General features: G+C 67.4%; 103 protein-coding genes and 2 pseudogenes (1 of these 105 running past the window's edge). 65 read left to right on the top strand and 40 right to left on the bottom strand.

Annotated elements, in window-relative coordinates; all coding sequences use genetic code 11:
• Positions 1-930, bottom strand: the 5' portion of a protein-coding gene (locus JMF86_RS26940) for a 4-hydroxythreonine-4-phosphate dehydrogenase PdxA (protein ID WP_011548657.1). 126 nt of this gene lie to the left of the window's left edge; 930 of the gene's 1,056 nt are visible here — the first part of the coding sequence; it begins with the start codon at positions 928-930; its stop codon lies beyond the left edge, outside the window.
• A 114-nt stretch (positions 931-1,044) separates the two neighbouring features.
• Between JMF86_RS26940 and JMF86_RS26935 the strand changes: the two genes are divergently transcribed.
• A complete protein-coding gene (locus tag JMF86_RS26935) occupies positions 1,045-1,992 on the top strand; it encodes a LysR family transcriptional regulator (protein WP_011548656.1) in 948 nt (315 codons plus the stop codon).
• Between the two features lie 211 nt (positions 1,993-2,203).
• On the opposite strand, the gene JMF86_RS26930 is transcribed toward JMF86_RS26935, so the two are convergent.
• Positions 2,204-3,475, bottom strand: coding sequence for an MFS transporter (locus JMF86_RS26930; RefSeq protein WP_011548655.1), 1,272 nt, complete (start codon positions 3,473-3,475; stop codon positions 2,204-2,206).
• A 181-nt stretch (positions 3,476-3,656) separates the two neighbouring features.
• Between JMF86_RS26930 and JMF86_RS26925 the strand changes: the two genes are divergently transcribed.
• A complete protein-coding gene (locus JMF86_RS26925) occupies positions 3,657-4,340 on the top strand; it encodes a hypothetical protein (RefSeq protein WP_011548654.1) in 684 nt (227 codons plus the stop codon).
• 34 nt (positions 4,341-4,374) lie between these two features.
• Here the strand turns inward: JMF86_RS26925 and JMF86_RS26920 are convergent, their stop codons facing one another.
• Together JMF86_RS26920 and JMF86_RS26915 are read right to left on the bottom strand one after the other, a co-directional pair.
• Positions 4,375-5,460: an ATP-binding protein gene (locus tag JMF86_RS26920; protein WP_011548653.1), complete on the bottom strand. Its 1,086-nt coding sequence runs from the start codon at positions 5,458-5,460 to the stop codon at positions 4,375-4,377.
• Entirely contained in the window at positions 5,457-6,194 is a 738-nt protein-coding gene (locus JMF86_RS26915) for a response regulator (protein WP_011694919.1), read from the bottom strand. Before JMF86_RS26915 ends, JMF86_RS26920 begins: the two co-directional genes overlap by 4 nt.
• A gap of 441 nt (positions 6,195-6,635) precedes the next feature.
• On the opposite strand from JMF86_RS26915, the gene JMF86_RS26910 reads away from it, so the two are divergent.
• The 19 genes from JMF86_RS26910 to JMF86_RS26820 all read left to right on the top strand — a co-directional run bounded on the left by JMF86_RS26910 (position 6,636) and on the right by JMF86_RS26820 (position 29,113).
• Complete coding sequence (locus tag JMF86_RS26910; RefSeq protein ID WP_011694920.1) at positions 6,636-8,120, top strand: FAD-dependent oxidoreductase; 1,485 nt, start codon at positions 6,636-6,638, stop codon at positions 8,118-8,120.
• A gap of 10 nt (positions 8,121-8,130) precedes the next feature.
• The gene (locus tag JMF86_RS26905) at positions 8,131-8,790 is read left to right on the top strand and encodes a c-type cytochrome (RefSeq protein WP_011548650.1); all 660 of its coding nucleotides are present in this window, start codon (positions 8,131-8,133) and stop codon (positions 8,788-8,790) included.
• Between the two features lie 35 nt (positions 8,791-8,825).
• On the top strand, positions 8,826-9,500 hold the full coding sequence (locus JMF86_RS26900; protein WP_011548649.1) for a hypothetical protein: 675 nt from the start codon (positions 8,826-8,828) through the stop codon (positions 9,498-9,500).
• Between the two features lie 73 nt (positions 9,501-9,573).
• Positions 9,574-10,194, top strand: a complete 621-nt coding sequence (locus JMF86_RS26895; RefSeq protein ID WP_011548648.1) for a TetR/AcrR family transcriptional regulator — start codon at positions 9,574-9,576, stop codon at positions 10,192-10,194.
• A gap of 244 nt (positions 10,195-10,438) precedes the next feature.
• Positions 10,439-11,272: a phytanoyl-CoA dioxygenase family protein gene (locus JMF86_RS26890; RefSeq protein ID WP_011548647.1), complete on the top strand. Its 834-nt coding sequence runs from the start codon at positions 10,439-10,441 to the stop codon at positions 11,270-11,272.
• Between the two features lie 16 nt (positions 11,273-11,288).
• On the top strand, positions 11,289-11,702 hold the full coding sequence (locus JMF86_RS26885) for a RidA family protein (RefSeq protein ID WP_006480052.1): 414 nt from the start codon (positions 11,289-11,291) through the stop codon (positions 11,700-11,702).
• A gap of 212 nt (positions 11,703-11,914) precedes the next feature.
• Positions 11,915-13,282: a DUF1329 domain-containing protein gene (locus JMF86_RS26880; protein WP_027813903.1), complete on the top strand. Its 1,368-nt coding sequence runs from the start codon at positions 11,915-11,917 to the stop codon at positions 13,280-13,282.
• A 78-nt stretch (positions 13,283-13,360) separates the two neighbouring features.
• Entirely contained in the window at positions 13,361-15,205 is a 1,845-nt protein-coding gene (locus tag JMF86_RS26875) for a DUF1302 domain-containing protein (RefSeq protein WP_011548645.1), read from the top strand.
• 61 nt (positions 15,206-15,266) lie between these two features.
• Positions 15,267-17,627 (top strand): RND family transporter, encoded by a 2,361-nt coding sequence (locus JMF86_RS26870; protein WP_011548644.1) that lies wholly within the window; start codon positions 15,267-15,269, stop codon positions 17,625-17,627.
• A 31-nt stretch (positions 17,628-17,658) separates the two neighbouring features.
• Complete coding sequence (locus JMF86_RS26865) at positions 17,659-17,943, top strand: hypothetical protein (protein ID WP_011694909.1); 285 nt, start codon at positions 17,659-17,661, stop codon at positions 17,941-17,943.
• 32 nt (positions 17,944-17,975) lie between these two features.
• The gene (locus tag JMF86_RS26860) at positions 17,976-18,944 is read left to right on the top strand and encodes a YCF48-related protein (protein ID WP_011548642.1); all 969 of its coding nucleotides are present in this window, start codon (positions 17,976-17,978) and stop codon (positions 18,942-18,944) included.
• A gap of 44 nt (positions 18,945-18,988) precedes the next feature.
• Positions 18,989-20,470, top strand: coding sequence for an FAD-dependent oxidoreductase (locus JMF86_RS26855; RefSeq protein WP_011548641.1), 1,482 nt, complete (start codon positions 18,989-18,991; stop codon positions 20,468-20,470).
• Positions 20,471-21,142, top strand: coding sequence for a c-type cytochrome (locus tag JMF86_RS26850; RefSeq protein WP_011548640.1), 672 nt, complete (start codon positions 20,471-20,473; stop codon positions 21,140-21,142). It begins immediately after the preceding gene.
• 173 nt (positions 21,143-21,315) lie between these two features.
• Entirely contained in the window at positions 21,316-22,446 is a 1,131-nt protein-coding gene (locus JMF86_RS26845) for a trans-acting enoyl reductase family protein (RefSeq protein WP_011548639.1), read from the top strand.
• 42 nt (positions 22,447-22,488) lie between these two features.
• Complete coding sequence (locus JMF86_RS26840) at positions 22,489-24,042, top strand: class I adenylate-forming enzyme family protein (protein WP_011548638.1); 1,554 nt, start codon at positions 22,489-22,491, stop codon at positions 24,040-24,042.
• A gap of 25 nt (positions 24,043-24,067) precedes the next feature.
• Entirely contained in the window at positions 24,068-25,309 is a 1,242-nt protein-coding gene (locus JMF86_RS26835) for a thiolase family protein (protein WP_011548637.1), read from the top strand.
• A gap of 11 nt (positions 25,310-25,320) precedes the next feature.
• The gene (locus tag JMF86_RS26830; RefSeq protein ID WP_011548636.1) at positions 25,321-26,805 is read left to right on the top strand and encodes an FAD-binding oxidoreductase; all 1,485 of its coding nucleotides are present in this window, start codon (positions 25,321-25,323) and stop codon (positions 26,803-26,805) included.
• Positions 26,806-26,972: 167 nt separating this feature from the next.
• Positions 26,973-27,650 carry a TetR/AcrR family transcriptional regulator gene (locus tag JMF86_RS26825; protein ID WP_226292210.1) on the top strand — a complete coding sequence of 226 codons (678 nt, stop codon included), beginning with the start codon at positions 26,973-26,975 and terminating at the stop codon, positions 27,648-27,650.
• A 173-nt stretch (positions 27,651-27,823) separates the two neighbouring features.
• Entirely contained in the window at positions 27,824-29,113 is a 1,290-nt protein-coding gene (locus JMF86_RS26820; RefSeq protein WP_006480040.1) for an acyl-CoA dehydrogenase family protein, read from the top strand.
• A 62-nt stretch (positions 29,114-29,175) separates the two neighbouring features.
• On the opposite strand, the gene hchA is transcribed toward JMF86_RS26820, so the two are convergent.
• Entirely contained in the window at positions 29,176-30,057 is an 882-nt protein-coding gene (gene hchA / locus JMF86_RS26815) for a glyoxalase III HchA (RefSeq protein WP_011548634.1), read from the bottom strand.
• A 349-nt stretch (positions 30,058-30,406) separates the two neighbouring features.
• Here hchA and JMF86_RS26810 point away from each other — a divergent pair, with 349 nt between their 5' ends.
• Both JMF86_RS26810 and JMF86_RS26805 read left to right on the top strand, forming a co-directional pair.
• Entirely contained in the window at positions 30,407-32,086 is a 1,680-nt protein-coding gene (locus JMF86_RS26810) for a fatty acid--CoA ligase (RefSeq protein WP_011694932.1), read from the top strand.
• A 297-nt stretch (positions 32,087-32,383) separates the two neighbouring features.
• Positions 32,384-35,149 (top strand): LuxR C-terminal-related transcriptional regulator, encoded by a 2,766-nt coding sequence (locus tag JMF86_RS26805; RefSeq protein ID WP_011548632.1) that lies wholly within the window; start codon positions 32,384-32,386, stop codon positions 35,147-35,149.
• A 24-nt stretch (positions 35,150-35,173) separates the two neighbouring features.
• Here JMF86_RS26805 and JMF86_RS26800 read toward each other — a convergent pair whose 3' ends face one another.
• Complete coding sequence (locus JMF86_RS26800) at positions 35,174-36,046, bottom strand: LysR family transcriptional regulator (RefSeq protein WP_027813897.1); 873 nt, start codon at positions 36,044-36,046, stop codon at positions 35,174-35,176.
• A gap of 193 nt (positions 36,047-36,239) precedes the next feature.
• On the opposite strand from JMF86_RS26800, the gene JMF86_RS26795 reads away from it, so the two are divergent.
• The 3 genes from JMF86_RS26795 (at position 36,240) to JMF86_RS26785 (ending at position 38,839) form a co-directional block, all read left to right on the top strand.
• On the top strand, positions 36,240-37,277 hold the full coding sequence (locus JMF86_RS26795) for an NAD(P)H-quinone oxidoreductase (protein ID WP_011548631.1): 1,038 nt from the start codon (positions 36,240-36,242) through the stop codon (positions 37,275-37,277).
• Between the two features lie 137 nt (positions 37,278-37,414).
• Positions 37,415-38,404 carry a LysR family transcriptional regulator gene (locus tag JMF86_RS26790; protein ID WP_011548630.1) on the top strand — a complete coding sequence of 330 codons (990 nt, stop codon included), beginning with the start codon at positions 37,415-37,417 and terminating at the stop codon, positions 38,402-38,404.
• 57 nt (positions 38,405-38,461) lie between these two features.
• Positions 38,462-38,839, top strand: a complete 378-nt coding sequence (locus JMF86_RS26785; protein WP_006480033.1) for a BON domain-containing protein — start codon at positions 38,462-38,464, stop codon at positions 38,837-38,839.
• A 128-nt stretch (positions 38,840-38,967) separates the two neighbouring features.
• On the opposite strand, the gene JMF86_RS26780 is transcribed toward JMF86_RS26785, so the two are convergent.
• Together JMF86_RS26780 and JMF86_RS26775 are read right to left on the bottom strand one after the other, a co-directional pair.
• Positions 38,968-39,123, bottom strand: coding sequence for a DUF3309 family protein (locus JMF86_RS26780; protein ID WP_006483086.1), 156 nt, complete (start codon positions 39,121-39,123; stop codon positions 38,968-38,970).
• A 120-nt stretch (positions 39,124-39,243) separates the two neighbouring features.
• Positions 39,244-39,450, bottom strand: a complete 207-nt coding sequence (locus JMF86_RS26775) for a DUF1737 domain-containing protein (protein WP_006480032.1) — start codon at positions 39,448-39,450, stop codon at positions 39,244-39,246.
• Between the two features lie 169 nt (positions 39,451-39,619).
• Between JMF86_RS26775 and JMF86_RS26770 the strand changes: the two genes are divergently transcribed.
• The 6 genes from JMF86_RS26770 (at position 39,620) to JMF86_RS26745 (ending at position 45,224) form a co-directional block, all read left to right on the top strand.
• On the top strand, positions 39,620-40,294 hold the full coding sequence (locus tag JMF86_RS26770; RefSeq protein ID WP_011548629.1) for a histidine phosphatase family protein: 675 nt from the start codon (positions 39,620-39,622) through the stop codon (positions 40,292-40,294).
• 19 nt (positions 40,295-40,313) lie between these two features.
• Positions 40,314-41,345 carry a phosphotransferase gene (locus tag JMF86_RS26765; RefSeq protein ID WP_006480030.1) on the top strand — a complete coding sequence of 344 codons (1,032 nt, stop codon included), beginning with the start codon at positions 40,314-40,316 and terminating at the stop codon, positions 41,343-41,345.
• A 78-nt stretch (positions 41,346-41,423) separates the two neighbouring features.
• Complete coding sequence (locus JMF86_RS26760; RefSeq protein WP_011548628.1) at positions 41,424-42,188, top strand: SDR family oxidoreductase; 765 nt, start codon at positions 41,424-41,426, stop codon at positions 42,186-42,188.
• 7 nt (positions 42,189-42,195) lie between these two features.
• The gene (locus JMF86_RS26755) at positions 42,196-42,954 is read left to right on the top strand and encodes an SDR family NAD(P)-dependent oxidoreductase (protein ID WP_011548627.1); all 759 of its coding nucleotides are present in this window, start codon (positions 42,196-42,198) and stop codon (positions 42,952-42,954) included.
• A 40-nt stretch (positions 42,955-42,994) separates the two neighbouring features.
• Positions 42,995-44,239: an acyl-CoA dehydrogenase family protein gene (locus tag JMF86_RS26750; protein ID WP_011548626.1), complete on the top strand. Its 1,245-nt coding sequence runs from the start codon at positions 42,995-42,997 to the stop codon at positions 44,237-44,239.
• 79 nt (positions 44,240-44,318) lie between these two features.
• A complete protein-coding gene (locus JMF86_RS26745; RefSeq protein WP_011548625.1) occupies positions 44,319-45,224 on the top strand; it encodes a LysR family transcriptional regulator in 906 nt (301 codons plus the stop codon).
• A gap of 45 nt (positions 45,225-45,269) precedes the next feature.
• Here JMF86_RS26745 and JMF86_RS26740 read toward each other — a convergent pair whose 3' ends face one another.
• The 5 genes from JMF86_RS26740 to kdgT all read right to left on the bottom strand — a co-directional run bounded on the left by JMF86_RS26740 (position 45,270) and on the right by kdgT (position 51,267).
• Complete coding sequence (locus tag JMF86_RS26740) at positions 45,270-46,397, bottom strand: J domain-containing protein (RefSeq protein ID WP_011548624.1); 1,128 nt, start codon at positions 46,395-46,397, stop codon at positions 45,270-45,272.
• 109 nt (positions 46,398-46,506) lie between these two features.
• Complete coding sequence (locus JMF86_RS26735) at positions 46,507-46,833, bottom strand: DUF4148 domain-containing protein (RefSeq protein WP_041489673.1); 327 nt, start codon at positions 46,831-46,833, stop codon at positions 46,507-46,509.
• A 512-nt stretch (positions 46,834-47,345) separates the two neighbouring features.
• Positions 47,346-49,730 (bottom strand): DNA polymerase II, encoded by a 2,385-nt coding sequence (locus tag JMF86_RS26730; RefSeq protein WP_011548622.1) that lies wholly within the window; start codon positions 49,728-49,730, stop codon positions 47,346-47,348.
• 79 nt (positions 49,731-49,809) lie between these two features.
• Positions 49,810-50,106, bottom strand: a complete 297-nt coding sequence (locus JMF86_RS26725) for a hypothetical protein (protein ID WP_011548621.1) — start codon at positions 50,104-50,106, stop codon at positions 49,810-49,812.
• Between the two features lie 141 nt (positions 50,107-50,247).
• The gene (gene kdgT / locus JMF86_RS26720) at positions 50,248-51,267 is read right to left on the bottom strand and encodes a 2-keto-3-deoxygluconate transporter (protein WP_011548620.1); all 1,020 of its coding nucleotides are present in this window, start codon (positions 51,265-51,267) and stop codon (positions 50,248-50,250) included.
• Between the two features lie 229 nt (positions 51,268-51,496).
• Between kdgT and JMF86_RS26715 the strand changes: the two genes are divergently transcribed.
• Positions 51,497-51,868: an SH3 domain-containing protein gene (locus JMF86_RS26715; protein ID WP_011548619.1), complete on the top strand. Its 372-nt coding sequence runs from the start codon at positions 51,497-51,499 to the stop codon at positions 51,866-51,868.
• A gap of 18 nt (positions 51,869-51,886) precedes the next feature.
• Here JMF86_RS26715 and JMF86_RS26710 read toward each other — a convergent pair whose 3' ends face one another.
• The gene (locus tag JMF86_RS26710) at positions 51,887-53,491 is read right to left on the bottom strand and encodes an EAL domain-containing protein (protein WP_011548618.1); all 1,605 of its coding nucleotides are present in this window, start codon (positions 53,489-53,491) and stop codon (positions 51,887-51,889) included.
• A gap of 406 nt (positions 53,492-53,897) precedes the next feature.
• Here JMF86_RS26710 and JMF86_RS26705 point away from each other — a divergent pair, with 406 nt between their 5' ends.
• Complete coding sequence (locus JMF86_RS26705; protein WP_011548617.1) at positions 53,898-54,191, top strand: hypothetical protein; 294 nt, start codon at positions 53,898-53,900, stop codon at positions 54,189-54,191.
• 25 nt (positions 54,192-54,216) lie between these two features.
• Here JMF86_RS26705 and JMF86_RS26700 read toward each other — a convergent pair whose 3' ends face one another.
• From JMF86_RS26700 to JMF86_RS26685, 4 genes are all read right to left on the bottom strand, one after another.
• Positions 54,217-54,525 (bottom strand): hypothetical protein, encoded by a 309-nt coding sequence (locus tag JMF86_RS26700; RefSeq protein WP_011548616.1) that lies wholly within the window; start codon positions 54,523-54,525, stop codon positions 54,217-54,219.
• Positions 54,526-54,723: 198 nt separating this feature from the next.
• Positions 54,724-56,349, bottom strand: a complete 1,626-nt coding sequence (locus tag JMF86_RS26695) for a histidine-type phosphatase (protein ID WP_011548615.1) — start codon at positions 56,347-56,349, stop codon at positions 54,724-54,726.
• Between the two features lie 182 nt (positions 56,350-56,531).
• Positions 56,532-56,966, bottom strand: a complete 435-nt coding sequence (locus tag JMF86_RS26690) for a hypothetical protein (protein WP_011548614.1) — start codon at positions 56,964-56,966, stop codon at positions 56,532-56,534.
• 326 nt (positions 56,967-57,292) lie between these two features.
• Positions 57,293-58,651, bottom strand: coding sequence for an NAD(P)/FAD-dependent oxidoreductase (locus JMF86_RS26685; protein WP_011548613.1), 1,359 nt, complete (start codon positions 58,649-58,651; stop codon positions 57,293-57,295).
• 100 nt (positions 58,652-58,751) lie between these two features.
• Between JMF86_RS26685 and JMF86_RS26680 the strand changes: the two genes are divergently transcribed.
• Positions 58,752-59,705 carry a LysR family transcriptional regulator gene (locus tag JMF86_RS26680; RefSeq protein ID WP_006480013.1) on the top strand — a complete coding sequence of 318 codons (954 nt, stop codon included), beginning with the start codon at positions 58,752-58,754 and terminating at the stop codon, positions 59,703-59,705.
• Between the two features lie 20 nt (positions 59,706-59,725).
• On the opposite strand, the gene JMF86_RS26675 is transcribed toward JMF86_RS26680, so the two are convergent.
• Positions 59,726-59,920: a hypothetical protein gene (locus JMF86_RS26675; protein WP_041489438.1), complete on the bottom strand. Its 195-nt coding sequence runs from the start codon at positions 59,918-59,920 to the stop codon at positions 59,726-59,728.
• A 192-nt stretch (positions 59,921-60,112) separates the two neighbouring features.
• Here JMF86_RS26675 and JMF86_RS26670 point away from each other — a divergent pair, with 192 nt between their 5' ends.
• Both JMF86_RS26670 and JMF86_RS26665 read left to right on the top strand, forming a co-directional pair.
• Positions 60,113-61,030, top strand: a complete 918-nt coding sequence (locus JMF86_RS26670; protein WP_011548611.1) for an AraC family transcriptional regulator — start codon at positions 60,113-60,115, stop codon at positions 61,028-61,030.
• A gap of 229 nt (positions 61,031-61,259) precedes the next feature.
• Positions 61,260-62,153 carry an NAD(P)H-binding protein gene (locus JMF86_RS26665; protein WP_011548610.1) on the top strand — a complete coding sequence of 298 codons (894 nt, stop codon included), beginning with the start codon at positions 61,260-61,262 and terminating at the stop codon, positions 62,151-62,153.
• Between the two features lie 99 nt (positions 62,154-62,252).
• Here the strand turns inward: JMF86_RS26665 and JMF86_RS35155 are convergent.
• Positions 62,253-62,399: pseudogene (locus tag JMF86_RS35155) on the bottom strand (type VI secretion system protein TssA); the annotation flags it as partial.
• On the opposite strand from JMF86_RS35155, the gene JMF86_RS26660 reads away from it, so the two are divergent.
• Positions 62,360-62,719 carry an OmpA family protein gene (locus tag JMF86_RS26660; RefSeq protein ID WP_011548609.1) on the top strand — a complete coding sequence of 120 codons (360 nt, stop codon included), beginning with the start codon at positions 62,360-62,362 and terminating at the stop codon, positions 62,717-62,719. The pseudogene JMF86_RS35155 and the gene JMF86_RS26660 sit on opposite strands and share 40 nt — an antisense overlap.
• Positions 62,720-62,791: 72 nt before the next feature.
• Here JMF86_RS26660 and JMF86_RS26655 read toward each other — a convergent pair whose 3' ends face one another.
• Both JMF86_RS26655 and JMF86_RS26650 read right to left on the bottom strand, forming a co-directional pair.
• On the bottom strand, positions 62,792-64,000 hold the full coding sequence (locus JMF86_RS26655; protein ID WP_011548608.1) for a benzoate/H(+) symporter BenE family transporter: 1,209 nt from the start codon (positions 63,998-64,000) through the stop codon (positions 62,792-62,794).
• 175 nt (positions 64,001-64,175) lie between these two features.
• Entirely contained in the window at positions 64,176-65,201 is a 1,026-nt protein-coding gene (locus JMF86_RS26650) for a fatty acid desaturase (protein ID WP_011548607.1), read from the bottom strand.
• A 243-nt stretch (positions 65,202-65,444) separates the two neighbouring features.
• Here JMF86_RS26650 and JMF86_RS26645 point away from each other — a divergent pair, with 243 nt between their 5' ends.
• Positions 65,445-66,272, top strand: a complete 828-nt coding sequence (locus tag JMF86_RS26645) for a phosphate/phosphite/phosphonate ABC transporter substrate-binding protein (protein ID WP_011548606.1) — start codon at positions 65,445-65,447, stop codon at positions 66,270-66,272.
• A 50-nt stretch (positions 66,273-66,322) separates the two neighbouring features.
• Here the strand turns inward: JMF86_RS26645 and dbpA are convergent, their stop codons facing one another.
• The 5 genes and pseudogenes from dbpA to JMF86_RS26620 form a co-directional block, all read right to left on the bottom strand.
• Positions 66,323-67,720, bottom strand: a complete 1,398-nt coding sequence (gene dbpA, locus JMF86_RS26640) for an ATP-dependent RNA helicase DbpA (protein WP_011548605.1) — start codon at positions 67,718-67,720, stop codon at positions 66,323-66,325.
• Positions 67,717-67,914 (bottom strand): hypothetical protein, encoded by a 198-nt coding sequence (locus tag JMF86_RS26635; protein ID WP_006483193.1) that lies wholly within the window; start codon positions 67,912-67,914, stop codon positions 67,717-67,719. Before JMF86_RS26635 ends, dbpA begins: the two co-directional genes overlap by 4 nt.
• Before the next feature lie 299 nt (positions 67,915-68,213).
• Entirely contained in the window at positions 68,214-69,857 is a 1,644-nt protein-coding gene (gene mqo / locus JMF86_RS26630; protein ID WP_041489437.1) for a malate dehydrogenase (quinone), read from the bottom strand.
• A 537-nt stretch (positions 69,858-70,394) separates the two neighbouring features.
• Positions 70,395-70,700, bottom strand: coding sequence for a hypothetical protein (locus JMF86_RS26625; RefSeq protein ID WP_041489500.1), 306 nt, complete (start codon positions 70,698-70,700; stop codon positions 70,395-70,397).
• A gap of 70 nt (positions 70,701-70,770) precedes the next feature.
• A pseudogene (locus JMF86_RS26620) lies at positions 70,771-70,875 on the bottom strand (Lrp/AsnC family transcriptional regulator); the annotation flags it as partial.
• A gap of 25 nt (positions 70,876-70,900) precedes the next feature.
• On the opposite strand from JMF86_RS26620, the gene JMF86_RS26615 reads away from it, so the two are divergent.
• Complete coding sequence (locus tag JMF86_RS26615; RefSeq protein WP_372237116.1) at positions 70,901-71,035, top strand: hypothetical protein; 135 nt, start codon at positions 70,901-70,903, stop codon at positions 71,033-71,035.
• A 34-nt stretch (positions 71,036-71,069) separates the two neighbouring features.
• Here the strand turns inward: JMF86_RS26615 and JMF86_RS26610 are convergent, their stop codons facing one another.
• Entirely contained in the window at positions 71,070-71,939 is an 870-nt protein-coding gene (locus JMF86_RS26610; protein WP_041489436.1) for a mechanosensitive ion channel family protein, read from the bottom strand.
• Between the two features lie 280 nt (positions 71,940-72,219).
• Here JMF86_RS26610 and JMF86_RS26605 point away from each other — a divergent pair, with 280 nt between their 5' ends.
• From JMF86_RS26605 to JMF86_RS26590, 4 genes are all read left to right on the top strand, one after another.
• Positions 72,220-73,593: a M23 family metallopeptidase gene (locus JMF86_RS26605; protein WP_011548600.1), complete on the top strand. Its 1,374-nt coding sequence runs from the start codon at positions 72,220-72,222 to the stop codon at positions 73,591-73,593.
• 355 nt (positions 73,594-73,948) lie between these two features.
• Positions 73,949-75,016, top strand: a complete 1,068-nt coding sequence (locus tag JMF86_RS26600) for a catalase family peroxidase (protein WP_050809577.1) — start codon at positions 73,949-73,951, stop codon at positions 75,014-75,016.
• On the top strand, positions 75,013-75,579 hold the full coding sequence (locus tag JMF86_RS26595; protein ID WP_011548598.1) for a cytochrome b: 567 nt from the start codon (positions 75,013-75,015) through the stop codon (positions 75,577-75,579). The genes JMF86_RS26600 and JMF86_RS26595 overlap by 4 nt, the downstream gene beginning before the upstream one ends.
• 541 nt (positions 75,580-76,120) lie before the next feature.
• Positions 76,121-79,402 carry an autotransporter outer membrane beta-barrel domain-containing protein gene (locus JMF86_RS26590; RefSeq protein WP_011548597.1) on the top strand — a complete coding sequence of 1,094 codons (3,282 nt, stop codon included), beginning with the start codon at positions 76,121-76,123 and terminating at the stop codon, positions 79,400-79,402.
• Between the two features lie 157 nt (positions 79,403-79,559).
• On the opposite strand, the gene JMF86_RS26585 is transcribed toward JMF86_RS26590, so the two are convergent.
• From JMF86_RS26585 to JMF86_RS26575, 3 genes are all read right to left on the bottom strand, one after another.
• Positions 79,560-80,294: a fucose-binding lectin II gene (locus JMF86_RS26585; protein ID WP_011548596.1), complete on the bottom strand. Its 735-nt coding sequence runs from the start codon at positions 80,292-80,294 to the stop codon at positions 79,560-79,562.
• A 162-nt stretch (positions 80,295-80,456) separates the two neighbouring features.
• On the bottom strand, positions 80,457-81,275 hold the full coding sequence (locus JMF86_RS26580; protein WP_011548595.1) for a fucose-binding lectin II: 819 nt from the start codon (positions 81,273-81,275) through the stop codon (positions 80,457-80,459).
• Between the two features lie 114 nt (positions 81,276-81,389).
• Positions 81,390-81,779, bottom strand: coding sequence for a fucose-binding lectin II (locus JMF86_RS26575; RefSeq protein ID WP_006479996.1), 390 nt, complete (start codon positions 81,777-81,779; stop codon positions 81,390-81,392).
• Between the two features lie 959 nt (positions 81,780-82,738).
• Here JMF86_RS26575 and leuA point away from each other — a divergent pair.
• Positions 82,739-84,448, top strand: coding sequence for a 2-isopropylmalate synthase (gene leuA, locus JMF86_RS26570; protein ID WP_172593294.1), 1,710 nt, complete (start codon positions 82,739-82,741; stop codon positions 84,446-84,448).
• 71 nt (positions 84,449-84,519) lie between these two features.
• On the opposite strand, the gene JMF86_RS26565 is transcribed toward leuA, so the two are convergent.
• Positions 84,520-85,233, bottom strand: a complete 714-nt coding sequence (locus JMF86_RS26565) for an autoinducer binding domain-containing protein (RefSeq protein WP_011548593.1) — start codon at positions 85,231-85,233, stop codon at positions 84,520-84,522.
• A 196-nt stretch (positions 85,234-85,429) separates the two neighbouring features.
• On the opposite strand from JMF86_RS26565, the gene JMF86_RS26560 reads away from it, so the two are divergent.
• Entirely contained in the window at positions 85,430-86,245 is an 816-nt protein-coding gene (locus JMF86_RS26560) for a helix-turn-helix transcriptional regulator (RefSeq protein WP_006479993.1), read from the top strand.
• A gap of 23 nt (positions 86,246-86,268) precedes the next feature.
• On the opposite strand, the gene JMF86_RS26555 is transcribed toward JMF86_RS26560, so the two are convergent.
• Positions 86,269-87,615: an aspartate aminotransferase family protein gene (locus JMF86_RS26555; RefSeq protein ID WP_011548592.1), complete on the bottom strand. Its 1,347-nt coding sequence runs from the start codon at positions 87,613-87,615 to the stop codon at positions 86,269-86,271.
• A 56-nt stretch (positions 87,616-87,671) separates the two neighbouring features.
• The gene (locus JMF86_RS26550; protein WP_011548591.1) at positions 87,672-89,033 is read right to left on the bottom strand and encodes a condensation domain-containing protein; all 1,362 of its coding nucleotides are present in this window, start codon (positions 89,031-89,033) and stop codon (positions 87,672-87,674) included.
• A 397-nt stretch (positions 89,034-89,430) separates the two neighbouring features.
• On the opposite strand from JMF86_RS26550, the gene JMF86_RS26545 reads away from it, so the two are divergent.
• Genes JMF86_RS26545 through JMF86_RS26525 form a run of 5 tightly spaced genes read left to right on the top strand, consistent with a single transcriptional unit; the run spans position 89,431 to position 95,642 of the window.
• Complete coding sequence (locus tag JMF86_RS26545; protein WP_006479991.1) at positions 89,431-90,213, top strand: DUF3050 domain-containing protein; 783 nt, start codon at positions 89,431-89,433, stop codon at positions 90,211-90,213.
• A complete protein-coding gene (locus tag JMF86_RS26540; RefSeq protein ID WP_006479990.1) occupies positions 90,210-90,599 on the top strand; it encodes a hypothetical protein in 390 nt (129 codons plus the stop codon). Before JMF86_RS26545 ends, JMF86_RS26540 begins: the two co-directional genes overlap by 4 nt.
• Entirely contained in the window at positions 90,596-91,522 is a 927-nt protein-coding gene (locus tag JMF86_RS26535) for a diiron oxygenase (RefSeq protein WP_006479989.1), read from the top strand. Before JMF86_RS26540 ends, JMF86_RS26535 begins: the two co-directional genes overlap by 4 nt.
• Before the next feature lie 9 nt (positions 91,523-91,531).
• On the top strand, positions 91,532-95,098 hold the full coding sequence (locus JMF86_RS26530; RefSeq protein WP_011548590.1) for an amino acid adenylation domain-containing protein: 3,567 nt from the start codon (positions 91,532-91,534) through the stop codon (positions 95,096-95,098).
• 55 nt (positions 95,099-95,153) lie between these two features.
• The gene (locus tag JMF86_RS26525; protein ID WP_006479988.1) at positions 95,154-95,642 is read left to right on the top strand and encodes an SRPBCC family protein; all 489 of its coding nucleotides are present in this window, start codon (positions 95,154-95,156) and stop codon (positions 95,640-95,642) included.
• Positions 95,643-95,670: 28 nt separating this feature from the next.
• Here JMF86_RS26525 and JMF86_RS26520 read toward each other — a convergent pair whose 3' ends face one another.
• Together JMF86_RS26520 and JMF86_RS26515 are read right to left on the bottom strand one after the other, a co-directional pair.
• Positions 95,671-96,657 carry a LysR family transcriptional regulator gene (locus JMF86_RS26520; RefSeq protein ID WP_011548589.1) on the bottom strand — a complete coding sequence of 329 codons (987 nt, stop codon included), beginning with the start codon at positions 96,655-96,657 and terminating at the stop codon, positions 95,671-95,673.
• 119 nt (positions 96,658-96,776) lie between these two features.
• Positions 96,777-97,550: a helix-turn-helix domain-containing protein gene (locus JMF86_RS26515; RefSeq protein ID WP_041489435.1), complete on the bottom strand. Its 774-nt coding sequence runs from the start codon at positions 97,548-97,550 to the stop codon at positions 96,777-96,779.
• Positions 97,551-97,666: 116 nt separating this feature from the next.
• Here JMF86_RS26515 and JMF86_RS26510 point away from each other — a divergent pair, with 116 nt between their 5' ends.
• The 13 genes from JMF86_RS26510 to JMF86_RS26450 all read left to right on the top strand — a co-directional run bounded on the left by JMF86_RS26510 (position 97,667) and on the right by JMF86_RS26450 (position 110,972).
• Positions 97,667-99,160 (top strand): efflux transporter outer membrane subunit, encoded by a 1,494-nt coding sequence (locus JMF86_RS26510; RefSeq protein ID WP_011548587.1) that lies wholly within the window; start codon positions 97,667-97,669, stop codon positions 99,158-99,160.
• A gap of 59 nt (positions 99,161-99,219) precedes the next feature.
• Positions 99,220-100,344, top strand: coding sequence for an HlyD family secretion protein (locus tag JMF86_RS26505; protein ID WP_011548586.1), 1,125 nt, complete (start codon positions 99,220-99,222; stop codon positions 100,342-100,344).
• On the top strand, positions 100,341-101,924 hold the full coding sequence (locus tag JMF86_RS26500) for a DHA2 family efflux MFS transporter permease subunit (RefSeq protein WP_011548585.1): 1,584 nt from the start codon (positions 100,341-100,343) through the stop codon (positions 101,922-101,924). Before JMF86_RS26505 ends, JMF86_RS26500 begins: the two co-directional genes overlap by 4 nt.
• A gap of 199 nt (positions 101,925-102,123) precedes the next feature.
• The gene (locus JMF86_RS26495; RefSeq protein WP_011548584.1) at positions 102,124-102,459 is read left to right on the top strand and encodes a helix-turn-helix transcriptional regulator; all 336 of its coding nucleotides are present in this window, start codon (positions 102,124-102,126) and stop codon (positions 102,457-102,459) included.
• Between the two features lie 20 nt (positions 102,460-102,479).
• On the top strand, positions 102,480-102,974 hold the full coding sequence (locus JMF86_RS26490) for an arsenate reductase ArsC (protein ID WP_041489434.1): 495 nt from the start codon (positions 102,480-102,482) through the stop codon (positions 102,972-102,974).
• 65 nt (positions 102,975-103,039) lie between these two features.
• Positions 103,040-104,110, top strand: coding sequence for an ACR3 family arsenite efflux transporter (gene arsB, locus JMF86_RS26485; RefSeq protein ID WP_011548582.1), 1,071 nt, complete (start codon positions 103,040-103,042; stop codon positions 104,108-104,110).
• 47 nt (positions 104,111-104,157) lie between these two features.
• Positions 104,158-104,898 carry an arsenical resistance protein ArsH gene (gene arsH, locus JMF86_RS26480; protein ID WP_011548581.1) on the top strand — a complete coding sequence of 247 codons (741 nt, stop codon included), beginning with the start codon at positions 104,158-104,160 and terminating at the stop codon, positions 104,896-104,898.
• Positions 104,899-105,228: 330 nt separating this feature from the next.
• Positions 105,229-106,674, top strand: coding sequence for a sensor histidine kinase (locus JMF86_RS26475; protein ID WP_011548580.1), 1,446 nt, complete (start codon positions 105,229-105,231; stop codon positions 106,672-106,674).
• Complete coding sequence (locus JMF86_RS26470) at positions 106,671-107,315, top strand: response regulator transcription factor (RefSeq protein ID WP_011548579.1); 645 nt, start codon at positions 106,671-106,673, stop codon at positions 107,313-107,315. Before JMF86_RS26475 ends, JMF86_RS26470 begins: the two co-directional genes overlap by 4 nt.
• 278 nt (positions 107,316-107,593) lie before the next feature.
• Positions 107,594-108,373 (top strand): carbonic anhydrase family protein, encoded by a 780-nt coding sequence (locus JMF86_RS26465; RefSeq protein ID WP_011548578.1) that lies wholly within the window; start codon positions 107,594-107,596, stop codon positions 108,371-108,373.
• A gap of 113 nt (positions 108,374-108,486) precedes the next feature.
• A complete protein-coding gene (locus JMF86_RS26460) occupies positions 108,487-109,197 on the top strand; it encodes an outer membrane protein (RefSeq protein WP_011548577.1) in 711 nt (236 codons plus the stop codon).
• A gap of 90 nt (positions 109,198-109,287) precedes the next feature.
• A complete protein-coding gene (locus tag JMF86_RS26455) occupies positions 109,288-110,307 on the top strand; it encodes a hypothetical protein (protein WP_011548576.1) in 1,020 nt (339 codons plus the stop codon).
• Positions 110,304-110,972 (top strand): MarC family protein, encoded by a 669-nt coding sequence (locus tag JMF86_RS26450; protein WP_011548575.1) that lies wholly within the window; start codon positions 110,304-110,306, stop codon positions 110,970-110,972. The genes JMF86_RS26455 and JMF86_RS26450 overlap by 4 nt, the downstream gene beginning before the upstream one ends.
• 316 nt (positions 110,973-111,288) lie before the next feature.
• On the opposite strand, the gene JMF86_RS26445 is transcribed toward JMF86_RS26450, so the two are convergent.
• Together JMF86_RS26445 and JMF86_RS26440 are read right to left on the bottom strand one after the other, a co-directional pair.
• Positions 111,289-112,155, bottom strand: a complete 867-nt coding sequence (locus JMF86_RS26445) for an ion transporter (protein ID WP_054928419.1) — start codon at positions 112,153-112,155, stop codon at positions 111,289-111,291.
• Positions 112,156-112,485: 330 nt separating this feature from the next.
• A complete protein-coding gene (locus JMF86_RS26440; RefSeq protein ID WP_054928418.1) occupies positions 112,486-112,788 on the bottom strand; it encodes an H-NS histone family protein in 303 nt (100 codons plus the stop codon).
• Between the two features lie 332 nt (positions 112,789-113,120).
• On the opposite strand from JMF86_RS26440, the gene JMF86_RS26435 reads away from it, so the two are divergent.
• Entirely contained in the window at positions 113,121-113,681 is a 561-nt protein-coding gene (locus tag JMF86_RS26435) for a hypothetical protein (protein ID WP_077178144.1), read from the top strand.
• Between the two features lie 155 nt (positions 113,682-113,836).
• Here the strand turns inward: JMF86_RS26435 and JMF86_RS26430 are convergent, their stop codons facing one another.
• Both JMF86_RS26430 and JMF86_RS26425 read right to left on the bottom strand, forming a co-directional pair.
• Positions 113,837-114,460, bottom strand: coding sequence for an acyl-homoserine-lactone synthase (locus JMF86_RS26430; protein WP_082409431.1), 624 nt, complete (start codon positions 114,458-114,460; stop codon positions 113,837-113,839).
• A 252-nt stretch (positions 114,461-114,712) separates the two neighbouring features.
• Positions 114,713-115,343, bottom strand: a 631-nt coding sequence (locus JMF86_RS26425) for a LuxR family transcriptional regulator (RefSeq protein WP_201317177.1), incomplete at its 5' end; no start/stop codon positions are given.

The raw sequence follows: 115,343 nt of genomic DNA, 5'->3' as shown, positions 1-115,343 counted from the left end.
CGTCGTGATCGGTACGGGCAGCCCGCCCTGCACGGTCACGCCGCGCGAGAAGCCGAGCAGCTTGATCGCGATCTGCCCCTGGTCGTGATACATCGTGACGATCGCCTGGTAGTCGCCGGCCTGCGCCTTCAGGAAGATCGTGTCGGCCGGGAACGGGCCGTGGAACGGCGCGTCGGTCGGCCAGTCGCGCGCCTGCAAGCGGCGCACGGCCGGCTCGATGATGTCGACTTCCTCGCGGCCGCAACTGCCGCCGTCGCCGCCGTGCGGGTTGAACGCGGCGATCGCCACCTTCGGCGCGGCGACGCCGTTCGCGAGCAGCGACCGGTAGATCAGCTCGGACGCCTGCTCGATCCGCTCGATGCTCAACTGGGCCGCCGCGTCCTTCAACGGAATATGCGACGAGATCCGCGCGGTCCACAGCTCGCCGAGCGTGTTGAATTCGCAGAAGTAGCCGGTCACGCCGAGCGCCTCGGCGAAGTGGTGCAGCTCGTCGTCGTGGCGCAGCCCGCCGAGCTTCATCGCGTACTTGTTCAGCGGCGCGAAGCAGATCGCGTCGATGTCGCCGGCCAGTGCGGCGTCGAGGCAGCGGTCGAGCACGGCGAGCGTCGAGCGGCCGCCGGCGGCACTCGCCTGGCCGACCGTGACCTGCGCGGGATCGACCGTGTCGACGGCGACGAACGCGGCGCGCGCGGCCGACGGCCGGTCGCGCGCGGCGGCCAGCGACGCGACGGGTTCGACGTCGACCTTGACGCCGGCGACACGCTGGCCGGCTTCCCACAGCCAGCGATCGCCGATCAGCACGAGGTTCGCGCGGGCGGTCGCGTCGGGGCGGGCGAGCAGTTTCGCGATCAGTTCGGCGCCGATACCGGCGGGGTCGCCGAGCGTCAGCGCGACGACGGGCAGGGCGGCGGCGGTCGAGGGGGTGGGCATGCGGTGTCTCCGGTGCGGCGCGCGGCCGTTGGTCTATGGGGTTGATGCTAGGTAGACGGAATGAGTCGGTAAATTGAAAACTCTTGATGAATCGATAACCTGGAGTAATCAAAAATGGGCTCGATCGACCGACGAGACTCGACCCCGCAACTGCTGAACCGGCTGCGCATGCGGCAGATCGCGCTGCTGCTGGCCGTGGACGAATGCTCGACGCTGCGTGCCGCGGCCGAGCAGATGGGCCTCACGCAACCGGCCGCGACGAAGATGCTGGCCGAACTGGAGAGCGCGCTCGGCCAGCGGCTGTTCGACCGCATCGGGCGCGGGCTCGTGCTGAATCCGGCCGGCGAGCGCGTGCTCGGCTATTTCCGCGGCATCCGCGGCAGCATGGAGGCACTGAACCGCGAGCTCGGCGAACTGCAGCTCGGCAGCGCGGGGCGGCTCGCGATCGGCAGCATCATGGCGGCGTCGCCGGGGCGGCTGACCGAGGCGCTGGTGCAGTTGAAGGCGCGTTATCCGCTGCTCGCAATCGACATCGCGGTGGATACGAGCGACCGGCTGATGCCGCAGCTTCGCGAAGGCGTGCTCGAAGTGGTGATCGGGCGCCACGTCGGGACCGACTGCGACTTCCGCGTGGTGGATGACGAGGCGCTTGCGATCATTGCGGGCCGCGACCATCCGCTCGCGGGCGCGGGGCCGGTCGAATTCGATGCGCTGCTCGATTACGCGTGGATCCTGCAGCCGGCCGGCAGCCCGGCGCGCGAGGTCGTCGAGCGCGAATTCCGCATGCGTCACCAGCCGATGCCGCGCGGGCTCGTCGAAACGGGCTCGATCCTGACGACGATGAACCTCGTCGACCGTTCGCACATGCTCGGCGTGATTCCGCTGACGGTCGCGCGGCGCAATGCCGAACACGGGCTCGTCGCGATCATCGATTTCGCGCTCGAACAGAAGCTGCCGTCGTACGGCAGCCTCGTGCGGCGCGATCGGCCGTTGAGCATTCCCGCGCAGCAGTTTCTCGCGCTGTTTCACCGGGACGGCGCGGGGGATGACGGCGATGCGTAATGGCGCGGTTTGTCAGCCGCGGCGGCCGAGCCAGCCGCGCCAGCCGCGCCAGCCGATTAGACCGATTAGACCGATCAAGCCGCACCAACCGCACCAACCGAACCAGCCGAGCAACCCTGGCAAGCCAAGCCACCACCACAGCGGAACGCGGTGAAGCGAGATGGCGACGCCGGCGAGGCGGCTGAGGCAGGCGAACCCGAAGTGAACCGCTTCAGCGCACCGACGGCGCAGCAGGCGCGTCGACGAGCGCCGGCATCGATTCGGACAGCGCGCGGTCCGGGCGAATCCGCAGCGCGGCGACGATGCCGATCAGCAGCATCGCGACCGAGCCGACGAACGGCACCGTCCAGCTGCCGGTGCGATCGACGAGATAGCCGAACAGGATCGGCGACAGGATTCCCGAGATCGCGGAACCGGCGTTCATCATCCCACTCGCGATGCCGGCATGGGTCGGCGCGATGTCGCTCGGCACGGCCCAGATCGGCCCGATCGTCAGTTCGAGGGACAGGAACGATCCCGACAGGCACAGCGCGACGCCGGCCGTCGAGTGCACGAACGCGAGCGGCAGCAAGCAGACGAGCGCGCCGACGAAGCTCGTGACGATCACGCTCTGGCGCGACAGCGCGAGGTTGCCGGTCTTTCGGTAGATCCGGTCGCAGAGCCAGCCGCCGAGCGTATCGCCGACCACGCCCGCGAAGAACACACCGGACGCGAACAACGCGGTCGATTTCACGTTCAGGCCCTGGCCGTTCAGGAAGAAGGTCGGCAACCACGTGAAGAACAGCCACGCGGTCCAGCCGTAGCAGAAGTAGACGAAGATGGTCGGCGCCATGCGTCGGAACAGCGGCCCCCACGGCGTCGGGCCGGACGGTGCGGCAGGGCGCGCGGTGCGCGTGCGGCCGTCGTCGTCGCCCGCCGGATGCTCGCGGAAGCCGACGATCCACCACGCGAGCCACACCAGCGTGACCGCGCCGATCACGAAGAACGCCGCGCGCCACGACAGCCACGTCATCAGCGCGGCGACGATCGGCGGCGTGACCGCGTTGCCGAGCCGGGAGAACGAATGGGTGAAGCCCTGCACGACGCCGCGCCGCTCGCGCGGGAACCAGTGCGTGACCGCTCGGGCCTGGGCCGGCAGCGTCGCGCCTTCGCCGATGCCGAGCAGCAGCCGCGCGGCGAACAGCAGCCCGAGACTGTGCACGAGCCCGGTCGTGAACGTGGCGACGACCCAGATCAGCCCGCAGCCGATCAACGTGATGCGCGCGCCGAACCGGTCGGCGATCCAGCCGCCGCCGATCTGGCAGATTGCATACGAATACGCGAACGCGGAGAATGCGACGCCGAGCTCGGTATTCGATAGCCCGAGTTCGGCCTTGATCGCGCCGGCGGCGGTCGCGAGATTGACGCGATCGACGTAGAGGATGAACGAAAGCGCGCACAGCAGCCACAATGTGTGGCGCCGTTGACGATGGTCGTTGGGCATCTGTCTCACTCCATGTTCGTGCGCGGCGTTGCGACGACGCTGCGTTCACGGGCGGGCCCAGCATCGCGCGGCGGCGAAGACACTGTCCAATGAATCTTTGGGATCAATCGATAACCCCAGGTGTTCATTCCGCTTTCAGCCGCACCGGGCGCATGGATGCAACGGACCCACAGGTGAAGCATTGACTGACGACGAACTTTCGCTCCGCCCGGAGAGCCGCTTCTGGCAGCTCGCGCCGGTGAAATGGTGGGTCCGCGGACACGGCCGCGACGGCTATTCGTTCCGTCTGCTGCTGTGCCCGCTCGCGATCGTGTTCGTGCTCGAATTCGTCTGCGTGATGGCCGGCGCGCTGTACACCAGCATCGCGGTCAGCGCGGCCGCGACGCTGTTCCTCGGTATCGCCGGGTTTTACGGTGCGCAGCGCGAATGGCTGATGACGTCCGAAACCGCCCGCGCGCTCGTGAAGGCCCGCATGAAAAAGGCGGCCGAGCGGCTCGCGTCGCTCGGTGTCGGTGCGACCGTGCTCGCGATCTTCGTCGCGGCGACGTCGCTGTCGCTCGTGATGTCGGGTCGGCCGGTGCTGGACAGCGTGTCGAAGGACGCGGTGTCGATCTTCATCGCGCTGGCGTTCCTGCCCGTGTACGTGTCCGGCGCGGTACGCAAGCTGGCGATCGCGCGGATCGAGGAGCTGGAGGCGTTGCGTAACGCGACCGTCGGCACGCGGCTGAAATTCGACCGCGCCGGCGCGGTGCGCACGGTGGTCGTGCAGGGCGCGGCCGGGACCGGGACGGTATCGGCGATGGAATACACGGTGCTCGGGTTCAGCCCGCCGCTCGACCAGGTCGGGCGCGAATCGCGCGCGTGAGGGTGTAGCGGCGTAACGGAGTAACGGCGCCAGGTTACGCCGGGAACCGCTCGCTTTCGGGCGCCGGCACGAGATCGTCGGGCCACTGCACCTCGAACCGCGTGCCGCCGGCGCCGGTCGGCACGCACAGCGCTGCGCCGCGATGCGCATGCGCGATCGCCGCGACGACGGCGAGCCCGAGGCCCGTGCCGCCGGGTTGCGACTCGTCGACGCGCCGGAACGCCTGGAACACGTGCGGCGCGAACTCGGCCGGGATACCGGGGCCGTCGTCCTCGACGCGCAGCCGGCACATGCCGTCTTCGATGCGGGTCTGGATCCGGATCGCGCCCGGCACCGCGTGGCGGCGTGCGTTTTCCAGCAACGCGAGCAACGCCTGGCGGATGCGCACCGGGTCGCAGCACATGCGCCGCGGGTCGAGATCGAGCACCGGATGCTGGCCGGCGGCCTGCAGCGCGTGCGCGAACACGTCGACCACGGCGCGCACCTCGGCGGCCAGGTCGGTGTCGCGGATCTCGATGCTCAGATGGCCGCTGTCGGCGAGGCTGACCACGCGCAGATCCTCGATCAGCCGCGTCAGCCCTTCGACCTGCACGAGCAGGCTGCGGTACAGCGCATCGCTCGGCGTGAACACACCTTCGGCGAGCCCCTGCAAGCGCCCGCGCAGCACGGTCACGGGCGTGCGCAGCTCGTGCGCGATCGCCGCGTTCCAGAAGGTTTGCTCGTCGGTCACGCGCTGCAGTTCGCTTGCGAGCGCGTTGAAGTTGTCGGCGAGCAGCGCCGCTTCCTTCAACGAACGATCGCCGGCGACCGCGCGCGCCCCGAGATCGCCCCGCGCGACGCGGCGGATGCTGTCCGTGACCGAATTCAGCGGCACGAGGATGCGGCGCGACAGGTTGATCGCAACGATGACCGCGATCAACAGGCCGACCAGCGTGGTCGAGATGATCCACACCCACTCCGGCCCGCTCGGAAGCCAGCTCACCGCCTGGAAAGATTGCGGCGAGTACTGGTACAGCAGGTAGTAGAACGCATAGGCCGTCACGACGATCAGCACCGTGATGCCGAAGGCGATCGCGCCCATCGTCAGCGCGATCTGGCGGCTCAGGCCATCGAGTCTCACTCGCCGCTCCACAGTTTGTAGCCGACGCCGCGCACGCTGGCCGGCACGCCCGCAACGCCGAGATCGTCGAGTTTCTTGCGCAGCTTGCTGACGTGGCTGTCGACCGTGCGTTCCAGCGCGTCGCCTTCCGGCAGGCAGGTCGCCATCAGCTCGGCGCGGCTGAACACGCGGCGCGGTGCACGCGCGAGCTGCGCGAGCAGCTTGAATTCGGTGAGCGTGAGCACGAGCGTGTGGCGCGCGCCGTCGACTTCGACCGTCGCTTCGTGGTGCTCGAGATCGATCTCGAACGGTGCGGCGCGCAGCACGCGCTGCTCTTCCTGGCGCGAGCCGGCCATCGACCGGCGCAGCACGGCCTGCGCCCGCGCGACGACTTCGGCGGGGTTGAACGGCTTGACCACGTAGTCGTCGGCGCCGATCCGCAGCCCGGTCAGCTTGTCGATGTCCTGGTCGAGCGCGGTCAGCATGATGACCGGCGTGTCGCCGCGATGGCGAATCTCGGCGAGCACCTTCCAGCCGTCGACGTGCGGCATCTGCACGTCGAGCAGCACGAGGTCGGGCTTCAGCGACAGGTGGAGTTCGAGCGCGCGGCGGCCGTCGGCGGCGTGCACGGTGCGCAGGCCGTTGCGCGCGAAATAGGCGGTCAGGATCTCGGCGATCTCGGGTTCGTCCTCGGCGATGAGGACGAGCGCTTGCGCGCCTTGGCCGGCGCCGGGAGATGAAGAAAATTCGGGCATGGCCACTCGTTCGGATTCAGCGGGGTTCCATCGAATCGCCATACTACCGTACGGCCCGCGCAACCGAACGCAGACGCGCGGGCCGCACCGGTCGCCATCGCGTGCGCGGTCTTTCCCCGACCTGTCGGGCGCGCTGCAACGCCCCGCCCGACCGGGGAATACCCTGTCTTTTTTTTTCGATCCTGTTTTATGTATCATGACCTATCTTTTGCAACATGTACTAATTCGGGGCGCCGGAAAATCCTTATCGGTACAGGGTGGTACGGCGCGTGTACAGACCGGAATGCGAACCGGATTCGCGTGCCTCGTGCGGGGCAGGCGCGCCGGCGGCAGGTGAAGCGGATCGGGATCGCATCCCGTCGTCAGATTCCGCGCGAGCGAAGGCAGCACGCCGCAAGGGCGGCCGCCGTTCGCGCCCATTGCAGGCGTCATTCACAGATCATGTCCAGGAAGTCATCCATCAGCGGGGCGGCCGACCCGGAGCGCAGGCAGTGGCTCAAGGTCGCGGGCGCGTCGGTCGCGGCGGGCGGTCTTGCCCTCGGAGCCGCACGGGCGAAGGCCGATGCGGCGCCGGCCGCCGGCCATGAAGGCGACGTGCTCGACGTCGCGATCGTCGGCGCCGGGCTGGCCGGCCTGACGGCCGCGCGCGACCTGCGCTACGCGGGCTGCGAATCCTTCGTCGTGCTCGAGGCGCGCGACCGCGTGGGCGGCCGCACGCTGAACTACGACGTGGGCGGCGGCCACGTGACCGAAGTCGGCGGCCAGTGGATCGGCCCGGGCCAGACGGCGGTCGCCGATCTCGCCCGCGAGCTGGAGGTCGGCACGTTCCCGAGCTACTACGCGGGCAAGACGGTGATTCTCGGCGGCGACGGGCGCGCCGAGATCGACCTGGAGGGCACGTTCGGCACCGACGAGGCCGTCGCGGCGAAGCTGAGCCGATTGTCGCGCGACGTGCCGTCCGGTGCGCCGTGGACGTCGCCGAAGGCCGGCGAACTCGACCGGCTGTCGGTCGGCGACTGGCTCGCGACGCAGGGCATCAAGGCGGAAGACCGGATGGGCTGGAACGCGTCGATCTCGCTGTCGGGCGGCGTCGCGCCGGCGAAGATGGGGCTGCTGCACTTCCTGTCGATGATCAACTCCGCCGATTGCGACTACGCGCAGCTCGACTCGATCAAGCACAGCGCGCAGGAAACCCGCTTCGTCGGCGGCTCGCAGCTCCTCAGCATCCGGATGGCGCAGCAGCTGGGCGACAAGGTGCGGCTGTCGTCGCCGGTGCGGCGGATCGTCGGCTGGGATCGCGACGTCGTCACGTTGCAGACCGATCGCGGCACGGTGCGCGCGAAAAAGGTCGTGATGGCGCTGCATCCGGCGCTCTGCCACCAGGTGCAGTTCGACCCGCCGCTGCCTGACAAGCGCATCGCGTTGCAACGCGCGTGGCCGGCCCATTCGCCGGCGCGCAAGACGGCGATGGTCTACCGTCGCCCGTTCTGGCGCGACAAGGGCTTGAACGGTCACATCTTCCAGACCGACGGGCCGGTGTTCTGGGCTTACGACAATTCGCCGCCGGGCGGCGAGATCGGCGTGATCAACGCGTTCGTCCGGAATGCGCTGGTGCCGTCGGACCCGCAGGCCGCGAAGCAGATGCACATGGATCTCTATGCGCAGGCGTGGGGCGACGAAGCGCGCGCGCCGGTGTCGTATCACGATCGCGACTGGGGGCTCGCCGACCCGTGGACGCTCACGTGCGTGTCGGCGATTCCGCCCGGCTTCTGGAGCGCGCACGGCGACGCGCTGCGCGCGCCGTGCGGCAACCTGATCTGGTCGGGCACCGAGACCGCGAACATCTGGGCCGGCTACATGGACGGCGCCGTGCGTTCCGGTCACCAAAGCGCGCTTCAGGCGCTCAATGCGCTGCGTCGTGCTTAGGAGAGCGAAGATGAAGAAACGCATGCTGCTGGTCGCGGCGCTCGTGGTGATCGGCGCGGCGCTGGCGCTCTACGGCCCGACGCTGCTCGGCTTCTATCGCCTGCAGCACCATATCGATACGGCCGCGCAAGCCGATGACGCCGACGGCGGCCCGTGGCCGCGCGTGACCGACGCGTGCATGGGCTGCCACGGCGTGAAGGGCACGTCGCTCAGCCAGGCGTATCCGAGTCTCGCCGGCCAGCCTGCGCAATACGTGGCCGCGCAGCTTCGCGCATTTGCGGGCGGCCAGCGCACGAACCCGACGATGGACCCGCTCGCGATGACGATGAGCGAAGCCGAGATCACCCGCCTGGCCGGTTATTACGCGAAGCAGGCGCCGCTGGACAACCGCTATTTCAAGCCGGATGCACGACTGCGCACGAAGGGCGAGCAGCTGGTGACGGGCGGGGCATGCGCGGCCTGCCACGGCGCACGGCTGACCGGGCAGGCGCAATTCCCGCGTCTGGCCGGGCAGGGCTACGATTATCTGCTCGCGCAGCTCGATGCATTCGCGACGGGTTCGCGCAGCGAGGCGACCGGCACGATGCAGCGCGTCGCGCAGGCGATGTCGGCGGATGACCGCGCGGCGGTCGCAGCCTATCTGGCAAGCCTCAGCCCCGCGAGGCAGTGAATCAACGGAAGCAACCGACCTCGGGAGTTCGAATCATGGATCACAGATCACTTGTCCTTTGTCTTTCCAGCGCGACGCTTGCGATGACGACCGGCGTCTATGGCTTCAAGTTCGTGCGCAAGCGCAACTTCCTGATCGGCATCGAGTGGTGGATCGTGACGATCTCCGCGTCCAATGCCGTGATCTTCTTCGCGACTGAATCGCCGGTGTCGTACTTCATTTCGCACTTTCTCGACGCGTTCTCGCGTGGGTTCGGGATGCCGGTGATCGCGGTCGCCGGCCTGATGGCCGTCACGCACGGCTACCGGCCGTCGATGCGACAGGACGTGACGCTGTTCGTGCTCGCGACGCTCGGGACGGTCGCGCTCGTGGCCGGCGTGTTGCAGCACGCGCTGCCGTACTTCTACGTGGCGATGTGGACGTTGATGTCGATCTATCTTGCCGGTTTCGTGTGGCGGCTCGTGCGTGCCGGCCACGCGCTCCATGCGCTGACGACGACGCTCGCGCTCGTCGCCTCGCAGGCGATCGCGTGCATCTACGATTTCTACAAGATCCCGGGCGAGGAAACCAACGTCGTGTTCAATTTCTATGTACTGGCGCTGCTGACCTGGTCGTACCTCACCGTCGCGCTCTATTACGCATATTGCGCACTGGAGCGAGACACCGGGCGCAGCAGTGCGAACGCGAGCGTCTTGTCGTATCCGAAATGAGTAGCTGTACTGAGGAAGTGGAAGCGGCTCGCGCCGGTTGCCGGTCCGGCTGCGGTGAACGCGGAGCGCGCGGATGGACCGGGTTCGCCTGACCCGCGCCGAGCGGCGCGATGCGACGCGTGAACGCCTGATCGACGCCGCGCGAGTGATCTTCGCGGAGAAAGGCTATGCGGCCGCGAGCGTGGAAGACATTGCTGCGGCGGCCGGACACACGCGTGGCGCGTTCTACTCGAACTTCCGCGGCAAGGCCGACGTGCTGTTCGAGTTGCTGGGGCGCGATCAGGACGAGGCTGCGGCGGCATTGCAGCGGATCGTCGGCGCGCACGACCCGGACGACGATGCGCAGCGCGCGATGCTTGCGTACTGGCGAAGGGGCACGACGCAGCCTGCATCGCGCCTGATGTGGCTCGACGCGCAGCTTCAGGCGGCGCGCGATCCGCAGTTCCGTGCGCGGTTCGGCGCGTTGCTGCACGACCGGCGCGCGCTCGCGGCCGCGTGCATCGACGCGTATGCGGCGCGGGTCGGTGTATCGCTGCCGTTGCCCACGCAGGTGCTGGCGCTCGGCCTGACCGCGCTGTGCGACGGCATGCACTCGCACGGTGCGGCCGAAGCACGCCCTACCGACGACACGCTGGCCGACACGGTACTGGTCGGCTTCATCACGCACACGGTGTTCGACCGCGTGCGCGGTTGAAGGCGCGAAGACGCGGCGGCCGCACGTTGTCGTGCGCCTGTATGAAGGCCGAAAGCCGATTGTCATACCGGGCCGGCGGCGGGCGGCCACAGACGTTCGATCATGCAGACGAAACAGGGAATACCCCGTCTTTTTCTTTTAATTATTTTTGTCATGATGACCTAACATAGTCATCATGTTCTACTGATGTGCCGGCGGTGAAGACGAGCTGCCGGTTGTGGCTGAACGAATCGGGAGATAGACGATGGATGCAATGAAGCGAAAGGCGTTCTTCGAGGACGGAGCCGTGCTCATCGAAGGGGTGCTCAACGACGAACAACTCGCGCAATGCCGCGCGGTGTTCGACTGGGGAATGGAGAATCCGGGCCCGATGGCGACGACGCTGCTCGACGGCACCGAATACAAGTCGCACAACGACAACGCGAACCCGTATGCGAAGGAGCGGCTCGACGCGCTGGTCGGCACGCTGCCGTTCGGGCAGTTGTTCGCCGACCTGTGGGGCTCGAAGCACGTGTGGTACTTCGCCGAGGAGCTGTTCATGAAGGCCGGCGGCAAGAGCGCACGCTCGCCGTGGCACCAGGACACGTCGTACCTGCCGTGGCAGGGGATGCATTTCGGCAACGCGTGGATCAGCTTCGAACACGTACCGAAGCGCAATGCGCTGGAGATCGTGCGCGGCTCGCACCACGGCGTGCGGCATGACGGCACGACGTTCCAGAACGCCGAGGATCCGACCGACCCGTTGCATGGCGGCGACGTGTGGCCGCGCCTGCCGAACATCGAGGCCGAGCGTCGCGCAGCGCCGGATGCGTACGACATCCTGTCGTGGGAAACGAAGCCGGGCGACGTGCTGCTGCTCCATCCGGGCGTGTTGCACGGCGGCGGCGCGGTCGATGCGGATTTCCCCGATCGCCATACGCTCGTGCTGCGCTTTTTCGGCGACAACGCGGTGTTCAGCCCGCTGCCCGACGAAAGCCGCTCAGGATTCACGCCGGCCGGCGTGCTGTTCGTCGAGGAACTCGCCGGGCTGAAGGCCGGCGATCCGTTCCGCGCGCCGTGTTTCCGTCAACTCGTCTGAACCGGGAGAATTCGTCATGACAGCAACTCCGAAGCGGCAATCGATCGTGCCGGCTGCATTCCAGCCGTGGTACGACGCGTACCACTTCTCGCCGGCGACGCGCGTCGGCGACACGATCTGGGTGTCGGGCCAGGTCGGCCTCGACGCGCAGATGCAGCCGGCCGACGGCGTGCAGGCACAGGCACGGATCGCGTTCGAGTGCCTGAAGGCGATCCTCGAGGAAGCCGGCGCGAGCCTCGCCGATGTCGTCGAGCTCACGACGTTCCACACGGATCTGCAACGCGAGACCGAAGGCTTCGCGGCGGTCAAGGACGTGTATTTCCCCGACCGTTACCCGTCATGGACGGCGGTCGGTGTCACGCAACTGGCGCTGCCGGGGCTGTGCGTCGAGATTCGCGCGGTGGCGGTGGCCGGCTCCGGCAAGGGCTGACGGAAGGCACGAGGGTTTTTCGCAGGATTCGCGTTCCATATGAATCGCAGTCCTGAAAAAAGAAACGGGATAGCAGTCGAATGGCACGCGGCCCGCCGGAACCCCGGCCGGCCACGATCAGGGCGCGACGTCATCGTCGATTGACGGCGACGATCGAAACAAACGCGTTTCGTCCGGAATGGGCGAGCGAAGGCGGAGCAGGAAGGAGAACCATGATGAAGAAGCATCGTTTCTGGACCACGTCCGCGATCGCGGCCGCTGCATGTGTCGCGATCGGCACCGCCGTCGCGGCGGACGACCTGACGCCGGCCGGCGCCGACCGCTCGGCAAGCAAGGACGGCGCGGTGCCGACTTATGCGGGCAAGCAGTCGCCCGACGCCGGCTGGGAGTGGGGCAAGGTGCGCGGCGATTTCTGGAAGCATCGCAACGAGAAGCCGCTCTATTCGATCGACGCGGCGAACGTCGACAAGTATGCGGACAAGCTGTCGCCCGGCCAGGTCGCGCTGATCAAGCAGAAGAAGGGCTACCGGATGGACGTCTACCCGTCCCACCGCGAATGCCAGTTGCCGGATGCCGCCGAGCAGAACTCGAAGGCGAACCTCACGGCCGCGAAGCTGGATGCGAGCGGCGAGAACCTCGCCGCGGCCGCGTTGCCGGGCGTGCCGTTCCCGCAACCGAAGAGCGGCATCGAAGCGATCCTGAACTACGAGATGCGTTATCGCGGCGAAGGCGTCGAATGGGCGCAGGTCGCCACGAGCATTTCGCCGCGCCCCGGCAGCAGCGAATGGATCGACGCGGTCGGTCCGCAGACGTTCTACTTCCCGTCGGCCAAGCTCGGCAAGACCTCGCCGCAGGACGTCGACCAGTTGAGCGCCGCCGTCTACTTCCAGATGAACTCGCCGGCCGCGCTGGCCGGGCAGGCCTTCGTCCAGCGGCAGTACTTCAACAAGGACTCGGAAACCTACTACTACTTCCCGGGCCAGCGCCGCGTGCGACGCATGCCGGCCTATACGCACGACGCGCCGTTGATCGGCTTCGAGAACCAGTACCTGATCGACGAGGCCAACATGATCAACGGCTCGCTCGACCGGTTCAACTGGAAGCTGGTCGGCAAGAAGGAAATGCTGGTCCCGTACAACGCGTTCGGCATGTACCGGTTCAAGAGCAAGCTGCACGACGTCGCGACGCCCGACGGCCTCGCTGCGGCGAACCGTCGCTACGAGACGCATCGCGTGTGGGTCGTCGAGGCGACGCTGAAGCCGAGCGCGCGACACGTCGCGTCGAAGAAGGTGTTCTATCTCGACGAAGACAGCTGGCTCGCGCTCGTCGGTGAGGACTACGACGCGCAGGGCAAGCTGTGGAAGGTGCGGGAAAGCTACCCGATTCCGGTATGGGAACTCGGCGGCACCTGCGACAACGAACCGCTCGCGCAGTACGACATGATCAACGGCCGCTACGTATTCGATGCGTCGTCGATTGGCCAGGGCAAGGACATTCGCTGGTTCGGTCAGGCCGACGATCCGCGCTTCAAGCAGGATTTCTACACCGCGGAATCGCTGCGCTCGGTCAGCGAACGTTGACGGCGACCGGCTGACGGACACAAGGACCGGCGCGCGCAACGATCGTGCGCCGGCATCGGACAGGGGCGGAGGTGGATCATGGAACCGGCAAGGTTATTCAGGAATGCTACCGTATTGGTGGCGATGGCGGGCGCCGCGACGTCGAGCGCGTACGCGTATGACTTCACGTTGAACGGCGGGGCCCTGCAGGGCTCGTGGGTGTCGAACCTGACGGCCGGCGCCGGTATTCGCACCAAAAACCCGAGTTGCTCGCTCACCGGCGACCCGAACGCCTTCGGCTGCGGCGCGGCCGCGAACACCAACCAGTGGGGCTATGCGGACAACGGCGATCTGAACTACCGCAGGGGCCAGCCGTTCAGCACCTACATCAGCGCGACCAGCGAGCTGCTGCTGAAGATGCCGAGCGAAGGGTTGAAGTTCATGGTGCGCGGCACCGGCATGTACGACTTCATGGCGAAGAACACGAACCGCACGCCGTTGTCGAGCACGGCCGCCGCGCAGGTCGTCTACAACGCGCAGCTGCTCGACCTGTGGGCGCAGAAGGATTTCACGATCGGCGGGCGCAACGCGCACGTGCGGCTCGGCAACCAGGTGATCAACTGGGGCGAGAGCATGTTCGCGCAGAGCGGCATCAACGCGACGAACTCCATCGACACGCAAAAGCTGCTGATTCCCGGCTCGCAGCTCAAGCAGGCGCTGCTGCCCGCGCCGATGGTGAGCCTGGCGGCCGACCTGTCGCACGGGTTCAGCACCGAGGCGTACTACCAGTTCCAGTGGAACGGTAACCGCTATCCGCCGGTCGGCTCGTACTGGTCGGTGACGAACGGTTTCGGCCGCGGCGCGGAGCCGTTCACGATCAACACGAATAACCTGAACGTGATTGGCCCGAGCGCCGGCACGATCGCGAACGCGATCGGCGGTTCAGGGGCGGCCGGCAACCAGGACACGCTCAATGCGATCAAGAACGGGCTCGTGAACGGCACCTACGCGGGCCCGCCGTTCAACGACATCGGCCTGCCGAGCACGACGAACCTGCCGGCGAAATACCGGCCGCAGTTCGGCGTGAAGTTCAACTATTCGCCGCGCTCGTTCGACGCGAACTTCGCGTTCTACTACCTGAACTACACCGACAAGTCGCCGGTGCTCGCGTCGCTCGCGAATGGCACCGAGCAATGGTCGTATCTCGGCCGGCGCCAGTTGTTCGGCGTCAGCGCGAACTTCGGCGTCGGCCCGTGGGCGATCGGCACCGAACTGTCGTACCGGCCGCGCGATGCGGTCGCGCTGTCGAGCTGCTACGGCGCGGGCGGCCCGCTCGACCTGAACACGAACGGCGTGGCCGGCGTGGACTGCCCGCAATGGGTCGACAAGAAGAAGTTCCAGTACGACATCAACGGGCTGCTCGCGCTCACGCGCAGCGAGTACCCGTTCCTGAAGATGCTCGGCGCCGATTCGGCCGCGCTGACCTGGGAACTGACGTGGATCTACTACCCCGGGCTGAGCCCGAGCGGCGTGACGCGCACGGTTGGCGGGCAGACCGTCACGCAGGTGCCGCAGGCCGGCTACCTGCCGTGGCTGAACAACGGCTCGGCGGCCGGCTATCCGATCGGGATGGGCCAGGGCACGTCGAGCTCGGTGGGCGCGACGATCGACTTCAACTGGACCTACGACGGCTCGCTGATTCCCGGCTGGCAGGTCACGCCGGGCGTGACGTTCAGCACCGGCCTGTACGGCTACACGCCGACCTTCACCGCGAACTACATGCAGGGTGCGAAGTCGCTGAACGTCTACGTGCTGTTCAACCAGAACCCGCCGAACTGGCAGGCCGGCATCAACTTCACTTCGTTCTGGGGCGGCCACAACACGGTGGGCCAGCCCTATGCGGACCGCAATTTCGTCGGCTTGTTCGTCACGCGGAATTTCTGACGGCGGCGATCGGCAAGTAGCAGGTGGCGCAGGCCGCCGCAATACATGAAGGGGTAACGTCGTGCTCAATCGTCTGGTCAGTCGCCTGGAAAGGCTCTTCTTCGGTCATCGCGCGATCGTGCTCGCGGCGATCGCGTTGTTCACCGTCGCGATGGCCGTGTTCGCCGTGCAACTGCGCATGGATGCCGGCTTCGACAAGCAGATGCCGATCGGGCACGAGTACATCCGCACGTTCCAGCAGTATCGCAACGACCTGCTCGGCGCGAACCGGATCACGGTGGTGGTGCGCGCGAAGCACGGCTCGATCTGGTCGAAGCAGGGGCTGACGCGGCTATACGACGTCACGCAGGCCGTCACGTACCTGCCGAACGTCGACCGGATCGGCGTGCGCTCGTTGTGGACGCCGAACGCGTTCGTCAACGAAGTGACCGACGAAGGGTTTCGCGCGGAGCCGATCATTCCGGGCACCATCACGCCGGACCAGCTGACGCCGGACCGCGTGCAGGGCATTCGCCGCGCGACCACGCTCGGCGGCTACGTCGGCACGCTCGTGTCGCACGGCGAGGACAGCGCGATGATCACGGCCGAGCTGAACGAGCGCGACAGCGCCGGCAAGGTGCTCGACTACGTGGCGTTCAATCACCTGCTCGAGGAGAAGATCCGCAAGCCGTTCGAGGATGCCGGCTACGAGATCCAGATCATCGGCTTCGCGAAGCAGATTGGCGACATCGCCGACGGCGCGACGGCCGTGCTCGGCTTCTGCGCGGTCGCGCTGTTGCTGACCACGCTCGCGGTGTACTGGTACTGCCATTCGGTGCGCTTCACGGTGCTGCTGGTCGCGTGTTCGCTCACGTCGCTCGTGTGGCAGTTCGGCACGCTGAAGCTGCTCGGCTTCGGCCTCGATCCGCTCGCGGTGCTCGTGCCGTTCCTCGTGTTCGCGATCGGCGTGTCGCACGGCGTGCAGCAGGTGAACTTCATCGTCCGCGAGATCGCGCACGGGCAGAGTTCGTTCGATGCGGCGCGCCACAGCTTCAGCGGCCTGCTGATCCCCGGCGTGCTCGCGCTGATCACCGCGTTCGTGTCGTTCATCACGCTGTTGCTGATCCCGATCCCGATGGTGCGCGAGCTGGCGATCACCGCGTCGCTCGGCGTCGCGTACAAGATCGTGACGAACCTGATCCTGCTGCCCGTCGCGGCATCGTGCTTCAACTTCACGAAAACCTATGCGGACGCTTCGCTGAAGCGCGCGCAGCAGCGTGCGAAGCCGCTGCGCGTGCTCGCCCGCGTGGCGGAGCCGAAGTACGCGGGCATCACGGTCGCGCTGACGGTGGCGATCTTCGCCCTCGCCGCATGGCAAAGCCGCGATCGCGTGATCGGCACGCTGCAGCCGGGCGCGCCGGAACTGCGCGCGGACGCGCGCTTCAATCGCGATGCGACGTCGATCGCCGGCAACTACGACATGGGCCTCGACTGGCTGACGGTGGCGATCGAATCGACCGGCAAGGCATGCGACAACCCGGCGGTCGGGCTGTACGAGGACGACTTCTCGGCCGCGATGAAGACCGAGCCGGGCGTCGTGTCGGTGCAGTCGTACTCGGCGATGCTGCGCGCGTACAACCAGGGCTACAACGAGGATTTCCCGAAGATGAACGTCGTGCCGATCGCCGCCGAGAACTACGGCGCGGTGTCGGTCGACGTGTCGCGCCTGAAGGGCTTCATGAGCCGCGACTGCGGGATGACGGCCGTGCACCTGTTCCTGACCGACCACAAGGCGACGACGATCAACCGCATCCTCGACGACGTGAAGCAGTACCGCGCGTCGCATCCGTTCCCCGGCATCACGGTGCGGCTGGCCGCCGGCAACGCGGGCGTGCTCGCCGCGACCAACGACGAGGTCGAGAAGAGCGAGCTGCCGATGATGCTCTACGTGTATGCGGCGATCCTGGTGCTCGTGTTCCTCGCCTACCGCGACTGGCGCGCGATGCTCGCCTGTTGCGTGCCGCTGTCGGTCGCGACCTTCATCGGCTACTGGTTCATGAAGGAGCTGCAGATCGGGCTGACCGTCGCGACGTTGCCGGTGATGGTGCTGGCCGTCGGCATCGGCGTCGATTACGCGTTCTACATCTACAACCGGCTGCAGGTGCATCTCGCCGGCGGGCAGGACATCGTGAAGGCCGTGCAGTACGCGATGCTCGAAGTGGGCGTGGCCACGATCTTCACCGCGATCACGCTGGCGATCGGCGTGGCGACGTGGAGCTTCTCGGCGCTCAAGTTCCAGGCGGACATGGGCAAGCTGCTCGCGTTCATGTTCATCGTGAACCTGGTGATGGCGATGACCGCGCTGCCCGCGCTCGCGTCGCTGCTCGAACGCTGGTTCCCGCGCCGCAAGCCGGCTCGCGCGCCGGGCCTGTTCAGTCACTGAAGTTGACGCACATCCCGACGGAGATCCAGTCATGGTCAAGACCTTCGCTGTTTGCGGCGCACTTTGCCTCGTGGCGGCCGCCTTCGCACGCTTTCATGAAACGGTCGCGCAGCAGCCCGCGCCGGTCCACGCGTTCGCGACCGACGTGAAACGCGTCAGTGTGCGCCACACCGCGGTCGACGCAGCGGCGGTGACCCCTTCGTCGAGCGACGGCGACGCCGGGCGTCAGACGGCGGCCGCGCAGGCTGTCGACAAGCCGCCCGTCGTCGTGCTCGGCGTCGCGCATGCCGGCTGGTCGGTGCTGTTCAGCCACTGATACCCGCGCACACCCACTACGGAGGTTCATCGATGATCAAGACGCTCGTTGCCGGTACCGCGCTCTGTGCCGCCGTGGCGGCCTTCGCGCAACCGCAGGATGGAACGGTGGCGGCCTGGGCCGCGAAGCCCGCGCATGCGTGGGCCGCGCCGACGCACCGGATGCTGATGGATGCGGCGCATGCCGGAGCGCGGATCGTCGCGGTCGGCGAGCACGGCATCGTGCTGCTGTCCGACGACGACGGCAGGACCTGGCGGCAGGCGCGGCGCGTGCCGGTGTCCGCGACGCTGTCGGCCGTGTCGTTCGCGGATGCGAAGCACGGCTGGGCAGTCGGCCAGTGGGGCGCGATTCTCGCGACCGACGACGGCGGCGACACATGGGTCACGCAGCGGCTCGATACGTCGGTCGATCAGCCGCTGTTCTCGGTGCTGTTCACGAATGCGCGGGACGGGATTGCCGTCGGCCTGTGGTCGCTGATGCTGCAGACGCACGACGGCGGCAAGACATGGGCGCGCACGACGCTGCCGAAGCCGCCGGGCGGCGGCAAGGCCGACCGCAATCTCTATCACGTGTTTGCCGACCCCGCCCATGCGCTCTACGTCGTGTCCGAACAGGGGATGGTGCTCAAGTCGGCCGACGGTGGCGCGAACTGGGTCTATCTGCCGACGGGCGGCAAGGGCACGTTGTGGTCGGGCGTCGCGATGCCGGACGGCCGGATCGTGGTCGGCGGGCTGCTCGGCAGCCTGTTCGAGAGCCGCGACGGCGGCGCGACGTGGGCGGCGCTGCAGACCGGCACGCGCAGCTCGATCACCGATCTCGTCGCGACCGGCGGCGGGCTGACCGGCGTCGGGCTGGACGGCCTCGTGCTGACGCAGCGCGTGGCCGGCGGCCCGTTCGACGTCGCGCAGCGCGCGGATCGGGCGACGCTCACCGCCGCGCTGATCGACGCGCGCGGCAAGCCGGTGCTGTTTTCGCAGGACGGCGTGCTGGCCGCGCCGTGAGTTGAATCTGGTCGAGAAAAACGAGGAAGCATGGAGCACCCGAAATGAAGCCCAAGCACAAGCCGGACATGCGGGCCCGGCGTCAGATATTGCGCGTCGCGGCCGCGGGCGCCGCGTCGCTCGCTACCGGCGACGTGTCGTTCGCGGAAGGCGCGGCGCCGGCAGCCGCCGATCGCGGCGTGTTCGATGTCGTCATCATCGGCGCCGGGCTCGCGGGGCTGACCGCCGCGCGCGACCTGCAGCGCGCCGGATGCGAATCGTTCGTCGTCGTCGAGGCGCGCGATCGCGTCGGCGGGCGGACCTACAACCACGATCTCGGGCACGGCGTGGTGTCCGAAGCCGGCGGCCAGTGGATCGGCCCGGGGCAGACGGCGATCGCCGACCTCGCCCGCGAACTCGGCGTCGATACGTTCCCGACCTATTACGCGGGCAAGACCGTCGTGCTGGCCGGCGACGCGCGCGTCGCCCAGGATTTCCACGGCGGATCGGGCGGCGACGACGCGCTCGGCGCGAAGCTCGGTGCGCTCGCCCGCGGCGTGCCGTCGCGCGAACCGTGGACCGCGCAGCACGCGGCGGAGCTCGACACGCTGACCTACGGCGACTGGCTGCGCAAGCAGGGCGTGACGTACGAAGACGGCTACTTCCTCGGCCTCGCGGCGAAGCTGTCGCTCGGCGGCGCACCGGCCCAGCTCGGGCTGCTGCACTACCTGTCGATGATCAACAGCGCCGATTGCGACTACGCGAAGCTCGAATCGACCAAGGGCGGCGCACAGGAAACGCGTTTCGTCGGCGGCTCGCAGGTGTTGAGCATGCGGATGGCGAGCGAACTCGGCGCGTCGAAGGTGCAACTGTCCTGCCCGGTGCGCAAGATCTCGGGCTGGGATCGCGACGTGGTCGACGTGCAGACCGATCGCGGCGTGCTGCGCGCGCGACGGGTGATCGTCGCGCTCAATCCGGCGCTGTGCCAGCAGATCGTGTTCGATCCGCCGCTGCCGGACGGCCGCGCGCAGTTGCAGCGGAACTGGCCGGCGAACGCGCCGATGCGCAAGACGGTGCACGTGTACGACCGGCCGTTCTGGCGCGACGACGGCTACAACGGACAGATCTTCGAGGTCGGCGGCCCGGTGTTCATGGCGTACGACAACTCGCCGCCGGACGGCTCGGTTGGCGTGCTCGCTGCGTTCGTCGCGCCGGGCGCGCTGCCGGCCGAGCCGAAGGCCGCCGAGCGGACGCTGTCGGCCATCTTTGCGCGCGCGCTCGGCGACAAGGCGCTGCATCCGACGCAGTTCCACGACTACGACTGGGGCCGCGTCGATCCGTGGACGCTGCAGTGCATCCACCCGTTGCCGCCCGGGTTCTGGACGAAATGGGGCAAGTTCCTGCGCCCGGAAGCCGGCCGGCTGATCTGGTCGGGCACCGAGACGGCCGACCTGTGGGCCGGCGCGATGGACGGCGCGGTGCGCTCCGGACACCGCGCGGCGTTGCAGGCGCTCGGCAAACTGGCCGGCCGCGGCCGGGAGGCCTGAATGAAACGAACCTGGATGATCGGCGCGGCGCTCGTGATCGCGGGCGTGGCGGCAGCCGGCACGCTGTACGGCCCCGACTTGATCGACGGCATGCGTTACCAGAAGGCGATGACCGCGATCGGCGAAGCCGACAAGGCCAACGGCGGCGCGTGGCCGCAGCCGCAGGAGACGTGCTTCTTCTGCCACGGCGTGCACGGGCAGTCGCAGAGCGCATGGTATCCGTCGCTGTCCGGCCAGCCGGCCACGTATATCGCCGCGCAACTGCGCGCGTTCGCCACGGACCAGCGCCGCAACGCGTACATGGGGCCGCTTTCGCGCGAACTCGACGACGCGAAGATCGCCGCGCTGGCGACCTACTTCGCGCGACAGGCGCCGGCGCGCAACGAGGCCGTGTCGGCCGACGCGGCGCTCGACAAGCGGGGAATGGCGCTCGTGGAGGCGCGAAGCTGCCGCGCGTGTCACGGCGCGGCGCTGACGGGCAAGGACCCGGCCCCGCGCCTCGCGGGCCAGGGGCAGCTTTACCTGGAAGCGCAACTGGCGGCGTTCCGCTCGGGCGAGCGGCACGATCCGACCGGGGCGATGAATGCGTTGGCCGCGACGTTGTCGGGCGACGATACGCGTGCGGTTGCGCACTATCTGGCCGGCCTGTCGCCGGACGGGGCGGCGAAGTGATGCGCGAAACGCGCCAGGCCCGGGAATACCCTGCCTTTTTCTTTACACTTTACTTTGTCATAGTGACCTAAGATTGGTAATGTGTTCTACAAAAGAACACGCCGGATACGAAGCAGCAGTACCCGACCTCGAACCGAACCGGTTCTCGACAATTCACGTTTCAGGAGACAAGCATGGCTAAGCACCCCGTCGTCGTTTATGGCGCAAGCGGTTACACCGGCATGTTGATCATGGACTGGCTGATCGACCAGAACATCCCGTTCACGGCGGTCGCGCGCAATGCGGCCCGCGCGAAGGAAATGATGGCGCAGCGCGTCGTGCGGCTCGAATCCGCGCAATACGAAATCATCGAGGCGGAGCACGACGTCGATGCGCTCGTGAAGGCTTTCCGCGGGGCGAAAGTGGTGTGCAACACTGTCGGACCGTTCTCGAGCTTCGGGCTCGTCGGCGTCGAGGCCGCGCTGAAGGCCGGCTGTCACCATCTCGATACGACCGGCGAACAGTCGTATATCCGTGCGGTGCGCGACGAATTCGGCGAGCAGTATCGCCAGGCCGGCCTGCTGGTGTCGTCGTCGAACGCGTACATGTACACGTTCGCCGAGATCGCCGCCGAGCTCGCGCTCGAAACGCCGGGCATCGATGCGCTGGAGACGGCCACGCTGACCCGCGGCCCGCGCGGCGCGGCCGGCGTGAGCATCGGCTCGACCGCGACGATCTTCGACGGCGCGCGCCACGAGTCCTGCTACCTGTGGGAAAAGGCGCTCGTGCCGCACGCCGCGGACGCGTCGTTCACCGTCGCGACGCCGGAACTGATGCAGCCGGTGTTCTGCCTGCCGTGGGGTGGCACGTCGCTGCCCGTTTATTTCGAGCACGATGCGCGCGTGCGCAGCTGCATCTCGTGCGTGGGCTTCTACGACAACAACGTGATGAAGCTGGTGCACCAGTTCGGACAGAAGTGGGAAGCTGAATACAAGCACCTGCCGCGCGAGCAACAGGACGAAGTGCTGAAGCAGGTCGTCGCGTCGACCACGCCGACGATGCCGCCGCGCGAGCGCACGACGATCCAGCGCAGCGTCGACTTCGCGATCGGCCGCGGCCAGCTCGCGGCGGTGCGCGCGACCGTGCATGGCGTCACGCCGTACATCTCGACGGGCGCGATTCACGCGGCCGGCGTGCTCAAGCTGCTCGACGGCGATACCGCGCGCACCGGCTTCGCGTCCGGCTCGAAGGCATTCGGCCATCGCTACCTGCTCGGCTTCCTCGAACAGCGCGGGCTCGCGCGCGCGACGGTCACGCAACTGTGACGGCCGCCGCCGCACCGGACCAGACCCAACGGAACTTGTGACATGGCCATTATCGATTTCTACGACCGCGGCTGGCGGCTCAATCCCGACGGGATCGCGTACATCCAGGGCGATCGCAACTACACGTTCCAGGAGATCGGCGAGCTGTCGTGCCGCATCGCCAACGGCTTGCTCGCCGCCGGCTTCGCGAAGGAGGCGAAGGCGGCGGTGTGGGCCGACAACGACGTGATCGGCTGGAGCTGCGCGCTCGGGATGTGGCGCGCCGGGCTCGCGTACATCCCGGTGAACGGCCGCAACGCGGTGGCCGAGAACCAGTACGTGCTCGATGCGTTCGACTGCGAAGTGCTGTTCTTCCATCAGGCGTTCGCGGCCGCGATCGATGCGCTGCGGCCGAGCCTGCCGAAGATCCGGCTGTGGGTGTGCCTCGACGCCGACCTGCCGTGGGCACCGTCGCTGGCTTCGTGGAGCGAGCACCAACCGGCGACGCCGCCGGTCGTCGACTACACGATGGACGACGTCGTCGCGCTGTCGGCCACGGGCGGCACGACGGGCGCGCCGAAGGGCGTGATGAACACGCACCGTTCGCTGCAGACATACTTCGCGCAATTCATGATCGCGATGACGTACGACGATGCGCGCCCGGTCAATCTGGCCGCGGCGCCGATGACGCACACGGCCGGCATGATGTCGCTGCCGTGCACCGCGCGCGGCGGCACGGTGGTCGTGCTGCCGAAGCCGGACCCGGCGCTGCTGCTCGGCGCGATCGTCAAGCATCGCGTGACCGAGTTCTTCCTGCCGCCGACCGTGATCTACCGGCTGCTCGACATCCCCGGCATCGAGCAGGTCGACTTCTCGTCGCTGCGCTATTTCCTGTACGGCGCCGCGCCGATGTCGGTCGAGAAGCTCAAGCGCGCGATCGACGTGTTCGGCCCGGTGATGACGGGCGGCTACGGGCAGACCGAGGCGCCCGCGTCGATCTCGTACCTGACGCCGCCCGAGCATTTCGTCGACGGCAAGCTCGCGTCCGACACGCGGCTCGCGTCGGTCGGCCGCCCGAACCCGCTGGTGCGCGTCGAAATCGTCGGCGAGCGCGGCGAGGTGTTGAAGCAGGGCGAAACCGGCGAGATCTGCGTACGCGGCGACCTCGTGATGAAGGGGTACTACCGCGCGCCGGACAAGACGGCCGAGACGATCGTCGACGGCTGGCTGCACACCGGCGACATCGGCCATCTCGATCGCGACGGCTATCTGCACATCACCGACCGCAAGAAGGACATGATCATCAGCGGCGGCTTCAACGTCTATCCGAGCGAGATCGAGCAGGTGATCTGGGCGCATCCGGCCGTGCAGGACTGCGCGGTGATCGGCGTGCCCGACGACAAATGGGGCGAGGCCGTGAAGGCCGTGGTCGAACTCAATGCCGGGCAGCAGGTGAGCGCGGAAGAGCTCGTCGCGCTGTGCAAGGAGAAGCTCGGCTCGGTGAAGGCGCCCAAGAGCGTGGACTTCGTCGCGGCGCTGCCGCGCAGCACGGCCGGCAAGGTGCTGAAGAAGGACCTGCGCGAACAGTACTGGCAGGGTCAGCAACGCAGGATCTGAACCTGCTTCATATGGATTCCATACGATGAGCAACATCTACATCGCCGGTATCGCGATGACCGTGTTCGGCCGGCATCTCGACCGCAGCCTCGACGATCTGGCGAGAGAGGCGCTGCAACGCGCATTGCGGGACGCAGGTTGCCACGCCGATGCGATCCGCGCCGCGTTCTATGCGGGCATCACCAACGGCCCGCTGCAGGGGCAGTTGTCGATTCCCGGCCAGGTCGTGTTCAGCAAGATCGGCCTCGAAGGCATTCCGGTGTTCAACGTCGAGAACGCGTGCGCGTCCGGCAGTACGGCGGTGCACCTCGCGGTGCGCGAACTGCAGTCGGGCGCGTGCGACGTCGCGCTCGCGCTCGGCGCGGAAAAGATGAACGTCGCGGACAAGGCGAAATCGTTCGCGCTGTTCGAGGCCGGCTGGGACGTATCGCGCGTCGACGAGAATTTCGCGACGCTCGCGCGGCTCGGCGAAGGGATCGAGCCGCCGCCCGGTTCGGAGTCCGAGCGCCCGTACAGCCGCTTCATGAAGATCTACGCGGCGATGTGCCGGCACCACATGCACACGTACGGCACGACGCAGCGGCAGATCGCCGCCGTGTCGGCGAAGAACCACGGGCATTCGGTGCACAACCCGTATTCGCAGTTCCGCCAGCCGTTCACGATCGACGAGGTGCTGGCGGCCGCGCCGATCACGTACCCGATCACGCTGCCGATGTGCGCGCCGCTGTCGGACGGCGCGGCGGCCGCGATCCTGTGCACGGAGGATGGGCTGGAGCGCATCGGCGCCGATCGCAGCCGCTGCATCCGGATCGCCGCGAGCGTGATCCGCAGCTTCACGCGGCGGCGCATCGACGAGCCGCACAAGCACATCGGCCGGCTCGCCGCGTTGCAGGCCTACGAGCAGGCCGGCATGGGGCCGGCGGACATGGACGTGGCCGAAGTGCACGATGCGTCGGCGATGGGTGAAATCATCCAGGCCGAGAACCTCGGCTTCGTGCCGCTCGGCGAAGGCGGTCCGGCCGCCGAGCGCGGTGAGTTCACGCTCGGAGGCCGCATCCCGATCAACACGTCGGGCGGCCTCGAATCGAAGGGCCATCCGCTTGGCGCGACCGGCATCGGGCAGTTGTACGAGCTGGTCACGCAGTTGCGCGGCGAAGCGGGTGCGCGGCAGGTGGACGGCGCGCGTCATGCGATCCAGGAGAACGGCGGCGGCTTGCAGGGCGTCGAAGAGGCCGCGCTGGCGATTCACATTCTCAGCAGGGACTGACGGAGGCGGACATGGGCGATGCACACGGCGCAATGGCGCTCGGGCAGGGAGCACAGGCAGGGCAGGCGACGCGACCGGCATCGGGCGGGGTCGGCGCGGCGGCGGCGATGCAGGCGGCGGGCGCCGCGGCGGCCGGGCCGCTCGCGCGCTGGGGCGAGGAAATGCGCGCCGATGCCGCGTTGCGGAAGTATCGTCCGATCGGCGGCTGGATCGACGCGCCCGAGCGCGCGCAACCTGAGCTTGAAGGCGACGTGCAGGCGGACGTGATCATCGTCGGCGCGGGCTTCGCCGGCCTGTCCACGGCGCTGGAACTGGCGGCGCGCGGCGCGAGCGTCGTCGTGCTCGAACGCGAGTTCGCGGGCTTCGGCGCGAGCGGACGCAACGCCGGCTATCTCGCCGGCGGCCAGGGCCTCGAATACGAGCTGTTTCTCAAGCGGGTCGGCCACGAGCAGGCCAGGCGGATCGTCGGCTTCTACGACGAAGGCGTCGCGTACGTCGAACGCAAGCTCGTCGAATACGCGATCGACTGCGACTACCACGCGTCGGGCATCATTCGCGCGGGCGTGCATCCGTCGCAGGAGAAGCGCCTGCGCGAAAGCATGGCCACCGGCATCGAACTCGGCTCGCCCGCGCAGTTTCTCGATGGTGCAGCGATGCGCGAACGCGGCATTCCGCCGGCCTTCCTGTTCGGCGCATACGTGCCGGGTGGCGGCACGCTCGATCCGGGCAAGTACGTGGCGGGCTTGCGGCGAGCGGCGCTCGCGGCTGGCGTGAAACTCTACGAGAACACCGCGCTGCTCGACTTCGACGCGGGCGAGACGGTGCGTGTGCGCACCGCCCGCGGCAGCGCGAGCGCGCCGGTGCTGGTGCTCGCGACCAATGCGTACACGCCGCAACTCGGCCTGCTCGGCGACAAGGTGATGCCGCTGCGCGTGTCGGCGCTCGAAACCGAGCCGCTGTCCGATGCGCAGCTCGCGGCACTCGGCTGGCCGAATCGCGAGGGCATCGTCACGTCGCACCTGACGATGGAAAGCCACCGCCTGACCGCGCGCAACACGCTGCTGCTGACCACCAAGCGGCTGCATTACGTGTACGGCTCGCAGACGCCGAACGTGCCGGACGACGACGCGTATCGCGCGCTGCTGAAGACGCTGCACGCGCGTTTTCCGCAACTCGGCGACGTGCCGGTGCGCGCATGCTGGAGCGGCTACATCTCGTTCGCGGGCGATGCGTTGCCGGTGGTCGGCGCGGCCGGCGCGCACGGCAACGTGTTCTACACGGCCGGGTGTTCGGGGCATGGCGTCGGCACGCAATCGCTGATCGGGCGCGTGCTGGCAGAACGCATTCACGATGGACGATCGCCGCTGCTCGACGCGTTGACGCACAAGACGCCGTCGGTGCCGCCCGAGCCGCTGCGATGGTGTGCGATGACCGCGATGCTCGGCGTCGCGAACCTGCTCGACGAACGCGTGAACCGCAAGGTGCGGCCGGCGTAGCGGCACGTGTGATCGTCGCGACACGCCAACGTGCCTTCGGCCGGGCCGCCCGACGCAAGGGCGGCTCGATGGAAAATGCCGCGCGCATCGGGTATAGTCGTTGGCGCTCCGTAAGGCACGGAGCGTCCATTCGACGAAGCCGAAACGCCATCTTCACGACGAACACGATGACAGTGTCCAACGAGCAGCGCAGCACCCGAAAGCGGCGCACTTCGACTGCCACCGCCGCAGCGAGCAACACCGACGGCTTGCGGGCGCAAGGCCTGCGCACGCGCAACACGATCATTCGCGTCGCGCGCAAGCTGCTGCTGGAAGGCGGTCCGCTCGAATTCTCGCAGCGCGCGGTTGCGGCCGCCGCGGGCATCAGCGTCAGCAATCTGCAGTACTACTTCCCGACCCGGATCGCCGTGTTGCGGGCCGTCATCGAGCCGGTCATCGAAGCGTATCTCGACGACATGAAGCGCGCGATCAGCCGCGATGCGTCGCCGCGCGACGTGTTCGAAGAGATCATCGTGCGCTCGATCGCCGATGCGAAAGATGCGAAGTACAACGCATTGTTCCGGCATTTCCTGTCGTTCGCGGCCACCGACGCCGAATGCCTGAAGCTGTGCGAAGAATGGTATTCGGCGCTCACGCGCGACCTCACGCAGCTGGTGCGCGCGCTCACGCCCACCTTCAGCGCGGCCGACAGCCGGCATGCGGCCACGATGCTGATCGCGCTGGCCGACGGCCTCGCGATGCAGTACGGCACCATCGGGCGGCACACGCAGGCGCTCGACGCGTATTTCGCGGCGACGTCGCGCGCGATCGCCTACGGCACGCTGGCGGCGCCCGCGGTTAAATAACGGCGCGATCCGCCGCTGCGGCCACGCGCACCGAGACAGGGGAATACCCTGTCTTTTTTTTGCTTCCTGTGTTTGTCATGATGACCTATGTTTGGTATGTATTACTAGATGTGGGATGGCCGGGCGCGTCCGCTGCCGGGCCGACATGATTCGAGTCCAGGAGGAGAACGGAGATGATTCGTCTGAACAAGTCCGCGGCGCTGCCCGTGGTCGGCATGACCGGCTTCGAGACGCCGCTGAGCGAAGAGGAAAGCGCAATCCAGCACACGGTTCATCGTTTTGCGCGCGACGTGCTGCGGCCGATCGGCCGCGAGCTCGACCGGATGACGGCGGAGGACGTGATCGCCCCGGGCTCGCCGTACTGGGCCGCGATCGTCGAGAGCGCGAAGCTCGGGCTCGATCCGCAGTTGATCGCGCAGTTTCCGCCGGAGACGGCCGTGCGCATCGAGTCGCTGATCGGCGAGGAGCTCGGCTGGGGCGATTCGGGCCTCGCCGTGTCGATCGGCGCGGCCACGATGCCGCTGATGATGGCGCACACGGTCGGCAATACCGAGCTGATCGAGATGTGCGCGGGCAAGGTCGGCTGCTGGATGAACACGCAGCCCGATCGCGGCTCGGACGCGGCGATCCTGTATCGGCAAGAACTCGCCGGGAACGGCCGGCAGCCGGTCGGCAACGTGACCGCGAAGGTCGGCGCCGACGAGATCGTGATCAACGGGCAAAGCTCGGCGTGGATCTCGAACGGCTCGGTCGCTCAGGTCGCGCTCGCGTACATGGCGGCCGACTACGGCGACGGCTTCTACGGCGAAGGCGAGCGCAGCGCGTTCACGAACGGCATCGCGATGATCCTGCCGCTCGATCTGCCCGGCGTGTCGCGCGGCAAGCCGCTCGACAAGATCGGCCAGCGCTCGCTGCCGCAGGGCGAGATCTATTTCGACAACGTGAAGGTGCCGAAGCGCTTCGCGGTCGCGCTGAAGGACGACTATCTCGGCAACCTCGCGTCGACGTGGTCGTACGCGGGCACGCACATGTGCCAGGTGTTCGTCGGCGCGGCGCGGGCCGCGTTCGAACTGGCGCTCGCGTATTGCCACGAGCGCAAGCAGGGCGGCGCGCTGCTGATGGATCATCAGATGACGCACCTGCGCATCGGCGAGATGCTGCGCCGGCTCGAGATGGCGCGCGCGATCGCGCGCCGCAGTCTCGCGTTCTCGCGGATGTCGCCGCAGAGTCATCCGTACGCGACCGCGCAGGCGAAGGTGAGCGTGACCGAGGAAGCGATGAAGATCACGCACGAGGCGTTCCAGCTGTTCGGCGGCAACGGCACCACGCGCGAATTCCCGATCGAGAAGCTGTTCCGCGACGTGCGCTCGGCGCTGATCGAGGACGGTGAGAACTACATTCTCGCGTCGCGCCTCGGTGTGCTGGCCGGCAAGCTTTACGAGAACGGCTGGACGCGGGAGTAAGCGGTGCCGTGCCGCTCCGCGGCCACGCCCCGGCAGAACATCGCAGGGGCGCGGACCGACCGTCAGTGCCCGACTTCCTTCAGCAGCGCGGCGGCCGCGAGCTTGCCGATGCCGTTCGACGCGAGCGGGCTGTCGCCCGTGATCAGTTTGCGGTCCTGATGGCAGCGCCCGGTCATGTCCTTGTTCAGCACGCGCGCGCCGAGCTTTTCGAGGCTCTGCGCGACGAGCCACGGCAGCGGGCCCGGCATGTAGCCGATGTCGAGGTTCGGCCCCGTGTCGAGCGCATCCGGAAACACGCAGAGCTCGTAGTCCTTGAATGGGTAGTCCTCGGGATCTTCGTCGACGGCGGCCGACAGCAGGCATGCGGGGCCGTGACACAGCGTGATGATGTGCCGGTCCTGGTCGAGCGCCCAACGCAGCGTGCGCTTGACGTCCTTGCTGTGCGGAATGCCGGCAAGCACGCCGTGGCCGCCGGGAATGAACACCGCGATATACGGCGAATCGGCGCCGGGATGCTGGTCGAGCACGTCGGACAGCTTGAGCGGCGTCTTCAGCTTCGGCAGGTACTTGCGGTAGGTGCTCTGCACGGCCTCGTCATCGCTCGGCATCGCCCAGAGTTCGAGCTTGGCCGGATTGCCCGACAGCGTCGCGATGTCGATCTCGAAGCCGGCCTTGTCCATGTGGTGCATCGGCAGCAGCATCTCGACCGGATGGTTGCCGGTCGAGAACATCTTGCCGTTCGTCATCAGGATGTAGCGCTCGTCGGTCGCGATCATCAGGACCTTCCACTTGCCGCCGGTGTACGGATTCGGGTAATCGGCGCCGTCGAAGTCGGTCTTCGACGACGTGTACTGCGACAGCGAATACGGCGACGGGAAATACGCGTTGTTCTCCGCCGGGTCGGCGGCGGGCGTGCGGTCCGTCTGCGTCGTGTCGGAAGTCATGGCTGCTCCTTGCTCGGGGGATGGGTTCGGATGGGGCGGGCGTGGCCGGTGGGCGCCTGCGTGAGTCGTCGCGGCGATTCCGCGGCGGCGACCTGGCGTTCCGGTCATGTCCCGGTCGTGCGGACGGGTATCTCGCAGGGACGATACGTGCTGCGATGAATCCTACAACGCCGTTCTGCGGCGAACGCCTCCCCGAACGGGTGGGTATCCCGTATCCATCGCCGTGATACGCGTCCGGACGGCTCGCCGCCGCTTTCGACGGGGGCTCGTTCCCCCCGGACAGGGGGGATGCGAAAGCCGGCCGGTCCGGTATCGTGGCCGCACGCTCGACCGGCGCGACCGGTCGCCCATGGAGACTTTCGTGCATTCGTCATACCCGTACCCGCAAGACGAACCGGCACCGTCCGGCCATGCGTATCCGCTGCTGATCAAGCAGTTGCTTCATGCGCCGCTGGCGACGCGGCCCGAGCAGGAAATCGTGTACGGCGACCGGGTTCGGCACGATTACTGGACGTTCCGGCATCGCATCGGGCAACTCGCGAGCGGACTGTCGTCGATCGGTGTCGGCGCGGGCGACGTCGTCGCCGTGCTGGACTGGGACAGCCATCGCTACCTGGAGTGCTACCACGCGATTCCGATGATGGGCGCGGTGCTGATGACGGCCAATGTCCGGCTGTCGCCCGACCAGTTGCTGTATACGCTCGACCATTCGGGCGCGCGCGTCGTGCTGGTTCACCGCGACTTCCTGCCGTTGTGGGCGGGCATGCGCGACCGGCTCGACACGGTGCGGCACGTCGTGCTGATCGCCGACGGCGACGAAACCGGATTGCCGGACGGTTTCACCGACGAATACGAGGCGCTCGTCGCGGCCGGTTCGCCCGATTTCGCGTTCCCCGATTTCGACGAGCAGACCCGCGCGACGACGTTCTACACGACCGGCACCACCGGCCTGCCGAAGGCGGTGGCGTTCACCCATCGGCAGCTCGTGCTGCACACGCTCGCGGGCATGGCGGCGTTGTCGAGCGCGCGCGATCGCGGCCGCGTGCATCGCGACGACGTCTACATGCCGATCACGCCGATGTTCCATGTGCACGCCTGGGGAATGCCGTACATCGCGACCGCGCTCGGGCTCAAGCAGGTCTATCCGGGCCGTTATTCGCCGGACGGATTGGTCGCGCTGATCGCGCGCGAAGCGGTGACGTTCTCGCATTGCGTGCCGACGCTGCTCGCGATGATTCTCGACAGCCCGGCGTCGGCGGCGGCCGACCTGTCGGCGTGGAAGGTGATCGTCGGTGGCTCACCGCTGTCCGACGGGCTGGCGCGGGCGGCGCTCGCGCGCGGGATCGAGGTCTACACCGGGTACGGGATGTCGGAAACCTGCCCGCTGATGACGATCGCGCAGATCGACCCGCCGCGCGCGGCCGGCGGCGCATCGGCCGACGACGACATCGCGCGCCGGACGAAGGCGGGGCTGCCGCTGCCGCTCGTCGACCTGCGCATCGTCGACGCGCAGTTTCGCGACGTGCCGCACGACGGCCGCTCGGCGGGCGAGGTCGTCGTGCGGATGCCGTGGGCGACGCAAGGCTATCTGGGCGATGCGCCGGCGTCGGCCGCGCTGTGGGCCGGCGGCTATCTGCATACGAACGACATCGGCGTGATCGATTCCGACGGCCGGCTGCAGATCACCGACCGCATCAAGGACGTGATCAAGACGGGCGGGGAATGGGTCTCGTCGCTCGAACTCGAGAGCATCCTGTCGCGTCATCCGGCCGTGCGCGAATCGGCGGTGATCGGCGTGAAGGATGCGCGCTGGGGCGAGCGTCCGCTCGCGCTGGTCGTGCTGACCGACGAGCAGGTCGGTCGCGTCGAGCCGGAGGAATTGAAAGCCCATGTGAAGCAGGTGGCCGATCGCGGGCTGATCTCGCGCTATGCGGTGCCGGAGCGGCTGCTGATCGTCGACGCGATCGAGAAGACGAGCGTCGGGAAGATCAACAAGCGCGCGTTGCGCGAGCGGTACCAGCCCGACTGAGCGGCGCGCGCCCGGCCGTCGAAGACGCCGGCGGTCAGGACGAGGCGACTTTCCCGCCCGGGGGTAACCCCCCCGAATGGGGGGCTGAACATCGCGCGCCGGTTCGAGAACAATGCGGGTCCCGTGTCGCGGCCGATACGCGCAGCGCGCACCCACGCCGGTACGGACATCACCTACCTTTGACGGCCGGCGTCGAATCGTTATGCTGTTTTCGGCGCACGGCGAAACCGGCCCGGTCGGCGGTTTCGCTTGCCGTGCCGGCGGACACGCGATCACCGCGAGGAGAATAGGAACAGCATGGCGCCGACGGACAGCAGACAACCGGCTCGCCCGCCGGACACCGATGCGATCGAAGTGCTGGTGCGCACCAAGCTGGCGCCGGCGTCGACCCGCGGGATCGTGACGCGCATCGCGCGGCTCGGGCGGCTCAGGCGCGGCCTCGACCGCCGGCTGACGCTCGTGAGCGCGCCGGCCGGTTACGGCAAGACCACGCTGCTGGCCGAGTGGCGCCATGCGCTGGTGGCGTCGGGTGTGAAGGTCGCGTGGGTGAGTCTCGACCAGGACGACGACAACGCGTCGATCTTCGCGTCCTACGTGGTCGCCGCGATCGTCGACACGACCGGCGGGGTCGGCGCCCGCGCGCAGCAGTTGTTGCGCGATCGAGCGCTGATTCCGCTGAAGACCGTATTCGACGAACTGCTCAACGAACTGGACAGCGCAGGCGTCGAGCTGTTCCTGATGCTCGACGACTTCGATCGCCTCGCGTCGCCGGTCATCCACGACGCGATGTTCGATCTGCTGCGCTACGCGCCGTCGAACCTGCATGTCGTGCTGTCGTGCCGCTCGGCGCCCGCGTTGCCGCTCAGCTATTTCGAATCGCGCGACGAACTCGTGCGGGTGGACGAGAACGACCTGCGTTTCGACGACGCGGAGACGCGCGCGTTCTTCGAGCGGGTGGCCGGCAAGCCGCTCAATGCGGACAACGTCGGGCGTCTGCGCGCGGCGACCGAAGGTTGGGTGTCGGGCCTGCAACTGGCGGCCCTGGCGCTGCACGACGACAGCGACGCGGCGCGCGTGGCCGAGCAGGTCAGCCACGCGCGTGCCGGCATCGCCGCGTATCTGAACGAGAACGTGATGACGCAGGTGCCGGACGCGATCCGCCACTTCCTGCTGCATACGGCGGTGCTCGACCGGATGACGCCGGCGCTGTGCGATGCGCTGACCGGCCGCGACGACGCGCTCGACTGCCTCGAATGGCTAACCGCGCACAACCTCTTCATCCGGTCGATCGACGGCGACCGCCGGCGCTACCGCTATCACGCGCTGTTCCTGCAATACTTGCGGGAGGAGCTGGCGCTGCGCGAGCCCGGCACGGTGGCCACACTGCATCGCCGCGCGAGCGCGTGGTATGCGGCCGAGCGGCAATGGCCGGACGCCGTCAGGCACGCGCTCGCGGCCGGCGACTTCGATGCGGCCGCCGGCTGGGTCGAGGCGTGCGCGATGAAGCTCATCGCGTCGAGCGACGTGCGTACCGTGCTCGACTGGGTGTCGCGCCTGCCCGCGCAGGCGCTGACGGGCCGCCTGCGGTTGCGGATCGCGCATACGTGGGCGCTCGCGCTGTCGATGCAGATCGTCGATGCGCGCCGTGCGCTGGAAGCGCTGGAAGCCGACATCGCGGCCGGGCGGCTCGATACCGACGCCGTCACGGCGACCGAACTGCTGGCCGTGCGCTCGCTGATCGCCGGGCTGTCGGATCGCAGCATCGAATCGCTGCAGCTCGGCGAGCGTGTGCTGGCGGCCGCCCCACCGGCCGGTTCGTGGGTCGAGCAGATCGGGCAGACGACGCTGATCTTCGGGCTCGGCTACGCGGGCCGCCTCGGCGACGTGCGGGATCTCGGCGCGCGCGCGGAACACGCGGCGTCGGGGCACGAGCCGCTGTACGCGAACGTGTACCGCCAGAACATGTCGGGCCTGGCCGAGTTCGTCGCCGGGCGGCTGCACGACGCGTCGAAGACGTTCGAGACGGCGTTGCGCGCCGCCGAACGCTCGGCGGGTCGCCTGTCGGCGGCGACGGCGCTGTCGGCCGGCTATCTGTCGGCGATCTACTACGAATGGAACGACTGGGCGAAGGTGCGCGACGCGCAGGCCGACCGCTTCGACATCGCGATGCAGGCCTGTTCGCTCGGGCCGTTGCTGAGGTTCATGCAGACCGCCGCCCTGCTGCAATTCCGGTCGGGGAACGACGCGCGGGCGCACGACATGCTCGACGAAGCCGATCGCATCGCGTGCAGCCGGCAATGGCTGCGGCTGCGCGTCGCGTGCATGGCGACCGGTATCCGGCTGCATCTGGACGCCGGCCAGCCGACGCAAGCCCACCGTGTGGGGCGCGCGCTGGCGTCGCTGGTGTCGCCCGTGCCGCCGGACGAAGCGTCGAGCCACGTCGAGACGTGGCAGATGGCGCAATCCGCGCAGGCAAGGCTGCTGCTCGCCGATGCACGCGCGAACGAAGCCGCGCAGCGCATGGCGACCGTGCACGCGGTGCTGGCCGCGCGCGGGTTCGACTGGTTCGCGGCGCAGGCCGCCGTGTTGCATGCGATCGCGCTCGACCACGCGGGCGACGAGAGCGCGGCGCTCGCGGCGTTCGCGCGTGCGCTCGAATACGGCCAGGGCAACGGACTCGTCCGCACCTTCGTCGACGAAGGCGCGGCGGCCGAGCGCTTGCTGGCGCGCATGCAGAAGCGTGCCGACCGCTTTCCGGCAGTCGGCGCGTGGTATCTGCGCGACCTGGCCCGTGCGTTCGACGCGCAGCGGGCGTCGGGCGGAGCACCGGCCACGCGGCCGGGTGCGACCGGCAACCTCAGCGCGCGGGAGCTCGAGATCCTCGACTACGTCGCGCGTGGCCTGTCGAACAAGGAAATCGCCCGCGCGCTGCGCGTCGCGCCGGAGACGATCAAGTGGCACCTGAAGAACATCTTCGAGAAGCTCAACGTGACGTCGCGCATCCAGGCGGTGCGCAGCGGGCTGGCGCTCGATCCGTCACGCGTGCGGCGCGACGACGAATGACCGGCTGACGCGCTGCCGCCCGCGTCAGCGGTGCGCGGCGAACGCGGCCACGATCTCGTCGATCGCCGCACGGATGCGCGCGGTGTGGCGCAGGTCGCGGTGCGTGACGAGCCAGACCTCGTACGGCGACGCCCGCATGCGATCCGGCCAGATCCGCGCGAGCCCGTCGCGCTCGCCCATGTGAACCGGAATCTCGCCGACGCCGAGGCCCGCACGCAGCGCCGCACGCAGCATCAGGTTCGAGTTGGTGCGCGTGACGATGCGGCCGCCGTCGATCGGTTCGCCGGCGAGGGTCGGCTTGCGGCTGGCGTCGATGTACGGCTGGTAGACGGCGAGGTCGTGGCCCGCGAACGCGCGGCCGCGCTCGGGCTCGCCGTGCCGGTGCAGATAGTCGGGCGACGCGAATAGCCCCATGTCCCAGCACGCCAGCCGGCGCGCGACCAGATCGGGGTTCTCGGGCCGCACGGTGCGGATGGCGATATCGGCTTCGCGTTTCGCGAGATTCAGGATGTGGGTCGACGTGTTCAGCGCGACGGAGACGTCGGGATGTTTCGCGTGCAGCCGTGCGATCGACGGCATCACGAACTCGATCGCGAGCGCGTCGGTCGTCGTGATCTTCACCTCCCCGGCGAGCCGCCGGTCGACCCCCTGCGTCAGCCGCACCAGCTCGTGCGCATGCTGCTCCATCGCCTCGGCGGCGCGCAGCGCCAGTTCGCCGACCGGCGTGGGCAGATAGCCTTTCGACGAACGCAGGAACAGCGTCGCGCCGAGCATGTGCTCGAGCGTCGCGAGCCGCCGCCCGACCGTCGCCTGATCGACGCCGAGCGTCTGCGCCGCGCGGCGCAGCGTGCGCTCGCGATGGATCGCGAGAAAGACGCGCGCGTCGTCCCAGTTCATCGTGTGTCCCGACTGATGCATTTTTGCATTCCCCGACCGGTAATTCGCTGCGTGCCCGCGCGCGGCATCGCCCATAGACTGGCTTCACCTACATGGCGATGCCGCGATTCGGGGATGGCCCGCGAATCGGCCGCGCATCGACGAACGTTGAGGATCATATCGTGATTGATGACGCGCCCCCCTGCCCACCCACATGACCGCGATCGAAATCGTGCGGCCCGGCGGCCCCGACGTGCTCGTGCCGGCGACCCGGGCCGTACCGGTGCCGGGCCCCGGCGACGTGCTGATCCGGATTCACGCGGCCGGCGTCAACGGCCCGGACGTATTCCAGCGCAAGGGGCTGTACGATCCGCCGCCCGGCGCGTCCGACATTCCCGGCCTCGAGATCGCCGGCGAGGTCGTCGCGGTCGGGCGCGACGTCACGCGGTTCGTCGTCGGCGATCGCGTCTGCGCGCTGATTCCCGGCGGCGGCTACGCGGAATACGCGGTGGCGAACGAGAGCAACACGCTCGCGATTCCCGACGGCCTCGGGATGGCCGAGGCAGCGGCGCTGCCGGAGACCTTCATGACGGTCTGGCTGAACCTGTTCCAGCGCGGTCGGTTTTCCCCCGGTGAAAGCGTGCTGATCCACGGCGGCGCGTCGGGCATCGGTACGACGGCGACGATGCTGGCGAAGGCGTTCGGCGCGGCGACGATCATCACCACCGTCGGGTCGGACGCGCAGCGCGACGCGAGCATGCGGCTCGGCGCGGATCTCGCGATCGACTATCGCAGCGAGGATTTCGTCGAGGCAGTCGCGCGCTTCACGGGCGGCAAGGGCGTCGACGTGATCGTCGACATCATCGCGGGCGACTACGTCGCGCGCAATTTCGCGGCGGCCGCGATGAACGGGCGCATCGTGCAGATCGGCGTGATCAATGGCCCCGCGAAGGAGCTCGATCTGTTTCCGATGCTGACGAAGCGGCTCACGCACATCGGCTCGACGCTGCGCTCGCGCACTTACGCGGAGAAGGCGCAGATCATTCGCGAGCTCGAGGAGGCCGTGTGGCCGCTGATCCGGCAAGGCACGGTCAGGCCGCAGGTCTATCGGCTGTTCGATTTGCGCGACGCGCGCGCGGCGCACGAGCTGATGGATTCGGGACGGCATATCGGCAAGATCGTGCTGGCGACGCCGGCCGCGGATCATGCGCTTCGGGCTGCCATCGACGCAAACGCCAAGCATTCCACATGATCCGCGGACGCTTCAGCCCCCCGGTCGGGGGGCTGAAGCTGCGGCGGGGATGGCCCGACAATCGGGGCACCGAATGCGTCGCCGCGCCCCGCCGGCGCGTCGCGTGGATGCAGCACCGCACTGGACGATGAGTCGAAATGGACATGCTCGAGAACATGCGGACGTTCGTTCGCGTCGTGCAGGCCGGCAGCTTCTCCGCCGTGGCGAAGCAGACCGATGTCGCGACCGCGCAGGTGTCGCGGGCCGTCGCGAGCCTGGAGGCGTATGCGCAGATTCGTCTGTTGAACCGGACCACCCGGAAAATCGCACTGACCGACAGCGGGCGCCGCTATTTCGAGCGCCTGCAATCGATTCTCGGCGATGTCGACCAGGCGAATGCCGAGGCCCGGAACGCGCTGGTCCGCCCGTACGGACGCTTGCGCGTGCATACGATGCCGGGGCTCGGGCAGAGCCATGTGACCGCGTTGGCCGTCGCCTATCGGGCGCGCTTTCCCGAAGTCGCCATCGAGATGACTTATTCGCAACGGATGCCCAATCTCGTCGAGGAAGGCTACGACGTATCGGTCGTCACGGCCGCGAGCCTGCCTGATTCCGCCTGCATCGCGCATTCATGCGGCACGTCGTTCAGCGTGCTGGTTGCGTCGCCGGCCTACCTGGCTCGCCACGGCGTGCCGTCCGCGCCCGCCGACCTGGCACGCCATACCTGCCTGCGCCTCGATACGCCGGCCGAAGCGAACGACGAATGGCTGCTGCACGGCCCCGGCGGCCAGACCGCGTCGCATGCGGTCACGGCCGCGCCGTTCCACGCGAATGCGCCGGAGGCGCTGTCGATCGCGCTGCGCGCGGGGCTGGGCATCGGCTCGCTGGCGATCTATTCGGCGATCGACGACCTGCGCAGCGGGCGGCTCGTGCGCGTGCTGCCGGACTACCGGTTGACGATGCTCGACGTTTACGCGATGTATGCGTCGCGCCGCTTCCTGGACGCGAAGGTTCGCACCTTCGTCGAGCATCTGCGCTTGGGGTTGTCGCCCGCGCTGAAAGCCGACGCCCGCGCGCTCGACGCGCTCGCGGCGCCGCGCGGCCGCGAGCGTGCCCGTGCCCGTGCGGTGGCCGGTGTCACGGCCTGACGGCCGGCCCATCCGTCGTACCCGTTGTACCCGTTCGTTCCTGTCGAGGAGAATCCGATGAAGTCCCGTTTTGCAATCGTCGTTGCAGGTTTCGTTGCGTTGTCGCCGCTGGCCGGTCACGCGCAGTCCGCCGCACCCACCGCGCCCGCCGAGCAGGCGGCATCGGCGGCCGCGTCGCCGCGGGCGGCGAAGAAGGCCGAACGCGCGGCCGACCGCGCATTCGCGAAGAAGGTTCGGCAGGCCATCGTGAGAGCGCCCGGCGTGGGCAATGCGCAGGTCACCGTGTTCGCGAAGGCGAAGACGGGCGACGTGACACTGGCCGGGCAGATCGCCGACGAGTCGCAGGACCGGGCCGCGGTGGACGCGGCCCGCCAGGTCCCGGGCGTGACGTCGGTGAAGAGCAAGCTCCAGTTACGCCTGGAGGGTGGCCAGTAACGGAAAGGGTTGACGGCATCGGGTGCATGTCTTTGCGGGTCTCGTCGTGTAAAGAATCCACGGCGAAGGCTCGGGAAGGCACGCACCCGTGCCGGCTGCGACGCGTCCCGCCGCGGGTGGCGGGGGCGTCAGATGCGACCGAGCAGCACCAGTATCACGACAATGACGACGATCAGCCCGACGGTCCCCGATGGCCAGTAGCCCCAGCTTCGGCTATGCGGCCATGCAGGAAATGCTCCGATGAGCAGCAGAATCAGAACGATGATGAGGATCGTACCGAGCATCGCATCCCTCCTGGATTTATTCGACACGGTGTCGGCTGTCGCAATTCGCGTGCCGCGAGGGGACGATCGTTCCGTAGGGCGCCGCTGCCGCATCGGACGGTGCGCGGCGGGCGACCGGGATTACGCGCCGGCGTCCGTGCCGGCGGTGTCCGGCCAGAGCAGGGCCTGAGCGACGACGACGTGATCGCCGTTGAAGGTGGCGGCGGGCGAACCGTACAGGCGATAGCCGAGCGCCAGCGCATCCGACACACGGTGGCAAAACGTGGCGTCGTCCTTGCCCGTCAGCAAACGATAGCGGGGCAGGTCGTTGGGCGGGGAATGCGACATGGGCGGGACTCCTGTGAAGGGGGCGGATCGGGCAGTATAAGTCGGACAAAGCCACGCCATCTGCGAAGGCAGGGGCATTTACATCATGAATGCCAGTTCATTCAACAAATAAATTTTAAAAATGGTCGCCCGCTCGCTATGCTGAATCCTTCACTCAGGCGGGCATGCAATGGCTGAACTCTTTCTGGTACGGCACGGGCAGGCGTCATTCGGCACCGACGACTACGACCGGCTTTCCGCGGCGGGCGACCAGCAGGGCGTCTGGCTCGGCGAATATTTCGTGCGGCAGGGCCTGGCGTTCGACCGCGTGATCTGCGGCACGATGAACCGCCATGCGCAGACGGTCGCCGCGATCCTGCGCGGGATGGGCCGCGAAGGCGTCGCGGTCGATCGCCATCCCGGCCTGAACGAATACGATTTCCACGGGCTGTTCGCGGCCGCCGCCAGCGACTACCCGGAGATCGCGCGGCTCGCGGCCGGCACGATGAAGGACCATTTCCGCGCGCTCCGGCAGGTGCTGCAGCTGTGGACCGAGGACAAGCTCGGCGATGCGGCTCCCGAAACCTGGGCCCATTTCCAGCAGCGCGTGGCCGACGCGCGCGCGGCGATCCGCGCAGGCGGCGGCCAGCGCGTACTGGCGGTGAGCTCCGGCGGCCCGATCGCGGTCACCGTGCAGCAGGTGCTCGCGGCCCCGCCGTCGAGCGCGATCGCGCTGAACCTGCAGATCCGCAACAGCAGTCTTTCGCAGTTTTTCTTCAACGCCGAGGCGTTCCACCTCGCGTCGTTCAACGGCATCCCGCATCTGGAGGACCCCGAACGACACGCGCTGCGCACCTACGGCTGACCCACGAACGATCGCGACGATGACGAACCCTTCCCAGCAACTCGACGTAGCCCGCCTCACGCGCTATCTGGAAACCCACGTGCCGGGCTTCGAAGGCCCGGTCGACACGGAGAAGTTTGCCGGCGGCCAGTCGAATCCGACTTTCCTGCTGAATGCGAAGAGCGGCCGCTACGTGCTGCGCCGCCAGCCGCCGGGCGAACTGCTGAAATCCGCGCACGCGGTCGACCGCGAATTCCGCGTGCTCACCGCGCTGTCGGGTACCGCGGTGCCGGTCGCGCATCCGTATCACCTGTGCGAAGACCGCGACGTGATCGGCAGCCTGTTCTATGTGATGAGCTTCGAGGACGGCCGGATCTTCTGGGACCCTGCGCTGCCGGAACTGCCGAAGGCCGAGCGCGCGACCTGCTACGACGCACTGCTGCGGACGATGGCCGCGCTGCACGACGTCGATGTCGACGCGGTGGGCCTTGCCGACTACGGCCGCCCGGGCAACTACTTCGAACGCCAGATCGGCGTGTGGACGAAGCAGTATCGCGCGGCCGAAACCGGGCGCCTCGATGCGATGGAGACGCTGATCGACTGGCTGCCGAAGGCGTGTCCCGAGGATACGGGCCGGCCCGCACTGGTGCACGGCGACTTCCGGATCGACAACCTGATGTTCGCGCGCGACGGCTATCGCGTGCAGGCCGTGCTCGACTGGGAACTGTCGACGCTCGGCAACCCGCTCGCCGATCTCGCGTACTTCTGCATGTGCCTGCGGCTGCCGTCCGGCGGCCAGGTGCGCGGGCTCGCGGGCCAGGATCGCGCGGCGCTCGGGATTCCCGACGAAGCGGCGATCGTCGCGCGCTACTGCGAACTGCGCGGCATCGCGCCGATCCGCGACTGGCATTTCTACCTCGCCTTCAGCTTCTTCCGGCTCGCGGCGATCGCGCAGGGCGTGAAGGCGCGCGCGTTGCAGGGCAACGCATCGAGCGAGCAGGCGCTGCGCGTCGGCGAAATGGCCGGCCGGCTGGCCGAACTGGCCGTCGGCGTGATCGACGCGCATCGCTGAGATCGCCGCGAAGGGTCACGATCGTCACGATCGCCGCGCGGCAATACGACAACACCATCAATGGAGGAGCACAGCAACATGGCAACGAACCTGTTCGACCTGACGGGCAAGATCGCGCTGGTGACGGGCGCGAGCCGCGGCATCGGCGAGGAAATCGCGAAACTGCTCGCGGAGCAGGGCGCGTACGTGATCGTGTCGAGCCGCAAGCTCGACGACTGCCAGGCCGTGGCCGACGCGATCGTCGCGGCGGGCGGCCGCGCCGAGGCGCTGGCGTGCCACGTCGGGCGCCTGGAGGACATCGCCGCGACGTTCGAACACATCCGCGGCAAGCACGGCCGCCTCGACATCCTCGTGAACAACGCCGCTGCGAACCCGTATTTCGGGCACATCCTCGATACCGATCTCGCCGCGTACGAGAAGACCGTCGACGTGAACATCCGCGGGTACTTCTTCATGTCGGTCGAAGCCGGCAAGCTGATGAAGACGCACGGCGGCGGCGCGATCGTCAACACGGCATCGGTGAATGCGCTGCAGCCGGGCGACTGGCAGGGCATCTATTCGATCACGAAGGCGGCCGTCGTCAACATGACGAAGGCGTTCGCGAAGGAATGCGGGCCGCTCGGCATCCGCGTGAACGCGCTGCTGCCGGGGCTCACGAAGACGAAGTTCGCGGGCGCGCTGTTCGCGGACAAGGACATCTACGAAACCTGGATGACGAAGATTCCGCTGCGCCGCCACGCGGAGCCGCGCGAAATGGCCGGCACCGTGCTGTATCTCGTGTCGGATGCGGCGAGCTACACGAACGGCGAATGCATCGTCGTCGACGGCGGCCTGACGATCTGAGCGCGCGATGAAACTGGACAGCTACGCCGGCCAGGCCGTGATGATCACCGGCGCCGCGAGCGGCTTCGGCGCGCTGCTCGCGAGCGAACTCGCCGCGATGGGCGCGCGGCTCGCGCTCGGCGACCTGAACGGCGATGCGCTCGAACGCGTGGCCGCGCCGCTGCGCGCGGCCGGCGCCGACGTGATCGCGCAGCGCTGCGACGTGCGCGTCGAAACGGAGGTCGCCGCGCTGGTGCAGGAAGCCGTCGCGCGATTCGGGCGGCTCGACGTCGGCATCAACAACGCGGGCATCGCGCCGCCGATGAAGGCGCTGATCGACACCGACGAAGCCGATCTCGACCTGAACTTCGCGGTGAACGCCAAGGGCGTGTTCTTCGGGATGAAGCACCAGATCCGCCAGATGCTCGCGCAGCGCGAAGGCGTGATCCTGAACGTCGCGTCGATGGCCGGGCTCGGCGGCGCGCCGAAGCTGGCCGCGTATGCGGCGTCGAAACATGCGGTGGTCGGGCTCACGAAGACGGCCGCCCTCGAATACGCGCGCCACGGCATCCGCGTGAATGCGGTGTGCCCGTTCTACAGCACGACGCCGATGGTCACCGACAGCGAGATCGGCGAGCGCCAGGATTTTCTGGCGCAGGGCTCGCCGATGAAGCGGCTCGGCCGGCCCGACGAAATCGTCGCGACGATGCTGATGCTGTGCGCGAAGGACAACACGTATCTGACCGGGCAGGCCGTCGCCGTCGACGGCGGCGTCTCGGCCTTCTGAACCGAACGAACGGAAACACGGAAATCTCGAGGAGTCGATCATGGACTTTGGCTACACCCCGAAAGTGGAAGCACTGCGCGAACGCGTGAGCGCATTCATGGATGCGCACATCGTGCCGCGCATCCGCCAGTGGAACGACGAAGTGCACGCGGGCCAGTATCCGGTGTCGTTCATGGAGGAACTGAAGGAACGCGCGAAGGCGGAAGGGCTGTGGAACCTGTTCCTGCCGCACCTGAAGGACGACGAGCCGGGGATGGGCCTGACGAACCTCGAATACGCGCCGCTCGCCGAGATCATGGGGCGCGTGAGCTGGGCGTCGGAAGTGTTCAACTGCAACGCGCCGGACACCGGCAACATGGAACTGCTGCACATGTTCGCGACGCCCGAGCAGCGCGAACAGTGGCTGCTGCCGCTCTTGCGCGGGGAAATCCGCTCGGCGTTCGCGATGACGGAGCCCGACGTCGCGTCGTCGGATGCGACCAACATCACGACACGCATCGAGCGCGTGGGCGACGAGTACGTGATCAACGGCCGCAAGTGGTTCATCACGAACGCCGCGCATCCGAACTGCAAGATCTTCATCGTGATGGGCAAGACCGATCCCGAGGCCGAGTCGCACCAGCAGCAGAGCATGATCCTCGTGCCGCGCGACACGCCGGGCGTGACGGTCGTGCGCAACATCACGGTGGTCAATCACCACGCGCCGGAAGGGCACTGCGAGATCACGTTCGACAACGTGCGCGTGCCGGCGCGCAACCTGCTCGGCGAGGAAGGCAGCGGCTTCGCGCTCGCGCAGGCGCGCCTCGGGCCGGGCCGTATTCACCACTGCATGCGCTCGATCGGCGCGGCCGAGCTGGCGCTGGAGCTGATGGTCGACCGCGCGCAGTCGCGCGTCGCGTTCGGCAAGCCGCTGAACCGGCACGGCACGGTCGGCGAATGGATCGCGCGCTCGCGTATCGAGATCGACCAGGCACGCCTGCTGGTGCTGAAGGCCGCGTGGATGATCGACAAGGTCGGCGCGAAGGCGGCGCGCAAGGAAATCTCGATGATCAAGGCGCTCGTGCCGACCGTCTATACGGACGTATGCGACCGCGCGATGCAGGTATTCGGCGCGGCGGGCTTGAGCCCCGATACGCCGCTGGCCGACCTGTGGACCTGGGGCCGCGCGCTGCGCTTCGCCGACGGTCCGGACGAGGTGCACCTGCAGGCCATCGCGCGGATGGAGATCAAGGGCGGCGAACCCGGCGCGACGACGCCGTACCTGACGCCGCCGCCGCGCGGCTGAGCGCCGCGCCGCACGGGAGCGCGACGTGGGTGAACGGGAGGCGCACGCCGTATTAAGATGCCGGCAAGGAGATCCGGCGATGCGCCTTTCGAAGATTGATCTGAACCTGTTCGTCGTATTCGAGGCGATCTACAACAAGCGCAACCTGACGCGCGCGGCCGAGGTGCTGAACCTCACGCAGCCGGCCGTCAGCAACGCGCTCGCGCGGCTGCGCAAGACGCTGAACGATCCGCTGTTCGTCAGCACGCCAGCCGGGATGATGCCGACGCCGATGGCCGAGAACATCGTCGGCCGCGTGCGCGAGGCGCTGCAATTGCTGGATTCGAGCGCGCACGAAGGCGACGTGTTCGATCCGGCTTCGTCGGAGCGCGTGTTCCGGCTCAGCATGAGCGACCTGACCGAGGCGTTGTTGCTGCCCGCGCTCGGCGAATTGCTGCAGACGCATGCGCCCGGCATGCACGTGCGCAGCTACACGATGGACCGCCGCGAAGTCGCGACCGCGCTCGCGAACGGCTCGGTCGACATCGCGATCGACGCGCCGCTGATCGGCGATCCGCATCTGCACCAGGCGCTGCTCGTGCAGGACCGCTACGCGTGCATGATCCGCGACGATCACCCGTTCAAGGGCGATACGCTGACCATGGACGACTACCTGTCGATGGGCCACATCCACGTATCGAGCCGCCGCAAGGGCAGCGGGCACGTCGACGCGGAACTGACGCGGCTCGGGCTGCGCCGCAACATCCAGATGCGCGTGCAGCACTACATGGTCGCGCCGCTGATCGCGATGCGCAGCGACCTCGCGCTGACGGCGCCGCTGCGGCTGCTGCAGCGCTATCCGGCGCGGATTCTCGAACTGCCGTTCGAGATGCCGGGGCTCGACTACTTCTGCTACTGGCATCGCAGTGCCGATCAGGATCAGGGCAGCCAGTGGCTGCGCGAGCAGTTGATGGCGTTGATGGGCGGGATGGGGGAGGTGCGGTGATGGGCGGGGCGTGCGCGTCGCGCGTTACCCCCGGCGCTTGCCGACTCAATACGAATCGTCGTCGAAGCGGGACGATGCCGGCCGGCGCTTCATGTCCTTCAGCCAGTTCCTGACCTGATCCGGGTCCTCGAACTCGCGCAGCGCGACGCTCAGGTCCTGGTTGCTCCGCTGCGTGCCGGCAATGTCGCGTGCCAGCATGCGCAGCACGGTATCGGGCGCAACCTTGGTGGACGACGCGATCCCGTACGTGCGCCGGAAATCATTCTCGACGTGCACGATCTCCTGATCGAGTTCGCGCAGCTGTTCCTCGAGGATGCCGTTGTAGCGCGTGAGCCGCGCTTCGCTGAGGCCGTCGATCGCACGCCGGTCGATCTGTTCGATCTCCAGCTGCAGTTCGAGCAGTTGCAGCAGGTTGCCCTTCTCGTAGGCGCGGTTGACCCGCTGCATCAGCACGGTCTTGCGTTGCTGCTCCTGCGGATCGGGTTCGCGATCGGGATGCAGCGCGCTGGCCAGCTTGCGATAGATCTCGCGGATCGACTTGTTCGATTCGGCCTGCTCGGCTTCGATGCGCGCCTGTGCCGCCGATTGCTTCGGTGCCTTCTTGCGCTTCGCGCGCTGCGCCTCGCGGGCCGCGTGGGCGGCCATGTCGCGCTCGAACTGGGCGTCGAGTTCGGCCTGCAGGCGTTCGGCGAGTTCCTCGGGCGACAGCGTGTCGAGACCTTCTGGCGGTTGCGGTTCGGGCTCCTGTTCCCGTCCCGGTTTGGCGGGCTCGGGAGCGGCCGCTTCGTGGCCGGTGTGCGCGGGGCCGGCATGCCGGTTGTAGATGATCTTCAACGTCGCGTCGTCGCTGACGTCGAGCAAATCACCCGCCATATCCACGATCAGGTCGGACAGCGTGCGCTGCTCGGCCTTGCTCAGACCCTTCTGCAGGAACGCGTCGTCGAGCAGATGGATCAGCCGGATGCGCAGCGCCGTCGCTTCCTGTTCGAGCGGCAACAACCCATCGACGAACTTCTTCTGGAACGCCGGCATCACGGCTTCCCACGCGCCGAGCCGCTCGCGCCGCTTTTCGATCTGCTTGACGAGCGTATTGAACGTTTGCTGGGCTTTCGACAGGCTGGCTGTCTCGTGGCCGGGTGCGATGGCGACCGCGGCACCGCGACGTGCGGTCATGATGAGTGTCCTCCGGCCGCGGCGGGACGCGCGGCAGGCCGGTATTTTAGCCGCATGCCCCACGGGACGGCGCGGAGTTGGGGGCGTCCTCTCGGCGACCGGCGGCGCGTCAGTGCGTCACGGCCGCCGCTGCCGGCGCGCCGGCATCCGAACCCGGTGCGCCGTTCGGGCCGTAGGCCGCTTCGGCGCGCTTGTGTTCGGCAAGGCGCTTCGCGGCCAGGCGTTCCTGCGCGGCGACGATGTCGTCCGGATAGCTGTCGCCGTCGCCGATCGTCGGGTTGTAGCCGACCGATTCGAGGTCGAGCAACTCCTGGCGCACTTGCGCGCGGGTGAGCGTCGAGTGCGACGGCGATTGTGCGTACGACATGGTCGGTGCGGCGAGCAGCGCGATGGCTGTAGTGGCGACGGCGGCGATGGTAACGATGAGCGATTTCACGATTTCCTCAGACAGTTTCGTTTGCGGTTCGGCGCATTGGGGCAGGTCGAACCGACGGAGCAAGTTTAGGAACCCGGAACGGCCGGATAAACGGCGATTCCTGGCGAGCTGTGTTCCAGAATGCGTGGGAGTGCGCAACGCGCATGCCGTGGCGATCACGCATCGGTGATTGCTGCGGCGGTGCTTGCCGCATTGACCGTTCCCGACGCGCGCGGCGTGGCGGCCGCGATCGCATCGATGGTGCCGCTTGGGCCTGCGTAGCTCAGCGGTAGGTGCGTGCATCGGTCGTGCGGCCAATGATCCGGTACGTGGCCAGTGCGACCGGCCGGCCCAGCGTCCAGGCTGGACTCCTGATCGAGGCAATCGGTTTTACTTGTCGTGCGGCAGGTGGGTGCGCGCGAATGCCGGTCGATGCGGCTGCGGATCGATTGGTAGACCCATGGTCGACGCACGACGAACTGCCCGAAAGAATGGGTTGCGTGCGCAGTCGGCGCGGGCTGGAGGGTGACCCTTCAATCGCCGAACAACTGCCCCTGCCCGGAGATCACGCGTTCGAAATCGTCGCGCAGGAACGGCAGGATCGCATCGGCGACGGGCTGAAGCTGGCGGCTCAGATAGAACGCATAGTCGATCGGCGAACGCATCGTTTCGAGCGGCTCGGGGCCGGCCGTCGTCATCACGTAGCTGATCCAGCCGCCGCGCTGATACTGCAGCGGCCGGCCCTGCGCGTGATTGAACTCGTCGGCGATGCGTGCCGCGCGCACGTGCGGCGGCACGTTGCGCTCGTATTCGCGCAGCGGCCGGCGCACGCGCTTGCGGTAGACGAGCTGGTCGTCGAATTCGCCGGCCAGCGTGCGCCGCACATAGTCGCGAACGAAATCCTGGTACGGTTCGCGCCTGAACACGCGCCGGTACAACTCGCGCTGGAATTGCTGCGCGAGCGGCGTCCAGTCGGTGCGCACCGTTTCGAGCCCCTTGAACACGAGATCCTCGCCGCCGTCGGCCGTTGCCGCGAGCCCCGCATAGCGCTTCTTGCTGCCTTCTTCCGCGCCGCGCACGGTCGGCATCAGGAAGCGGCGGTAATGCCGCTCGTATTGCAGCTCCAGCGCGCTGTCGAGCCCGAACTGTTCGCGTAGGTGGACGTGCCACCAGCGATTCACGTGCTCGACGAGCGCGCGGCCCTTGGCGCCGGCTTCGTCGTCGTCATGTGCGCGGCCGAGCCATACGAACGTCGAATCGGTATCGCCGTAAATCACTTCGTAACCCTGAGCTTCGATCAGTGTGCGCGTGCGGTGCATGATCTCGTGGCCGCGCATCGTGATCGACGACGCGAGGCGCGGGTCGAAGAAGCGGCAGCCCGTCGAGCCGAGCACGCCGTAAAACGAATTCATGATGATCTTCAGCGCCTGCGACAGCGGCGCGTTGTGCTGCCGCTTCGCGTCGTCGCGGCCCTCCCATACGCGGCGCACGATGTCGGGCAGGCAGTGCGCGGTGCGCGAGAAGCGCGCACCGAGAAAACCGGGCACCGAAGCATCGTCGCCAGGATTCGCGAGCCCCTCGATCAGGCCGACCGGGTCGATCAGGAACGTGCGGATGATTGACGGATAGAGGCTCTTGTAGTCGAACACGAGCACCGAGTCGTACAGCCCGGGCCGCGAATCCATCACGAAGCCGCCGGGGCTGTTCTGACCCGTCACGTCGCCGAGGTTCGGGGCGACATAGCCGAGCCGGTGCATGCGCGGCAGGTACAGGTGCGTGAACGCCGCGACCGAGCCGCCGGTGCGATCGGCCGCGAGGCCCGTGACGCTCGCGCGTTCCAGCGCGAAGGACAGCAGGTCGGCCTTGTCGAAGATGCGCGTGACGAGTTCGCAGTCCTTCAGGTTGTAGCGCGCGAGCGCGGGCTTGTCGTGCTCGAAGCGGCGCTGGATCTCGTCCATCCGCTGGTACGGGTTGTCGATCGACTTGCCTTCGCCGAGCAGCGACTGCGACACGTATTCGAGGCTGAACGACGGGAAGGTCCACGTCGCGGATTTCAGCATGTCGATGCCGTCGAGGATCAGCCGGCCGGCCGCGCCCGCGAAGAAGTGGTCGGGCTGCTGGCCGTGCGCGCGCCAGTCGAGCGCGCTGCCGCCGCGCCCGAGCTTCAGCGGGATGCCGTATTGCTCCGCGTGCGCATGCAGGATGCGCAGGTCGAACTGCACGAGATTCCAGCCGATCACCGCATCGGGATCGTGCCGGTCGAACCAGTCGTTGAGCCGCGCGAGCATCGCGGGGCGGCTGTCGCAGTAGTCGAGGTCGAAGTCGAGGGTGCCTGCGCTGCCGCTCGCGCCGCCGTTCGGTGGCCCGAGCATGTAGACCTGGCGCTGTCCGCAGCCTTCGAGCGCGATCGAGTACAACTCGCCGTGGACGCTGGTTTCGATGTCGAGCGACACGCAGCGTAGCGCAGGGCGGTAACCGGTTGCGGGCTTCAGCTCGCCGCCGGTGAGCGTGCCGTCGCGGCCGGGCTGGCCGCGAAACGCCACGCATGCGGTGATGAAGCGCTCCATTGCGTAGCGGTCGGGCGGCTGCACGTCGGCTTCGTAGACGTCGACGCCGGCGGCGGCGAGCCGCTTCTGGAGCCCGGACAGATGCCGGTAGCGCTTGCAATAGAGGCCGACGACCGGGCGTTGCCGGAAGTCGCGCAGCGCGAGCGGCCGCAATTCGGCTTCGCGCTCGCCGGCCAGTGCGCGTTCGGCGAGTGCCTGCTGTTCGGCCGGGATGAACGCGACGGCTTCCTGCGGGCGCAACCGCACGCGGCGCGGACCGTGTTCGGTTGCCAGCCAGAACTCGATCTCGATGCCGGATGCGGTGTCCCGCCAGTGGCGGGTAAGGATGAAGCCCTGCTCGAACGCCGTCAAAACGCTTGCTCGTCGTGGATGCCCAGGCGGCGGATTTTAGCGCCTGGAAGCGGTTCGCGCCGATAGCGGCGCCATGGCATCAGGTGGCAGGAAGCCGGTGCGTGATGCGCCATCCCGTGCGGGCCGCATCGATCGGCCGCAGCGACCAGCGACGCGCGACGATCGCGTGGCGCTTCTGCGTGACGTATTCGTCTACGGCAAGTTCGAGGGTATCGTCACCGACGCGGGATAGTGTCGCGGTGGCGCCGGAGCCGTCCGCGAATTCGATGACGGCGGGGTGTGGTTTGGCGGTGCGCGGCGCATCGTGGTCGAGCGTCACGATGCTGCCCGGATAGAGGTGCGAATGGCGGGTACGCAGCAGGACGGCGGTGGGCATGGAAGGCGCTCCGGAAAACGCCGGCTTGGGCAACGTGTGAGCCGGATTCCGGAGCCTACCTGAAGGTGAGCGTTCGCGGGGGCATGGCGAGCGGCCGCCAGGATGGTCGGTGCCTGAGGCCGGACCCGAACCGGCATCCCCTCAAACATGCCCCTCGTGCTCGATCGCCCCACCATGCGCCGCCCGCGTCACGACCCGCACCGGCACCCCTGACGCCCTGGCCGCCCGCTTCGCCCACATCGCCGTCAGAATCGGCACGAGAATCGCCGTCACGAGGCACGCGGTCGCGACGATCGCCGTCGCCGCCGGCACCATCGGTTTGAACTTCGGAATCATCTCGCCGATGATCGCCGGGTTCGCGACCGCGGCGCCGGCCGTCGACGACGCGGCCAGCCCCGCCGTCCCGTTGCCGCCGCCCAGCAACTTGTCCGCGAGAATCAGCGGCACGCCCGTCACGACGATCACCGCGAGCCCGAGCGCGATGCCCGGTAGCCCGCTCTTCGCGATCACGTTCAGATCGATGCCGTTGCCGAGCGCGAAGCCGAAGAACGGAATCAGCGGATGCACGCAGCGGCCGAACAATTCGCGCAACTCCACGTCGAGATTGCCGAGCACGAAACCGATCAGAAACGGCAGCACCGCGCCGACGAAGAGCCGCGTCTCGAACACCGCGACGCCGGCCGCACCAAGAATCAGCATGCTGACGAGCGGCCCCGATTCGATCGACATCAGCACGAACGCGCCGGCCTCTTCGTTGGTGCCGTATTGCTGCATCACGGCCGCATAGAGGCCGCCGTTGGTCATGTCCATCGACGTCGTGATCGCGAGCAGCGACAGGCCTGCGAACAGGCCCGTGCGGATGCCGTCGTCGGGGATGAACCGCGCGGCGATCACCGTCGCGAGCCACGCGACCACGATCTTCGTCGCGAGCAGCGTGCCCGACTTGCGCAGCACGACACCCGTCGCGCGCAGGTCGATCGTCGCGCCCATGCAGAAGAACCAGACGGCGAGGATCGGCACGGTGCCCGCGATCAGACCGTTGGTGAACGAGCCGAAGTACTTGCCGGCGTTCGGTGCGAACGTGTGCACGCACGCGCCCAGCAGCATCGGCACCAGCATGAGTCCGCCCGGAATGCGGTCGATGGCCTGTTTCAGCTTCACGTCTCCTCCGTGGACGTCGATGCGTCCCGTTGTCGAATGATGTCTGCTGACTGACTATAGGACATGATTCGGAACGGTGGTCCGTTTTCGTGAATTTCGATGGTCGTCGTATCATCTGGACGCGGCCGGCGCCGAGGTGACGACTGTGACGACCGTCGCGCAGGATCGAGCGTATGCGGGCCGCGAACCGGCAAACCGGAAAAAAACACTACGGCGTAGAGGGCGAATGATGAAAATGATGATGCACATGGGCATCGCGTTGCTGGTGCTCGGCGCGAGCCTGGGCGCGAACGGCGCGCAAGCGAAGAGCACGGTCGATTGCGGGAAGCTCGATGCGGCCACGAACGGCCCCGACGACAACTTCCGGCCGCCGGCGTCCGGCACGGTCATCGGTATGGGCCGCGCGTATTTCTACTCGGCGCCCGACGCGCAATGCATCACGAAGCGCACCTTCATCGTCCCCGGCGATTCGGTGACCGTCTACAAGTCGCACGGGCGCTGGTACGACATCATGTACGTGAACGGCAAGACCGGCGACGACTTCGAAGGATGGGTCGAGCAGGGCCGCGTGCGCCTCGGCGGCCAATACGGCGCGCAGTAGTCGCCGTCGGCGGCGCCGTTACACCGTTGCCCCGGCGAAATCGCGCTGCAGGTTCTCCGCGCGCAACGGCCGCTGGTACAGGTAGCCCTGCGCGTACTGGATCCCGACCGCATGCAGCGCGCGATGTTGCGCTTCGGTTTCCACGCCTTCCGCGATGATCTTCAGGCCGTAGTGATGCGCGACGGCTGCGATTCCCTCGATCAGCCTCGAGCTGCCGCTGTCCAGTTGCGACACGAACTGTCGATCGATCTTCACGTAGTCGAACGGAAAGCGCGACAGCATGTCGAGATTGCTGTGATGCGTGCCGAAATCGTCGATCGCGAATTTCGCGCCTTTCGATCGCAATGCATGGAAGATCTCGGTGGTGCGCGCGTTTTTCTCGAGCAGGATGCGCTCGGTGACTTCGAGCACCAGCGTGAAGCCGGGCGGCAGCGCGCGGATCGCTGCCTCGACGTCGGTCACGAACCGCCCGCGCTCGAGATCCTGCGGCGCAATGTTCACGGCAATGCGCAGCGGCGCGGACGGCGTCAGCGCGGTCAGCTCGGCGACCGCCGTGCGCAGCACGAACTCGGTGACCTTCGGCAGCACCGTGCTCGATTCCACCTGCGGGATGAACACGGCCGGGCTGATGGCCCCCCACTTCGGATGGTGCCAGCGCAGCAGCGCCTCGACGCCGACCGTCCTGCGCGTCTGCACGTCGACGATCGGCTGATACACCACATGGAACTCGTCGCGCCTGAGCGCGTGGCGCACGGCTTTCAGCAACAGCCGCCGTGGTGCCATCGCGAGCAGGTAGGCGGCCATCACGAGGCTGTCGGCGAGCAGCACGATCGTCGCGCAGATCAGCCGGTAATGGCGCTGGACCTGTGACGCGTAGCGCGCCGATGCGATGACCGACACCGTGAACGGCCAGCGCTGCGAAGCGATCGTGCTGCCGCCTGCGGGGGCCGCTTCCGTTTCCGGCGAGAACTTCCCGTGCTGATCGAGACGACCTGCACCCGCGATCGACAGCGTGGCCGTTTCCGCCCCGTTGCCGGTGCCGTGGGCGAGTGCGTCGGCCACGTAGTCGCTCTCGATCACATACAGGACGCCCGCGCCGCGCGCGGTGGATCGGAATACGGACAGCACCGGAATGCCATGCTGGAACGGCGTCTGGCGGAGCAGCGTGACGGCCATCGAGCCCGGTTCCGGCTCGCGCGCATACGCGGTGAGCGGCAGGTCGATCGAACCGAGCGCCGACGAGCACATGAGGCGGCCGTCGCTCACCAGCCCGACCGCACGCAGATAGCGCAGGCGAGTGCCCACTTCGGCGAGTGTCCGGAACACCGTCGCGCATGGCCGCCCGACGAGCGCGCTCAGCTCGTCCGCGTGTCGGAGGCGCACGCCGTCCAGGATGCGGTCCACCGAAGCCACGATGTCGTTTGCCACGGCGCGCTCGTTCGCTGTGACGGCATCGCGTGCGTAGCGGTCGGCCAGTACGATCGCGAACGCGGGCACGAGCACGCAAATGATCACGGCGGCGAGAAACATGACGCGCGGCCACGCGCCGCTGCGGTGGAAGAGGAGTGTCGAGCCGGGCGTGAGCGCCCGCAGCCCCGCGATTGCCTTTGGTGTTATACGCATGAGGTGGCAAGTCGAACCGGTCGATACACCAGCGGCACGCACGCCGCATGCCCGAGTCGGGCCAGGCGGCTCGCGCGCCGGTTTCGGATGCCTATCGATGCGGCCGTCGCTTGTCGCGATCGTCCATCGATCGGGCGGTATCCCTCAATAACATGCGTACATTAAGCATGTATATAGGCGCAGCGTATCGAAAAAAGCCCCGGCCGCACAGTGTGTGCAGCCGGGACGAAAGACACCGTCTCTTGGCACGAGGATGGTGCGCGGCAAGTATATGATGCGGCGCGCTATTACGAAATATTGTTGTCTAAAAATTGGTGTCGTTTTGTGATTGTGTCTCAAAAAGAAACATTTCCGCGTGGCCCGCTTTCGGCGGTCGGCCGCGAGGGTGTCGAGCAGGAGCTTTGCGATGGAAGAAAATACCGCGCCCAACGTCATCGTGATCGACGGCGCCGCCCTGGCGGACGGCGGTTCGCTGTGGATCAGGATTTTGGTGGACGGGCAGGCCCAAGACTATTCGCTCGATCGCGTACTCGCATCGCGCGGTACGCCGCGCTACGACAGCATCCGCAGCGCGCACGGCGTACTGTCGAACGAAGAGCGACGGGAGTTGCGGGTGCTGCTGGAGCGCATCGCCGACCCCGCGATGTGGGCCGGCATCGTCGACACGTTCATCCAGGTGCTGAAGCGCTCCGACGCGTGATGAACGATGGCGTGCCGGGCGAGATTCAGAAGTCGTTGCGCATCTTGTGGAGCAGGCCGCTGGGTGACTGATGCGTGTCCACGGCAGTGAGGACATCGGTCAGGAACCACGGCAGGTTCAGCTGCGTGTTGGAATCGCCGACGCAGACGCGGATCGGCGGCGCGCTGGAGGGGGCGTGGGTGCCTGGTGCGGCGTCCCGCGACGGCACGCAATTTTTCGCGTATGCCTGAGCCGGAACCGGCGGCGCGACGGCACCCGAGGGCGCACCGGCGATGGCCGGCAGGCTGATGGCGGCAAACAGGGTCAGGGTGGCGGCAACGGCGACGCGTTTCATGAGGATTCTCCGGCGATGCTCGTTCGACCATGCGGGCCGGTGCGAGTTCGTGCGTGCGAGAGGCGTGTCACGTGCCCGAACGGGCCGCTTGGCCGCGTGCGACGCCGATCGCCTGCCCCGGTCGTCGGCCGCGCCGCTGCCGCGGCGCTTCTCCCGTCCGGCGCCGTAAGGCGCGCGTCAACGCGCTCGCGCATCCCGTCACTGATACCCGTAACACTGCTTCAGCCCCGCGTAGTCGTAGAAGTGGCTGCCCGGCGCGAGCTTCGCACCGTCGCACGCGGCCTGGAAATCCGTCTCGCGCTCGTTGTACAGCATCTTCACGATGAGCCGCGACCCGTTGCGATAGACATCCCACTGCATGTTCGCGGCCATCGGCGAGACCTGGTCGCCGCACCACGGATTGTTCGCATACGTGTACGTCTGCGCCTGCGGCGTCGGCACGAACACGTTCTTCAGGTTCATGATCGACGCGAACGGAATTACGATCTCCGCATGCGTGAAGCGCAGCTTCGCGGCGCGTGTCAGGTCGCCGCGCGCGATCGAATCGACTTCGCCGAAGAAGTCGTCCTGCAGCACCTTCGCCATCCGGTACGTCACCGGGTTCGCTTCCTGGATGCCGGGCCCCTTCTGGTAGTAGTCCTCGGCATCCTGGAGGTACGCGAGATACTGCGCCTGCTCCGCGCCGATGTACTTCTCCATCGTCACGCCGCCGGTTTCCGCGGTCATGGCCGGCGCGACCTGCAGCAGGTTGTACAGCACGTTCACCGCATCGACGGCCGTCGCGATCTTCGTCTTGCCGTCGCCCTTCAGCGTGTTGGTGAACTTGCCGTCCGTCGACGTGAACGCATAGGTGCCGGTGTTCGCGAACGTGTAGCCGTCGGAGCCGAGCTTCGCGATGAAGGCCGGCGACACGAGCGCGGCCAGCACCGTTTGCGCGACGTCGGCCGCCTGCGGTGCGGCCTTGATCGCCTTCAGCTTAGCGGCCACCGTCGCGTCGTTTGCATAGGTCTGGTACGCCTGGCTCGCCTGATAGGTCGCGTAGTACGGATCGCTCGTGTCGGTCACGAGATCGGTGGCCGGCTTCAGCGAGTGGAAATACAGCAGGAAGCGGTTGATGCCGGCCGGCTGTGCGACCGGTGCGCTCGCCGGATAGCCGGCCGGCGCGGCCGGCAGCGTGATGGCCGGCGCCAGTGCCGGCTGCGCGGCAACCAATGCCGCCGAGAAATACGTCGAACTGTCGACCGCGCGATCCTGGCCCGAGTTGACGACGACCACCTGCCGGTTGCCCGTCGCAAACAGCGCGGGCAACCGCTGCGCGAGACGCGCGGCGAGTTGCTGATGTTCGCGGATGCCGGTTTGCGTGAGGTTGCCGTACCCGGGTGTCGAAATGCCCTGCACGCCATAACCGAGCAGCGCATTGGCCTTCATCATCGCGTACGTGTCGGCCTTGAGCTGCGCGCCGAGCGCGGTCAATGCGCCGTCGGCCTCGGCCTTGACCAGCATCGCGTAGATCGCGCCGTCGTACTTGAAGCCCGACAGCCCGCGTGAGCCGTGACGGGCGACGAGTTCGGTATAGACCGGTGCGTAGCCGGCCGGCGGCGCTTCGTACGTTGCCGCGTCCTGCTGCGGGCGGTACGGCGTCTTCGTCTGGTAGTAGGTCGCGGGTGTCGGAGCCGGCGTGGGCTGAGGTTGCGGTTGCGGCGCGGGCGTCGTGCCGTTGTTGTCGGCCGACGTGGCGGGCTGCGTCGAGTCATCCCCGCCGCAAGCAGCGAGCAACAGGCCGGCAATCGTGAGGGCGGCGGCGGTGCGGGTCGGGCGTGTCATCGTGGCGGGCAACGGACGGGACGATGCGCATGTGCGTCGTCCCGTCTCCGGGGGAATGTGGTCGAGCCCCGAAGTGTTGCAAGCGACTTTGACAGCAGAATGTCAGGATGCGGTCGGACAATCGTCGGATGGCCGCCGAGTCGACGATGACGGCTGGCCGCTGCCAGCCCGTGTGCTGGCGTTCAGTGCAGCCCGGCCGATGCGATCGAGCGCACCGTATCTGTGATGTTCACGCAGCGCGACAGGCCGAAATGCTCGGCTTCGCGGCGTTCCGGTTCGCTGCTCGCGATCCCGACCGCGCGCTCCGGCGGTACGCCGAGCGCTTGCAGCGCGACATCGAACGGATGCTGATTCGATCCGGAGTTCTGTTGATCCGAATCCGTGACGACGACCGAGAAGCGGTCGAGGTTCGCGCGGCCGAACTGGCCTTCGAACATGTCGCTGAGCCGAGCGGCCGGCAGCGTCGTGACGAGACCGAGCCGATAGCCTTCTTCCGATGCCCGGTCCAGCCACTGGATGATCGCGTCGCGTTGATGGCGCGATTCGCGTGAATCCGGTGTGGCTTCGATCTGCGCGAATGCTGCGTCGAGACGGGTGACGATGGCTTCGATGACCACGGTGATTCCTTTTCAGAAACGTGATGATCCGTTCGCCGACGGGAATGCCACACACCTTAGCGTCGATCCGGAAAACGCGACTAATTAATATTTTTCGTCGACTCATACGATTTGGCTAATGAATGGGGTGGCAAGCCAGCGCGGGCGCGGAATGCGGGTCGCGCGGCATGTCCCGCATGAATTGCATCGTATCGATCGCGTTCAACGTGATGCACCAGCGTGGCGCGCAGTGTGAATGCATCGAGTCTATGCATATGGAAAAACGGCATATCGAGCGATGCCCGCCCGATATGCCGCGTCGTGATGCTGCGCGCGAACAACTGCGATCAATGCAGCTTGATCGACGGCTGGTGACGGCTTTGCAGCCAGTGGCTCAGCGACTGGAACAGCGCGCGCTTCATGCCGACCACGCTGAACAGGTGCTTGCGATACAGGAACTTGTACAGCCCGATCGCCGCCAGCCCGTCGACGATCAGCGAGCGCGAGCGCCCGCCGATGTCCGCCTGGTACACGGCGCCCGCATGCCCGAGCGACACGACGGTGCCCGCATCGCGGAACGTGAAGCCGGCCACCGGCTTGCCGGCGACGCGCCGCGCGAATGCGTTGACCAGATACACCGCCTGCTGATGAGCGACCTGCGCGCGCGGCGGCAGAAACCCGCCTGCACCGGCCGACGGGCACGCGGCGCAGTCGCCGAACGCATACACGTGCGGATCGTCGGGGGTCTGCAGCGTGTCGGTCACGATCACCTGGTTCGACCGGTTGAGCGCGATGTCGCCGATGCTCCGCAGCATCGCGGGGCCCGCGACGCCGGCCGCCCAGATCGTGATGTCGCTCGCGAGCCGTTCGCCGGTCGCGGTCGTCACGGCATCCGCGCCGACTTCCGCCACGCGCGTCTCGGTCAGCACGTCGACGTTCAGCGCGCGCAGCTGCGCGTGCATCTTGCCGGACAGCCGTTCGTCGAGCGCCGGCAGGATGCGCGGGCCGCCTTCGATCAGCCGGATGTGCACGTCACGCGCGGACACCAGCGCCTTGAAGCGGTACGTCGTCAGTTGCTGAACTGCATGGCGCAGCGCGGCGGCCAGCTCGACGCCCGTCGCGCCCGCACCGATCACGTTGATGCAGATCGGCGCCGCGCGCCGCGCGGGCTGCTGCTCGGCCAGGTGATTCGCCTTCGTGCACGCAGCCAGGAACTTGCGGCGGAAATCCTCGGCCTGATCGAGGTTTTCGAGCGGCAGTGCATGACGCTCGGCGCCCGGCACGTTGAAGAAGTTCGTCACGCTGCCGACTGCCAGCACCAGATCGTCATAGTCGAGCGTGCGCTGCGGCAGGATTTCCGTGCCGTCCGCATCCTGCACGGCCGCGATCGTCGCCGTGCGCGCCGCGCGGTCGACCTGCTGCAGCGCGCCCTGCACGAAGCGGAAGCCGTGGCGCTTCGCCTGTGCCGCGTATTCGATCGTGTGGGAGGCCGGATCGCGATGGCCCGATGCGGCTTCGTGCAGCAGCGGCTTCCAGAAGTGCGTTGGATAGCGGTCGACGAGCACGACGTCGGCCTGCCCGCGGCGCCCGACCGTATCGCCGAGGCGCGTCGCGAGCTGCAGGCCGCCGGCGCCGCCGCCGACGATCACGATGCGCGGCAGGCGCGGTGCGCGGTCCGTTGCAAGGGTGGGCGTGGTGTTGTCCATGTTGGGCTCCCGCTGAATGACGATTCGGATGACATTGCTCAAGAACCGACGATATAGTTTCGAACCCACTCGAACAATTTAATGTTTATAAGCGACTCATATGTATTCACTTATAGGAAAGACCGCGACGTTCCGGCAGTTGAAGGCGCTGGACATGATTGCGCGGCTCGGCAGCGTGTCGCGCGCGGCCGAGGAGCTGAACCTGACGCAGCCGGCCGTGTCGCTGCAGGTTCGCCTGCTCGAGGAGGCCGTGGGCGCCGCGTTGCTGCAGCGGGTGGGGCGTGGCGTGCAACTGACCGCGGCCGGCGAGATCGTGGCGCGCTACGCGCGCGAGATCCTGCATCTATGGAGCGAGGCCGGCGACGAAGTGGCCGCGTTGACGGGCGATCTCGGCGGCACGCTGCGGATCGGCGCGATCACGACGGCCGAATACCTGATCCCGCCGCTGCTCGTCAAATTCACCGCGACGCGCCCGCACGTGAAGACCTATTTCAAGGTCGGCAACCGCGACGACATCATCCGCATGCTCGCGACGCATGAAATCGATCTCGCGGTGATGGGCAGCGCGCCGAAGGAACTGCGCACGCACGCGGTGGAGTTCGCGAAGCATCCGATGGTGTTCGTCGCGGCGCCCGGCCATCCACTGATGCAGCGCAAACGCGTCGCACTAAAGGATCTCGAATCCGCGCACCTGCTCGTGCGCGAACGCGGCGCGGGCACGCGCTCGACCGTCGAGAGCCTGTTCAAGAACGCGGGCCACCGCTTTCATGTGGGCTCCGAACTGTCGAGCAACGAGGCGATCAAGCAGATGGCCGAAGCCGGGCTCGGCGTCGCGTTCCTGTCGTTGCACGCGTGTGCGCTCGAACTGCGCACGGGGCTGCTCGGGCAACTGCCGTTTCCCGGCAATCCGATCGAGCGCGAATGGTACGTGGTCACGCTCGCCGACCGGCGGATCTCGCAGGTGACGGGGCTGTTCCGCGACTTCCTGATCAAGCAGGGCGCGCCGGTGATCGACGGCGCGACGGTGGCGCCGCACGAGCGGCGGCGCAAGTAGGCGGCGTGTCGACCGGCCGGTCAGACGAGCCCGAAGTCGTCGTTGCTGTCGGGAATCGACGCGAGCAGCCGTTCGAGCCGGTACCAGCCGACGATGCGCAGGCCCCACGCGGCGATGGCGGTGCGTGTGTTGCGGGCGTTGGGGCCGGATGAAGGACGGGCGGCGGACGGCGAGCGTGCGATGAACGCCGCGCGCTGCGGGCAGGAATGGGGCATGACGGGCTCCGTAGGTGTCGGATGAGGCGATCGTAAGCGCTGCGGCACCCGCCGGCGCGCACGCAAGGATCGTCCCGAGCAGAAACGGATGATCTTTTTCTGTTCGATTCAGCGGCGGCCGCGCAGGGCCGGCACGCCGGCCCGAAACGCGTCACAATGCGCGTTCGGCACCTGATCTGGTGGAGACCATCAATGAGCGATCCGATTCTTGCCGCGCCGGCGGACAACGGCGTCCCGGTCAGCCTGCGCTCCAGCCGCGGGCTGGGCTGGCGTGGCTTCGGCGCGTCGCTGCTGGAGATTCGCGCGGGGACGTACCGGATTCCGGCGGCCGAGCATCACCGGATCGGCGTGCATATCGGCGCGCCGGTGCGCGCGGATTGCGTGTGCGACGGCGAGCGCGTGTCGCGCATCCAGGCGCACGGCGACGTCGACGTGATTCCGGCTGGCCTGCCCGGCCAATGGACCGACAGCGCCGATTGCCGGATTCTGCATATCGCGCTCAGCGACACCTTCGTGCGGCGCACCGTCGAACAGCTCGAACTGAAGCCGTCGCACGCGCAGATCCGCCGGCGGCTACAGGTGCGCGACCCGCGGCTGCAGCACATCGCGTGGGCGATGGCCGCCGAACTCGAAGCGGAAGACGCATCGGACCCGCTCTACGCGGAGAGCCTGTGCACGGCGCTCGTCGCGCGGCTGGTCGACGGCCAGCCCGTGTTTCGCGAACGCCGGCGCACGCTGGCGCCGAAGGCGGCGGCGCGCGTGATCGACTATGTCGAGGCGAATCTCGACCGGCGCATGACGCTGGCCGAGCTCGCGGCGCTCGTGTCGATCAGCGTGCCGCATTTCAAGGTGCTGTTCCGCGAAACGCTCGGGATGCCCGTGCACCAGTACGTCGTGCGGCGCCGGGTGGAGCGCGCGAAGACGCTGCTGCTCGAAGGCCGGCTCAGCATCAGCCAGATCGCGCTGGAGGCCGGGTTTGCGCATCAGAGCCACATGGCGAACTGGATGAATCGCGTGCTCGGTGCGACGCCGACGGAGATTGCGCGGTCGGGCGTGCGGGGCGGGTTGCGGCTGGCGTATGACGGTGAGGATGGCGGGAAAGACGCATAACGCAACAGCGGTACACGGACGTTGCGTTTGATCCGAGGGCAATCGTCCAACAGGTCGTTGGACAATTGTCGCGCTCGTCTTCTCCGGTTTTGACGCGCTTGCATCGGAGCGCATGCATGGTTGGCGTACTCAGCACGTCATCCTTTCCTGCTCGATTCATCCCTCCGTGCGCGCCTTCCGGGCCGCGCAACCCGACAATCACAGCACCTTCATCCCTCAGGAGCGAATCGTGTTCGTGATCTTCGGAGCATCCGGCAACGTCGGCTTGTCGACCGTGACGACCTTGCGCAACGCAGGCCATTCCGTGCGCGCGGTGCTGCGCGACGCGCGCCATCGTGAACGTTTCATGCAGCTCGGCTGCGATGTTGCGATCGCGGACCTGACGGATGCGAACGCGATCGCCGCGGCGATCGACGGCGCGCAGGCGGTGCAGATACTGTGCCCGGTGCCGGCTGCCGACCCCGATCCGGCCGCGACGATGACGCGGACGATCGACGCAGCGACTGCCGCGCTCGCCGCGAATCCGCCGCCGGCGCTGCTCGCGTTGTCGGATTACGGCGCGGAGCTTGAAGGCAATACGGGTATCACGCGCCTGTTCCATGACTTCGAGGCACGGCTGAAGACGATCCCGACGCGATTGACGCTGCTGCGCTCGGCCGAGCATCTGCAGAACTGGGCGTGCGTGCTGCCGGTCGCGCTCGGTACCGGCGTGCTGCCGAGCTTCCATCATCCGGTCGGCAAGGCGTTTCCGACGGTCTGGGCGCCCGATGTGGGCATCGTCGCGGCGCCGCTGATGCTCGATGCGCCAGAAGGCGACAGCGGGCCGCGCATCGTCAGTGTCGAAGGGCCGCGGCGGGTGAGCGTGACGGCGATTGCGGAAACGTTGGGCACGGCGGCAGGTCGCGCGATCGTCGCGCACGCGCTACCGCGCGATACGTGGAGCGCGACGCTGCTGCGCGCCGGGCTCAGCGAGCGTCATGCGCAGCTGATCGTCGACCTGTACGACGTGCACAACGCGGGGCGGATCGATGTCGAAGCCGACGTGTCGGAGCGGGTGTACGGGACGACGACGCTGGAGGAAGCGCTTGCTGCGCTGGTGCGCGCGCATGCGGCGCCGGCGTGAGGCGGGACCACCGGCCGTCAGTCGCATACGAGGTTCGCCGGCGAGACGCTGCCTGGTCGCCGTGCGCGTCGACTTCCGAATCTATTCCAGGCCATTCGCCTAATCCCATTGCGAAAGAAGCTCGGCCGGAATCGCGTTGACAACCTCGACATAGCGTTTGCCAACGCACTGTTCAGCCCGCTTCAGCAATATCGGGATAGGGCTGCTTGGTTCGTTCGCTTCAAACCACTGACGCGCCGTACGCATCGGGTGACGTGACGGTCGAGCCGTGGTGGGCTTCCATGATGGCGACGATTGGTCGGACCATTGCCGCATCGGTACCCGGTGCGTACGTGCAGGTCGTTGGTTACACCGACAACGTACCGGCTGGAGCGATATCCCGGGGCAACAATCAGGCGCTTTCAGAGGCTCGGGCTCGAGAGGTCGCGCGGATTTTCGCGGCCGCGGGAGTGCCGATGCAAAACATCTCGGCAACCGGACAGGGGGATGCCGATCCACTTGCCGACAACGGCACGGCGCCGGGCAGGTCACGAAATCGCCGGGTCGAAGTGACCGTATCGAATTGAGCGACGCGTCGGGACGCCGCCCGATTCGGCGATACAACGGACCTGTCTGTTGCAGCAGGCATGGTGGGATGCTCAATCCGCCTGACGCCCCCGCCCCCTGTTCAACACCGCATACGCCGCCGACCCGATCACGATCCCCCAGAACGCCGACCCGAGTCCGAGCCACGTCATCCCCGACGCGGTCGCAAGAAACGTGATCATCGACGCTTCGCGATGGTTCTCGTCCTCGAAGATTCCGTGCACGTTCGCGCTGATCGCGCCGATCAGCGCGAGCCCCGCCAGGATCGCGACGAACGCCTTCGGCAGCGCGAAGAACACCGTGACGATCGTCCCCGCGAATAGCCCGCCGATCAGATAGAACGCACCGTTCGCGAGCCCGGCGACGTAGCGCCGGTCCGGATTCTCGTGCGCGTCCTTGCCGGTGCAGAGCGCCGCGGTGATCGCCGCGACGACGATCGTGATCCCGCCGAAGCAGGCGACGACGAGCGACATCACGCTGGTCGCGGTGATGATCGGGCGCGCCGGTGTGTGATAGCCGGACACGCGCAGGATCGTCATCCCCGGCAGGAACTGGCCGGTGAGGCTGACGACGACGAGCGGCAGCGCCAGGCTGAGCGTCGTGCCGAGCGTCCATTCCGGGGCGATGAAAATCGGCCGCGCGATACTCGGCGACACGTTGCCGAGATGCGTCATCCCGAGCAGCGTCGCGAGCGCAGCACCCGTCAGCAGCACCAGCACGATGCTGTAGCGCGGCAGCAGCTGTTTGAAGATCACGTACGCCGCGATCATCCCGAAGCCGAGCACCGGCTGCGCGGTCGCGGCGGAGAACGCGTGCATGCCGAACGGCAGCAGGATGCCGGCCATCATCCCGCAGGCGATGCCGCGCGGAATGTGGCGCACGAGCCGGTCGAAATAGCCGGACACGCCGATCGCCAGGATGATCAGCGCGGCCGTGAGGTACGCGCCGACGGCCTGGTTGAGCGTCAGTTGCGGAAACAGGCCGACGAGCAGCGCGGTGCCGGGCGCCGACCACGCGGTGACGACGGGCACCTTCAGCTTCCAGCTGGCGAACAGGCCCGATACCCCGGCGCCGATCGAGATCGCCCAGACCCACGACGACACCATGTCGTTGGACGCATGCGCGGCCTGCGAAGCCTGGAAGAAGATCGCGAGCGGGCCCGCATACGAAATCAGGACCGCGAGAAAGCCTGCGGTGATCGCGGAAACGGACCAGTCGTTGCCGATCGTTCGGATCGCGCCGGGTGGGGTGTTCGGTTGCATCGTCGTCGGGGAATGCGGCGCGCGGCCGTGCGGCGGAGCCGGGGCGAATGATGGTCGGAAATCCCGGCGGAGCGGCCATTCTGGGCATTGCCGACGCAATTGGCAATTCGCGGACGACGATCGGTGTTGTCGGCTTTTCGTAAGGACCGGTGCCGACACGCGGAAACTTCTGACGTCAGGTGCTGATCTGCAACACCCTGTCGACCACTGCCACCTTGATCCCGCTGCCCGTCGACAGCGATGCCGTGCCCTCGTCGAACGGATGCACGGGCGGATCGGTCGGCGTCCACGCGTGGCGCGCGAGCAGTTCGCGATATCCGCCACGGATCACGAAGCCGCCGCATTTCTTCGCATACGCGTCGCGTCGCATCCGGTATGCGCGCGGCAGGTCGTACCACGGCAGCTTCGGCAGGTCGTGATGGACGAGGTGATAGTTGTTGTTCAGGTACAGCAGCCGCATCGCGAAGCCGGCTTCGTTGATCGTGATGCGCGCCTTCGGATGCGGCGCCGCGCGATGCTCGTATAGCGAGCGGATCATTGCGAGCGACAGCGCGGGCCACGTGACGGCCAGCAGGTAGTACCACCACGGCACGCCGATCGCCCATTGCAGCCACGCGAGCAGCGCGGCCACGCACGCGGCATGCGTCGCCCACATCGGCAGATAGCGGAAGTCGCCGCGCCGGAACGCGGCGAACGCATCGCGGAACGTCGCGGCGATGGCGAGCGGCGGCCCGACGACGATGCGTCCGAAGAAAGTCTTGCGCGCGACCGTCAGCGCCCGACACCAGCGCGGCAGCCGCGCCCAGCGTTCGCGCGTCACGTAGTTCGTTTCGGGATCGATGCCCGGCACGGTCAGGTCTTCGTCGCGATGATGCTCGAGGTGCGTGTCGCGATACAGCGTGTACGGATACCAGACCGTCAGCGGCGGATAGCCGAGCAGCTTGTTCACGAAGGCGGAACGCGTCGGATGGCCGTGCAGCAGTTCATGCTGCAGCGACAGGTGCCACGCGCCGAGCAGGATCAACGGCGGCGTCGCGGCGGCGAGCGACAGGTGCCCTTCGCGCACGAGCAGCAACACGGCGAGCCAGCCGCCGTAGATGACGACGACCAGCAGCCAGGTCGGCCACTCGGTGCGGGCGGTGAAGCGGGCGTCGAGCGCGGCGATCGCGCGCGCGTGGTCGACGTCGAAGTATTCGGCCATGGCGTTGAGGCGGATGGATCGGGCAGTGCGGGGAACGAGCGATGGAACCGGGGCGCTCGGCCCGGGTGCGCTGGTGTCTCGCGGATCACGGTCGGCTTGCCCGGCATCGCGCACGGTGGCGGCGCCGGCAGGCCTTCGAACGGTACCGAGGCGGCGCGGCTACGCCAACCAATTGATTCGCATTTGCTTATCGTCTTGCGGCCGATAAGCATCCGGGGCGCCGCCGATGCGTAGAATGCCCGCATGAAACCCTGGATCGCAGTCCTGCCGATGTACAACGTGACGCCGCGCCACGCCGCCCTGTGGCGCGCGCTGCTGCGTGATGCGCTCGATGCGTTCGCGAACGCGGGCGGGCCGGCTGACGTCGTGCTGCCCGACGCGCCGTTCGACGATCTGCTCGCACTGTGGCGGCGCGACGACCTGCTGCTGTCGCAGACCTGCGGCTACCCGTACCGGATGCTCGGCTTGCACGACGTCGTGCGATTGATTGCGACCCCGATTTTCGATGCGGAGGGCTGCGACGAGGCGCGCTACAGCAGCGTGCTGGTCGTATCGGCGCGTGTGTATGCGGGCGGCGCGACGACGCTCGCCGCCTGCCGCGGGTTGCGGGCCGCCCTCAACGGCGAGGATTCGCACAGCGGGATGAACGCATTCCGGCACGCGGTCGCGCCGCATGCGCACGACGGACGGTTCTTCGGCTCGGTCACGCCGTTCGGTTCGCACCTGAATGTGCTGCGTGCGCTGGCCTCGGGAGAGGCCGATTGCGCGGCGATCGACTGCGTGACGTTCGCGTATGTGCGCGACGCGCTGCCCGATCTGCTGAAGGACATCCGGATCATCGGCACGACGGCATCCGCGCCGGGCTTGCCGTTCGTCGCATCGCGGGCGGCGCTGGCGGATACGCAGGTGGACGCGTTGCAGGAGGCGCTCGAGCGCGCGGCTGCGGCCGATGTGGAACGGGCGCGCGTGCTGAGGCTGAAGGGATTCGACCGGCTGTCGCCGGCCGACTACGACACGATTGCGCGGTTCGAGCAGGCCGCCGCGACGCACGGCTATCCCGAACTCAGGTGACGCACGGGACGGCGCCCGGCGGTGCTGCGACCGCCCGCGCCGCGGCCCGCTTACTCCTCGTCCATCAACCGGACCTTGACCCGCTTGCCCTTGATCTTCCCCGCATTGAGCTTGCGCAGCGCGTCGCGCGCGACGCCGCGCTCGATCGCGACATAGGTCGAGAACTCGGTCACGTTGATCTTGCCGATTTGCTTGCCGTCGAATCCGGCGTCGCCGGTCAGCGCGCCGAGCACGTCGCCCGGGCGGATCTTGTCCTTGCGCCCGCCGAGGATCTGCAGCGTTTCCATCGGCGGCAGCAGCACGCTGTCGTCCGCCGGCTTCAGTTCAGCGAGCGGATGCCATTCGACCTCGCGCTTCTGCGCCTGTTCGATCGCGCCGACACGGCCCATCTCGTCCATGCTCGCGAGGCTCAGCGCCCAGCCGTCCTGATCCGCGCGGCCGGTGCGGCCGATGCGGTGTACGTGCACTTCGGGGTCGGGCGTCACGTCGACGTTGATCACCGCTTCGAGCTGTGCGATGTCGAGCCCGCGCGCGGCGACGTCGGTCGCCACCAGCACCGAGCAGCTGCGGTTCGCGAACTGGATCAGCACCTGATCGCGCTCGCGCTGGTCGAGCTCGCCGTGCAGCGCGAGCGCGTGGAAGCCTTGCGCGTGCAGCACGTCGAGCAGATCGCGGCATTGCTGCTTGGTGTTGCAGAACGCGATCGTGCTCACCGGCCGGTAGTGGTTCAGCAACTGGCCGACCGCATGCAGCCGCTCGTCCTCGGTCACTTCATAGAAGCGCTGGCGAATCTTGCTGTCGTCGTGGCGTTCCGCGAGCTTGATCTCCTTCGGATTGCGCAGGAACTGCTGGCTCAGCTTCGCGATGCCGTCCGGATAGGTCGCGGAGAACAGCAGCGTCTGACGCGTCGTCGGGCACATCCGGGCGACCTTCGCGATGTCGTCGAAGAAGCCCATGTCGAGCATCCGGTCGGCTTCGTCGAGCACCAGCGTGTTCAGCGCGTCGAGCTTCAGATTGCCGCGGTCGAGGTGATCCATGATGCGGCCCGGCGTGCCGACGACGATGTGCGCGCCGTGCTCGAGGCTCTGCGCCTGCGGACGCATCGGCGTGCCGCCGCACAGCGTCAGCACCTTCACGTTCTCCTCGGCGCGCGCGAGGCGGCGCACTTCCTGCGCGACCTGGTCGGCGAGCTCGCGGGTCGGGCACAGGATCATCGCCTGCACGTCGAAGCTGCGCGCATCGAGGCGAGCGAGCAGCGCGAGCGAGAACGCGGCGGTCTTGCCGCTGCCCGTCTTCGCCTGCGCGATCAGGTCCTGACCGGCCAGCGCGATCGGCAGGCTCGCGGCCTGGATCGGCGTCATGTCGACATAGCCGAGCTGCGCGAGGTTCGCGAGCGTGGCGGGCGTCAGCGGCAGCGCGCTGAACGGCGTGGCGGTCGGTTGGGTCAAGACAGGTCTCCGAGGTAGGGGCGGCCTTCCATCTGCTCGTAGACGACGTTGCCTTCGTCGTCCTCGAAGCGTTCGAGATAGTTGCGGGCGCCGCACAGCGGGCAGCGGAACAGCAGCCCCTGGCCTTCGTCCTTGATGACGACGTCGGACTGTTCCCACTGCGTGCCGCAGCTCTGGTTTCGGCAGGTAAACACGGTCTTTCTCCAGCTGAATTCGGTTGATGGCGCGCCCGGGCGGGCGCGGCCACGGCGGGCGGCGCTCGCGCGGCTCGGGCGCGGGCCGCACCGGCGGTGGCTCGGGTTGTGTCGATGCGGGTGATGGATCGGGCGGCGACGGGGTCGCGCGTGCCGCAATTCTAGCGGAAGCCGGTGCTCGCGCCCGGCGCGCACCAGGAAAAACGGCCGCCCCGGAGGGCGGCCGTGTCGGGCGGCATAACGGTGCCGCATGGGTGCCGCGCGGCTGTTGCGCGGCTGTTGCGCGGCGTCGGGCGCGTTTACAGCGCCATGTCGGCCGATGCCTTCGCCGGGCGGGCCGGCGCGTTGCCGGTGGCCTGCGACGGCGCGCCGAGGTCGATCTTCGGCGGCGGCGACAGTTGCAGCACGTCGCTCGTGTAGGTCCATTCCTCGACGACCTTCGCCGGGCTGTCGTTCAGCTTGGTGCCGTAGCTCGGCACGATCTGGCGGATCTTCTGCTGCCACTCGGGCGTCGCGACCTTGTCCTTGAACACCTTCTGCATCAGGTTCAGCATGATCGGTGCGGCGGTCGATGCGCCCGGCGACGCGCCGAGCAGACCGGCGATGCTGCCGTCCTGCGACGCGACGATCTCGGTGCCGAGCTTCAGCACGCCGCCCTTGACCGGGTCGCGCTTGATGATCTGCACGCGCTGGCCGGCCTGCCACAGGCGCCAGTCTTCCTTCTTCGCGTTCGGGAAGTATTCCTTCAGCGCGTTGAAGCGGTCGTCGTCGGTCAGCATCAGCTGGCCGGCGAGGTACTGCACCAGCGGGAATTCGTCGACGCCCACGCGCATCATCGGCGCGACGTTGTGCAGGTTGGTGCTCTTCGCGAGGTCGAAGTACGAGCCGTTCTTCAGGAACTTGGTCGAGAACGTCGCGAACGGCCCGAACAGGATGATCTTCTTGCCGTCAATGATCCGCGTGTCGAGGTGCGGCACCGACATCGGCGGCGAGCCGACCGACGCCTTGCCGTACGCCTTCGCGAGGTGCTGCTTCACGACTTCGGGGTTGTCGGTCACGAGGAACGAGCCGCCGACCGGGAATGCGCCGTAGTCCTTCGCCTCGGGGATGCCCGACGCCTGCAGCAGGTGCAGCGCACCGCCGCCCGCGCCGATGAACACGAACTTCGCGTCGACCGATTGCGGCGGTTCGTCGGAATGCAGCTTGACCCACGACACGTGCCACGTGCCGTCGGCGTTGCGCGTGATCTCGCGCACTTCGCTCGACAGCGACAGCGTGAAGTTCGGCTGCGTCTTCAGGTAGCCGACGAACTGGCGCGTGATCTCGCCGAAGTTCACGTCGGTGCCGATCGGCGTCCACGTCGCGGCCACCTTCTGGTTGCGGTCGCGGCCTTCCATCATCAGCGGCACCCACTGCTTGATCTGGTCGTAGTCTTCCGAATATTGCATCCCGCGGAACAGCGGGCTGGCCTGCAGCGCTTCGTAGCGCTTCTTCAGGAAGCGCACGTTGTCGTCGCCCCACACGAAGCTCATGTGCGGCGTGGAGTTGATGAATGAGTGCGGATTCTTCAGCACGCCTTGCTTGACCTGCCACGCCCAGAACTGGCGCGAGATCTGGAACGACTCGTTGATCTCGATCGCCTTCGAGATGTCGACCTTGCCGTCCGCCTTCTCCGGCGTGTAGTTCAGCTCGGCGAGCGCCGAGTGGCCGGTGCCGGCGTTATTCCAGCCGTTCGAGCTTTCCAGCGCGACGCCGTCGAGGCGTTCGACCATCGTCATCGACCAGTTGGGCTGGAGTTCGTGCAGCCAGACGCCGAGCGTCGAGCTCATGATGCCGCCGCCCACCAGCAGGACATCGACTTTCTTCGTATCGGCGGCGTGCGCCGACGATGTCGCGACGCACAGCGCGAGCGCCGACAGTATTACCCGTAACGTTTTGATCACAGCAGATCCCTTTTTCAACTTGGATGCATCGGTTTGCCATGCCGCCCGGCGCGCGGTTCCGTGGCGCCGGAACGCGGGTCCGGAGATTCGGACCGCGAATCCGGAATTCCGGATCGGCGCGGCGCGCCGTTGCATTTGCGCACGCGAAGCGATTCGGAAGGACACCTTCGGATCGGCTTCCCGCGGGCAGGCAAGCGCCTGCGTCGCGAGGGTGCGCCACGCGCCCGGGCCCGGGCGGCAAGCCTGAGCGGACGGCGCTTCAGGCTGCGTTGAAAGGGGCCGCGTGCGACGCGTTTTGCGGGGGCGGGGTGGCAAGGGGCGCGTAATATAACCGAACTCGGACAACGTGTCGCAGGCGGCGAATATCCCTGTTTTCGTGGGGTTTTTTGCGTGTCCGGGTTTCCGGAATGACGGTGCGCGACGCGGGAAAATCGATGGGGATCGGCGGGTCGAATGCGTGCGATGGAGGGGCCATGCACCAGACCGGAACATCATCGGATCGCGGCGTTGCACCGCGACCCGTTCACGCGCATCACTTCACTTCGTTCCGCCGTTCCGGCAGAACTGCTCGTAAGCCTGCGCCGAATTCGCGACCCCCCGCGCCTTCGCAAGTTCCCACGGACGCTCGCACTGCTGCGTCCGCTCGCACCACGCGTAGCCGGCCGAGCCGATGCAGCCGTGCGCGTCGCGATCGCCGCCGACCAGCGGCGGGGCCACTGGCGCGGCATTATCGGCCGGTGCCGAAGCAGCAGCCGGCGCGGACGATTGCGCCGCACAGGCGCTCAATGCGAATGCGCAGGCGATCGCGGCGGCAAACGACGCGGTGGGAAAGTAACGTTTCATCGGGTAGCGCTCCATGGGATGACGATCGACGACGGATGCCCGTGTGTGGGCGCCTGAAAGGCATGAACGGTCACGCGTCCGGCACCGGCACGCGTGACGAGAACTTCACTTCGCGCAACGCGAGACTCGACTGAATCGACGATACGCCGACCTGCTTCCTCTGCACGCGCTCGAGGCACCCGGCGAAGGTGCTGGCCGCGATGCCGGTCACAGTCTATCGCGGCGCGATCGGCGAAACGCGCATCACGCCGCGGGGCGACCTGAAGCACGGCGCGATCTCGGTGTTCACCTGCAAGAGCGGCAGGAAGGTGCTGCTCGACATCGTCTGGATGTAACGTCGCAGCGGGGCGCGTCCCGCGCCGCGCAGCCTTACGAAACTCGCACGCGCGTATCGTCCGCGCGGCGTGCCGCGTCGTGCACGATGTGCAGCTCCCGTGTGCGGATCGGCAGCGCGCAATCCGCGTCGGCGAGCGTCTTGCGCACCTGGCGCGCGAGGCGCCAGCGCATCGTCCAGAACTTGTCGGTATGCGTCCACACGCGCATGTTCGCGACGGCCGTGCTGTCGTCGAAGCGCATCACCATCACGTCCGGCGCGGGGTCCTGCAGCACGTCGGGATCGGCCACGGCCAGCGCATGCAGCGCAGCGAGCGCGCGATCGATATCGTCGTGCACGGACACTTCCACTTCGAGATCGAGGCGGCGCGTCGGGTTGCGCGTGTAGTTGCGGATCGAGCTGCCCCACAGCGCGCTGTTCGGCACGTACTCGCAGATGCCATCCGGCTTCGTGAGGCGCGTCATGAAGAGCCCGACCTCTTCGACGGTGCCCGCGACGCCTGAGCCGCCGTCGATGTAGTCGCCGACCTTGAACGGCCGCAGCAGCAGAAGCATGATGCCGGCCGCGATGTTCTGCATCGTGCCCTGCAGCGCGAGCCCGATGGCCAGCCCGGCCGCGCCGAGCACTGCGACGATGCTCGCGGTTTCGATGCCGAGCTGCGACAGCGCGCCGACGATCGCGACGATGCGGATGCCCCATACCGCGACGTCGCAGAGGATCGGCCGCAGCGTGTCGTCGACGCGCTCCTTGTTCGAGAGCAGCCGGTTCAGCCAGTTGCCGACGCGTTTCGACAGCCACCAGCCGGCGACGAGCAGCGCCAGGGCGGCGGACAGCTTGAGGGAGAGGGTGGACAACGCGTTCCACAGGAACGTCCAGCGTTCCGGATGAAGTTGATCGAGAAACATGACGGGATTCCGGTGTTGAAGACACAGTGCGCGGCGCGTGTCGCGCGCCGGCAGCCCTCGACTGTACACGGCGCGGCGGGTTTCGCGCGAATGCATGGCGTCCCGGCGGCATTGTTTTAGTACGAGTATTAAGCGGCATTCTTAACAAATAAGACGAGTCCTATTTAGCCGTTTCGACCACGCCGATACACTCGCTGTCGAGTAGCCGGATCGCGACGATCGTTCCTCAGCGATGTCCGGTTCTTTCCCGATTTTTCATTGAATAGCGAGTGACGACGTCATGCGGTCAGACCTGCGTTTCCGTGTCGCACGCGAGCAAGGTCGACCCGCGTCACGCGGCGTTCACCGTTTTCCGATGGGTCGTGCGTTCCTGCGCGGCATCGTCGCGGCGGCGTGCGTGGCCGGCGCACAGGGCGCGGCAGCGCAGGCGTTTCACGACGCCGCGCCGGCCGCGCCCGCGACGGCGGAAACCACCGATCTTGGCGACGTGCCTTTCTTCAATTCCGCGCGCACGACGTGGGGCGGCCTGCGTGCATCGTCCGCCGCGCCGCTCGACGTCGCTTATGCATCGCATGCGTGGAACGTGTCGGCAGGCACCGGGCGCGACGATCCGGTGGTGCGCTTCGGCGCCTGCGTTGCATATCGCGTGCTGTGCGATACCGCGCGCGGTGCGGTCGAACGCGGCTATGCGGCGCGGTTCGATTACGGGCTGGCGTCGGCGCTGCCCGCGACGGGTGCGCAGCCGGCGTTCGCGCACGGTCCGGTCGATCTGGCCTCCGCCGAGCCGTTCACGCTCGCGCAGCCGGATCGCGGCACGCGCGCCGGCGCGATCGTCGGCAGCCTGCACGCGTCGCTGGCGCGCGCCGATCTGCCGGCCGGCGTCGCCGCGCAGATCGCCCACATGCTGGCCGGGCGCATCGATCCGACGCAGCGCGGCGCGCAGGGCGACACCTTCCGCGTGGCATTCGAGCCGGACCATGGCGCAACGCGGCCGGGCCGCGTACGCGTGACGGCGCTCGATGTCCGCTTTCGCGGGCAGCGCGTCGCGGCCGTGTGGTTCGCCGCGCAGGCCGGCTCGCCGGGCGCCTATTACGAGTTTGACGGCATGCCGCTCGCCGGCGCACGCTTCGCGATGCCGGTCGCCGCGACGCGCATCAGCTCGCTGTTCGGCGCGCGCGTGCATCCGGTGAGCGGTGCGCGTCACGTGCATTCGGGCGTCGATCTCGCGGCGCCGGCGGGCCGCGCCGTTCATGCGTCGGAGCGCGGCGTCGTGACGTTCATCGGCACCGAGCCGCGCGGCTATGGCAAGTACGTGGTGATTCGTCATGACGGCGGTTACGCGTCGTACTACGCGCACCTGTCGGCGTTCGAGCCGACGTTGCGAACCGGCGCGCGCGTGACGCGCGGTCAACGCGTCGGCGCGGTCGGCAGCACGGGAACGGCGACCGGCCCGCATCTGCACTTCGAGGTGCGCCGGCATGCGCGCCTCGTCGATCCGATCGAGCTCGTGCACGCAGCCAGAGCGGCGAAACTGAAGGGTGCGCAACGCGTGGCGTTCAACCGCGTGGCGCGTGATGCGCGCATTCAGCTAGCATCGGCCACTTGGGCGCAACCCGTGGCGATGTCGACGCGCTCCGCATCCCATGCGGGCTGACCGCTAGCAGTTGCCCGCTCCTCGATGCTGGCCGCAATGGCCGGCATCGTTGCATGGGCCAACCGACACCCGCCGTCTCGGCATGCGCGCAACGACGCTGCGCGCGCGGCCGGACTGGTCCTACACCCCGTTGACGATTTCAGCCTGGTCTGATGGTTCCGCTTTTGCCCCGTCGCTAAGATTTTCGGATGCAACGCGCGTGGCGATTCCCACAGCGGGTCATCGCGACCGCGTTCGTACCTCAATCCACTCGATCGTGCGCACCCGGCGGCGCTCGTGAGCGCGGCCGCGCGCTTCATGCATAGACGACCGCGCTGGGCAAAACATGGCGCGGCACGCACGACGACACAACGGGATGAAAACCATCTATGTCAAAACTGGATTTCAGGTCGACACGCACGTGGGGGGCGCTGGCGGCGCACTGACGTCGACCCTTGCGTGGACGGCCGGCTGGATTGGTTCGCGCACGACCAGCGTATCGCTGGTATCGGAAACCCCGCAGCCGTTTCCGCCCGGCTTTCGCCGCGCGCACGGCAAGGGCGTCTGCTTCGTCGGCACGTTCCGTCCCGACCGCGCGGCGGTGCCGTTGTCGACCGCGCGTGTCTTCACGCAGGCGGACATCCCGGTCGTCGGACGACTCTCGATCGGCACCGGCAGCCCGTACGCGGCCGACAACTCCACGACGACGCTGAGCATGGCTCTGCTGCTGACGACCGATGACAAGCAGCAATGGCGCATGGCGATGAACAACCAGCCGTACTTCGCGACACACGAACCGGAGGGCTTTCTGGCCATGCAGCAGGCGACCGCGCCTGACCCGGCCACGGGCCAGCCAGACCCGGCGCGGGTGTCCGCGTTCCTGAAAGCGTACCCGGAGGCGGAGAAGTTCATGAAATGGGCGGCGCAGGAACCGGCTCCGGGCAGTTTCGCGGGCGCGACGTTCTACAGCGTCAATGCCTTCTATCTCGTGGCCGCCGACGGACACCGGCAGCCGGTGCGCTGGATGATGCGCCCGCATGACCCGTTCATGCCGATGAGCGATGCGCAGCGGCAGAAGGCCGACCACGACTTCCTGTTCGAAGGCGTGCGCGAGCGGCTCGCGCGCAAGCCGCTCCATTGGGACTACGTGTTGCAACTCGCGCAGCCGGGCGATCCGGTCGACGACGCGTCGCAGCCGTGGCCGGCCGATCGCAAGCAACTCGTCGCCGGCACGCTGGAAATGACGCGTGTCGTCGAACAGGCCGAGGGCGCGTGTCGCGACATCAACTTCGATCCGTCGATCGTGCCCGCGGGCGTCGCGGTGTCGAACGATCCGATCCTGAACGCGCGCTCGGGAGCGTACGCGCATTCGTTCAATCGCCGCGAACGCGAAATCGGCTACGGCAAGGCGACCGAGGCAGTCGGCAAGCAGGGGGTCAAATGAATACGCACAAGCTGGCGAGCGGTGGCGCGCCGCACCATTTCAACGCGCTGGCGCGCGGTCTGCACTGGCTGATGGCCGCGATGATCCTGGCCATGCTGTTCATCGGCGCCGGCATGATGACGTCGTTGCATCACCGGATCTGGCTGATCGACCTGCATCGGCCGCTGGGTATCGCGATCCTTGTGCTGGCGCTGCTGCGCGTCGCGAATCGGGTGCGCAGCCGGCCGCCGGCACTGCCGGCTAGTCTGCCGTATTGGCAGGTGCTCGCAGCGAAAGCGTCCCACTGGGCACTGTATGTGCTGATGCTGGCATTGCCGCTGATCGGCTGGGCCTTGTTGTCGGCGGGCGGTTTCCCGATTGTCCTGTTCAAGGGCGTCAACCTGCCTGCGATCGTACCGGCCAGTCCGACGCTCTTTGCATGGTTGCGCGATGCGCATGGCCTGTTGGCGCGACTGCTGTTCGTCGTCGTGCTGGCCCTTCTGTCGGCTGCCCTGGTTCATGCGTGGATTTACCGGGACGGCGTTTTTTCCAGCATGGCACGTGGTGGACGGCAACGCGGTTAAGTAGCCCGTCGTTCGATCGTCGGCGGAGTGCGTCGCATGGCGGCTTCGACGGCGGCCGTCCAGCTATCCGGAACATCTGCTGGCGGGATCGTCGAGCGCATCGACGAACACCTCTGGCCATGTAGTCGTCCAAAAGCGGGTGGCATTGCTTCGTGCAAGGCAACATGGCCGAATTGTCCATGTTGCCTTGCACGGCCCGTGCGATTGCGGTATCGCGTCATATTTTCCGATTCGCCCGAATCTCGTCGTCACAACTTTCAGGAGTCTCGCGATAACCGGAAAATTAAACCGGTTCGCTCCGGTCCGCTTTCATGATGCCGGTGCCGCAGCATTTTCCGCGACGCAACAACGCGACCATTTTCCTTATTTCCCGTTCCGCAATGAATTGCCACGTGATTTCCGATATCACGCCAATGGATCTTGCGATTATTTCAAGACAGGTGATATAACCCGTTTCACGCACCGATTTGCAGCAATAACGTCACCAATAAATGCGAGCGGAAAAATGAAAAGAAAGGCGCGGAACCTGGGTTTGGGTGGAATGGCGATTCTGACCGGCGCGGTGCCGGTCAGTGCGTATGCGGTGTGCTCGGCCACCGCGCCGGGCAGCGGCACGACGGTGACGTGTACCGGCGCGAATGCGCCGTCGGTCGTGGCCACGGCCGGCAGCACCGGTGTGACGATCAACCTCGATTCGACCGTGACGGGCAGCTACGTGCTGACGTCCGCGCCGACGCCGTTCTCGGTCGACACGTCGAGCACGATCACCAACAACGGCAGCCTGTCGATGTCCGGCAACGGCACGGGCGTCGCGAACCGCGGCGCGGTGCTGCTCGGCGTGAACAACGGCAACACGCTCACCAATGCGGCGACCGGCGTGATTTCGACGTCGGGCACCTACAACGACGGGATGGCCGCGAACGGCAACAACAATACGCTGGTCAACAACGGCACGATCACGACCACCGGCAACAACGCGTACGGGATGACGGCCGCGTGGGGGCAAAGCAATCCCGGCGCATCGGGCAACCAGATCGTCAACACGGGCACCGTGACGACGTCCGGCAACAACGCGCGCGCCGCGTCGCTGCTCGGCGGCAATGGCACGATCACCAACAGCGGCACGCTGACGTCGAACGGCCGCGATGCGCCGGCCGTCTACATGCAGGGCAACAACGACACGCTGGTCAACAGCGGCACGATCCAGACCACCGGCACCGCGACGAGCGGCGGCAGCGTCGACGCCGTCGTATCGAACACGCTCGGCAGTTCGTTCACCGCGACGATCACGAACCAGGCCGGCGGCCGGATCGTCAGCAACAACGGCATCGGCGTGCGCTCGACCAACGGCGCGACGACGATCACCAACGCGGGGCTGATCCAGGGCGGCGGCGGCACCGCGATCCAGGGCGGCAACGGCAACGTGACGCTGATCCTGCAGACGGGCTCGCAGATCGTCGGCACGGCCAACGGCGGCGCGGGCACCAACACCGTGACGCTGCAGGGCACCGGCACCGCGTCGAATGCGTTCACGAATTTCCAGCGCCTGACGATGGCCGGCACCGACTGGACGTGGGGCGGCACCGGCACGTTCTCGACCGCGCTCGTGCAGAGCGGCACGCTGAACCTCACGGGCACGCTCGGCACGACGACGGCGTCGGTCGTCGCGACCGTCAACGCGGGCGCGACGCTGCAGGCGAATGCGTCGAACCTGCCGCTGTCCGTCACCGACAACGGGCTGGTGCGCTTCCAGCAGGACAGCGCCGGAACGTACACGGGCACGATCGCCGGTGCGGGCGCGGTGGAGAAAACCGGCGCGGGCACGTTGACGCTCACGCCGTCCGCGGCGGGTGGCAATACGTATTCCGGCGGCACGACGATCACGCAAGGCACGCTGTCGGTCGCGGCGGACAACGCGCTCGGCGCTTCATCGGGAAGACTGACTTTCAACGGCGGCACGCTGCAGTTCGGCAGCGCGTTCAATCTCGCGTCGAGCCGCGCGATCTCGACCACTTCGAACAACAGCGCGATCGATACGCAGGGGTTCAACACGACGATCATGCAGGACATCACGGGTTCGGGCGGACTCACCAAGCTGGGAGACGGCACGCTGACATTGAATGGCGTACACAGCACGTATTCGGGCGGAACGAACGTGGCTGCCGGCACGCTCATTGTCGGTGATCTCGATGCGGCGGCGGGTCTGCGGGGCGGTGGCCCCTTGACCATTGCGCCCGGTGCGACGCTTGGCGGGTATGGCAGTGTGACGGGTAACGTGACGAACAATGGCACGATTTCAGTCGCGAATGCGCTGCCCAGTCTGGCCAGCAGTTTGCCGGGAGACTTCCGGATATTCGGAACCCTGACGAATGCGGGAGTTGTGGAGCTCCGTGGGCGCGTTGTCGGTAACGGATTGGCCGTGTCGGGCAATTATGTCGGGCAGAATGGAGCGGTCAACATGAATACGACGCTTGCCGGCGACGGTGCGCCATCGGACACGCTGCTGATCGGCGGTGTGCCGGCAGTGGCGACGGCAAGCGGCAAGACGACACTGAACGTAACGAACGTCGGTGGTGCCGGTGCGCTGACCAAGTCCGACGGTATTCGGTTGGTTTACGCCGTGAACTTTGCGAATACGGGTAACGCGTTTACGTTGGCGGGCGGTACGGTCAGCGCTGGCGCTTACTCCTATTATCTGGTGAAAGGCGGGGTTACCGCCTTGACGGGGGAGGACTGGTATCTGCGCAGCACGGTTCCTCCGCGGCCGGATCAGCCAACGCAGCAACCGCCATTCAGTGTTGCCGACGGTACGCCGGAATCGATCGTCGAGGCTGTCAAGAACGCGGCGCCCGACGCCAAGCCGGAACCTGTTTACCGTCCCGAAGTCCCGCTGTACTCGGAAGTGCCGGCTGTCGCGCGCCAGCTTGGATTGCTGCAGATCGATACCTTCCATGATCGCCAGGGCGAACAGGGACTGCTGGCCGAAAACGGCTCGGTGCCCGTGTCGTGGTCACGTGTATGGGGCGGCTACAGCAACATCAAGCAGAATGGCGATGTGACGCCGTCCTATGACGGAACGGTATGGGGGATGCAGGTCGGGCAGGATCTCTATGCGGACAACCGACCGAGCGGACACCGTAACCACTACGGCTTCTTCCTCGGATTCTCGCGCGCGATTGGGGACGTGAACGGTTTTGCGCTCGCGCAGCCGGATCTGGGCGTGGGTTCGCTGCAGGTGAATGCGTACAACCTCGGCGGATACTGGACACACATTGGCCCGGGCGGCTGGTATACGGACGCAGTGGTGATGGGAAGCGTGCTGACCGTACGCACGCATTCGAACAACAATGTGAGTGGTTCGACGGACGGCAACGCGGTCACCGGTTCGGTCGAAGCGGGCGTGCCGATCTCGCTCGGCTATGGGCTGACGCTGGAGCCGCAGGCGCAGTTGCTGTGGCAATGGCTGTCGTTGGCCCGATTCAACGACGGCGTGTCGGACGTCACGTGGAACAACGGCAACACGTTCCTCGGCCGGATCGGCGCGCGGCTGCAATACGCGTTCGATGCGAACGGCGTGAGCTGGAAGCCGTACTTGCGCGTGAACGTGCTGCGTTCGTTCGGCAGCGATGACAGGACGACGTTCGGCGGCTCGACGACGATCGGCACGCAAGTCGGGCAGACGGCCGGGCAGATCGGCGCGGGGCTCGTCGCGCAGCTGACGAAGCGCGGCAGCGTGTATGCGACGGTCAGCTACCTGACGAACCTCGGTGGCGAGCATCAGCGCACGATCACTGGTAATGCCGGCGTCCGGTGGGCGTGGTGATTCGACGGGCGAGGATGCGCGGAGCGATCGGCCTTGGCGCGTATCGTCGCGGCCGATCGCATCATTGCGGCGCGGGCCGGGGGCTCGCAGATGACGGACGCTCGCCGGCCCATCGCCACGCCGGGCGGCGTGGCGACGCGCGTCAGGCTGCCGCGACTCAACCCAGCGGCCAGTTCAGGATCGCAATCCCGTCGTTGTAGTCGCCGTCGCCGCCATCTTCCGATCCGACCAGCCCGAAGTAGGTCTTCTTGAAGATGTCGACCTGACGCGAGCCGATCTTCGACGGCTTGCCGTTCGCCGTCACGACTACCCGCACCTTCCCCTTGCCGGAGTTCACGATCTGCGTGTTCAGGTTCGCGTCCTGAGTGCCGGCGCCCTGGAACGTCGCGGCGGGTTTCGGATTGTCGTCGACGAAGACCTCGATCGTCTGCGGGGCGGACGAATTGACCAGCGCGGTCACGCCGAATGCGATGTTCGGCGGCAGGTTGAAGACGCCGTCGCGTTCACCGCCGCCGGTCGGTACGGGCGCGGGCTGCACGGGTTGCGGTGTCGCTTTCGAGAAGTAATTGACCACCGCGCCGACGCCGAACTTCGCCGCGGCACCGGGCAACACGCCCGGCGCGCCGGCCCACGTCACCGTGCAGGCAACGACCTCGCCTGCCGCATCGGTTTTCACCTTGTTCTGCCAACTGCCGACGTCGAAGCTGTACGGGATCGTCGCGATATCGACGAACACGTCGTATTGCGGCAGTTTCTCGACGAGCTGCGCGGTCATGAACTGACGCATCCGGTCGAGCACGGCCTGATCGCCGTTGGCCTGCACGGCAGTGGCGTCGTTGCCCGCGAGTTGCAGCAGCGCGTACAGGTCGTCGTGGGTAAAGGGTTGTGACATGTCGTCCTCGTCTGAATGGAAGGTTCCGCATCGCGTGACCGGCGAACGGATTTCACCGGACCGCGCGCGGTGTACAGCAGTGGGACTGCAAATGATTTATCGAGCGACGCGCAATGCGTGGCGGGCCCCGTCGCCATTGCGATGTTTCGTGACGGCCGTCGATCAACCCAGCGGCCAGTTCAGGAACACGATGCCGTCGTTGTAATCGTCGTCGGCGCCGTCTTCCGATCCGACGATCCCGAAGTACGACTTCTTGAAAATGTCGACCTGTCGCGAACCGAGCCGAGACGGCTTGCCGTTCGCCATCACGATTACGCGTACGCGACCGTTGCCGGAATCGAGCACCTTCGTGCCGAGGTTCTGGTCCTGTGCGCCGGCGCCCTTGAACGTCGCGGCCGGCTTCGGGTCGTCGTCGATGTAGATGTCGATCGTCTGGTCGTTCGCCGCGTGGGTGAGCGCGGTCACGCCGAACTTGATGTGCGGCGGGAGATTGAACGTGCCGTCGCGTTCGCCGCCGCCGATGTTGCCGGCCCCGGTGCCACCGGTTTCGGCGCCCTGGTTCCCGCCGCCTTGCGACGACGAGGGCGCGGCCGTTTCCCCGATCGCTGACAGGCTCGCGTACGAATCGATGTGCATCGCGCTGCCGCGCACGCTTTTCCACTGGCCCTTCACGAACGTGACGCCGCTGCCGACGTCGATCGTCGCGACGAGCGTGAACGGCATGCGGCCGGTGCTTTCGGGCACTTTCGACGAATACGTGAAGCAGCCGTCCGCGACGACGCCCTGGTTCGTCGCGATCGCGAAATAGATGCCGGGGAAGTTGTTGCCGGTCGCGTAAGGCGTCGGCACGTTGAGGATGACCTGTAGTTTCCCGTCGCGAATCCCGGCCTTCGCGATGTCGATGTAGAGGCCGGGGATGTCGACGTAAGCCTCCGACGTCGCGACGGGCGCGCTAACGATCGAAGCGGAAAGGAGCGGCATGGAAGTCTCCGGTGATGAGGCGGTTCGGGATGGGGCGAGTCCGCTTAACGCGGCGCCAACCCGCCAGCCGCCACGGAGGCGGCCGGCGGCGATTGGTGGTCGGTCCGTGTCAGATCAGCCGATCGGCCACTGGAGCACGACGATCCCGTCGTTGTAGTCGCTGTCGTGGCCGTCTTCCGACACGACGATCCCGAAGTTGACCGTGAACGGCGAGCCGTCCGACTTCTTGCCGTTGATCGGCGCGAGGCGCGCGTCGGTCGCCGACGGCTTGCCGTTCACCGACACTTCGAAACGGATCTTGCCGTTGCCGGAATTGAGCGTGGCTTCGCGCGGGCCGTCGCGCGTCGTCAGCTTGTGATACGCGGCGGGTTCCTGGCTGTCGCCGATAAACAACTTGATGTGCTGTTGCTCGGCTGCATTCGCGAAGAAAATCGCGCGGAAATCGGTATTCGGCGGAATCGAAAACTCGCCGGCGCGGTTGGATGACGTTTGAGAGTCGGCCATGCTGTTCTCCTGTGGCTTGTTAGGTAAGGCCAAGGGCCTTGTCGCGCAAACGTTTGCCGTTTGAAATGCGACATGGCGAGCATGACGAAAAATAAATAAAAAAATATTCAGATGAGAATGGGTATTGTTCAGTAATTCGAAAAGCAGCGCTAATCGATTTAATGAAACATGCTTAATGAGGCGGATTTAGATATATTCAGGAAACTATATCGATGCGTGTATCGCTTTCCTGAATGATGCGCGAGCGCAACGCGAAGGTGGGGTAGGAGAGGCGGGGGGCAATCGGACTTCGGAGCAGACGCTCGGCGTTCGCATATGGCAGCGTTTCGTTTCAACATCAGCATCTCTGTCGTGGCCGCGCCCACCGGCCACCGTCGAACGCCCACACCGAAGCCCGATTGCAAGGAGGGGTGTGCGGCGCCGGCGAAGAGGATGGACCGACTCACTCCGAACATGAATAGGGCCTCACCGGCGCCGCACCCGTGAAGCATATCGACGGGGCAAGCCGCCGCCTATCAGACGGGACTGATTCTGCGCAAACGCGCGCATCGGGGGACGGAGCGGGATGGATGCGTACCTGGTTGACAGCCGTGGTCACCCTGTGATTTGATGCCGGTCATGCACGCCGCCCAGTTCCTCTTCTCGCTACGACTACTAGCCCGCTTCTCCGGGCTGGGTCTGCGGCTGCGCGCTTTCCATCTGCTTCTTTCCTGAAGCGCCAGATTTTCCCCGCATCACCGACCTGGCCCCGGTTGTCGACCGGCGCCTGAGTTCGTCTTTCTTCCGTCACCACTCCGCTCCGTCCCGGTCGCTCAACCGCCAAGGCCGTCGTTTGCCGTACCGCTTTGCCGTTGTGCTGCTTTTTTGCCGTTTTCACCGCTGCGCACGTCGCCGGCTCCTGATGCCGATGGCTGCCGCGCCGCGCTTCACCGACAAACAGACCGAGGACCGACATCATGATGCTTAAGAACCCCGCGACGAAATACCGACCGTTCACGCCCGTCAACCTGCCCGACCGCACGTGGCCGTCGCGCACGATCACGCAGGCGCCGATCTGGATGAGCACCGACCTGCGCGACGGCAACCAGGCGCTGTTCGAACCGATGGACGCCACGCGCAAGATGCGGATGTTCAAGACGCTGGTGGCGATCGGCTTCAAGCAGATCGAGGTCGCGTTCCCGTCCGCGTCCGAAACCGATTTCAATTTCGTCCGCGAACTGATCGAGGGCGGCCACATTCCCGACGACGTGACGATCGAAGTGCTGACGCAGGCGCGCGACGACCTGATCGAGCGCACCTTCGCATCGCTGCGCGGCGCGAAGCGCGCGATCGTGCACCTGTACAACGCGACCGCGCCGGAATTCCGCAAGATCGTGTTCACCCTCGATCGCGACGGCGTGAAGCAGCTGGCGGTGAACGCGGCGCGCACGATCAAGCGGTGCGCCGATGCGGCGACCGACACGCAATTCACGCTGCAGTACAGCCCGGAAACGTTTACCGCGACCGAACTCGATTTCGCGAAGGAAGTGTGCGACGCGGTGTTCGACGTGTGGCAGCCGACGCCCGAGCGCAAGTCGATCGTGAACCTGCCGGCCACGGTGGAAATCGGCACGCCGAATTACTACGCCGACCAGATCGAGTGGATGCACCGCAACCTCGCGCGCCGCGATTCGCTGATCCTGTCGGTGCACCCGCACAACGACCGCGGTACCGCGGTCGCGGCGGCCGAACTCGCGGTGATGGCCGGCGCCGACCGGATCGAGGGCTGCCTGTTCGGCAACGGCGAACGCACCGGTAACGTCGATCTCGTGACGCTCGCGCTGAACCTGTACACGCAGGGCGTCGATCCGGGCCTCGATTTCTCGCAGATCAACGAAGTCGCGCGCACGTCCGAGGAGTGCACGCAGTTGCCGGTCCACCCGCGTCATCCGTATGTCGGCGACCTCGTGTTCACCGCGTTCTCCGGCTCGCACCAGGACGCGATCAAGAAGGGCTTCGCGGTACAGCGCGCCGACACCGTATGGGAAGTGCCGTACCTGCCGATCGATCCGAACGATCTCGGCCGCACGTACGATTCGATCATTCGCGTGAACAGCCAGTCGGGCAAGGGCGGCATCGCGTACCTGCTCGAACAGGGCTATGGCGTCGCGCTGCCGCGCCGCATGCAGGTCGATTTCAGCGCGGCCGTGCAGCGCCTGACCGACGAGAGCGGGCACGAGGTGACGAGCGCGCAGATCTGGGCGCTGTTCCAGCAGGAATACGTCGAAAGCGACACGCCGCTGCGTTACGTCAGCCATGAGCTGACCGAGCGCGACGGCCGCGAGACGATCGTGCTGACCGCCGACGTGCACGGCGAGCGCCGCGTGCTGCGTGGGGAAGGCAACGGCCCGCTCGACGCGCTGATGCATGCATTGCACACGCCGCTGCGGATCCAGCATTACGAGGAACGCGCGCTGTCGCAGGGCGCCGATGCGAAGGCGATCGCGATCGCCGAGCTGGCCGGTACGGGCGTGCGCGGCAGCGCGTTCGGTGTCGGCGTCGATGCGAACCTGACGACGGCGTCGATTCGTGCGGTGATCAGCGGCGTGAACCGCGCGTATGCCCGTGCGGATGAAGTTGTGCAGGCAACCTTCTTTGCCGGACAGCCGGCGGTGCAGGCCGTCGCATAAGCGGGTCGAAACCCGGGCGGCAGGGCCGGCCCGGGTTTTCCTTTCAGATCACGGCGTGCGCGTGCGCGCCGTCAGGGCAGCAGCCCGAGCATCGCGGCCTTGGTGGCCGCATGCGTCTTGTTCATCGCGTCGAGCTTCACGACGGCGTTCTGCAGGTGGAACTTCACCGTCCGCTCCGCGATCCCGAAGATCATCCCGATCTCGTAGGCCGTCTTGCCGTCGGCCGTCCACGCCAGTACCTCGCGCTCGCGCAGCGTCAGCCCGGTGCCGACCGGCGCGATCGGATCGGCGAGGCGCGGCATCAGGTATGCGTGCGCCGCATGCGCGAGGCTCGCGCAGGGTGCGCGCAATCGCGAGATTTCATCCGCGTCGAGCGGCGTCGTGTCGCGCACGAGCGTCAGCACGCCGAGATTGCCGGCCCGGTCGTAGCCGCCGTGCGACCAGCCGTAACGCATCCCGAAGCACGCCGCGTCGTGCCAGAACGCGGTGTCGCCCGGCTCGTCGAACGCATTCCATACGACCGGCCGCGGCTGGCTCGCGACCCGCTTGATGATCGGATCGATCGTCACGTAGCCGAATTTCACATAACGGTGTTCCCATTCGCGTGGATGATTGCCGACGATCTGCAGGTCGGGCCGGGCGAGCGGCAGCGTGCGGCGCAAGCCGTACACGCAATACCGGAACCCGAGCGCGGCCGCAGCGGCGGCAATCGGCGGAAACGCGGCTTCCGCGGTGGGCGCGCGTTGTAGTGCGTCGAAACAGTCGTGCAGTATTGTCAGGTCCATCGGTGATCCTCGTCGGTGTGGGCGGGCCGTGCATTGCGGCCCGCGCGTATCCTGTTCAAAAGGACAGTTTTGAGGCGAAGCCGACGCCGGTTTAATGGCGGCTGTTCGCACGACGGGCCCGCTTGTGCGGGCACTGTCCCCCCGTCGTTTCACGTGTTGCGGTACCCCTCCGGTTTCGTATCAGGACTGATCGACCATGACCAGCGTTCAAGACGTGCCTCTCCTCGCGCGCGCCGGTGCGCGCGCGTTCGCCTTCGGCGGGATCCGCGCGATCGAACCGCCCTGCGCGTCGGCTCCCGCCCGCGCGCTTGCTCACGAGTATGCCCCGCACGCGCATCAGGCCGGGCAACTATTGTTTACGACGCGCGGCGTATTGGTACTCGACGTCGAAGGCCAGCGCTGGATCACCCCGCCGCTGCGCGCGATCTGGATTCCGGCGCGCACCGTCCATGCGATGCGCGTGGCCGACGACGTCCAGCTCTGCTCGCTCTATCTCGGCGACGCGCTCAGCGCGCGGCTGCCGGCCACGCTGTGCGCGATGACGGTATCGCCGCTGCTGCGCGAACTCGCCACGCGCGTGTCGCATCCGTTCGATTGCAGCGTCGACCACGATCCGCTCGCGCGCCTGTTCGCCGACGAACTGAGCGAGCTCGCGCAGACGCCGCTCACGCTGCCGCTGCCGCGCGACCGGCGCTTGCTGAAGCTGTGCGAGCGGCTGCAGCGCGAGCCGCACTGCGAGTTGCCGCTCGACACGCTCGCGCGCGACGCCGCGCTGAGCGCGCGCCACCTGGCGCGCCTGTTTCGCAGCGAGACCGGCATGAGCGTGGCCGCGTGGCGTCAGCAACTGCGGCTGTCGATGTCGCTCGCGCTGCTCGCGAGCGGCATGCCCGTCACGCAGGCCGCGCATCAGGTCGGCTATCGCAGCCCGACCACCTATGCGGCCACCTTCAAGCGCGCGTTCGGCGTCACGCCGAGCCAGTACCTCGCTGCCGCGGAAGCGGCGGCGCGCTGAGCGCCGCCGCCCCGCTGCCGCGCTCAGCGTGCGGTCCAGCGCGGCACCGTTTCGAACGCGTGCTCGACCGCGTGCACGATCCGGTCGACGTCCTCGCGACCGATCACGAGCGGCGGCGCGATCGCGAGCCGGTTGCCGAGCGAGCGGATCAGCACGCCCGCATCGCGCGCCGCGTCGGCGAGCGCGGCCGCATAGCCGTCCGACGGCTCGATCGATTCGCGCGTCGCCTTGTCCTTCACGAGGTCGATGCCGACCAGCAGCCCCTTGCCGCGCACGTCGCCGACCACCGGATAGCGGTCGACGAGCGGCTGCAGCCGCTCCAGCAGGTACGCACCTTCGCGCGCCGCGTTGCCGGCGAGATCCTCGTCGACGATGATCTGCAGGTTCGCGAGCGCGGCCGCGCAGACGATCGGATGGCCCGAGTAGGTGTAGCCGTGCATCAGCGTGCCGATGCCGCCCGGGTTGGACGCGAACGCGTTCTCGATGCGGCGGTTGACGACGGTCGCACCGAGCGGCAGATATCCCGACGACACGCCCTTCGCCAGGCACATGATGTCCGGCGCGACGCCCCAGCCGCGGCTGCCGAACGCGGCGCCGGTCCGCCCGAAGCCCGTCACCACTTCGTCGGCGATCAGCAGCACGCCGTGGCGGTCGCACACTTCGCGCACCAGCGGCCAGTAGTTCGCGGGCGGCACGATGATGCCGCCGGTCGCCTGCACCGGTTCGGCGATGAAGGCGGCCACGGTGTCGGGCCCCTGGAACAGGATCTCGCGCTCGACGAGCGACGCGCACAGCCGGCCGAGTTCCTCTGGGTCATGCGTGAACGGGTTGCGATAGATCCACGGCGTCTCGACGTGGAAGCAGCCGGCGAGCGCCGGCTCGTAGTTGCGCCGGTAGACGGTGTTGCCGGTGACGGAGCTGCCGCCGAAGTGCGAGCCGTGATAGGCCTGGCGCAGCGCGATGAACTTGGTGCGCTCGGGCTGCCCGGACACCTTCCAGTACTGCCGCGCGATCATCAGCGCGGCCTCGACGGCGTCCGAGCCGCCGGAGCCGAAGATTACGCGGCTCATGTCTTCCGGCTGGAGCATGTCGATCAGCCGCGCCGACAGTTCTTCCGCGCGCGGATGGCTGAACCCGGCGAACACCGGGTGATATTCGAGTTCGTCGAGCTGCCGGACGATCGCTTCCTTGATCTCCCGCCGGCCGTGGCCGACGTACACGTTGAACAGCGACGCGACCGCGTCGAGATACGGCCGGCCGGTGTCGTCGTACAGGTAGCAGCCTTCGCCGCGCGTGATGCGGATCGGCGAGCGCGACGCGGCGAGCGGATGTTGCCGGGGATGCCAGAAGCGCGATTCCGAATAGGACATGACAGGACTCCGTAGTGATTCGGTTGGATGGGGCAACACGGTGACGCAGACGATTTTCAGCCGGCGAGCGCCGCCGGTTGAAAGTCGAGCCGGCTTTCGAGGGCGCCGAGCGTCGCGAACGGTTCGTCGAGCGCCACGCGCATGAACGTCAGGAACTGGCCGACGTGGGCGTTCAGCGCGTCGCGACTGTAGTACTGCGGGCTCGCGTCGAAGTCGAAGCGCAGCGGTTCGCCGTTGCGGCGGTCGGTCAGGTTCACCATCAGGTCGTCGGTGGTGCCGACCGACAGGTTGTGCGACGTCGTCACGCAGTCGCCGAACCGCAGGTCGTAGTCGAACGCCATGATGTTGATCTCGGGGCCGAACACGCCCTGGCCGTTGTCGAGCGACGTCAGTTCGCGGTGCAGGTCGCCCATCCGGTAGCGCTGGTGCTGGCGCAGCGCGGTCATCTCGCGGTTCGCCTGGCGGCACAGGTCGTCGAGCGTGTGGCCCGGCTCGACGTGCAGGCGCAGCGGCAGCATGTTCGCGCACTGCGTCGGCGTGCGGCGCTCCCGTGCCGACGTGCGCGCCATCGCGGCGACCGACAGCACGATGTCGTGCGCGCCGGTGTTCAGGTACAGGTAGGCGGCGGTCAGCGCGGTGACGAGCCGCGGCACCGTCGACGTGAAGAGCCCCTTGGCGACCGCCTCGATGCGTGCGCTCTCGCTTGCGCTCGCGATACGCGTCTCGCGCAGGTCGGGCCCGTCGTCGCGCTCGGGAAAGCGCGCGGGGCCGGCGAGCGTGACCGTGCGCGGCTGGTCCGCGAAGCGTTCGAGCCAGTAGCGGCGATCGTGCGCGAACTGTTCGGACGCGCGGTACGCGTCTTCGTCGAGTTGCAGCTCGGCGAGCGACGCGAAGCGCGCGGGCGGTGCCTTGGCGCCTGCCGCGAACGCGCTGTACAGCTCGGCGGCGCGGGTGGCGATCAGGCTGCCCGAATAGCCGTCGACCAGGATGTGCGCGTAGCCGTGATACCAGTAGTAGTGATCCGGTGCGATGCGGTACAGCGTGTGGCGGAAGAACGGCCCGCGCGCCAGTTCGATCGCGCCCGTGCAGTGCGCACGCATGCCGGCGAGCGCGACGGCGTGCGCGTCTTTCGTGCCGGCGAGGTCCACGCGTTCGAGTGCCCAGTCGTCGGCGAGCGCGGCGTCGAGCACGCGCACGGGCGTGTCGCCATCCAGCACGATCCGCGTCGTGTGCAACGTCTGCGCCTCGCGAATCACCTGCCGCAGCGCGCGTTCGAATGCGTCGGTGTCGAGTGCGCCGCGAATCTCGAAATACTCGGCCGCGTAGATATGCGTCGACGGGACGGGATACGCGAGGGCGGCCTCCCAGAAATCCCGCTGCGGCGCGGACAGCGGCAATTGAAGCGTCGAATCGATCACGTCGTTTCTCCTGGAAAGCTTATTCCGGTGGATGAATTAAATGCGTGTATTTGTTTAATGAAAAATACATATTCGCATCGTGCATTTCATTTTTTGATGAATCGCAATTCTTATCCTAGACAGTCCAATTTGCGGCTGTCAATTCCGTGCGGTTTTGTCGGTAATTCGTAAAGTCCTTGCCAGTAAAGGCTTTGATGGATGGGTGAATAGTCTGGTCCGGAAAGAATATGAGAATGTCCGTTTTGAATAGGCGGCAAATTGGCAGCTTATTTAGCATCGACGCCTGAAATTGCTGCGCAAGCCGAAAACGGCCTGCCGGCAATTCGCCGGAAACGGTTTCCGGCGCCGGAAGCCGGCGCAATGGGCTGGCGCGAGCGGACATTACTAGGAGAGTCCCGTGAATCAACTGGAAGGGCTGGAGCGAAAAATCGGCGAGCAGCACGAGCGGCTCGCGCATCATCCGGTGTTCGGATCGATCCGTACCATCGACGAGCTGCGCGTGTTCATGGAATGGCACGTATTCGCCGTGTGGGATTTCATGTCGCTCGTGAAGCGGCTGCAGCAGGACCTGACGACCGTCGCGGTGCCGTGGGTCGCGCCGCGCAACGCGAACGCGTCGCGTCTCATCAACGAGATCGTGCTCGGCGAGGAATCGGACGAAACGCCGAACGGCCACATGAGCCACTACGACCTGTACCTGCACGCGATGCGCGATGTCGGCGCGTCGACCTCGCGCATCGAGGAAATGGTGTCGCTGGTGCGCTCGGGCTTCTCGGTGTCGGCCGCTCTGAAGGCCGTCGATGCGCCGGAGCCGGTGATCCGCTTCGTCGAGGCGACGATGGCCGCGTGCACGTCGGGCGCGACGCACCAGGTGCTCGGCAACTTCTTCTACGGCCGCGAGAACGTGATTCCCGACATGTTCCGCACGCTGCTCGACGAATGGAAGATCGAGCGCTCGTCGATTCCGCTGCTCGTGTATTACCTCGACCGCCACATCGAAGTGGATTCGGGCGAGCACGGGCCGGCGGCGCGCGCGATGATCCGCGAGGCGGCCGACGGCGACGCGGCGAAGCTCGAGGAAGCGCTGCAGGCCGGGCTCGATGCGATCGACGAGCGCATGCGCCTGTGGGACGGGCTGCTCGCGCATCTCGGCCAGACCCGCAACGTGGTGCCGGCATGAACGCGCGCGGGCTGTCGGAGCGCATCGTCGATTTCGCGGCGCTCGAGTGGGAGCACCCGGCGGCGTTCGACGACGGCATCGACCAGGTCGTGCTCGTCGATACGCTGGACGAGCACGCGAAGCGCGGCATCCGGACCCGGATCGTGCGGTTCGATCCGGGCGCGGGCACGAGCGTGCCGTTCCTGCACGACTACCACGAGGAAGTGCACCTGATCGACGGCGACCAGAGCCTGGTCGACGTCGCGACGCGCGAGTATCGCGCGACGTATCGGGAAGGCAGCTACTTCGTGCGCCCGGCCGGCACGCCGCATGGCCCGTTCCGCAGCGACGCGGGCTGCCTGCTGCTCGAAATCCATTACTACGGTTCCCCGGAGGACACGCGATGACGACCGCCGTCACCTACGTGAGCCACGTCGATCGCTGGGAGGCGCGCGCGACCGTGCGATCGCGCCCGCGGCGGATCGTCGAGGACGACGAACTGCGCTACTACCCGCTCGAACGCCAGCCGCTGTGCGCGCACCCGGCGATCGTCGACGCGGGCGATGCGGTGCGCGATTTCGTCCTGCTGCAGAGCTTCTACAAGTACATCCAGGACGTGATCATCTTCGAGACGGAGATCGTCAACGCCACCGCGTTGCGGATCGCGCGCGGCCGCTTCGCGCATCCGTTTCCGTTCGCGTGCCGGCAGGATGCGATGACGGTGGTGATCGACGAGGATTACCACGCGTACGTCGCGATGGACTACCTGCGGCAGGTCGAGGAGGCCACCGGCATCGCGCCGCTGCCGCCGAACAGCGAGATCGAGCTGTCGCGGGCGATTCCGCGCGCGGTCGAGCGGGTCGGCGCGCAGTACCGCGACGGCATGGAACTGCTGTGCGTCGCGATCTCGGAGAACACGGTCACGGCGGAAGTCGCGGCGTTCTCGCGCGACGCGACGCTCAAGCGCTCGGTGAAGGGCGTGATGGCCGACCACCTCGCGGACGAAGGCCGTCACTCGGCGTTCTGGATCAATCTCGTGAAGCTGTACTGGTCGGAGATCGACGAACCCGCGCGGCTCGCGCTCGGCGAAGGGCTGCCGTGCTTCCTGCGCGAATACCTGAGTGCCGACCTGCAACTGCAGTTCGATCGCCGCCTGATCGATGCGCTCGATCTGCCGGCCGCCGAGCGCGCACGGATCGCGGACGACATGGTGGGTGCCTATCCGATCACGAGCCAGCATCCGATGATCGTCAACATCCGGCAGTTCTTCCGGATGAGCGGCCTGCTCGATCACGCGCCGACCCGCGCGGCCTTGTCCGACTACCTGTGAGTCACGTCGATGAAAGCGATCATCATTGCGATCGGCGGGCAGACCCGTCTCGCCGCACGGCTGGCGGCTGAACTCGAGGCGACCGGCCATACCGTCTGTATCGCCGACGGACGCGACGGCCCGCTGCGCGACGCGGCCGATGCGCTGCTGCTGCCGGCGCCGGCACCCGAACCGTTGCGTAACGCGGCCGAGTGGTCGATCGTCTGCGGCGTGCCGGACCCCGCGGTGCATTGCGCCCACGCACGGCCGCTGCATTGCGAGATCGTCGCCGATGCGTTTCCGCCGCGCGAAGTACGCGTCGCGTGGCTCACGGACGCGGCGCCCGGCGACACGCGCGTGCTGGCCGACGCGACGCTCGCGTTTGGCGCGGCGCTCAACGGCGCCGACCTCGCGGACGAGATCGCCGCATGCGCGGTCGATCTGATGCACGAAGTCGCGAGCGGGATCGCGCGCGAGCTGAGCGATCCGAACGACGCGCCGCGCGCCACGCCGCCGGGGCCGTCCGATATCGTGCTCGATCTCGAACGGCTGGCCGGCTGGCATGCGTCTAATGACACGGCCGCCGCGTGGCCGTGCGAGCCGTCGCTGCCGGAGCTCGTGTCGCGTGCGGCGGCCGCTGCGCCGGACGCCTGCGCGCTCGTCGCGGCCGATGGCCAGCTGACCTATCGCGAGCTGGTCACGCGCGCCCGCCAGGTTGCCGCGCGCATCGCCGCGCGGCCGGCCGCGCCACGTGTGGTCGCGGTGCGACTCGACAAGGGCGTCGCGCTGTACCCGGCGATCGTCGGCGTGCTGGGCGCCGGCGCGACCTGCGTGCCGCTCGATCCCGCGTTTCCACCCGAGCGGGCCCGCACGATCCTGCGTGAATCGGGGGCGCAGGCGCTCGTCGTCGGCGGGGCGGTCGAGCCGGCGCTGCTCGACGGATTCGACCTCGACGTGATCGACTGCGGCGCGCACGCGGAAGCGGACGCGCACGCCTCGCCCGATGCGCTGGCCGGCCAGTGGCCGCTCGAACGGGATGCGGACCGCGATGCGCGCTGCGCGGTCGCGATCTACACGTCGGGGTCGACCGGCGTGCCGAAAGGCGTGATGCTGTCGCACCGGAACATCGTGCAGTTCTGCCACTGGTATCGCGCGCACGTGTCGCTCGATGCGTCGTCGCGCGTGCTGCAGTTCTCGACGGTGGCGTTCGATGCGTCGCTGCTCGACATGTTCCCGACCTGGCTCGCCGGCGCGACGCTGGTCGCGCCGAGCGAAGCGCAGCGCCGCGAACTCGACGCGCTCGCGACGCTCGTCGCCGACGCGCGCATCACGCACGCGTTCCTGCCGCCCGCGCTGCTCGCGGCGCTGCCGGATTGCGACTGGCCCGCGCTCGCGCACCTTGTCACGGGCGGCGACGTGTGCGACCCCGACACGATCGCGCGCTGGAGCGCGAACCGGCGGCTGCACAACATCTACGGGCCGACCGAATGCACGGTGCTCGCGACGACGGGCGAACTGCGCGCCGGCGACAGCAACCGGCGCATCGGCCGGCCGATCGCGAACGCGCGCTGCCATGTGCTCGCGGCCGACGGCCGTCCGGCGCTCACCGGCGAGGAAGGCGAACTGTGCATCGCCGGCGCGGGCGTCGGGCTCGGCTATCTCGGTCGGCCCGACCTGAGCGCCGAGCGTTTCGTCGCCGATCCGTACGGCGCGCCGGGCGCGACGATGTACCGGACCGGCGACATCGCCAGCTGGGAGCCGGACGGCACGCTGCGCTACGTGGGCCGCCGCGACACGCAACTGAAGATTCGCGGTTTTCGCGTCGAGCCGGGCGAGATCGAGACGGCCGCGCTGGCGGCGGGGCTGTACCGCCAGTGCGCGGTGGTGCCCGACGAGCGCAAGCGCATCCGGCTGTTCGCCGCGAAGCCGGTCGACGCGGCGGCGACGCCCGACGCGCTGCGCGCCGTGCTGGCCGCCACGCTGCCCGACTACATGGTGCCGTACGACATCACGGCGCTCGACGTATTGCCCGCGACGCCGAACGGCAAGATCGACCGCGCCGCACTCGCGCGCCTGCCGGTGTCGCGTGCGGGAAGCGACACGCGCGACGCACCGCGCGGCGCGCTGGAGCTTCGTCTCGCCGCGATGTGGGCGACGCTGCTCGAACTCGCGCCGGACGAGATCGGCCGCGACGCGTCGTTCTTCGAACTGGGCGGCCATTCGCTGCTGGTGTCGCGGCTGATGCTGGCGGTGAAGCGCGAGCTGGGCGGCAACGCAGCGCTCGCGCGTTTCATGGAGCGGCCGACCATCGCCGCGCTCGCGGCGCTGCTGACCGACGAGTCGGGCGAGCGCGGCGCGAACGTGCCGGCGCGCGTGCACGACGATCGCCGCCTGCCCGACGACGTGCGACTGCCGGCCGGCCAGCCGGCGGGCGACGGCTCCGGCGCGGTGCTGCTGACCGGCGCGAACGGCTTCCTGGGCTGCTTCATCCTCAGCGAACTGATCAGCCGCACGAACCAGATCGTCTACTGCGTCGTGCGCGGCGACGACGATGCGAGCGCGCGCCGGCGGCTCGACGAAGCGGCGTTCGTCAACGGGCTCGGCCATCTGTGCGGGCATCCGCGCGTGCGGGTGCTGCGCGGCGATCTCGGTGCGCCGCGCCTCGGGCTGTCGGATGCGGTGTGGCAGACGCTCGCGGCCGAGGTCGGCGCGATTCATCACAACGGCGCACACGTGAACCACGTGTACGACTACCCGTACCTGCACGCGGAGAACGTCGGCTCGACGCTCGAACTGCTCCGCCTGTGCTGCAGCGGCCGCCGCAAGGCGCTGCATTTCGTATCGACGCTATCCGCGGCGAGCGCGACGGGCCCGACGGGACGCCTGATCGAGGCGGCCCCGTCGGAGGCCGGCCCTGCCTTCGTCAACAACGGCTACAACCTGACGAAGTGGGTGTCCGAGCATCTCGTTGCCGAAGCGGCTGCGCGCGGGATCGACACGACGATCCTGCGGCCCGGCAACATCACGGGCCATTCGCGCACGGGGCTGTGCCAGCCGGGACGCAACCGGATCCTGCTGCTGCTCAAGGGCGCGGTGCAGCTCGGCTGCGCGCCGCTCGCGAGCGAGGGCGGGCTGTTCGACCTGAGCCCGGTCGACTACCTGGCGCGGGCGATCGTCGCGTGCACGCTCGACGGTGCGCGCACCGAGCGCGTGTTCCATCTGCACAACCCGCGTCCGCTCGACTGGGCCGGCTACCTGCGCGCACTCGCGCGGCGCGGCTATCCGCTGCGATTCGAAGCGCCCGGGGTCTGGCGCGAGCGGCTGTTGTCGATCGACGAATCGAATGCGCTGTTCGACGTCGTCGCGTTCTATCTCGACGACCGGCAGGACGATATCGGCGACATGGCCGTGATCGATCACGCGCGCACCGAGGCGACGCTGCGCCGGCTAGGCGTCACGTATCCGGACAAGGACGACGCGCTGCTCGATGCGCATTTCGGCTACCTCGCCGAATGCGGCTTCATGCCGCCGCCGCCCGAGCCGGCGCCGCGCGCGAACGACGCCCGCCGCGACGCCGAGCCCGAACCCGCGTGGTGAAGACGTACCCCGTTTGATCAATCGCTGTCATCGCATCATTCATCAAGGAGGCATCATGCTGCAACGTACTGCAACGCAACCCCGTCCGTCCACGCTCGTCTACGCGCCGCAAACGCCGATCCTGTCCGGCTCGGCCGATCTCGACGTGCCGGCGCGCGACGCGTGGCGCGTGGTCGGCGATTTCGCCGGCTTCTCGCGCTTCATCACGGGGCTCGACCATACCGACATGATCGGCGAAGGCGTGCGCTCGCTGCGCATCAAGCATTTCGCGGACGGCAACGTCGTCGTCGAACAGCTCAACAGCCACGACGACGAAGCGATGGTGATGACGTGGAGCCTGATCCATACGTCGTTCGACATCGGCAATCTGTGGGCGCTGATGCGCGTCGAACCGCGCGGCGACCAGGCCTGCACGGTGACGTGGGACATCGCCGGCGAACCGTCGCACGGCGGCGCCGCGCGCCAGCCGGAATTCGACGCGTTCGTCACCGGCTTCCTCGACATGGCGATGACGAACCTGCGCGCGCTGTTCAAGCCGCAGTAACCGTGCATCGCCCGCCGGCGCCGTGCCGCTACGCGGCCGCGCCGGCCCACGCGCCGGCCTTGCCCGGTGCGTGGCTTTTTTTCCCGGCCGGTGGTGCGCACGCGTCGTCGCGCGCTTGTGCGAACGCATCGCGCAGCGCGGCCTTCATGAAGTCGACCCAGGCGCGCGTCTTCGCGTCGAGATGCTGGCGCGACGCGTACACCAGGAACACGCCGATTTCCTCCGCCTGGTAGTCGGGCAGCACGCGCACGAGCGCGCCCGAGCGCAGGTCGGCCGCGGCGACGAAGTCCGGCAGCAAGCCGATTCCCGCGCCTTCGCGCACCGCGATCGCGAGCGACGCGGCGACGTCGGCCGTCATCGACGGATCGACGTCCACCGTTTGTGCTTCCGCACCGTTCCAGAGCGTCCAGATGCGCTCGTGATACGCGGGCGCGACCAGTTGCACGCAGCGATGGTGAACCAGCGCGCCCGGCGAATCGGGCATGCCGTGCGCATCGAGATACGCGGGCGACGCGCACAGCACGCTGCGGATGCGACCGACGTCGATCGCGACCTGCTCGGAGCTCGGCAGGCTCGGCATCGCGATCACCGCGACGTCGTAGCTGTCGCGCACCAGTTTCGGCAGGTGCGGCGCGAGCGTCAGGTCGACGCTCACGTCCGGGTAGCGCGCCTGGAATTGCCCGATCAGCGGAATCACGAAATGGTTCGCGATGCTGGCGCTGCAATGCGCGCGCAGCCGGCCATGCGGATGCACGCGCGCGTCGCGCGCCTCGCGCTCGCTCGCATCGACGGCCAGCGTGATGTCGCGGGCGCGCGCCAGATAGCGTTCGCCCGCTTCGGTCAGGCACATCGAGCGCGTCGTGCGGTTCAGCAGCCGGATGCCGAGACGATGCTCGAGCGACGCGACGAGCCGGCTGACGTGCGCGGTCGTGATGCCGAGCCGTTTGCCGGTCTCGGTGAAGGTGCCCGCGTCCGCGAGCGTGACGAACGCCTGCATGCTTTGAATCAGATCCATCGGGATAACGAAACCTCCGGCTGGCCGTATGGCAATGCCGCTACTGTAGCGACGGCCACGGCACGCCGCGCGCGCGCATCAGCGATCGATCGTCGCAAAACGGACAATCGACGCCGGGGTCAGCGCCGCCGGAAGTATTCGCTCGGCGCGACGCCGAGCGCCTTGCGGAACATCGCCGCGAATGCGCTGGGGCTGTCGTAGCCGTGTTCGAGCGCGAGTTCGAGGATCGGCGTGCCGGCGGCGAGGCGCGGCAGGCTCAGCAGCAGCCGCGCGTGGCGGCACCATGCGCCGTGCGTCATGCCCGTCTCGCGCTTGAACGCGCGGGCGAGCGTGCGTTCGTTCATGTGCGCGTCGCGTGCCCACGCCTGCAGCGTGACGACCGACGACGGGTCGTTGATGAGCCGCGTGCACAGCGCGACGAGCGCGGGATGGCGCGGCATCGGCACGTGCAGCGACAGCGACGGCGCGATCTCGATCTCGTCGAGGATCAGCGCGAGCACGCGGCCCGCGCGGTGCGACAGGTCGTAGTCGGCGGGCAGGTCGCAGGCCGTCACGATCAGTTCGCGCAGCAGCGTGCCGACCTCGATCACGCGGCATTCGGTCGGCAGGCTCGGCCGCACTTCGGGGCCGACGAACACGGTGCGCATCTGCACGTCGCCGGCCGAGCGGATCTCGTGCTGCGTGCCGCCCGGCACCCACACCGCGCGGCCCGTCGGCACGACCCAGCTGCCCGCGTCCGCGTGCACGATCATCACGCCGGAAATCGCGTGGATCAGCTGGCCCTGGCGGTGCGAATGCGGCGGGTACGCCATGCCCGCCGGCGAGTCGGAGGCGACGACGGCGATCTGCTTGTCACGCGCCTGGCGCTCGAGTGCGATGAAGAAATTTTCCAATTGATCGGGATTGTCCTTTTCTCGACGACGAATGCGCTTTACGCGCGAGATCGACCGCATAGGTCGAAATTACCATAAGCCCATCGTTTGTTCGACCTCCTTGCCACTGCCACCCGATGCGCGTTCCGTCCATTCCGTCCGCTTCGCCCGTTTCTCCCGCCGTCGAGACACGCTTGCCGCGCGTGCGGCGCGCCACCTGTGCGGCCGTGCTGCTGGCGTCGGCCGCGCTGGCCGCGTGTTCGGTCGGCGAGCCGTATCGGCCGCCGGTGTCCGACGCGACGCGCACCGGGCCGTTTGACGCGGTGGCCGACGTGCCGGCCGCGGCCGCCGGCGAACCGCCGCAACGCTGGTGGCGGCTGTACGACGATCCCGTACTCGACGGCCTCGTGCGCGATGCGCTGGCGCAGAACCGCGATCTCGCCGCGGCCGTCGCGCGGGTCGAGCGTGCGCGTGCCGTGTTCGACGAGGCGGGCGCCGCGCGGTTGCCCGACACGACGGCCGGCTTCGGCGTCGACTACGGCAAGCACGCGCCCGACCAGATCGTTGCGGCGGCCAAGGACACCGATGCGCGCACGCGCTGGGGTTTCGCGCCGTCGTTCTCGCTGTCGTGGGAAGTCGATCTGTGGGGCCGCGTGCGCCATCTGGTCGACGCCGCGCAGGCCGACGCCGACGCGGTGCAGGCCGCGTCCGATGCGATGCGCGTCGTGGTGGCCGCCGAGACGACGGCCGCGTATGCGCAGGTGTGCGCATACGGCGAGCGGATCGACGTGGCCGAGCAGTCGGTCGGCATCGCGGACCGGCTGGCCGCGCTGACGGCGAAGCAGCGCGCGCACGGGCTCGTGTCCGACCTCGAAGTGGCGCGTTCGCGCGCGTTCGCCGACGATACGCGCGCCGATTTGCCGGCGCTCGTCGGCTCACGGCGCGCGGCGCTGTACGAACTGGCGGTGCTGACCGGGCGCGCGCCCGGCGCGCTGCCCGACGCCGCCGCGCATTGCCGCACCGCGCCGATGCTCGCTCGGCCGTTCCCGGTCGGCGACGGCGCGTCGCTGCTGCGCCGTCGCCCCGACCTGCGCGAGAGCGAGCGCCAACTGGCCGCCGCGAATGCGCGGATCGGCGTGGCGACGGCCGAGCTGTATCCGTCGATTTCGCTCGGCGGCTCGGTGAACTGGCTGTCGACCGGCGGCGATCCGTCGACGCTCGGCGACAAGTACGCGATCGCTTGGGGCGTCGGCCCGCTGATCACGTGGCGCTTTCCGAACATGGCGGTGAGCCGCGCGCGGCTCGCGCAGGCCCGCGCCGACGACACGCTCGCCCGTGCGCAATTCGATGCGCAGGTGCTGCGCGCGCTGAAGGAAACCGAGCAGGCGCTGGCCCGCTACGGCGCCGCGTGGCGCCGCCGCGCCGCGCTCGAAACCGCGCGTGCCGAGCATGCGCGCGCCTATCGCCTCGCCGAGCTGAACTACGAAGCCGGCGCCCTCGATTTCCTCGGCGTGCTCGACGCGCAGCGCAGCCTCGTCGCGGTCGATTCGGCGCTGGCCGAGTCGACGCAGCAGGTCTCGCTCGACCAGGTCGCCGTGTTCAAGGCGCTCGGAGGCGGCTGGCAACCGTAGCCGGCCACGTTCGCCGCGTCCCTGTCCGTTCTCTTGCACGCCAACTCATCATTCCGATCATGAGCACGACTGCCGTACCCGAAAAAGCCAAAACCGCCCGGTTCTCCCGGCGCCAACTGATCGCCGCGGGCGTCGTGCTCGCCGTCATCGCGCTCGCCGTGTTCGGCTGGCACTGGTGGACCGTCGGCCGTTTCATCGAAAGCACCGACGACGCGTATGTCCGCGCCGACGTCGTGACCGTCAGCTCCCGCGTGTCGGGTTACGTCACGCAGGTGGCGGTCGACGACAACCAGCCGGTGAAGCGCGGCGACGTGCTCGTGCGGCTCGACGACCGCGACTATCGCGCGAAGGTCGACGATGCGCAGGCCGCCGTCGCGGCGGCCGACGCGACGCTGCAGGCCGAGCAGGCGGCGGCCGCGATGCTCGACGCGCAGATCGGCCAGCAGCGCAGCCAGATCGCGCAGGCCGACGCCGATGCGGCCGCCGCGCGCGCCGAAGCCGCGCGGCGCGACGCCGATGCGACGCGCTACAAGCAACTGCTGGCCGAATCCGCCGCGAGCGGGCAGCGCTGGGAGCAGGCCCATGCGGACGCATTGAAGGCGCGCGCCGAGCTGACCCGCGCCGGCGCGGCCGTGCGGGTGCAGACCGACCAGCAGACCGTGCTGCAGCGCCGCCGCGAACAGAGCACCGCGGCGATCGCGCAGGCACGCGCCCGGCTTGCGGCGGCCCAGGCGAAGCTGGCGCTCGCGCAACTCGATCTCGACCACACGGTGATCCGGGCGACGCGCGACGGCAGCGTCGGCCAGCGCGCGGTGAGAGCCGGCCAGTACGTCGAAGTCGGGATGCCGCTGCTCGCGGTGGTGCCGCTGAGCGACGTGTACGTGGTGGCGAACTTCAAGGAAACGCAGTTGGGCGCGATGCACGACGGCCAGCCCGTCCAGATCGACGTCGACACCTATTCGGGCCATACGCTGCACGGCCGCGTGATCGGCCTCGCGCCGGGCTCGGGCGCGCAGTTCGCGCTGCTGCCGCCGGACAACGCGACCGGCAACTTCACGAAGATCGTGCAGCGCATCCCGGTGAAGATCCGCGTCGATACGCCGCCGGCCGGCGTCGTGCTGCGGCCCGGGATGTCCGTGATCGCGCGCGTCGACACGCGCGGCACGCAGGGGGCCGGCTCGTGACCGCGGCGACCGCGCAGGCTGCGCACGAAGATACCGTTTCGCTGCGCGCGTGGGTCGCCGTGCTCGGCGGCGTGTTCGGCTGCTTCATGGCCGGCATGAACGTGCACGTGACCAATGCGTCGCTGCCCGACATCCGCGGCTCGCTCGGCGCGAGCTTCGAGGAAGGGTCGTGGATCACCACCGCGTACCTGGTCGCCGAGATCGTCGTGATTCCGCTGACCGGCTGGCTCGTGCAGGTGTTTTCCGCGCGACGCGTGCTGCTGGTCGGCGCGACCGGCTTTCTCGCGTTCTCGCTCGCGTGCTCGGTCGCGCCGAGCATCTCGACGATGATCATTGCGCGGGCGCTGCAGGGTGCGTTCGGCGGCGTGCTGATTCCACTGTCGTTCCAGCTGATCGTCACCGAATTGCCGCCGTCGAAACATCCGCTCGGGATGGCGCTGTTCGCGATCGCGAACAACGTCGCGCAGGCGGCCGGGCCGTCGGTCGGCGGCTGGCTCACCGACATGTATTCGTGGCGCTGGATCTTCTATCTGCAGATTCCGCCGGCGATCGCGCTGGTCGCGGCGATCGGCTGGGCGATCCGGCCCGTGCCGGTGCAGCTCGGGATGCTCAGGCGGGCCGACTGGTTCGGCATCGCGACGATGGCGGTCGGCTTGAGCGCGTTGCAGATCGTGCTGGAGGAAGGCGGGCGCAAGGACTGGTTCGCGTCGGACCTGATCGTCGAGCTGTCGATCGTCGCGGCGCTCGGGCTGGCGGCGTTCGTCGCGATCGAGCTGCGGCGCAAGGAGCCGTTCATCAACCTGCGGCTGCTCGGCCAGTACAACTTCGGGATCGCGAGCCTGATGCAGTTCCTGTTCGGCGCGGTGGTGTTCGGCGTGGTGTTCCTCGTGCCGAACTACTTCGCCGAGCTGCACGGCTACAGCGCGCGCGACATCGGCCTCGCGATGATTCCGTACGGGCTCGTGCAGTTCGCGATGTCGTTCCTCACGCCGCCGCTGATGCGCCGCACCAGCCCGCGGACGACGATCGTGCTCGGCTTCGTGCTGGTCGCGGCCGGGTGCCTGATGAACATTCACCTCGACGCCGACGCTGCGTCGAACGTGATCGTCCCGTCGCTGATCGTGCGCGGGATCGGGCAGTCGTTCGTCGTGATCGCGCTGGCCGTGATGGCCGTCGACGGAATCGAGAAGGCGCAGCTCGGGTCGGCGTCGGGCGTGTTCAACATGGTCCGCAACGTCGGCGGCGCGATCGGCATCGCGGTGATGAGCCAGATCGTCGTCGAGCGGCAGAAGCTGCATGCGATGCGCATCGGCGAGGCGGTCACGCCGTTCTCCGAGGCGTTCCAGGAGCGCATGGCGATGCTCGCGCGGCTGCTCGCGCGCGTGCATGCGCCGCGCGCGGACGTGCTGCCGGGCGGATCGTTCTCCGGCGTGCATGAACTTGCGCTGGGGCTCGTCAACCAGCGCGTGATGCGCGAGGCGCTGCTGATGGCGTACAGCGATACGTTCCTGATCGCGGGAATCGCGATGATCGGGTGTACGGCGGCGGCGTTCATTCTCAAGGGGAAGAAAAAGGCGTGAGGGCCGGCTGTGGCTGACCTCGATCCGGATTGCCGTGTCCGTCGCCGTTGCCGTCACGCGAAGATCGCCGCCGATCTCCGTCTCGATCTGCCGCTCCGTGCTTTGCAGGTTCGCGAAGGCGACGGACCGCATCCTTTCGCTGCATCGCCGAATACCGTCGGCGGTTTCCATTATTTCATATTTCGATTATTATCGAAATATGGAAACGAACCAGACCGTCGCCGCCTTGTCGGCGCTCGCCCACGAATCCCGGCTCGCCGTGTTCCGCGCGCTCGTGCAGGCAGGGCCGCCGGGCCTGCCCGCGGGGCAGATCGCCGCCTTGCTCGACGTGCCGCCATCGTCGCTGTCCTTTCATCTGAAGGAACTGGCCCATGCCGCGCTCGTCACGAGCCGGCAGGAAGGCCGCTTCGTCATCTACAGCGCGAACTTCGCGACGATGAACGGCCTGCTGGCCTATCTCACCGAGAACTGCTGCGGCGGCAATCCATGCTCGCCGGTGTCCGCGTGTTCGACGTCCGGCACGCAAACCTGTTGACGCGTTCGCGCGCATTGCCCATGACCACCCACGTACTGATCCTCTGCACCCACAACTCGGCGCGCAGCGTGCTGGCCGAGGGGATGCTCAACCATTGGGCCGCGAAGCTCGGCAAGGACATGCGCGCGTACAGCGCGGGCAGCGCGCCGAGCGGCCGGCTCGATCCGTTCGCGCTGGACGCGCTGACGAACGCCGGCGTCGACACGAGCGGCTACCGCAGCAAGAGCTGGGACGAATTCGTCGGCGCCGGCGCGCCTGACATGCGCGTCGTCGTCACGGTATGCGACAGCGCGGCCGCCGAAACCTGCCCGCACTGGCCCGGCAGCCCGGTGAAAGTGCACTGGGGCTATGCCGATCCATCGAATGCGCCGGGCGGCGATGAAGGCAAGCGTCTCGCGTTCGAACTCACGCGCGAGGCGCTCGGCTACCGGATGCTGCAATTGCTGGCGCTGCCGCTCGATCGCATGAGCAACGCCGAACTCCAGGCGGCACTCGTGGAGATTTCCCGAAACTGACTGCGCGCATGGCGACCGGCGAGAAGCCGCTGGCCGCTCGCGACACCGAGATCGATACCCGTTCAATGAACGCACCCGACGTCTCGCCGGCAGGCAAGGCGGCCGCCATGCCCGCCATCAATTTCTTCGAACGCTATCTGACCGTCTGGGTGGCACTGTGCATCGTCGCCGGTATCGCGCTCGGGCAAGCGCTGCCCGGCCTGTTTCAGCACATCGGCCGGATGGAATATGCACACGTCAACTTGCCGGTTGGCCTGCTGATCTGGGTGATGATCGTTCCGATGCTCGTGAAGGTCGATTTCGGCGCGCTGCATGAAGTGCGTCGGCATGTGAAAGGCATCGGCGTCACGCTCGTCGTGAACTGGCTCGTCAAGCCGTTCTCGATGGCGCTGCTCGGCTGGCTGTTCATCCGGCATCTGTTCGCGTCGCTGCTGCCGGCCGACCAACTCGACAGCTACATCGCCGGGCTGATCCTGCTGGCCGCCGCGCCGTGCACGGCGATGGTATTCGTGTGGAGCCGGCTGACGGGCGGCGATCCGCTGTTCACGCTGTCGCAGGTCGCGTTGAACGACAGCATTATGGTGGTCGCGTTCGCGCCGCTGGTCGGGCTGCTGCTCGGGATGTCCGCGATCACGGTGCCGTGGGCGACGTTGATCACGTCGGTCGGGCTCTACATCGTCATCCCCGTGATCGTCTCGCAGGTCTTGCGCAAGCGGCTGCTGGCCAAAGGGCGGGCGGCATTCGACGCCGCGATGACGAAGATCGGCCCGTGGTCGATCGCCGCGCTGCTCGCGACGCTCGTGCTGCTGTTCGCGTTTCAGGGCGAAGCGATCCTCAAGGAGCCGCTGGTCATTGCGCTGCTCGCGGTGCCGATCCTGATCCAGGTGTTCTTCAACTCGGCGCTCGCTTACTGGCTCAATCGCGCGGTGGGCGAGAAGCACAACGTTGCGTGCCCGTCCGCGCTGATCGGCGCGTCCAACTTCTTCGAGCTGGCCGTCGCGGCCGCGATCAGCCTGTTCGGCTTTCATTCGGGCGCGGCGCTGGCGACCGTCGTCGGCGTGCTGGTCGAGGTGCCGGTGATGTTGCTGGTGGTGCGCGTCGTCAACCGGTCGAAAGGCTGGTACGAGCGCGCGTGAACGAACGGGCGTATCCATCTGCATGAACGACATCCTGATTCATCGCCATGACACGGAGGGCAAGCGTGCTTGATCTTTCTAACGACCTGCCGCAACTCGATCTCGAATCGTTTCGCGTGCCGGATGCCGGACAGTTGCGGCCGGCTTCTCCGTCCACGCATGCGCCGCGGTTCCTGTTGCTGTACGGCTCGCTGCGCGAGCGCGCCTTCAGCCGCCTGCTGATCGAGGAAGCCGCACGCCTGCTGACGGCGATGGGCGCCGAGGTGCGCGTGTTCAACCCGAGCGGCCTGCCGCTGCCCGACGATGCGCCGGAGAGCCATCCGAAGGTCGTCGAGCTGCGCGAACAGGTGCAGTGGTCGGAAGGCATGGTGTGGTGCTCGCCCGAGCGGCATGGCGCGATGACCGGGATCATGAAGGCGCAGATCGACTGGATTCCGCTGTCGATGGGCGCCGTCCGGCCGACGCAGGGCAAGACGCTCGCGGTCATGCAGGTCAGCGGCGGCTCGCAGTCGTTCAATGCGGTCAATCAGATGCGCGTGCTCGGCCGCTGGATGCGCATGCTGACCATCCCGAACCAGTCGTCGGTGGCGAAGGCGTTCGGGGAATTCGACGAAGCCGGGCGGATGAAGCCTTCGGCCTATTTCGATCGGGTGGTGGACGTGCTGGAGGAACTGGTCAAGTTCACGCTGCTGACGCGCGATGTCGGGCCGTATCTCGTCGATCGGTACAGCGAGCGGAAGGAGAGTGCGGAGGCGTTGTCGAAGCGGGTGAATCAGTGGAGTATCTGATGCGCGACGGGGCGGCCGGAATGCACTGCCGCCCGTTCAATTGACAACGCAGGAAGCAGATCGAAGACGATCGCGTTCGCGATGTCGATGAAGCATGCGCAGACCGCCGCGCCGACGGGCAACATGCAACACGTACGTCGGCGGCTCGACAGCGGGCGACACCGATCCCCCGACGCTGCAAAGGCGATGAAAAAATCGATTAGCGATCGAAATCGTCCGTAGGACGAATCAGCCTAGTCCGATTTACTTGCTCGCGAACCGAACGTGATACTTGCACCAGCGAACTTCGATTCATACGAGCGCGGTGCGGTTCCGCCGAGGGCGATCTCCATGGGCATCACGGACCATCAACACATCATCGGACGATTGGCGACATGGCTTGCAGGGTCGCCGACCGGCACGTGGCCGCCGTATCGCCGCCGCGTGTCGCGCGCGGCCGGCGACGCGTATGACCGCTTCTTCCAGGATTCGAGCATCGCGATACGCGTGCTCGGCCAGAAGGCCGCGCAGCACGAAGCGATGCTCGCGACGCTCGGCGCGACCGCGTTGTCCGCGCCGCCGCCGCACATGCTCGACACGCTGCGCACGCGGATGCCCCAGCTCGACGGGCTCGAGTTCCGGCCGCCGGGTGCGGGCCGGCACGATGCCAGTCTCGCCGTTCGACGCTCGCCGCCGCGCGATGCCACGACGTTCTCGATCGAATTCGCCGGCGACGGTTACTGGCTCGCCGCCGATTCCGGCTGGGCCGTGCGGATCGACCCGGGGCAACTGCTGGCGCCGGGCGACTGGCCCGATTCGCTGGCATCCGCGGCGCTGCATCTGCAAGGGCGCGCGTTCGAGCTGCTGCATCGCGACGCGCCGGCCACGCCGTTCGGCTGGACGATGCACGTCGAAAAACACCTGCCTGCACGACCGCAGGCGTATGTGCTGACGACGACGCGCACGCTCACGGCGGCCGACCTGCCGTGGCTGTCGATCGCGCTGTGGAATGTCGTGGCCGCGCTGCTGGTGCTGGGCGCGCTCGGCGCGTGGCGGCTGCGCGACGCGCGTCGCCGCGAGCACGCCCGCGCGCGGCTCGACGGCGTGACGCGCCTCGATACGCTCGGCGAAATGGCGGCCGGCCTCGCGCATGAGCTGAACCAGCCGCTGACCGCGATCGTCACGCACACGCGCGCAGCCGAGCGGATGCTCGATACGCCGTCGGAGCGCGACAGCGTGCGCCGTGCGTTGCAGACGAGCGTCGCGCAGGCGAAGCGCGCCGCGGCGATTCTCGACCGCCTGCGCACCGCGATGACGTCGAGCCGCGACGACGCGCGCCGTGCGCTCGATCCGGACGCGCTGATGGCGTCGCTGCTGTTCCTGCACGCGGACGACGCGGCGCGCGAGCACGTCGCGCTGACGTGGCGCAACGCGGCGCCGCGCGCCCGGCCGCTGGCCGATCCGGTCGCGGTCGAGCAGATCCTGCACAACCTGATCCGCAACGCGCGCGACGTGCTGGCAGGCGCGCCGCGCGGCGAGATCCGCGTGAGCGGTGCACGCGACGGCCGGCATTACCGGTTCAGTGTGACCGACACCGGGCCGGGCGTGCCGGACGACGCGCTGCCGCGGCTGTTCGAGCCATTCTTCACGACGCGCACGGACGGGCTCGGCCTCGGGCTGCCGTTGTGCGACACGCTCGCGCAGCGTCAGGACGGCGCGCTGACCATTCGGAACCTGCCGTCCGGCGGTGCCGAGGCGGTGCTGTTGCTGCCGATGGCGCGGGAGGGGCATGGATGAGCACGCATGAAGCCATGCATCCGCCGGAGGCCGGGTCCGTCGTCGCGATCGTCGACGACGACGAAGCCGTGCGCGACGGCCTCGCGCTGCTGCTGTGGACCGTCGGCTTGCGCACCCGCCGTTTCGCCGATGCGCACGCGTTTCTCGCGGAAGCCGACGACAGCACGCTCGGCTGCGTGCTGCTCGACCTGCGGATGCCGGGGATGAGCGGGCTCGACGCGCTCGATTGTCTCGCCGGCCGGCGTAGCCTGCCGGTGATCGTGCTGACCGGCCATGGCAACGTCGATGCGTGCCGGCGTGCGTTCAAGCGCGGCGCGTGCGATTTCCTGCGCAAGCCGGTCGACGACGACGAACTGATCGACGTGGTCCAGCAGGCGCTGCGCGGGCACGCGGACCGGCGCGACGGCGACGCGGCGGAACAGGCCCGCGCGAGCCGGATGGCGACGCTGAGCGCGCGCGAGCGCGACGTGCTCGACGGCATCGTGCGCGGCGGCAGCAACAAGGCAATCGCGCGCGATCTCGGGCTGTCGCCGCGCACGGTCGAGACGTATCGCGCGAACCTGTTCGACAAATTGCAGGTCGCGTCGCTCGTCGAGCTGGTGCGCGACTACGCGGCGCTCGCGGGCGTATCGGCGACGTAGCGGCGCGACGATGCCGCGGCGCAGGAGCGGAAGCGGCTCGACGCGCGGTGTCCCTACGTCGTGCGATTTCGCAACGCGAACCGGATCGCGTCCGGCCTGACTCGCGGCAAGGTCCGAATCGCGCGCCCGACCGCGATTCCCGCGCGGAACGAACGTGGGCACGTTGTGCCCCGTGATGACCGCTTACCCCGATTTTTTCCGCCACGCCCGCGCGGCCGGTTTCGACCGACTCGCATCGAGCGTGGCATCGCGTTGTTTTTTCAGTAGAGAGCATTCGAATGAATACGACCCGAATCACGATGATCCGGCTTGCCGCGGCGGCGCTGTTCGCGACGACGGCGATCGCGCCCGGCGCGCATGCGGCCGATGCGCCGGCATCGGCGCCTGCCGCGCCGACCGGTCATGGCTTCGACTACGATCACCAGCGCGAGTGGCATCTCGAATCCGGCGACGCGCAGTCGCCGGTCGCGATCGATTCCGCAACGGTCAAGCGCGCGACGCGCTACGAGGACGAGAACGTCGCGATCGACGTGCATATCGCCGACACCCGCGCGAAGGCGATCGATAACGGCCATACGATCCAAATCGTGCCGGCCGGCGGCAGCGCGACGATCCGCGGGCGGCATTTCCGGCTTCAGCAGATTCATTTCCACGCGCCGGCAGAGCATACGCTGGACGGTCGCAGCTCTCCGATCGAGGGACATTTCGTGTTCCGCTCGCAGGACGGGCGGCTGGCCGTCGTCGCGGTGTTCTATCGCACCGGCAGCGAGAACGCGCAGTTCGCGGCGGTGATGGATGCGCTGCGCGGCGCGGATACCGCGAGCGTGCCGTCGTTCCACGCAGCCGCGCTGATGCCGCGCAGCGTGAAAACCTACTACCACTACCTCGGTTCGCTCACGACGCCGCCGCTGACCGAGAACGTCGAATGGTACGTGCTGGACGAGCCGGTCGAGTTGTCGGCGGACGACATCACCGCATTCCGGATGCGTTACTCGCACAACGCGCGCGTGGTTCAACCGTTGAACGGCCGGCCGCTGCTGCGTTACGACGCGAAGTAAGCGCGCGCCTCCGTAGCGCTACGGAGGCGCCACCCGTTCGCGTACGGGTTCAGCGTGCATGACGAATTTCCTACGATGGCGTGATCTCCTCTCATCGTTCAGGAAGTCACGTCATGATCAAGTCTTTCGCCCTCCCGTTGTCGCTCGCACTGCTGTTCTCGGGCGCGGCATTCGCCGATACGGTCGCACCGGAAACGAAAAAGCAGGACCCGAGCGACGCGGGTTACTACGCGACCGCGCGCGTCATCGGCGCGTTTGACAACGCCGTGAACATGGAGCTGACGAGCCCGCGTGTGACGAGCCGCATCGGCGGCCCGGACGGGCAGGATCGCGTGACGGGCTCGGTCGCGGGCGGCTACCAGTTCGGTAACGGCTGGCGCGCGGAAGGCGAATACGTGTTCAAGCGCTCCGGCAACTTCGTCAGCTACTGGGCGCCGTTCGACGCGAACGCGAACGAATTCCATGTGTCGTCGCAGCGGCTGATGCTCAACGGCTATCGCGACTTCGACCTGGGGCGTGGTTTCTCGGTGTACGGCACGCTCGGCGTCGGTGTCGCGATCGTGTCGGCCGAAGGCTGGCAGGGCAACGACACGCGTCGCTTCGCGTCGAAGACGCAGACCAACCTCGCGTATTCGGCCGGCGCGGGCGTGAGCTATGCGATCAACAAGCGTTTCACGATCGACGTCGGATATCGCTATGTCGACATGGGCAACGTCGAGACGGGCTTCAACACGTTCGTGAACCGCGTGTCGGCGCGCGACGAGCAACTGAAGTCGAAGCTGTCGTCGAACGAAGTGTTCATCGGGCTGCGCGGGCGGTTCTGAGCGCCACGCGGTCTTGTCGCGAACGCGCGGCGTTGCGCGTTCGTTTCCGGAGCTGTGTGGCCGCGCATCGGTATCCGGCCGGAACGTGCGATGGCGCATCGTGAAAGGGCCGGAAACGAAATTGCGTTGACGCGCATCGTTGCCGCTCGAATAAGCCCAGTCCGATTTACTCGGGATATCCCCTACGGCGATACTCGAAGCCAATCAAATTTACTCACGGGAGCACGGATTGGCGCGGCGGATGTCGGGCGATCCGTCGTCGACATCATGGGCATGCAAGACATCGAAGGACGCTTCGCGTTGCCGCTCGCGCGGCCTTTTTCAGATCTGCCGCCGCCGTTCGGGCGCCGCCGCAGGCCGTTCGTCACAAGCAAGCAGCCGAAGCCGGGCGTGTTCGACCTGAGCGGCACGCGCGAGGCGCCGGTGCCCGCCGCCGTGCGCGCGGCGGATTTCGGTTCGGACAACAAGCCGTGGGTGAAGCCGCGTCTGGCACGCCGGGGATGGCAGCCGACGGTGCTGACGCTGGTGGCCGGTCTCATACTGGGTTCCGTGGGCCTGGCGGGCGCGCACGCGTTTCATGGCGGCAGGCGCGCCCCGGCGCGAAACACCGTTTATCAGGCGGCGATCGCGACGACGCCGGCCCGGAGCGAGACGGCATCCGTGATCGTGCCCGCTGACCCGGACGACGCGTCGGGCACTGCAGCCGCGGCGGCTGCCACGGCAATCGGCGTACGGGCGGCCGCACGCGATGAAGCCGCGCCGATGCCGGGTGCATCGGCCGGGACGCCTTCCGAGCGGAAATCCGCGAGCACGGCGCGCAGGAAATCGGTGCGCCCGGAAACCGCTCGCGAGCGTCTCGCCGCGGCGGCTCCCGCGTCGGGCGCGGCATCGCGCACGCATGCCGAGCGTCAGGACGACGCATCGTCGGCCGCGTCGCGGCCGGCTCATGCCGCCGTCGGCATGACCGCCTCGGAGTTCAAGCAATGGCTCGCCGAAACGCGCGAGCCGGCGCGTGCGGCATCGGCCGACGTGTCGCCGGGCACGGATCTGCAGGTGGCGTTGCCGAGTCACACCCGTCTCGTCGAAGCCGGAAGCGCAGGTACGCAATGACGTTCGACCGCCTGATCCCCGAAATCCTGTTCGGCTTCATGGGTCTCGTCGGCATCATCAATCCGTTCGGGATGGCATTCGTGTTTCTCGAGCGCACGCAGTCGCTGACCGAGCCCGAACGCGCGCTGCTGTCGAAAAAGCTCGGGCGAAACGTTTTCTTCACGCTGCTCGTGATCTTCTTCGTCGGCGCGCCGGTGCTGAACTTCTTCGGCATCTCGATGGAAGCGTTGCGAATCGGCGGCGGCTTCGCGGTGGCCGTGGCCGGCTGGTCGATGCTGAATGTGCCGGATGTCTCGACCGACGCGTCGATGGCGCAGGGCAGCGATTTCCCGAATCTGATGTCGCGCGCGTTTTTTCCGATGACGGTGCCGCTCACGATCGGCCCCGGCTCGATCGCGGCCGGTATCGCGCTGCATGCGAACCGTTCGCACGGCGTGAAGGATTATGTGCTGTCCGGCGTGATCTCGGTGGCGGTCGCGGCGCTGGTCGCGTTCGCGATCTGGCAGATCTACAGCCGTGCGACGACGCTGGCGCGCTATCTCGGCAGCGAAGGGACGAAGGTCGCGATGCGCGTCTCCGCGTTCCTGCTGCTGTGCGTGGGCGTGCAGATCATGCTGACGGGATTGGCGGCATTCGCGCAGATGCTGGGCGGGCACGCGGGGTGAGGGATCCCGGCAACGGCCGATCACGCGTCTGAACCGCGTGGGAGCATGAATTTCTCGAGGCGATTGTTGCTGAGGTCGGTGTGTTCGTGCGTCAAATCCGATCAGGGGCCGCCATGCGAACCAGCGTGACAAGCGATTGACGACGATCTTGATACGAAAACCCCCCAGGTAGCCGAACCCGGAATGGACAAGGCTGATTTGTTCCGAGAGGCAATCAAGACGTTCGTGCGTGTCCGGGAGATCTTGCCGATGCTGCCCGTCGCATTACGCCAGCGACGACGGAAGCTACTCGGGACAGGGCTGATTCTTGCCGCGGCTATCGCGCGTGGCGGCCTTTGGCGGGCACGCTGCGGTGCGCATGGGTGTCCGGCGCACGTTGCGCGGGAAGCGCGACGCCGCAGTGCGGGCAGCACGGCCCGTTGCCGTCGCTTGGCCGCGTGTTCGCCCTGGCGCGCTCCATCGCCGAGGCAACGAGTTCGGCGCCCATGATCCCGGTCGGAAACGCGATGATCCCGTAGCCGAGCAGGATCGCGCACGACGTGATCAACCGGCCGAGCGGCGTGACGGGCGTCAGGTTGCCGTAGCCGGTCGTGCTCATCGTCACGGCCGCCCAGTAGACGCCCACCGGAATGCTCGTGATCCCGTGCTCGGGCCCTTCGACCAGAAAGATCACGGTGCCGAGAATCACGACGAGCACGAACATCCCGCCGATGAACACGAAGATCTTGCGCCGCGCGCGCGTGAGCGCACGGATCAGCATCTGCCCTTCCTCGAGATAGATCGACAGCCCGAGGATGCGGAACACGCGCAGCAGACGCAGCAGCCGCACGTCGATCAGCGCATGCAGGCCGGGGAAGAAGAACGCGAGATAGGTCGGCAGCACCGACACGAGATCGACGATGCCAAAGAAGCTGCGCGCATACGCGACCGGCTTCTTCGCGGTGCAGAGGCGCAGCAGATACTCGGCGGAAAACAGCAGCGTGAACGCCCATTCGGCCGCGTAGAGCGCATGGCCGTATTGCGCGTGCAGCGTCTGCACGCTGTCGGCCATCACGACGAGCACGCTCGCGACAATGAGCGCGAGCACCGCGATGTCGAGCTTGCGCAGGAAAGCAGGGCGGCGCGCGACATGCGCGAGGGCATTGCGCGCCGTATCGAAGGAGGACTGGATCAGTGAAATCATGTGCCGCAGTGTACGGACGGCATCTCGCCGGGCCAATCGGACCTGTCCGATATGAGCTGTATGAGCCGGCCCCGATCTTCTTTCGTGCCCTGTTTCCAGGGATGCGCCGGAAACCATCAACGTTGACGCAATGGTGCGTCCCGAGTTGGTGCCGCTCAGACTATCGGTGCCGTTCTAAGTCTTAACGCATGAGCTTCGCAGATTTGCACCGAGCCGTATCAGTGCTCGTTGAGCGTAGTCCCGAGACGTTGTGTGCTGTGCCCGCTCAATGCAACTGATATGCCCTGCGCGCACGACATGAGACGGGACGGAAAACCACGCGGTGTCCCTCTAGACCTGTTCGATCAGGAATCGCTCGCGTTTTTTCCCCTTGATCCAGCCGGGTTCGCGACCGCGGCCACTCCACGTCGCGCCGGTTTTGGGATCGCGATACCGGGCCGGGATACGACCTTGGCCGACCTGCGGGGCGGAGGCGCTGCGCCGACGCCCAAAGACCTGCTCGGGGGTCAGCGCGTATTCGGCCACACGCGCGCGAACTTCCGCGAGAACGATGTCAAGCTCAGCCAGGCGGGCCTGTTCTGCTTGTTGTCTGAGCTGTTCAGCTTGCGCCTTCAATTCGAGATACGTTGGCATCGAATCGACTCCTATCGGATGAGCTCGCGTCGAAACTGGAAAAGATCGGCGCGTACGACCGATTAAACCGGCTCGCGAAAGCGAGGGTGCGTGCGTTCAAATGAATTGTCGCGGAAAATCTCACGCTTCTGACCTCCATAGTCTCGTAGTTGACGATGCGTCGTTCCGCAGCAAACACTGCATCGGCTGGCCGGCGAACGATATGCGGCGACATCGCAAATCGATTGCGTAGCGATTGAGCTGGTTTTTGCGCGCGGTGTTACCGCTTTTGAGTAGGTTGATCCCGTTGAGGCTCAGTGCCGAGGTGATCATGGTCATGAAGAGGTGGACGCATGGAACGCCCCGAGAAGGCTGACTATACGAACGAGCAGTGTTCGCTGTCGCCCGACGAATGCTCGGCGCTGCAAGCGCGCGTGCGGCGAGCAGAACAGGAAGTCGGTCGATTGCACAATCGCCTTGAGCTGAAAACCCAGGAACTGGCTAACTTGACCCGTGCAATTGTCGATTCTTCCGTCAGCCATTGCGATGTCGAGGCGCGATTGCAACGCGAGCTTCACGCGGTGTGCACGGGCATGGGCGGAACCACAATGCCAATGTCTGGTTTGCCCCTTCAAGCTGATTCGCCCGGCAAGCTTGTCACGGTCGAATTGCCTTATACGACAACGATCTTGGGCGTGTTGTTCGAGAGCATGTTCACGTTTTGGGCCGATTGTGATCCTCGACGCCTGCCCAAATCGTCGACCGTGGCGCGTGCCATCGACGAGCGACTTGGGTTTTCTGCTCAGGCCAACGGCGAAGCGTCACGCAGTGCTCAGGCTTATGCATCTGCGATTCGGCCGGACTGGGTGAAAGACACCGATCGCCGACATCATCGCGCGGGCCCGCGCATGTAGCGCGTTCGCGCCGGGCGAGTGTGTTCAAACCCGGCGCGGCGCGCAATCTCGCCGAGATGCCGCCAGTTTCTGGTCGGAAACGGTGTTTGACACCGGCCAGCGGCCTTTCAATGACCGCTGGTATCGGGCGGGGGCACGGACATCGAAAGTGCGACTCACGTGGGATGGGCGCCGAGCCATGTCACGGCGGCCAAAAGCTCGTGCGCGTTGCACCCCAGATTCGTGAACGTCGATCGCGTGAGTTCGATTGCGCCAATCAGGTAAGCTGGACGACCTGCGGTTTCGACAGTGTTGACGACTTGGAGCGCCAGACCGCAACGCTGGTAAAGTCGTGCCACGGCACGTGTCATGGCACCGATGACGCATGTGGCGCCCAGTGACGCGGCGATTGCGAGAATCGAAGGAAACAGCTGCATTCCAGTTGATGCGCGCATGATCGGGTTTGCCCCGCAGCGGGCGGCAAACCGCGACAGTTCCCAGACCGTGGGTGCGCATGGCAAGTCTAGAGCCGCTGAAGGCGCGCACAGTGTCTGGAGCAAATACGGCTGTGTGGTCGGTATCAATCGTGCACACCCGCAAATGTGCTGAGCCTGATCGACCGAGACGACGTGAATCGTACGACCCCGATCAAATTGATCCCATTCGGTCAGGCTCGTCGCGTCCGCTCCGGGTAACTGCCAACCCAGTCGACCTACAAATACGTCGTAGCGGAACACGCCGAGGCGGCGATGCATCATAGTTGGCATGTCGTCGAAACTGCCAGCGAAGATGGATGGCACGATTTTCCCCTCAAACAAAATAGCCGATGCCACGCTATCAAGCGCGTGAGGTGAGGGGAACTAGTTAGGTGGGGAGGTGCGGCGCCGATGAAGTTGACAGGACGCCCGTAGCGAGTCGCCATCGCGATGCATGCGATTGTGCGGGCACGCGCGGGTAAGCTCGAATGTGCTGATGGCGCCACGAGTCCACAATGAGGCCGGTCGATGGTCGGGTGGCCGGCAGGAACTGCCGCAGACGGTCCTGCTGGCCGCTTACACCTGGATCAAACCGGTTGTGACGGCATGCACAGCTGCCGCGGTTCGACTGTTGATGCCCAGAATCTTCATCGCTTCGGCGATATGGTAGTCAACGGTATGGGGCGATATGCCAACAATGGAGGCGATCGCCCATGACGATTTACCCCGGGCAACCCACGCAAGGCACTCTTGTTGGCGCGGGGAGAGTTCAATCGCCGGCTCAGGCCGATGGGGCTTCATCAATCGATGGAGCTCTTGATGAAAGAGCGCGCCAATTGAGCTCGCGAGGCGCATGTGGACTTCTGTCTTGATCTCCGGCGACGGACTGGCGAGATTCACCAGCAGGATGTCACCGTTGGTCTCGCGAAGCGGGATACTCACGCCACTGGTTAATCCCGCGTCGCGTGCCTCACCGAGCACGCGTTGCTCGATGCGATTCAAGCCTCTGATGTCGGCCCATCGATAGGGTGTGGCACGGGCAAACGCCATCCGATGGACCGGATCGACCGGACCGTAGTCTCGTTGCGCGTAATGGGCGACCCAATGATCCGGATAGCGTGCGCAAAGCGTCTCGACCGCCATCGAGCGGCCGTTTCCCGTGTGTCTTCGTGAGACTCGGCTGATGGCAAAGCGTGGGAAGCCCAAC

The sequence above is a fragment of the Burkholderia sp. E168m15 genome, from assembly GCF_016586105.1.
Lineage (GTDB): Bacteria > Pseudomonadota > Gammaproteobacteria > Burkholderiales > Burkholderiaceae > Burkholderia > Burkholderia orbicola.
The sequence above is the reverse complement of the archived record's forward strand: the minus strand, read 5'-3'. Positions and strand labels throughout refer to the sequence as shown.

Bases quoted from the DNA above. Each gene is read 5' to 3' on its own strand.
- JMF86_RS26935 (WP_011548656.1), top strand. From the start codon at position 1,045: ATGGGCTCGATCGACCGACGAGACTCGACCCCGCAACTGCTGAACCGG.
- JMF86_RS26930 (WP_011548655.1), bottom strand. From the start codon at position 3,475: ATGCCCAACGACCATCGTCAACGGCGCCACACATTGTGGCTGCTGTGC.
- JMF86_RS26915 (WP_011694919.1), bottom strand. From the start codon at position 6,194: ATGCCCGAATTTTCTTCATCTCCCGGCGCCGGCCAAGGCGCGCAAGCG.
- JMF86_RS26910 (WP_011694920.1), top strand. From the start codon at position 6,636: ATGTCCAGGAAGTCATCCATCAGCGGGGCGGCCGACCCGGAGCGCAGG.
- JMF86_RS26905 (WP_011548650.1), top strand. From the start codon at position 8,131: ATGAAGAAACGCATGCTGCTGGTCGCGGCGCTCGTGGTGATCGGCGCG.
- JMF86_RS26900 (WP_011548649.1), top strand. From the start codon at position 8,826: ATGGATCACAGATCACTTGTCCTTTGTCTTTCCAGCGCGACGCTTGCG.
- JMF86_RS26895 (WP_011548648.1), top strand. From the start codon at position 9,574: ATGGACCGGGTTCGCCTGACCCGCGCCGAGCGGCGCGATGCGACGCGT.
- JMF86_RS26890 (WP_011548647.1), top strand. From the start codon at position 10,439: ATGGATGCAATGAAGCGAAAGGCGTTCTTCGAGGACGGAGCCGTGCTC.
- JMF86_RS26885 (WP_006480052.1), top strand. From the start codon at position 11,289: ATGACAGCAACTCCGAAGCGGCAATCGATCGTGCCGGCTGCATTCCAG.
- JMF86_RS26880 (WP_027813903.1), top strand. From the start codon at position 11,915: ATGATGAAGAAGCATCGTTTCTGGACCACGTCCGCGATCGCGGCCGCT.
- JMF86_RS26875 (WP_011548645.1), top strand. From the start codon at position 13,361: ATGGAACCGGCAAGGTTATTCAGGAATGCTACCGTATTGGTGGCGATG.
- JMF86_RS26865 (WP_011694909.1), top strand. From the start codon at position 17,659: ATGGTCAAGACCTTCGCTGTTTGCGGCGCACTTTGCCTCGTGGCGGCC.
- JMF86_RS26860 (WP_011548642.1), top strand. From the start codon at position 17,976: ATGATCAAGACGCTCGTTGCCGGTACCGCGCTCTGTGCCGCCGTGGCG.
- JMF86_RS26855 (WP_011548641.1), top strand. From the start codon at position 18,989: ATGAAGCCCAAGCACAAGCCGGACATGCGGGCCCGGCGTCAGATATTG.
- JMF86_RS26850 (WP_011548640.1), top strand. From the start codon at position 20,471: ATGAAACGAACCTGGATGATCGGCGCGGCGCTCGTGATCGCGGGCGTG.
- JMF86_RS26845 (WP_011548639.1), top strand. From the start codon at position 21,316: ATGGCTAAGCACCCCGTCGTCGTTTATGGCGCAAGCGGTTACACCGGC.
- JMF86_RS26840 (WP_011548638.1), top strand. From the start codon at position 22,489: ATGGCCATTATCGATTTCTACGACCGCGGCTGGCGGCTCAATCCCGAC.
- JMF86_RS26835 (WP_011548637.1), top strand. From the start codon at position 24,068: ATGAGCAACATCTACATCGCCGGTATCGCGATGACCGTGTTCGGCCGG.
- JMF86_RS26830 (WP_011548636.1), top strand. From the start codon at position 25,321: ATGGGCGATGCACACGGCGCAATGGCGCTCGGGCAGGGAGCACAGGCA.
- JMF86_RS26825 (WP_226292210.1), top strand. From the start codon at position 26,973: ATGACAGTGTCCAACGAGCAGCGCAGCACCCGAAAGCGGCGCACTTCG.
- JMF86_RS26820 (WP_006480040.1), top strand. From the start codon at position 27,824: ATGATTCGTCTGAACAAGTCCGCGGCGCTGCCCGTGGTCGGCATGACC.
- hchA (WP_011548634.1), bottom strand. From the start codon at position 30,057: ATGACTTCCGACACGACGCAGACGGACCGCACGCCCGCCGCCGACCCG.
- JMF86_RS26810 (WP_011694932.1), top strand. From the start codon at position 30,407: ATGGAGACTTTCGTGCATTCGTCATACCCGTACCCGCAAGACGAACCG.
- JMF86_RS26805 (WP_011548632.1), top strand. From the start codon at position 32,384: ATGGCGCCGACGGACAGCAGACAACCGGCTCGCCCGCCGGACACCGAT.
- JMF86_RS26800 (WP_027813897.1), bottom strand. From the start codon at position 36,046: ATGAACTGGGACGACGCGCGCGTCTTTCTCGCGATCCATCGCGAGCGC.
- JMF86_RS26795 (WP_011548631.1), top strand. From the start codon at position 36,240: ATGACCGCGATCGAAATCGTGCGGCCCGGCGGCCCCGACGTGCTCGTG.
- JMF86_RS26790 (WP_011548630.1), top strand. From the start codon at position 37,415: ATGGACATGCTCGAGAACATGCGGACGTTCGTTCGCGTCGTGCAGGCC.
- JMF86_RS26785 (WP_006480033.1), top strand. From the start codon at position 38,462: ATGAAGTCCCGTTTTGCAATCGTCGTTGCAGGTTTCGTTGCGTTGTCG.
- JMF86_RS26780 (WP_006483086.1), bottom strand. From the start codon at position 39,123: ATGCTCGGTACGATCCTCATCATCGTTCTGATTCTGCTGCTCATCGGA.
- JMF86_RS26775 (WP_006480032.1), bottom strand. From the start codon at position 39,450: ATGTCGCATTCCCCGCCCAACGACCTGCCCCGCTATCGTTTGCTGACG.
- JMF86_RS26770 (WP_011548629.1), top strand. From the start codon at position 39,620: ATGGCTGAACTCTTTCTGGTACGGCACGGGCAGGCGTCATTCGGCACC.
- JMF86_RS26765 (WP_006480030.1), top strand. From the start codon at position 40,314: ATGACGAACCCTTCCCAGCAACTCGACGTAGCCCGCCTCACGCGCTAT.
- JMF86_RS26760 (WP_011548628.1), top strand. From the start codon at position 41,424: ATGGCAACGAACCTGTTCGACCTGACGGGCAAGATCGCGCTGGTGACG.
- JMF86_RS26755 (WP_011548627.1), top strand. From the start codon at position 42,196: ATGAAACTGGACAGCTACGCCGGCCAGGCCGTGATGATCACCGGCGCC.
- JMF86_RS26750 (WP_011548626.1), top strand. From the start codon at position 42,995: ATGGACTTTGGCTACACCCCGAAAGTGGAAGCACTGCGCGAACGCGTG.
- JMF86_RS26745 (WP_011548625.1), top strand. From the start codon at position 44,319: ATGCGCCTTTCGAAGATTGATCTGAACCTGTTCGTCGTATTCGAGGCG.
- JMF86_RS26740 (WP_011548624.1), bottom strand. From the start codon at position 46,397: ATGACCGCACGTCGCGGTGCCGCGGTCGCCATCGCACCCGGCCACGAG.
- JMF86_RS26725 (WP_011548621.1), bottom strand. From the start codon at position 50,106: ATGCCCACCGCCGTCCTGCTGCGTACCCGCCATTCGCACCTCTATCCG.
- JMF86_RS26715 (WP_011548619.1), top strand. From the start codon at position 51,497: ATGAAAATGATGATGCACATGGGCATCGCGTTGCTGGTGCTCGGCGCG.
- JMF86_RS26710 (WP_011548618.1), bottom strand. From the start codon at position 53,491: ATGCGTATAACACCAAAGGCAATCGCGGGGCTGCGGGCGCTCACGCCC.
- JMF86_RS26705 (WP_011548617.1), top strand. From the start codon at position 53,898: ATGGAAGAAAATACCGCGCCCAACGTCATCGTGATCGACGGCGCCGCC.
- JMF86_RS26700 (WP_011548616.1), bottom strand. From the start codon at position 54,525: ATGAAACGCGTCGCCGTTGCCGCCACCCTGACCCTGTTTGCCGCCATC.
- JMF86_RS26695 (WP_011548615.1), bottom strand. From the start codon at position 56,349: ATGACACGCCCGACCCGCACCGCCGCCGCCCTCACGATTGCCGGCCTG.
- JMF86_RS26685 (WP_011548613.1), bottom strand. From the start codon at position 58,651: ATGGACAACACCACGCCCACCCTTGCAACGGACCGCGCACCGCGCCTG.
- JMF86_RS26680 (WP_006480013.1), top strand. From the start codon at position 58,752: ATGTATTCACTTATAGGAAAGACCGCGACGTTCCGGCAGTTGAAGGCG.
- JMF86_RS26675 (WP_041489438.1), bottom strand. From the start codon at position 59,920: ATGCCCCATTCCTGCCCGCAGCGCGCGGCGTTCATCGCACGCTCGCCG.
- JMF86_RS26670 (WP_011548611.1), top strand. From the start codon at position 60,113: ATGAGCGATCCGATTCTTGCCGCGCCGGCGGACAACGGCGTCCCGGTC.
- JMF86_RS26655 (WP_011548608.1), bottom strand. From the start codon at position 64,000: ATGCAACCGAACACCCCACCCGGCGCGATCCGAACGATCGGCAACGAC.
- JMF86_RS26650 (WP_011548607.1), bottom strand. From the start codon at position 65,201: ATGGCCGAATACTTCGACGTCGACCACGCGCGCGCGATCGCCGCGCTC.
- JMF86_RS26645 (WP_011548606.1), top strand. From the start codon at position 65,445: ATGAAACCCTGGATCGCAGTCCTGCCGATGTACAACGTGACGCCGCGC.
- JMF86_RS26625 (WP_041489500.1), bottom strand. From the start codon at position 70,700: ATGAAACGTTACTTTCCCACCGCGTCGTTTGCCGCCGCGATCGCCTGC.
- JMF86_RS26615 (WP_372237116.1), top strand. From the start codon at position 70,901: ATGCCGGTCACAGTCTATCGCGGCGCGATCGGCGAAACGCGCATCACG.
- JMF86_RS26610 (WP_041489436.1), bottom strand. From the start codon at position 71,939: ATGTTTCTCGATCAACTTCATCCGGAACGCTGGACGTTCCTGTGGAAC.
- JMF86_RS26605 (WP_011548600.1), top strand. From the start codon at position 72,220: ATGCGGTCAGACCTGCGTTTCCGTGTCGCACGCGAGCAAGGTCGACCC.
- JMF86_RS26600 (WP_050809577.1), top strand. From the start codon at position 73,949: ATGAAAACCATCTATGTCAAAACTGGATTTCAGGTCGACACGCACGTG.
- JMF86_RS26595 (WP_011548598.1), top strand. From the start codon at position 75,013: ATGAATACGCACAAGCTGGCGAGCGGTGGCGCGCCGCACCATTTCAAC.
- JMF86_RS26590 (WP_011548597.1), top strand. From the start codon at position 76,121: ATGGCGATTCTGACCGGCGCGGTGCCGGTCAGTGCGTATGCGGTGTGC.
- JMF86_RS26585 (WP_011548596.1), bottom strand. From the start codon at position 80,294: ATGTCACAACCCTTTACCCACGACGACCTGTACGCGCTGCTGCAACTC.
- JMF86_RS26580 (WP_011548595.1), bottom strand. From the start codon at position 81,275: ATGCCGCTCCTTTCCGCTTCGATCGTTAGCGCGCCCGTCGCGACGTCG.
- JMF86_RS26575 (WP_006479996.1), bottom strand. From the start codon at position 81,779: ATGGCCGACTCTCAAACGTCATCCAACCGCGCCGGCGAGTTTTCGATT.
- leuA (WP_172593294.1), top strand. From the start codon at position 82,739: ATGCTTAAGAACCCCGCGACGAAATACCGACCGTTCACGCCCGTCAAC.
- JMF86_RS26565 (WP_011548593.1), bottom strand. From the start codon at position 85,233: ATGGACCTGACAATACTGCACGACTGTTTCGACGCACTACAACGCGCG.
- JMF86_RS26560 (WP_006479993.1), top strand. From the start codon at position 85,430: ATGACCAGCGTTCAAGACGTGCCTCTCCTCGCGCGCGCCGGTGCGCGC.
- JMF86_RS26555 (WP_011548592.1), bottom strand. From the start codon at position 87,615: ATGTCCTATTCGGAATCGCGCTTCTGGCATCCCCGGCAACATCCGCTC.
- JMF86_RS26540 (WP_006479990.1), top strand. From the start codon at position 90,210: ATGAACGCGCGCGGGCTGTCGGAGCGCATCGTCGATTTCGCGGCGCTC.
- JMF86_RS26535 (WP_006479989.1), top strand. From the start codon at position 90,596: ATGACGACCGCCGTCACCTACGTGAGCCACGTCGATCGCTGGGAGGCG.
- JMF86_RS26530 (WP_011548590.1), top strand. From the start codon at position 91,532: ATGAAAGCGATCATCATTGCGATCGGCGGGCAGACCCGTCTCGCCGCA.
- JMF86_RS26525 (WP_006479988.1), top strand. From the start codon at position 95,154: ATGCTGCAACGTACTGCAACGCAACCCCGTCCGTCCACGCTCGTCTAC.
- JMF86_RS26520 (WP_011548589.1), bottom strand. From the start codon at position 96,657: ATGGATCTGATTCAAAGCATGCAGGCGTTCGTCACGCTCGCGGACGCG.
- JMF86_RS26510 (WP_011548587.1), top strand. From the start codon at position 97,667: ATGCGCGTTCCGTCCATTCCGTCCGCTTCGCCCGTTTCTCCCGCCGTC.
- JMF86_RS26505 (WP_011548586.1), top strand. From the start codon at position 99,220: ATGAGCACGACTGCCGTACCCGAAAAAGCCAAAACCGCCCGGTTCTCC.
- JMF86_RS26495 (WP_011548584.1), top strand. From the start codon at position 102,124: ATGGAAACGAACCAGACCGTCGCCGCCTTGTCGGCGCTCGCCCACGAA.
- JMF86_RS26490 (WP_041489434.1), top strand. From the start codon at position 102,480: ATGACCACCCACGTACTGATCCTCTGCACCCACAACTCGGCGCGCAGC.
- arsB (WP_011548582.1), top strand. From the start codon at position 103,040: ATGAACGCACCCGACGTCTCGCCGGCAGGCAAGGCGGCCGCCATGCCC.
- arsH (WP_011548581.1), top strand. From the start codon at position 104,158: ATGACACGGAGGGCAAGCGTGCTTGATCTTTCTAACGACCTGCCGCAA.
- JMF86_RS26475 (WP_011548580.1), top strand. From the start codon at position 105,229: ATGGGCATCACGGACCATCAACACATCATCGGACGATTGGCGACATGG.
- JMF86_RS26470 (WP_011548579.1), top strand. From the start codon at position 106,671: ATGAGCACGCATGAAGCCATGCATCCGCCGGAGGCCGGGTCCGTCGTC.
- JMF86_RS26465 (WP_011548578.1), top strand. From the start codon at position 107,594: ATGAATACGACCCGAATCACGATGATCCGGCTTGCCGCGGCGGCGCTG.
- JMF86_RS26460 (WP_011548577.1), top strand. From the start codon at position 108,487: ATGATCAAGTCTTTCGCCCTCCCGTTGTCGCTCGCACTGCTGTTCTCG.
- JMF86_RS26455 (WP_011548576.1), top strand. From the start codon at position 109,288: ATGGCGCATCGTGAAAGGGCCGGAAACGAAATTGCGTTGACGCGCATC.
- JMF86_RS26450 (WP_011548575.1), top strand. From the start codon at position 110,304: ATGACGTTCGACCGCCTGATCCCCGAAATCCTGTTCGGCTTCATGGGT.
- JMF86_RS26445 (WP_054928419.1), bottom strand. From the start codon at position 112,155: ATGATTTCACTGATCCAGTCCTCCTTCGATACGGCGCGCAATGCCCTC.
- JMF86_RS26440 (WP_054928418.1), bottom strand. From the start codon at position 112,788: ATGCCAACGTATCTCGAATTGAAGGCGCAAGCTGAACAGCTCAGACAA.
- JMF86_RS26435 (WP_077178144.1), top strand. From the start codon at position 113,121: ATGGAACGCCCCGAGAAGGCTGACTATACGAACGAGCAGTGTTCGCTG.